A 115343-nucleotide genomic window follows, 5' to 3' on the forward strand; every position below is an offset into this window, starting at 1 on the left:
ACGAGGAGGCGCGCACGCTGTTCGCCGATTCTCGGGTCAGCGTCGACGACCGTCGCTCGGGTTTCCCGCACTGGAACGAGCACATGCTGTCCACGGTCGACAAGCGGCCACGCTCGGTGTTCACCTCCGACGCCGAAGAGCACACCCGGTTCCGCCGGATGCTGTCCAAGCCGTTCACCTTCAAGCGGGTCGAGGGCCTGCGCCCGGCGATCCAGAAGGTCACCGACGAGTGCATCGACAAGATGCTGGCCGGGCCCAAGCCGGCTGACATCGTGGCCGGACTGGCATTGCCCGTGCCCACCGTGGTGATCAGCGAAATGCTCGGTGTGCCTTACGAAGACCACGAGTTCTTCCAGGAGCACGCCAATGCCGGCCTGGCCCGGTACGCAGCTGCCGACGCCATGCAGAAGGGCGCGATGAGCCTGCACCAGTACTTGATCAACCTCGTGGAGGAGAAGCAGGCCCATCCCTCCGAGGACGCCGTGTCGGACCTGGCCGAACGGGTCACGGCGGGCGAGATCAGCGTCAAGGAGGCCGCGCAGCTGGGCACCGGTCTGTTGATCGCCGGGCACGAGACGACGGCCAACATGATCGGCATCGGGATCCTGGCCCTGCTGGAAAACCCAGAACAGGCCGACTTCCTGCGCAACGCCGAGGATCCCAAGGTGATCGCCAACGCGGTCGAGGAGCTGATGCGGTACCTGTCGATCATCCAGACCGGTCAGCGCCGGGTCGCGATCGAGGACATCGAGGTCGGTGGCGAGACCATCCGCGCCGGCGAGGGCATCATCATCGACCTGGCCCCGGCCAACTGGGACGCCAAGGCCTACCCAGAACCGGACAAGCTCGACCTGAGTCGGGACGCCGGCCAGCAGCTGGGCTTCGGGTACGGCCGTCACCAGTGCGTCGGCCAGCAGCTGGCACGCGCCGAACTGCAGATCGTCTTCCACACGCTGTTGCGTCGCATCCCGACCCTGGCTTTGGCCATCCCGTTCGACGAGGTCCCCTTCAAGCATGACCGCCTCGCCTACGGCGTCTACGAGCTTCCCGTCACCTGGTGACCTGACTTTCAGCCCACAGCCCGAATGGAGATGTGAAATGTCTACCGCGACTCAAACGCTCTATCCACCAGAAGGTTTCGGTGCCCCCAAGAACCGCAAAGGGCATGCATCGGCCGACGGTTTGACCGGTCTTCCCAGAGGCACCGAGATCTTTTCCGCCGACAACCACATCTCGGTGGCCGACGACATCTTCTACGAGCGCTTCCCCGAGGAGCTCAAGGGCGCCGCGCCGCGAATCTGGTACGAGGACGGCGCCTACATGGTCGGCATGAAGGGCAAGGCCTGGACCGGTGGCGATTTCGGCCGCGTGCTGATGCAGTACGACGACCTCGCCGGGGCGGCGTCCAACAACATCGCCGCACGCATCCGAGAACTCAAAGAGGACGGCATCGACAAGGAGCTGGCCTTCCCGAACGCGGTGCTCGCCCTGTTCCACTACCCGGACAAGGCGTTGCGCGAGCGGGTGTTCCGGATCTACAACGAGCACATCGCCGCCTTGCAGGAGCAGTCGAACGGCCATTTCTACGGCGTCGGGCTGATCAACTGGTGGGACCCCAAAGGGGCGCGCAGCACACTCGAGGAGTTGAAGTCGCTGGGCCTCAAGACGTTCCTGCTGCCGCTGAACCCGGGTAAGGACGACGAGGGCAACATTTACGACTACGGCAGCACCGACATGGATGCGGTGTGGGACGAGATCGAGGCGTCGGGAATCCCGGTCAGCCACCACATCGGCGAAACCCCGCCCAAGACACCATGTCAGAACAACAGCGTCGTCGTCGGCATGATGGTCAACGTCGACTCGTTCCGGGAGCAGTTCGCCAAGTACGTCTTCTCCGGCATTCTCGATCGCCATCCCACGCTCAAGATCGGGTGGTTCGAGGGTGGAATCGCCTGGGTGCCCACGGCTTTGCAGGACGCCGAGCATATGCTGGCCTCCTACCGGCACATGTTCAACCACGAACTGCAGCACGATGTCCGGCACTACTGGGACAAGCACATGTCGGCCTCGTTCATGGTCGACCCGCTGGGGCTTCGCCTGATCGACGAGATCGGCGTCGACAACGTGATGTGGTCCAGCGATTACCCGCACAACGAGAGCACGTTCGGGTATTCGGAGAAGTCGCTGGCCACCGTCGTGGAGGCCGTCGGTCCGGACAACGCCGTCAAGATCGTCTCCACCAACGTCCAGAAGTTCCTGGGATTGGTATGACGACGCCGACGACGGCGACGCGCTCGGGGGTGACCACGATCGTCCGGTCCGGTTTGAGCTGGATGGACATTCCCGACGAGCCCGATCTCGGCCGGATGCGCCGTGAGGTTGGGGTGCGTCTTCGTGATGCCATGCGGCAGCACGGTGTCGACGTCCTGGTGCTGCTCGGCAACGGCAACGTCGTGTATGCCACCGGCGCGAGCTGGCCCCTTCTGGATGCCGGCCTCTCGCATGTCGAGCGTCCGATCGCCGTGGTCTTGGCCGACGACGAATACCCACACCTGTTCCTGCCGGCACGTGAGGGCGCCCCGCTGGAGACCGACCTGCCCGACGACCATCTCCATCCGCCGTTGTTCCTCGAATTCGACGAGGGCGTGGAGCATTTCCGCCGGATACTGGCCAGTCTGGTGCCGGCCGGGGCGTCCTTCGCCGTCGATGAGCTGACCGGGGCGATGCGCCGCGCCGGCGATCGGCTGTTCGCGACCCCACCGACGGACGCCGCACCGGTGGTGGGCGCGGCCAAGTTGGTCAAAACTCCCGATCAGATCGCCGCGGTCCGTCGGGCTTGCCGGATCACCGAAGAAGCCATGGTGGACGTGCAGAAGTCGTTGGCTCCGGGCGTGCGGCAGACCGACCTGTCGGCACACTTCCTGCGCCGCGCCTTCGAACTCGGCGCGACGGCCAGCATGCTCGAGGCGATCTGGCAGGTGATGCCGGCCAGCAAGGCCGAAGGTGCATGGACCACGCACGGCGATCTGGCGCTGCCGCTGTTGTCCACCGAACGTGAACTCAAACAGGGCGACGTGCTGTGGACCGACGTGTCGATCACCTACCGAGGATATTGTTCTGACTTCGGCCGCACCTGGGTGGTGGGGCAGGAGCCCACCGAACGGCAGCAGGCCCAGTTCCACCAATGGCGCGACATCCTCGCCGCGGTCCTCGCCGTCACCAAAGCGGGTGCCACCAACGGAGATCTGGCCCGCGCCGCCATTGCCGCCGCCGGCGGACACAAGCCGTGGTTGCCGCACTTCTACATCGGCCATGGCATCGGCTCCAACGCCGCCGAGATGCCGATGATCGGCACCGACCTCGGACAGGAGTTCGACGACAACTTCGTGTTCCCGGCCGGCATGCTGCTGGTGCTCGAACCGGTCGTGTGGGAGGACGGAACCGGTGGCTACCGCGGTGAAGAGATCGTGGTGATCACCGAAGAAGGGTGGATGCCGTTGACCGACTACCCCTACGACCCGTATCGGTGAGCGGGAGCGAACACGTGAGTATCCAAACCCCCAACATCGACGCGAATTTCGACGTCACCCCCGATTCACCTGCCCTGCGCACCGGGCGCCGGGAACGGGTGCTGGCGCAGATGGCGGCCGACGACCTGGACATCCTGGTGTTGGGACGCCAGGCCAACGTCCGATACGTCAGCGGTGCCCCGCAGCTGTGGGTGGCCGGCACCCGACCGTTCGGCCCGATCTGCAGCCTGGCCCGCGACACCGGTGCGCTGTACCTGAACAGCACGTGGGATGAAGGCATCCCGGAGGAGATTCCGCACGAGAACCTCTACGGTCTGTGCTGGAACCCGATGACGTTGATCGGCGTGCTGCAGGGTATACCGGGGGCCGATACGTTCACGCGGGTCGGAACCGATGCGCTGACACCGACTTTCGCCACGCTGCTGCCGATGGCTTTTCCCGCCGCCGACCTCGTCGACGCCGAACCGGCGATGCGCGCGGCACGGCGTATCAAAACGCCCGAGGAGATCGAGGCGCTGCGCACCGCGCTGCGAATCGCCGAGCACGGACTGGCCTCTGCGGTCGCCGCGGTGGCGCCCGGCAACACCGAGCGCAACCTGGCCGGGGCGCTGATGGAATGCGAAGCCGCCGGTGGTATCAGCACCCCGGCCACGCAGGACTCGGCGTGGATCACGTCGAAGGACAGCCCGTTCCGCCGTTCCGCGGGCGACGGCCGGTTACGCGACGGCGACCTGGTGGCCGTGTCGGCCGGTGTGCTGGCCGGCGGCTATGTGGGCGAGGTGGCCCGCACGTGGCCGGTCGGTGAGATTGCCGACTCGGCCGCCGTGCAGGCGCTGTACTCGCGTCGGGATGCCCTGTGGGACAAGCTAGTCGATGCCTGCCGGCCCGGGGCGAGCGCCGCAGCCCTGCTCCGTGCGTACGCCGAGGCCGGGGAGCCGGTTCCACCGATGCCGGTGGCGCATGGACTGGGTCTCGGCTTCGATCCACCGGTGGTGACGCCGCAACTCCAGGCGACCGTTGACAGTGAGCGACTTGAGGAAGGAATGGTTTTGGCCGTTACTGCGCACGTGTGGGAGAAGGGTGTGGGCTCGGTCTTCACCCGCGATGCGGTGCTGATCACCGACCGGGGCCCCGAGGTGTTGTCCGACGCGGCGACATGGTCGGCGTCATGACCGACACCCGCCCCACACCTGAGGAGATCATCCTCTACGACAAGGATCCCAAGACCAAGATCGCCACCATCACGTTCAACCGGCCGGAGTTCCTCAACGCGCCGACGTCGATGGCCCGGCTGCGTTACGCCGACGTGTTACGGGCCGCCAACGCCGACAACGACGTCAAGGTGGTGATCATCCGTGGGGTGGGTGACAACCTCGGCAGTGGCGCGGACCTGCCGGAGTTCATGGAGGGCAATGACAATCCGGCGGTGCGGCTGGCCGAGTTGCGGCTGGAGGATGACGGTGTCGGCGAGGTGACCTACCCGCCGAAGGGCACCTTCCGCAACGGTGCCACCATCTCCGCCTGGTACGCCAATTCGCAGGCCGGCAACCGCGCCCTGCAGGACTTCAAGAAGATCAGCATCGTCGAGGCCAAGGGCTACTGCTACGGCTGGCACTTCTACCAGTGCGCCGACGCCGATCTGGTGATCTCCAGCGAGGACGCGCTGTTCGGCCATCCGTCGTTCCGGTACCACGGTTGGGGACCACGCATGTGGACCTGGGTGCAGATGATGGGCCTGCGCAAATTCCAGGAGATGGTGTTCACCGGCCGGCCCTTCACCGCCGCCGAGATGTATGACTGCAACTTCCTGAACAAGGTCGTGCCTCGCGATCAACTGGAGACAGAGGTGGCCAAGTACGCCCTGGCCTGTGCCCGGAACCGCCCGGTAGACACCGTGTTCCAGCAGAAGCTCTTCTTCGAGGTGTTCAAGCAACAGCAGGGTGAGTACATGGGCAGTCTGCTGAGCGCGTTCTTCGAGTCCATGGGCAACGGTGTGGCGAACGACAGCGACGACGACCTGGACATGTTCGAGTCGATCGATTCCGGACTCTCGGCCGCGGTCAACGACAACGACAGCAAGTTCCCACCCGAGTTCCGGTTGTCCAAGAAGAACCGGGCCAAACCCGAATAGACACATGAGCGCACCACTTGACGGCTACACCGTGATCGATCTGTCGTCGGGGATCGCGGGGGCCTACGCCACGAAGATCCTCGCCGACGGCGGCGCCGAAGTGATCAAAGTCGAAGCACCCGAGGGCGATCCGTTGCGCCGCTGGTCGGCCTCAGGCTCCCGGGTCGGGCCCGACGAGGACGGCGCCCTGTTCACCTTCCTGGCCGGTGGCAAACGCAGCGTGGTCGTCGACCCCGATGACCACGACGACGCACAGCTGCTCGAGAGCCTGGTGGCCACGGCTGACGCGGTGATCTGGTCGCCGGAATCGGCTGTCGCACAGCGCCTCGCGCCCGAGGACCTGTTCCGGCGGTATCCGCATCTGATCGTCACCACGATCACCCCCTTCGGGCTGGACGGTCCGTGGAGTGGTCGGGCCGCCACCGAGTTCACCCTGCAGGCGTGGTCGGGTGGAGCGATCGGCATCGGCCGCGGCGTGCAGGATCGGGCGCCGGTGTCGATCGGTGGTCAGGTTGGGGATTGGTTGACCGGTGCGTATGCGGCGGCGATGACGCTGGCATTTCGGGCCCGTGCGCTGCGTGACGGCGTCGGCGAGCTGGTGGATCTGTCCGCGCTCGAGGCCCAGATCCTCGGCCTGACGTACTATCCCGTGACCTACTTCGAGATGTTGGGCCGACCGTGGCGCACGGAGCGCAGGCCCACAGTTCCCGGCGTGGCCGAAGCCGCCGATGGTCTCGTGGCGCTGGGTTGTGGCACTGCCCAGCAGTGGTGGGATCTGTGTGCGATGTCCGGCCACGACGAATGGATCGACGAGACGTCGGAGCTGACGATCACCGAGCAGGCCAACTTGCATGCCGACGAGCTGTACAGCTGGTTGCGTGAGCAGAAGGTCGACGATGTCCGAGAGTTGGCTTCGGCATTTCGGATCCCCAACTCGCCGGTGGGCAACGGCGAAAATGTCACGGCCATGGACCATTTCGTCGAGCGTCAGGCGTTCGTCCGCAACCCGGGGCAGGGATTCATCCAGCCCGCAGCGCCGTACCGGCTCTCCGGCGTCACGTTGAGCGGTCCCGCACCGGCGCCAAGGCTCGGCGAGCACACCGAAGAGGCCCGGGCTGCCGAACGAGTGCCCCGCGCCGTCCCGGTCGGCACGCCCGCCAAAGATCGGCTGCCGTTCAGTGGGCTGCGGGTGCTCGACATGACGACGTTCTGGGCGGGGCCGTCGTGCACGCATGCGCTCGGCATGCTCGGCGCGGAGATCATCCACCTGGAGTCGACGCCGCGGCCGGACGGCACCCGGTTGATCGCGGGCATCCCGGCCAGTGTCGAACAGTGGTGGGAGCGCTCACCGATCTTCAGTGCGCTCAACACCAACAAGAAGAGCCTGACCCTGGACTTCCAAACCGAGGCGGGCCGCGACCTGCTACGTCGTCTGATCGCGACGTGCGACGTGGTGGTGGAAAACTTCACTCCCCGGGTGATCGACCAGATCGGGCTCGACTTCGAATCGGTGCGTGCCCTCCGCGAGGACATCGTGATGGTGCGGATGCCCGGTTTCGGACTGGACGGCCCGTGGCGCGACAACCCGGCCTTCGCGTACATCATCGAGGACGCGTCCGGATTGAGTTGGCTCACCGGTTATCCCGACCGCGCGCCGTTCGAACCGTATTCGGTCGGCGATCCCAACGCCGGGGTACATGCGCTTTTGGCGCTGATGTTGGCGCTGGAGCACCGCCGCCGCACTGGCGAGGCCGTGCTGGTGGAGGCCGCGATGGTCGACGCTGCGCTCAACATTGCCGCCGAACAGGTCATCGAGTACTCGGCCTACGGTGCACTGCTGCAGCGCGATGGCAACCGCGGTCCGGCCGCAGCCCCGCAGAACATCTACCGGTGCGCCGACATCGACGAGTTCGGCCGGGCGGACAGCTGGGTCGCCATTGCGGTGAGCGACGACGCCCAGTGGCAGGCGTTGTGTGCCGCGATCGGGCAGCCGGACTGGGCGACGGATCCGGAGTTGGGCACCGCCGCCGGACGACGTGCCCGCCACGATGTGATCGACGAGAGATTGGCGGCCTGGTGCCTGCCCCGCAGCGGTGACGAGATCGTCGAGGCGCTGTGGCCCGCCGGTATCCCGGTGGCCAAGGTGATGCAGCCGCACCGGCAACTTGACGTGCCGCAGTTGCGCTTCCGTAGGTTCTTCGAGCATGTCGGACATCCGGTGAACAACCCGGCTCCGCACAGCACGTTGCCCGTGTGCCTCGCCAATGGGCCGCGGGAGCTGCACCGCCACGCCGCACCGCTGCTGGGTGAGCACAACCACGAACTGCTGACCGAGCTGGGTCTGTCGGGCGACGAGATCGCCGCACTCGCCTCCGACGGCGTGATCGGTACCGAGCCCGGCGTCGGTGGACGCCGAAAAGCAGCTCGCTGAGCGGTGTTTCAGCGCCGCCGATACGCGTGCGCGTCGAGGAGGGCGTCGAAATCCTCGGTGGCCCAGAGGTGCAGAACGTTGCTCAACATAAGCAGCGGTGATCGTATCGCCTCGTTCTCGGCGATCACTGGGTCGAAGCGGTCGAGGTTGCGATCAGGCAGCACGGCCTGCAGATGCGTGGGCACGTCGAGCAGCCACGCCACGCCCATCACCGCGGCGTAGAGCACGAGCTGATGGCGTAGCAGGTTCACGTCAAGTGCCGGCCCACCGGCTGCGTGGAACTCGGTGGCGAAGTGGGCGAGCAGCTCGTCAAGGTGGTCTTCCCACATGCCGGTCTCGGCGCTGCACAACGAACCCCACAGGGCCATCGCGACATTCATCACGCTGACACAACCCCAGTCCATCAGACCGCAGGCCGTCGTGCCGTGTGGTTCGGTCCAGAACCAGGCGTTGTCGACATTGGCATTCCAGTGACACAGCGCCACCTGCTCGTCGGTCGCGTGGAGCCAGGCCATCACGGCATCTTCGGCCGCGTCGATCCGGACCACATCGGTGAGCACGCGGTCTATGAACTCGGCACGCCGGGCCACTGCAGGCAGTAGCGCCGGATACCGCACAGCGAAGGCGGCCAATCGGCGGACCTGCGCGGTCAGATCGGCGGGGGAGCGACGCACCCGGGTGCCGACGGCGACCTTGGCGGCGTCGTATCGAAACATGTCGGCCACGGCTTCGGGCAGCTCACCGCCGTGGTGTGCTCCAGCCAGACGGGCGACCGACGTGAGCAGCGCCCGGTAGTGGCCGAGCGCGTCGGGCATTCGGTAGTCGAGGCACTTGTCGTAGTGGGGTTCGATGCCGGTGGAGCCGAAGGCGATTCGCTCGGTCACCAGCACCCCAGTGCTTGAGGCCTGGTGATAGTCGGCGAACAGACACAGCGGCACCCTGATCGGCAGTGCCGTGCGAGCCGACAGCGCTCCGAATGCTGTTTCGAGTTCCATCTGCGTCTTGCCTCGATCCCGGCGGGCGTTGTCGAAGTCGCGGGAGAACTTGACGAAGAGTTCGGTGGGCAATCCGTCAGCGGGATCGGCGTAGCGGACATCCACGAGGGCCTTGCGTCCGGTGCTCCCGCCCGAGCATTCCTCGAACCGGGTGACCGCGACGACCTGGTTACGTTGTGGGAGAACGCCGAAGGCGTGCAGCGCCGTGGTCAGGAAATCCGGGCCGGCAATCCGCAGGGCTTCGGGATCAGCGGGAAATTCAAGCCCGGTAGCGTCCCCGGTCACCCAGCGTTGCATCTAACCTCGACAACCATGGCTATCAACCCTTCTGACATTCTGCTCACCGGACAGGTGGCCGTGGTCACCGGCGGCGGCACCGGGATCGGCCGGGGAGTTGCCGCCGGCCTGGCCGCCTTCGGTGCCTCCGTGGCGATCTGGGAGCGTAACCCGGACACCTGCGCAGAGGCCGCCGATTCGATCGGTTGTCTGGGTATCGTCACCGACGTACGTGACGCCGAGCAGGTGGATGCCGCGCTGGTGCAGACGATTGCGGAGTTGGGCACCGTGCGCGTCCTGGTCAACAACGCCGGTGGCGTGTTCTCCTCACCGCTGCTGGAGACCACCGAGAATGGCTGGGATGCGTTGTATAAGAGCAACTTGCGCCATGTGCTGTTGTGCACACAGCGGGTGGCGCGCCAGTTGGTCGCAGAAGGATCATCCGGCAGCATCATCAATCTCACGTCGATCGAAGGAGTGCGGGCCGCACCGGGCTACGCTGCCTACGCCGCGGCCAAGGCCGGCGTCATCAACTACACCCAGACCGCGTCGTTCGAGCTTGCGCCGCACAACATCCGGGTCAACGCGATCGCGCCTGATCTCACCGTCACCGAGGGGCTGTTGGCCTTGTCTCCGGACGGGTTGCCGGAAGGCATCGCCGACGCGATACCGCTGGGGCGGGCCGGTCACGTCGACGAAATCGCCGGGACCGCAGTCTTTCTGGCTTCCAGCCTGTCGAGTTACATCACCGGGCAGACGATCCATGTGGACGGAGGCACACGGGCTGCGGGTGGCTGGTACCGCCACCCGCAGTCCGGTGCCGCAACACTCGGCCCAGGCTAGGGATCCGGGCCTACTTGAGGCAGCTTCCAGCGTCCACCGGCAGGGTCACGCCGGTGACGTAACGAGCCTCGTCCGAGGCCAGGAACAGCACGGCGTTGCTGATGTCCACCGCCTCGACCCACGGGATGGGCAGGGTGTGGAACAGCTGGCAGATCGGCGCCATGTCGTCGGGGCCCGGGTTCTCCAGGTCGGGCCGGAACATCTTGAACGTGCCGTCGTTGTGCAACATCGGGGTGGCCACGTGCGTGGGATGCACGCTGTTACAACGGATGTTGTGCTGGCCGAGTTCGACGGCGAAGCCGCGCATCAGGCCGACGACACCGTGCTTGGCGGCGACATAGTTGCCGCAGTGCGGGTACGCCTTGAGGCCACCCACCGAGCTGGTCAGGATGATCGACCCGCCGCGGCCACCTGCGATCAGATGCGGCACACCGGCTTTCACCGACTTCCAGACGCCGGAGAGATTGATGTCGATCATCTCGTCCCAGTCCAGCTGGCTGGTTTCGTGCAGGACGTCCCCGCCGTTTCCGATGCCGGCGTTCGCCACGATGATGTCGAGGCGACCGAGCTGCTCGACCCCGCTGTCCACGGCAGCCTTGACCGCGTCGGCGTCGCGCACGTCCACCTCTGCGGTAACCACCCGACGGTTGAGGCCCTTGATCAGGTTCGCGGTCTCGGCCAGGTCGTCAGAGGTGGAGGCCGGGATGGCGGTCTCCACGCCGGGCCGGATCGGTCCGCAGATGTCGATCGCGATGATGTCGGCGCCCTCTTGGGCCAGCCGTATCGCATGGCTACGTCCCTGGCCACGAGCAGCGCCCGTGACGAACGCGACCTTGCCTTCCACCCGTCCAGTCATTGTTACCCCAGTTCTGTATTCGTGAGCAGCTACGTTCGGCGAAATCTGTGCAGCTGCTCAGCACTCTGTCACCGGGCCGCCCGCCGTGTCAACGACAGATGCGGTCCGAGCAATTTGTACTCTCCGCTTAGAAGAATGATGTTCTCGGCGAGGCGAGCTCAAGAGAGTGTGCGACGGTCCGAACCCCGATCGCGATGCGGGGCGCATCGTCGGTGCGGAGTGCATCGATGGCGCCCGTGCGTGCGATATGCAAACGGGAAAACCGGCGCGATCAGGTCGGCGGCGGCCGGTATGAGATCCGGCACACAGCGCCGGGCGAAGGTACTTCTGACTGCTAGAGAACGCTGTTCTCGGCTAGCCTGCGACGAAGCCGTTGGCCACGAAGTCCCACACTTCATCGGCGGTGATCGGGTGGACGGAGGCCTCGTCGGCTCCGCCGCTGGACTGCGCGACGAACATCACCGTCTGCATGGTCATGGCGGCCATGCGTCGCGGGTTGATTCCGGGGCGGAGCTGGCCGGCGTCGGAAGCTTCCACCATGAGCTCGGTGAGCAGGGCCAGCAGCGGCGCATGGGCCACCTTCACCTCTGACGGATGCGACACCAGCAGACGCGGGGCGAAGTCGGTGAACAGCGGACGTTTGGCGGCCGGGTCGGGGCGCGACGATTCGAAGAGCAATTGTATGGCGACCTTGAGCCGTTCGATCGGCTCATCCTGCGTGGAGGTGGCGGCCCGGATCTGGTCGGCCGATCGGCTCAGCGCATCCTCGAACAGTGCCAGGAGAAGCTCGTGTTTGCCGTCGAACTGCAGGTAGAAGCTGCGCAACGACTGCCGGGAGCGGTCCACGACCTCCTGCACGGTGAAGTCGGTGCTGCCCTTTTCGATGATGATCGCCTGGGCGGCGTCGAGGAACCGCTGCACGCGCTGGGCAGCCCGCAACTTGGCGGTTTTGATCGACCGCTCGACAGCGCGCTGCTTCCAAGCTGGTTCTTCGCCAGCGGTAGTCACTGGCTGGTCCGACGCTTGTCGAGTGGGGAGAACATGAACTGACTGTACCGGAGAACGCCTTGCCATTGTGGTCCCAGACCCCCTCGCGGCCAATGTGTTGGAGATTGTAACTTTCGCACTGAGAGAATAGTATTCTCACCGGGGGAATTATAGAAGCCTTTCGGGAAGAAGCCTTTCACATCAAATTGTGCCTCTCGACGCTCTTTTCGGGCCGCTGTGAGCAGAAGGAATGACGTGTATATCGACTACGACGCCAGCGACTCGATCGCCACGATCACGCTGAACCGGCCGGAAGCCGCCAACGCGCAGAACCCCGAGCTGCTCGACGAACTCGACGCCGCGTGGACCAGGGCCGCCGAGGACCACGATGTCAAAGTGATCGTCTTGCGGGCCAACGGCAAGCACTTCTCCGCGGGCCACGACCTGCGCGGCGGGGGACCGGTGCCTGACAAGATCACCTTGGAATTCCTGATCGAGCACGAATCGCGGCGCTATCTCGAATACACCCTCCGCTGGCGTAACGTGCCCAAGCCGTCGATCGCGGCCGTGCAAGGCCGTTGCATCTCCGGTGGCCTGCTGCTGTGCTGGCCGTGTGATCTGATCCTGGCCGCCGACGACGCGTTGTTCTCCGATCCGGTGGCGTTGATGGGTATCGGTGGTGTCGAATACCACGGGCACACCTGGGAACTCGGTGCCCGCAAGGCCAAGGAGATCCTGTTCACCGGCCGGGCCCTGACCGCCGAGGAAGCCGAGCGCACCGGCATGGTCAACCGGGTGGTCCCGCGCGACGAACTCGACACCCAGACGGCCGAACTGGCCGCACAGATCGCGCGGATGCCCGCGTTCGCACTGCGGCAGGCCAAGCGTGCGGTCAATCAGACCCTCGATGTGCAGGGCTTCTACGCCGCGATCCAATCGGTGTTCGATATTCACCAGACCGGGCACGGCAATGCGCTTAGCGTCAGCGGATGGCCGGTGCTCATGGATATCGACGGGATGAAGCAGAACATCAAGTAGCGGTGGGCCTCTGAGGATGGGGGCGATCCGGCTCAGCGTGGCCTACGCGGCCCGCCAGATCTACGCGCAGACCACCGCGGCCGTTGCGGTGACGCTGGTGGTGCTGGCGCTCAGTCGCAACACCGTCGGTGATGCCCGGGAGTTGTTGACCCAGGCGAACCTTGTTGCCCTGATCGCACTGATGGTCGCGGCCGCGATCGTCGATACCGTCGTCGGCTGGGTCCTCGTTCATCCGACGTTTCGATGGTTTGCCGCGGGGGATGAGCCGACGCCGCAGCAGCAACGTGCCGCCATGCGTATTGCACCGCGTCAGACGATCATCCAGTTCAGCACCTGGGCGGTGAGCGCGCTGGTGTACACGCTGCTGAACCTCGATGTCGGGGGAGGCGTCGCGTACGTGATGGGCGGTGCCATCCTCTTCGGTGGAATCGCGGCCGCCTGCATGGGATTCCTGGTGACCCAACGCATGTTGCGGCCGATCGTGGCTGCCTCGCTGACCGCGTCCTCCGCCATGCTGGTCCGGATGCCCGGTGTGCTGGCCCGGCTGGTCACCATCTGGACCCTGTTCAGCGGGCTGCCCTTGGCCGGTATCGCGCTGATCGTGCTGGCCCGCTCGAACGGCTGGTTCGTGCAGAAGACGGCGCCGGTCGAGGCTGCGGTGCTGGTGGTGGCCGTCATCTCGCTGATGTTCGGACTGCGCTCGATGTTCCTGGTGGCCCGCTCGGTGTCGGACCCGGTCGGAGAAGTCGTCCTGGCCATGAAGGCCGTGGAACGCGGCTGGTCCGGAGTCTCGGTCAAGGTGTACGAATCGTCCGAGATCGGCCGGCTCCAATACGGTTTCAACCGGATGGTGGCCGGGCTGGCCGAGCGGAATCGATTGCGCGACTTGTTCGGCCGCTACGTCGGGGTCGACGTGGCCCGGCACGCCTTGGAGCAGGGCGCCGCAGTCACCGGAGACGTCCGCGAGGCCGCGGTTCTCTACGTCGACCTGGTCGGCTCGACCGCGTTGGGCGCCACTCGACCGCCGCAAGAGGTGGCGCAACTGCTCAACGGCTTCTTCAAGATCGTGGTGGACACCGTCGAGCACCACCACGGCCTGATCAACAAGTTCGAGGGTGACGCGGTGCTGGCTGTGTTCGGCGCGCCGCTGCGCCTGGACAATCCGGCCACCTCGGCGCTGGCCACCGCCCGGGCCCTGGCCCCACGGCTGCACCAGCTGCCGGATGTCGAGTTCGGCGTGGGCATTTCGTGTGGCTCGGTGTTCGCCGGCAACATCGGTGCCGAGAACCGCTACGAATACACGGTGATCGGCGACGCGGTCAACGAAGCCGCCCGGTTGGCCGATCACGCCAAGGACCGTGAGACGACGGTGTTGTGCTCGGGTAGTGCGCTGGCGCATGCCGATGCCGACGAAAGTCGGCACTGGGTGGTGCAGGGTTCGACGGTGCTGCGTGGTCGCTCGACGGCGACGGTCTTCGCCGAACCGCTCCCGGATTAGTGGGTCACCCCCTACCGCGAGCAGACATAAACCCTTACCTTTTTCGCGGAAAGGGTAAGGGTTTATGTCTGCTCGGCAGAGGAACGCTACAGCTGGGCCAGGCGGGGCACGGTGCCGCGGGCCCGCAGGCCGGAGCCGGCCTTACGGGTGAGTTCCCGTGAGCTGCCCAGCAATCCGTCGAGCACCAGGGCGCGCTTGACGTGCACGTGCAGTTCGTGCTCCTCGGTGAAGCCGATGCCGCCGAGTACCTGCTGGCAGTGCTTGGCGGCGGTCAGCGCGGCCTTGCCTGCCGCAGCCTTGGCCAGCAACGAGTTCAGGTCGACGTTGTCCGAACCGGGCAGGCTCAGCGTCGCCTCGGCACCTTCGATGGCCACCAGGGTCTCGGCGAGTTTGTGGCGGACCGCCTGGAACGACGAGATCGGCTTGCCGAACTGGACCCGGTCCAACGCATGCCGGCGGGCCAGGGCCAGCATCGCCCGGGCCGAGCCGACCAGCCACCAACCCAGCGCGCGGCGTGCTTCGGAGATCCGTAGCAGTTGGCCGTCGGGGACCTGACGCAACGGCAGCCCGCCGAGGGTCGGATTCTCGGCGCTGCTCTCACGTTCCCACACCACCCAGGTGCCACCGGCATAGGGCATGGGCGGGGTGCCACCGGGCAGACCGCCGATGGTCTCGAGCAGCACGTCGTTGAGAACCGAGGCGTGCGAACCGGTTTCGCCCAGCAGCCGGAACACCAGCGGCATGGCGACCTCGGGCATGTCCGAGAGCATCTCAGCCCAGCCGAGCTCGGCCAGCGCAGTGTCGAGCTCAGGGCCCGACGCGGCCAGCATGGTCTTGCGCAGGGTGTCTTCGAGCAGGCCGAGTGACTCGGCGTCCAAGCCCGGTTCCGTCGTGGCGGCCATGGCTCACTCCTTCCCGAGGTCCAAGAGGCGGCGCGCGATGATGTTGCGCTGTACTTCGGCGGTCCCGCCGTAGATGGTGGCGGCCCGCGAATACAGGTACTCCGTGCGCCATTCGGAATCTTCGAGCTCGATGACCCCGGGAAGCAGGTTGCGCGCGGTGTCATAGAGCAATTGCTCGGCACCGGCCAACAGCACCTTGTCGATCGACGTGTCCGGGCCCAACTTGTGGCCCTCGGCCAGACGGCGCTGGGTGGCCGCCGAGCGGCAACGCAGCGTGTGCAGGGCCAGATAGACCTCACCGAGATCCGAATCCACCACCTGGCCTTGCCGTTTCACCGCTTCGACCAACGCGTCGAACCGGGAGTACAGATAGGCGATGCGCTGCCAGAAGCAGGTCGAGCGTTCATAGGGAAGCAGGTCCATGGCCAGCTGCCAGCCGTCGCCGGGCTTGCCGAGCATGCGGCTCGCGTCGACCTCGACGTCGTCGAAGTACACCTCGCAGAACTCGTCGACGTCGTGCATGGTGTGTAAGGGCCGTACCGAGATGCCCGGGGAATCCATGTCGACGAAGAACGCCGTGATGGCCTGATGATTGGGAGTGTCGGCGTCGCCGGTGCGGGTGAGCAGGATGCAGCGGTGCGAGAACTGCGCGAAGCTGGTCCACACTTTCTGGCCATTGACGACCCACTTGCCGTCCTCGCGCTGGACCGCGCGGGTGGTCAGCGAGGCCAGGTCACTGCCGGATCCGGGTTCGGAGAAGCCCTGGCACCACTGCTCTTCCCCGGAGAGCATCTTGGGCAGCATCTCCGCGGCCAGTTCGGGTGTGGCGTAGTCGATCATCGTGGGTGCGAGCACCTCGATCATCGAGTACGGGCCCGGCTCGGCGAGGCGCCGGCCGACGATCTCCTCACCGACGATGGCGCGCAACACATCCGGGCCGCCGAGCCCGCCGGCATGTTCGGGCCAGCCGTAACGGCCCCAGCCGCCGTCGTAGAGCGCGCGCATCACTTGGGCGAACTGCTTCATGTGCGCGGCCAGCGAGTGGTCGTCCGGCGGGGTCAGGTCATTCTCGGCGAGCCAGTCCTGCAGTGCCGCACGGAACGTCGCAGGGTCGAAGAGGTCGGTCATCCTGCTTCCGGCCTGCCGATCGCATGCGGCCGGCCGTGATCGTGATCGCCACTGCGCCGGATGAAGGTCATGGCCCGGGTCTTCAACCGCCAGCCCTCGGCGGTCCGCTCATAGGTGTCGCGGTAGTAGCCGATGCGCATGTCGTGCTTGGAATGCTCGATGAAGCACAGCGGTTGCGTGCCGGATGCCGTATCGGCGCCTTCTACCAGGTCGATCAGCGCGGTGCCGGTCATGAACAGGCCCTTGGGGGCCGCGTCGACGAGCACGGGGAAGCGATTGAGCGTATAGGTCTCGCCGAATGCGCTGTAGGTGCCGTCAGGGGTGAAAACACTGATCAGACCGTCGATGTCACCCTGGGTGATGGTGACCGCGTACTTGGCGAGCACCTGCTGGATCTCGATCAGATCCTCGATGCGGCTCGGGGAGTCAGTTGATGTGGTCATTGCGGAAAACCTTACCGCCTTTCATTACAAAATCCACACGCTGTGTAACGCTGATGTCCTCGAGTGGGTTGCCTGGCACCGCGATGATGTCAGCGAGCAGCCCTTCGGCCAGCCGGCCGCGGTCGGTGGCGTTGATCAGATCGGCGGCGATCGTGGTGGCCGAGCGCAGCACCGCGGCCGGCGGCATGCCCCATTCCACGAGCGTCACAAGCTCGTCGGCGTTGCGGCCGTGCGGGATGGCCGGCGCGTCGGTGCCGACCGCGATCTTCACCCCGGCCTCGTACGCCGCCTTGATCGACGTCTCGGCCTTCGGGAACATCTCGGCAGCCTTGTCCTGCAAGACTTTCGGCGCCTTCGACACGTCCATGGCCTGGGCCAGGCGGCGCGTGGTGACCAGGAACCGGTCGTTGTCGACGAGCATCTGGATGGCTTCGTCGTCCATCAGGAAGCCGTGCTCGATGCAGTCGATGCCGCAGGCGACAGCGTGCTTGACGGCCTCGGCTCCGTGAGTGTGGGCCGCGACCCGCAAGCCGCGTCGGTGGGCCTCGTCGACGATGACGCGGAGTTCCTCGTCCGAATAGTGTTGTGCCCCGGCCTCACCGGTCAGCGACATCACCCCGCCCGAACAACACACCTTGATCAGTTGTGCGCCGTGCTTGATCTGGTAGCGCACCGCCTTGCGGATCTCGTCGACCCCGTTGGCGATGCCCTCCTCGATGGTCAGCTCCAGCACGCCCGGCATGAACGCCGCGAACATCGTCGGGTCCAGGTGCCCGCCGGTGGGGGTGATGGCGTGTCCGGCCGGCACGATGCGAGGTCCGTCGATCCAGCCCGCGTCAATGGCCTTGCCCAACGCCACGTCGAGCAGGTATCCGCCGGTCTTGACGAAGAGCCCGAGGTTGCGCACGGTGGTGAACCCGGCCCGCAATGTACGACGGGCATTACCCACCGCACGCAGCACGCGGGTCGGGGGATCATCCTGCACCTGTGACAGGCCCGGGTTCTCGCCCCGGCCACCCATGAGCAGGTTGACTTCCATGTCCATCAGGCCGGGCAGCAGGATCGAGTCTCCGAGATCGATCACCTCGGAGTCGGCCGGGATCTCCCCACCCACAGTGCCGGATTTGCCGGCTCCGCCGACGCTAACTATGCGGTCACCGTCGACACGGACAATGCCGGGACGAATGATCGTCCCGGCATCGACGTCGACAAGACCCGCGGCTTTGAGGGTCAACATCGGTTAAACCACCGGCTCCTTGATGAGGTTGATGTAGGCCGCGCCGCTGTCGAGGACCCGCGGCTGCTTCCACACCTCGACCGGGAAGCTCACCATGACGATGGACTGGCCGAGATGCACCAGCGCCTTGGCGTCGTCAGGCATGCTCGACAGGGGGAAGCGGGCATCGACGTAGACCATGATGTCCTCGAGTCGTGCCATGCCGGCGTCGTACAGCTCCTGCATCTCGTCCATGGAGGAGTTGAGCCGCTTCTGGTAGCGCTCCTCCTCGGTGGGCAGGCACCAGTCGCTGAACCGCTCCAGGTCGGCGAATTCTTCGGGCAGCTTAGACATTTGCGGGATCCTTTTCTGCGGCCTTCTCACTGGGGGCAGCGTGCTTGCCGTTGCTCGAACCGGTTCCGTTGGCCCCGTTGGCCAGCGACTCCTTGTACCGGTCGACGTACTTGTGCGCGGTGTGGTGCAGGTGGCGGAGCAGAATTTCCTGGTCGCACAGCGGGAAGTCGAGGACGGCCCGGGTGCCGATCTGGGTCTGGGTGGCCTCCAGCGTGTTGGCGTCCTGGAACGCGTACTCCTTGAACGTCACCGCGGCGAGTTCCTGGGACAGCCGCTCGCGCAGGTTCTTCGGCGGCACGAAGTACAGGTCGGCCTCGAAGATGTGCGAGTCCACACCGGTCGGCCAGTAGTTGTAGGTCAGGTACCAGCCCGGCACCCAGAACAGCAGGGTGAAGTTCGGGAAGAACTCGAACGAGTCCTGGCCCCAGGTGCTGTGGCGGCCGGGATTGATCGCCGGCGGCAGCTCGTCGGGCAGGATTCCCTTGATATCGGGGCGATCCCACGGTCCGAACAGACCACTGTGAAGGATGCGCTCGATGGGCTTGACCATCTTCAGGTCCTTCGGCGGGCTCATGCCGCCCCAGGACGAGATCATCGAGTGGTCACCCTTGATGTCGTAGTGCAGCGCCTCGAAACCGAACTTGGCCAGCTTCTCGGCTTCTTCCTTTTCCGCCTGCTTCATGTGCAGGATCGGCGCGTGGTAGAACTCGACGAACGCGTCGATGAACAGCTTCCAGTTCGCCTTGATCTCCGCGCGGTAGCTGTAGTGCTCGGTCATCTCGTGGAAGGGATAACCCTTGAGCCCCTGGCCGAATTCGCCCAGGTACTCCTCCAAGGACACCGCATCGTCGTCGAAGTTCACGAAGATGAAGCCCTCCCACACCTCGCAGCGCACCGGCTTGAGCGGGTAGTCGGCCTTGTCGACGTCGAAGAACTCCTGCTCCTGCTGGATGAACGTCAGGTCGCCCTTGAGGTTGTAGCGCCAGGCGTGGTATTTGCAGACGAACTGGCGGCAGCTGCCGGACACCTCTTCGCCGGGGTAGTCGTTCCACACCAGCTTGTTTCCGCGGTGGCGGCACAGGTTGTAGAAGGCGCGGATCTCGTCTCCGTCGTTGACGATGATGATCGAGGTGCCCGGGCCGACCGACGGCAGTTCGCGGGTGATGTAGCTGCCCTTCTTCGGGATCAGCTCCACGCGGCCCATCTGCAGCCAGGTCTTGCGGAAGATGGCCTGTTGCTCCAGCTTCCAGTGCTCGGGGTCGATCGAATCCTCGTAGTTGACCGGGGCGGTACCCAGCTCGGGCCAATTCTCGGTCCAGCTGCCGGCATCCGGCTTCGGGAAAAACGCCATGTGTTCCTACCTACTTTCTTCTTGAGTTAGTGACCGGATTCCGGCGCAATTCCAAAGGTGTTGTAAGCCATGGCCATCAGGCCGTAGCCGCCGATCGTGAAAACCAGGTCCATGCGCTGACGCTCGTTGAGGTGCTCGCTCAGCGAAGCCCAGGTGCCGTCCGAGATCTTCGAGTGCTCGTCGAGTTCGTCGACGGCGTCGAGCACGAGTTGATCGAGTGCCGTGGTGGCCTGGCCGGTTGTACTGCTTGCGATCTGCTCGTCGGTCAACCCCTCGGCCTTGCCGATGAAGGCATGGTGGGTCCACTCGTACTCGCACTGCTTTCGATGTGCGATCCGCAGGATGGCCAACTCGCGGATCTGCGGGTCGAGCGTCGAGCGGAACAGCAGGTGATTGCTGAATCGCAGGAACGCCTTGGTCAACGCGGGGTGCCGGGCCAGCGTCGACAACGCGGTGCCCGCTCCCTCGGGGTTGAGCCGCTCCTCTGGGAGCATGACCGACAGTGCTCGGCGCACGTCGTCGTCCCACTCCTCGGCGGGCAGAGGGGCCAAGCGCACGGGGCGTTCTCCTCTCGGGACTCTCGTTGACGAGAATCAGGTTCTCATTTCCGACTAAGAGGTTTCCACCTTTTGCCGCGATGGTCAACAAGAACTACCGAGGTTTCGTACTGACCTGGCCAAACTTCCATGTCAACGGCCTCGCTCATTGATTCTCGCTAGACGAGAAGCTAGTTTCCTCACTTAGAGAACCCGCATGGCATCCGACCGGACGGAGTGAGGCAGTGAACAAAGACGACATGATTCTGATCAGCGTCGACGACCACATCATCGAGCCGCCGAACATGTTCAAGAACCATCTGCCGGCGAAGTATCGAGATGAGGCGCCGCGGTTGGTGCACAACCCCGACGGCAGCGACACCTGGCAGTTCCGCGACACGGTGATCCCCAACGTGGCGTTGAACGCGGTGGCCGGCCGGCCCAAGGAGGAGTACGGGTTGGAGCCTCAAGGGCTCGACGAGATCCGCAAGGGCTGCTATGACCCGGATGAGCGGGTCAAGGACATGAATGCCGGTGGGGTACTGGCGACGATGAACTTTCCGTCGTTTCCCGGCTTTGCGGCACGGTTGTTCGCCACCGACGACGACGACTTCTCGCTGGCGTTGGTGCAGGCCTACAACGACTGGCACATCGACGAGTGGTGCGGGTCGAACCCGGGGCGGTTCATCCCGATGGCGATCCCGGCCATCTGGAACCCGCAACTGTGTGCCGACGAAGTGCGCCGGGTGTCGAAGAAGGGCGTGCACTCGCTGACCTTCACCGAGAACCCGTCCACCTTGGGCTACCCGTCGTTCCACGACCTGGAGTACTGGAAGCCGTTGTGGGAGGCCCTCGTTGACACCGACACCGTCATGAACGTGCACATCGGGTCCTCGGGCAAGCTGGCGATCACCGCGCCTGATGCGCCGATGGATGTGATGATCACACTGCAGCCGATGAACATCGTTCAGGCCGCGGCGGATCTGTTGTGGTCGGCGCCGATCAAGGCCTACCCCGACCTGAAGATCGCGTTGAGCGAGGGTGGCACCGGGTGGATTCCGTACTTCCTGGACCGGGTGGATCGCACCTTCGAGATGCACTCGACGTGGACGAATCAGGACTTCGGCGGCAAGCTGCCCAGCGAGGTGTTCCGCGAGCATTTCATGACGTGCTTCATCTCCGATCCGGTCGGGGTCAAGAACCGTCACGAGATCGGGGTGGACAACATCTGCTGGGAGATGGACTACCCGCACAGTGACTCGATGTGGCCGGGCGCGCCCGAGGAACTGTGGGCGGTGTTCGACACCTACGACGTACCTGACGACGAGATCAACAAGATCACCCACGAGAACGCGATGCGGCTGTATCACTTCGACCCGTTCGCCCATGTGCCCAAGGACCAGGCCACCGTCGGAGCGCTGCGCAAGGCTGCCGAAGGACACGATGTGTCGATCCGCGCCCTGAGCAACAAGGAGAAGACTGGCACCAGCTTCGCGGACTTCCAGGCCAACGCCAAAGCCGTTTCCGGCGCACGGGACTGATCGTCGGGCCGGGACCGGCCCAGAAAATAGGAGAACACAGTGTCGGGCGGTATGAACTTCGAACTGACCGAGGACCAGCAGCTGATCCGCAAATCCGTTGCGGAGCTGGCGGCCAAGTTCGATGACCACTATTGGATGACCAAGGACCAGGCGCACGAATTCCCGCAGGAGTTCTACGACGCCATCGCCGGTGGCGGCTGGCTGGGAATGACCATCCCGGAGGAGTATGGCGGCCACGGCCTCGGTATCACCGAGGCCACAATCCTGGCCGAGGAAGTGGCTCGCTCCGGCGGAGCCATGAACGCCGCCAGCGCGATCCACATGTCGATCTTCGGCATGCAGCCGGTGGTGGTCTTCGGGTCCGAGGAGATGAAGAAGGCCACCCTGCCGCGCATCGTCAACGGCGATCTGCACGTGTGCTTCGGCGTCACCGAACCTGGTGCCGGGCTGGACACCTCGCGCATCACCACGTTCGCCAGAAAAGACGGCGACAGCTACGTGGTCAACGGCCGCAAGGTGTGGATCTCCAAAGCCCTTGAGTCCGAGAAGATCTTGCTGCTGACCCGCACGGAGTCCCGCGAGGACGTCGAGAAGCGCGGCGGGAAGCCGACCGACGGACTGTCGTTGTTCCTCACCGACCTCGACCGCGACCACGTCGAGATCCGGCCCATCAACAAGATGGGCCGAAACGCGGTGAGCTCCAACGAGTTGTTCATCGACGATCTGCGGGTGCCGGCCGAGCACCTGATCGGCGAGGAGGGCAAGGGCTTCAAGTACATCCTGCACGGGCTCAACCCGGAACGGATGCTGATCGCCGCCGAAGCCCTGGGCATCGGCCGGGTGGCGCTGGACCGCGCGGTGAAATACGCCAACGAGCGCGTGGTGTTCGACCGGCCGATCGGCATGAACCAGGGCATCCAGTTCCCGCTGGCCGACTCACTGGCCCGGCTGGATGCGGCCGAGCTGATCCTGCGCAAGGCCACCTGGCTCTACGACAACGGCAAGTCGTGCGGTCGGGAGGCCAACATGGCCAAGTATCTGTGCGCTGACGCCGGATTTGGTGCCGCCGACCGGGCGTTGCAGACCCACGGCGGGATGGGTTACTCCGAGGAGTACAACATCTCCCGGTTCTTCCGGGAATCCCGACTGATGAAGATCGCGCCGGTGAGCCAGGAGATGATCCTGAACTTCTTGAGCGCGAATGTTCTCGGCCTGCCCAAGAGCTACTGAGGAGAAAACCAGTTCAATGAGGACCTATTTCGATCTCACCGGACGTTCGGCGTTGGTGACCGGGGCCGGCGCGGGAATCGGCGCGGCGGTCGCCGAGGCGCTGGCGGCGGCCGGTGCCTCGGTGCTGGTGACCGACATCAGCGGTGAGGCGGCCGCGAAGGTCGCCGAGCGGGTCAACACCGCCGGGGGCAAGGCCGACAGCGCCGCGCTCGACGTCAGTGATCGCGCAGCTGCGGAGGCCGCCGCGGCCCAGGCGGCCGCGCTCACCGAGGGCAACCTGCACATCGTCGTCAACAACGCCGGGGTCACCGCGCCGGCGATGTTCCCCAAGCTGACCGACGAGACCTTCCGGCTCACGTTCGACATCCACGTGATGGGCACGTTCCACGTCACCCAGTCGGCACTGCCGCACATGCCCACCGACGGCACCGGACGCATCATCAACGTCACCTCGTCCGCAGGCATCACCGGCACGCTCGGTCAGGTGAACTACTCGGCGGCCAAGGCCGGCCTGATCGGCATCACCAAGTCGTTGGCGCGGGAGTTGGCTCCCAAGAACATCATGGTCAACGCGCTGGCGCCGTTGGCCGCCACGCCGATGACCGAGACCATCCGCACCAACGAGAAGTTCGCCGCGAACATGATGAACCGCATCCCGCTCAAGCGCTGGGCCGAGGCCGACGAGGTCGCCGGTGCGTTCGTGTTCATGGCCTCCGATGCCGCGTCGTACATCACCGGGCAGGTGCTCCCGGTCGATGGCGGCATGGTTATGTGACTCTGTGAGCGAGTTGACGAGCGAACCACCGATGACAGACCGTTCCGCCCTGCCGCTGGCGGGTATCACCGTCATCGCGATGGAACAGGCGGTCTCGGCGCCGATGTGCACCCGGGTGCTGGCCGACTTCGGCGCCCGGGTGATCAAGATCGAGAACCCCAAGGGCGGTGATTTCGCCCGCGACTACGACACCGTGGTGAACGGGATGGCCGCCCACTTCGTGTGGGCCAACCGCGGTAAGGAGTCGATCACCCTCAACCTGAAATCTCCCGAGGGAATGGAAGTCCTGCACCGGCTGCTCGACACCGCCGATGCTTTCGTGTCCAATCTCGCCCCGGGCGCCACCGCGCGGCTCGGGCTCGGGCCCGAGGATCTCAAGGTGCGTCACCCGCAGGTGATCCCGGTCGAGATCGACGGCTACGGCCCCGGTGGCCCGCTGTCGCACAAGCGGGCCTACGACCTGCTGGTGCAGGCGGAATCCGGTTCGTGCGCGTCGACCGGGTACGCCGGGATGCCGGCCAAACCCGGTGCCGCAGTTGCCGATATCACCACCGGGTTGTACTCGGCGCTGTCCATCATGGCCCTGCTGGTCGGACGGGCCCGCAACGGGACGACAGGTGCCGCGCCGGCCGTGGCGGTCAGCTTGTTCGACACGATGACCGATATCATGGGCTACCAACTGACCTATACACAGCACTCCGGGATCGACCAGATCCCGCTCGGCATGAGTTCGCCGGCGGTGGCGCCCTACGGTGCCTTCGACACCCGCGATGGCCAGACCGTCGTGCTGGGCACCACCAACGACCGGGAATGGCAGCGGCTGGCCCGCGAGATCATCGAACGTCCCGATCTGGCCGACGATCCGCGGTTCGCCACCAACTCCGATCGGTGTGCGCATCGCGACGAGCTCAACAAGGCCATCGAATCCTGCTGTGCGCAACACGATCTGGCTGATATCCAGCAGACCGCCGACGATGCCGGGATCGGCAATTCGCGCTACAACCTGCCCAGTGAGGTCATCGAGCATCCGCATCTGAAGGCGCGCGACCGGTGGCGTAGCGTCGGCACGCCCAACGGCGACATCTCGGCACTGCTGCCCCCGCCGGTGATCAGCGGCATGGAGCTCGGCATGGGGGCGGTGCCGGGCCTCGGCGAGCACACCGACGCCATCCTCGGTGGGATCGGACTGAGTGCCGACGAGATCGCCGAACTTCGTCGCCACGGCGCGATCGGCCCGGCCTACCAGTCTTTGTCCTGAAGGAGAATCCCATGCGTGAAACCGTGATCGTCGAGGCCGTCCGCACCCCGGTCGGCAAACGCAACGGCGGGCTGTCCGGCTTCCACGCTGCCGACCTGTCCGCCCTGGTGCTCAACGCGCTGGTGGAACGGGCCGGCATCAGCCCCGACATCGTCGACGACGTGGTCTGGGGTTGCGTGTCGCAGGTCGGCGATCAGTCCAGCAACATCGGCCGGTATTCGGTGCTGGCCGCCGGTTGGCCCGAACACATCCCGGGCACCACGGTCAACCGGGCGTGCGGATCAAGCCAGCAGGCACTGGATTTCGCAGTCCAGGCCGTGATGTCGGGTCAGCAGGACGTGGTGGTGGCCGGCGGCGTGGAGGTGATGAGCCGGGTGCCATTGGGGGCCGCTCGAGCCACCGGCACCCCCTACGGCCCGAAAGTGTTTGCCCGGTACCAGGATTTCTCCTTCAACCAGGGCATCTCGGCTGAGATGATCGCGCAGAAGTGGGGCTTTGACCGAACCCGTTTGGACGAGTACTCGGTTCGCTCGCATGAGCTGGCTGCGGCCGCTCAGGATCGCGGTGCGTTCGAGCACCAGATGATCACGGTGTTCCCGGATCCGGCTGATCAGCTCGACCCGGTGGTCGCCGACGAAGGGGTCCGGCGGGGGAGCACCGTCGAGAAACTCGCCGGGCTCAAGCCGGCATTCGCCGACGACGGGGTGATCCACGCCGGCAACTCCTCGCAGATTTCCGACGGCGCCGCGGCGCTGCTGGTGATGACCGCCGAAAGTGCCCTGGCACTGGGGCTTTCACCGATCGTGCGGTACCGCGCGGGTGCGGTCACCGGAGCCGATCCGGTGTTGATGCTGACCGGGCCGATCCCGGCCACCCAGAAGGTGCTGCGCAAGGCCGGCGTCGGGCTCGACGAGGTCGGTGTGTTCGAGGTGAACGAGGCCTTCGCCCCGGTGCCCCTTGCCTGGCTGGCCGAGACGGGCGCCGACGAAGCCAAGACGAATCCGCTCGGGGGTGCCATCGCGCTGGGCCATCCGCTCGGTGCGTCGGGCGCGGTGCTGATGACCCGGATGATCAATCACATGCGCGACAACGGAATTCGCTACGGTCTGCAGACCATGTGTGAAGGCGGCGGGACCGCCAACGCCACGCTGGTCGAGCTCATCGACTGACGCTAGGGAGAAGTAGTGCAACGCAACCTGTTCACCGAGGACCACGAGGCGTTTCGTGCGCTCGCGCGCGATTTCATCGAAAAGGAAGTCGTCCCCGCCTATCCCGAGTGGGAGAAGGGCGGGCGCATGCCCCGTGACGTCTTCAAGCAGATGGGGGAGCTCGGCATGCTCGGCATGGCGATCCCCGAGGAGTACGGCGGCGCGGGTATCGACGACTACCGCTACAACGTGGTGCTGCAGGAGGAGGCGGCCCGGGCGTTGGTGACGCTGTCGACGGTGCGCACCCAGCTCGAGGTGATCCTGCCGTACTTCCTGCATTACGCGAACGAAGAGCAGCGGCAACGCTGGTTCCCCGGGCTGGCGGCGGGCACGCTGCTGACGGCGGTCGCGATGACCGAGCCGGGCACCGGTTCCGATCTGGCCGGCATGCGCACCTCCGCGGTCCGTGACGGTGACGAGTACGTGCTCAACGGTGCCAAGACGTTCATCACCGGGGGCATCCAGGCCGATCTGGTCGTCGTGGTGGCGCGCACCTCCACCGATCCGGAGAACCGGCGTAAGGGGCTGACCCTGCTGGTCGTCGAGGACGGCATGGCCGGGTTCGAGCGGGGCCGCGAGCTGGAGAAGATGGGCTGCAAGGTGCAGGACACCGCGGAGCTGTCGTTCACCGACGTGCGCGTGCCCGTGGCCAACGTGTTGGGGGAGGAGGGCGAGGCGTTCAGCTACCTCGGCCACAACCTGGCCCAGGAGCGGCTCACCGTGGCGGTGGGCTCGGTGGCTCAGGCCCGCTCAGCGATCGCGGCGGCGATCGACTACACCAAGGACCGCAAGGCCTTCGGCCAGCCGGTCGCGTCGTTTCAGAACACCAAGTTCGAACTCGCGGCGTGCTCCACGGAGGTCGAGGCGGCGCAGGCGATGCTCGACCGAGCCGTGGCCCTGCACGTCGACGGTGAGCTGTCGGGAGCCGATGCAGCCCGCGTGAAACTGTTTTGCACCGAGATGCAGGCGCGGGTGATCGATCGTTGCCTGCAACTGTTCGGCGGGTACGGCTACATGATGGAGTACCCCATTGCGCGGCTCTACACGGACGCCCGGGTGGCCCGCATCTACGCCGGTACCAGCGAGGTCATGAAGGTCATCATCGCCAAATCGCTGGGCCTGTAGACCTGGTGTATCCGGCGGTTGTGACAGCCGCCGGTAATTACTTTTCCTGAGACGCTTGTCACAGCGGCCAAACCAACTTACTGTGTGTTCACTAGGTTGGTTCGACGAAGGAGTCCGGTGGCTTCGGTGGCAGGTGCAGAGGCGTCTTCGGCGGGGGTGCGGCCCTACGAGACGCTCCTGGCCAAGGGGGAAGACCGCAGGCAGCGGATACTTTCCGTGGCAGAGAAGCTGCTCGCGCGCAATGGTTGGCGCAACACCTCGCTGGCGCAGATCGCCAGGGAGGTCGGCGTGACGCCGGCAGGCCTGTTGCATCATTTCGAGTCCAAGGAGCAGCTGCTCAACGCCGTGCTCGACGCGCGCGATCACGATGACGACACTCACGCCGACCGCTCCGGTGATCTTGCCGAGGAGATCAAGCGAGTCGCCAAACGGTTCGTCCGGGCGCCGGAGTTGGTGGGCACGTTCACGGTGCTGCTGGTCGAGAACATCCACCCCGACGCCCCGCTGCACGATCGTTTGCTGAAACGGCAGCAGGCCGCGCGCGACATCGTCACCGACATCATCACCCGTGGCCAGCTCAGCGGCCGCTATCGCACCGACTTCGACGCGGCCACCAAGGCCGTGGAAATCCTGGCATTCATCAATGGAATGGAGACCTCATGGTTACTCGATCCCTCGCTCCCGTTGACCGACGTGTTCAACAGCTACGCGGAGATGCTGGAACGGGAGATCGCGCAACCGGTCGGGCGCAACGGGGCGGCCGGCCAATGAGATTGGAGGACGACATGCGGTATCGGCTCGATGTGGTCGCCCCCTGTGTGGTGGACGCGGTCCGGTTCGCCGGCGGCTGGTTGGTGGACCGGGTGATGGCTGGTTGGGATGTCACGGTGCTGATCGGCGCCGACGAGGACGTCCGGCCGCTGGCGATTCTCGGCGTGGAGACCATCGCGCTGGAGTCGGTGCTCGAGTCTTGGGAGGACCGGCCGCATCCGCAGACCGTCGCTGTGGCCGCTGACCTGTTCAACAGCGACGAGCGCGTGCGCCGCGGCGTCCTGGGTGCCTTGGAGCAGGGGCACACCGAGGTCACGCTGTGGGGCGACGAGTGTCCGGCCGATCTCAGCGTCGATCCGGTTCGTCACGAATTGTCCGCTGCGGCGCGGGCTTTCAAGGCGCAGGCGCTGGCCGCCGTCAACCACCTGGAAGCCGGCGGTGTCGGCAACACCGAAGTATTCCGGTGCGGCACCATGATCAAGCGGTCAGTGCCGGCCGATCTGATCCCGGCCAGCTGACTACTCGCCGAACGTGCACCCAGATCGTGATTTCACGCGATTTCGCGATCTGGGCGCACGCTCGACGCTAGACGAATGTCGGCATCGCGGCCCAGCCCCGCACCGCGGCGGTTTCCGACGGTTTGGCGTTGGCCCAGTCGACCTCCCACTCCGGGAAGCGTTTGAGGATCTCCTCCAACGCGATACGACCTTCCAGCCGGGCCAGTGCATTACCCATGCAGAAGTGGGTGCCGGCCCCAAAAGTCATGTGTGACTTCTGCTCCCGGTGGATGTCGAAGACGTCGCCGTCGGGAGCGAAGCGACGGTGGTCGCGGTTGGCCGCACCGACCAGCATCAGCATCGCCGAGCCCTCGGGCACGGTCTGGCCGTAGTACTCGACATCGCGGGTGACGTAGCGAGCGATCTGCAGGGCCGGCGGTTCCCACCGTAGGATCTCTTCGATCGCCTGCGGGATGAGGTCAGGGTTTTCCACCAGCTGGCGGCGCTGGTCGGGGTAGTCGGCCAGAGTCTTGCCCGCCCAGCCGATCAATCGCGTGGTGGTTTCCGAACCGGCGGTCGCGATGACCGTCAGGTACAACAACAACTCGTCGCGGCGCAGCGTGCGCACGGTGCCGGTCTCGTCGGTGAACTCGGCATTGAGCAGATCGGTCATGATGTCGTCGGACGGGTGCTGGGTGCGCCAGTCGATGAACTCGGCGAACACCTCACCGGTGGCCAGGGCATCGACCGTCTGCCCTTGCAGGGTCTCCTCACCGTGGTCGGTGATGGCGCGCTGCCGATCCTCGGGGATGCCCAGCAACATGCCGATGACGCGCATCGGCATCTGCTCGCCGAGATCCTGCACGAAGTCGAACCGTTCCGCCCCGACCAGTGGATCCAGGCAGCGGGCGGTGAACTCCCGGATCTGCGGCTCAAGGGCGAGCACCTTGCGTGGCGTGAACACCCGCGACAGCAGGTTGCGGTGGATGTTGTGGATCGGCGGATCCTCGAAGATCAGGGTTCCGGGCGGAATCTCCATGCCGGACTTGATGATCTCGAGCAGCGCGCCGCGCCCGGAGATGAACGTCTCGTGGTCGATGACGGCCTTGTTGACGTCGTCGTAGCGGCTCAGCGCGTAGAAGTCGTGCTGCTCGTTGTAGTACAGCGGCGCTTCTTCCCGGATTCGGGCGAACACCGCATACGGGTCCATGTTGAGCTCGACGCTGTACGGGTCGTAGTAGAGATCTGGTTCGGCTGGTGCGGTGGGCGCTGTCATGAGGCCTCCATCGGGTGACGGGAGTGCTGATGCGGGCTGGTTTTCCTGAGCACTTGCTTAGCAGATATCGGACCATCATTACAGTTAGTCGGTGAGGTGTAAATGACTGTCGCTACGGACTGATGGGAAAGCCATGACCGCTGAGCAAGTAGTACGCGCCGAGATCGCCGCGTGGGCAAGCAATGACGTCGAGGAAGTCATGAGCCACTTCGCCGATGACGCCACCTTCGACATCGGTCCGGACTGGCCGAAGCTGACCGGGCGTGAGGCGATCCACGAGATGATGAAGGTGTTCTTCGCGGGCGGGAAATGCGTCGATCTGGAGATCCTCCACCTCGCCGTCGACGGTGACGTCGTCCTGATGGAGCGCCACGACCACTGGATCGTGAACGGCAAGCAGATGAGCTGGCCCGTCATGGGCGCCTACGAGGTGCGCGACGACAAGATCACCGCCTGGCGCGAGTACTTCTACCCGCCCAAGGATTTCGACGAGAGCAGCACTAGCTGAGATCGATGACCACCTTGCCGACGGCCCGCCCGTCGGCGACGTGACGCAACGCAGCGGCAACCTCGGACAGCGGGTAGACGGCACCGATATGTGGTTTCGCGGCACCGGTGATCAAAAGTTCCCGAAGTTCGGCTTCGTTGCGGGCGAACTCGTCGGGATCAACGTCTTGGAACTGAAAACCCATGACGTGAATCCCCTTGACCAGTACAAGGTTCAGCGGGATACGGGGAATCTCGCCGGACGCGTAGCCCACCGTGACGAACCGGCCGCCGCGACGCAGCGACCGCAGGGCGGGTTCGGACTGATCGCCACCGACCGGGTCGACGACGGCGTGCGCGCCCTCGGGCAGCGCGGCGCGTAATGCCGAGCGCAGATCGCCTTGCGTGCGGTTGATCAGCGCAGTCGCCCCGTAGTCGGCTGCAGCCGTGAGCTTCTCGTCCGATGACGAGACCGCGGTCACCCGCGCGCCCAATGCCACGGCCAACTGCACCGCAGCCAAACCGACACCGCCACCGGCGCCGAGCACAATCACGTCGTCACCAGGGGAGACCCGCGCCACGGAACGCAACGTGTGATACGCGGTGCGGTGTGCCACGCCGAACGCTGCTGCGGTGTGGTCGTCGACCCCGTCTGGTATCCGGTTGAGCCCGGCGGGATCCACGCACACCTCTTCGGTGAACGCACCGAACATCCCGGTGCCGGTCACCCGATCGCCGACGGCGAAAGCGTCAGTGTCCGAGGCAACTTCGGTGACCACCCCGGCGAACTCACTACCCACCACGAATGGCGTCGGCAGGTGCACCTGGTATTTGTCGGCCACCAGCAGCACGTCGGGGTAATTGACCGCGGTCGCGCCGACCCGTACCCGCACCTGACCGGCGCCGAGCGCGGGGGAGTCCAGATCGTCGATCTGGACCACCTCGGGTGGCCCGTAGGACCGGCAGACCGCGGCCTTCACCGGTAGTCGGTGGATTCGGCGAGTTCGGCGGCAGATCGCATCAACTCGGTCACCACCGGCCCGAATGCCAGCAACTTCTCGTCATTGCCGGCCCGCTGAAAACCCTGCTCCAGCACGATGGCCAGCTTCCACTTGGCCAGCACCAGGTAGTAGTCGAGATCGTCGACCTGGCGCCCGGACTCCTTCGCGTAGTGCGCGACCACGTCGTCGCGCGAAGGCATCCCACGCATGTCGACATAACCCATCTCCGACGGCTCCGGGTTATCCGTGTCGGCCGGCCACGATTGCACCATCCACGCCAGGTCCAGCTTCGGATCGCCCACGGTGCCCATCTCCCAGTCCACGATCGCGGCCATCGTGGCCGGGGCGCCGTGGCGGTACATGACGTTGGCGAACTGGTAGTCGCCGTGCATCAGACCGGGGATGAAGTCCAACGGTTTATGCGCCTGCAGCCACGCGGTGGCCACGTCGAGCCCGGGCAGCTCCCGGTTCTTGATCCGGTCGAGAAACCCGATCCATCGAGAGACCTGACGTTCGTGGAAGCCATCCGGCCGGCCGAGATCACCGAGGCCCCTGGCCTGCCAGTCCACCTTCGACAACAGCGCAATACCCTCGGCCAGTTGATAACTCAGCCCGGGGCGGGCGCTCACGTCGCTGTTGAACGGCTCGGGCCAGCGGCCGTGGGTGTCCATCGGGGACCAGCCGTCGACGAAACCCATCAGGTAGAAGGGCCGGCCCAGTACCTCGGGATCGGCGCACACCCCCACTGCGGCAGTGTGTGGGACGTCGGTGCCGTCCAGCGCCTCGATGATGCGCCACTCGCGCAGGATGCCCTTGTCCCGGTCCGGTGGTGCGCCGGCCGGTGGCATGCGCAGCACGCAGGTGTGCTCGCCGCGGCGAATCTCGTAGATGACGTTCTGGGTGCCGCCCGACAGGAAACGAGCGTCAAGGGGCTCGCCCTTGCCGGCCAGCCCAGCGTTGTCCATCCAGTCGGCAAGGCGGGCCGTATCTAGGCCGCGCACGTGAGGAGCAGAATCAGATTGCGTCACAGATTGCCCACCTCGGCCTCGAGGTATTCGGCGAACTTCGCCTTCGCGGCCTCACGCTTGCGGGGTATCCACTGACTGGGCCAGGTGTCGGTGGTCGGCTGGTAGTCACGCAAGACTTGCCGGGCCACCGTGGTCTTGTGTACCTCGGTCGGGCCGTCGGCCAGGCCCATGACCGCGGCACCGGTCACCATGCCCAGGAACGGCATTTCGTTGGTGACGCCGAGTGCCCCGTGGACTTGCATTGCCCGCCAGGCGATGTCGTGCAACACCGTGGGCATCGCCACCTTGACCGCCGCGATGTCCTTGCGGACCTTCTTGTAATCGTTGTACTTGTCGATCTCCCAGGCCGTGTAGAGCACCATCAACCGGAACTGCAGCAGCTGGGCGTACGAGTCGGCGATGTAGCCCTGCACGAACTGCTTGTCGGACAGCCGGCTGCCCTGCGTCTCGCGGCTCAGCGCGCGTTCACACATCATGTCCAGGGCCTTCTGAGCCAGGCCGATCGTGCGCATCGCGTGGTGGATCCGCCCGCCGCCCAACCGGGTCTGGGCGATCACGAATGCCTGCCCCTCACCGCCCAACAGCGCTTCGGCGGGCACCCGGACGTTGTCGTAGTGGATCAGCGCGTGGCTGCCGTGGTTGTCCGCCTCGCCGTACAACCCGACGTTGCGGACGATCTTCACCCCGGGGGTGTCGGTGGGCACCAGGAACATCGACATGCCCTGATAGGCGCTGACCTCAGGGTTGGTCACCACCATGACGATCAGGAAGGACGCGGTTGCGGCGTTGGAAGAGAAGAACTTCCATCCGTTTATCACCCAGTCGTCGCCGTCTCGTACCGCGCTCGTGGTGAACAGGGTGGGATCGGCACCGGCATGCGGTTCGGTCATCGAATAGCAGGAGAACAGCTCTCCCTCGAGCAGCGGGTGCAGGTACTGCTTCTTCTGCTCCTCGGTGCCGTAGTGCGCGATGATCTCGGCATTGCCGGTGTCGGGGGCCTGACAGCCGAACACGATCGGCGCCCACTGCGAGCGGCCGAGAATCTCGTTGAGCAGTGCCAGCTTGAGTTGGCCGTATCCTTGTCCGCCCAACTCGGGACCGAGATGGGTGGCCCACAAACCTTTCTCGCGAACCTTGGCCTTCAGCGGGTCGATCGCTTCCCGGCGCTTGCCCTCGAGTTGGGTGAACTGCAGATGTGGAAAGGCCAGGTCCAGCGGCTCGACCTCGTTCGTCACGAAATCGTCTGCCCAGTCCAGTAATTCCTGGTACTGCGGGTCGGTCTCGAAATCCCACGCCATCGGGGGTCCTCCGATCTAATCGATGGTGTTGAAGCCAGTGATCATCGCGCCGATATCGCGCGCGACGACGTCGGTGAACGAACGCTCGCCGAAACTGCCGCCCGCCCAATGCCGGACGCCCTCGCTGACCAGGACCTGCGCCAGCCGAGACAGGTGGTTCACATCGACGTGGGAACCGAGCTTGCCATCGGCCTGGGCCCGACGGAACAGCTCGCCGAACATGTCGGCGTCCTGCGCAGCCGAGTCGCCGTCGCCGGCCAGGATCCGATGCTCGTGGCGGTAGCCCTCCAGGATCGTCTCGATGATCAGATCGGGTGGGTTGCGCGCCATCGACCGCTCCAGGCTGCGGAGTGCCTCGGTGATCACGTTCATCACGTCGTAGTCGCCCACCAACAGCGATTTCACCCGCTGCTGCGCCAGCCGGGTGGAGGTCAGCCCCACCTCGAACAACACGTCCTCTTTGGCCGGGAAATAGAAGTAGAACAGCGCTCGGGAGACCCCCGCCGCCCGGCAGATATCGGCAACCGTCGTCTTGGCGTAACCGTTGGTGCGCCACAGTGCCATCGCGGCCTGGACGAGGTCGCGCTTGGTCTGGTGGGAGCGTGCCCGTTGAAAAGACGCACGGCGCTGACTGGTGTCAGCAGTGCCGGCCGCCGAGGTCTTGGGCATATTCGCCAGAGTAGCCAGGGATTCGCCGGTTGGGAATAGTTGACGTTTGTCTAACTATCGGATGCATGTATCGCCCGACGGCGGCCGAGCTCAGCGGTCTGGAGGCTTGGGGCAGAGAATCTTATTCTTGCTGTTTACCGCAGGTCGGCAACCCCCGGCGTTGACGGCGCAACGGCGGCTGTGGAAATCTGCTATTCATAGATGAGAGCCGCATTCTCCTAGTCGCGGCTGGAACGGGAGCAGCATATGGCGATCGACCCAACCGGTATCGATTTCTTCCGCGATGAACGATTGGTCGACAACCCGTACCCGTTCTTCGAGGCGCTGCGGAACAAGTGCCCGGTCACCCGTGAAGACCACTACAACGTGACAATGGTGACCGGCTGGGAAGAAGCCGTCCAGGTCTACAACGACGAGGAGACGTTCTCCTCGTGCCTGTCGGTCACCGGCCCATTCCCGGGTTTCCCGGTCCCATTGGAGGGTCGCAGCACCGAGGAAGTCACGGCGCTCATCGACAAGCACCGCAACGAGCTGCCGTTCAGCGATCAACTGCCTACGCTCGATCCGCCCACCCACACCGATCACCGCTCGTTGTTGATGCGGCTGATCACGCCCAAGCGCCTCAAGGAGAACGAGGACGCCATGTGGCAGCTGGCCGACGAGGTACTCGACAGCTACCTCGAACCTGGTCATGGCGAATTCATCAAGGGCTTCGCGGGGCCGTTCACCCTGCTGGTGATCGCCGACCTGCTGGGCATTCCCGACGAGGACCGGGAAGCATTCGTCAACGGCATCAAGCAGAACTCGGGTGGCGGTATCGGCAGCACCAGCAGTGAGTCGCTGTCCCACAGCCCGCTGGAGTTCCTCTACGGCCAGTTCGCCGATTACACCGCCGATCGGCGGGCCAACCCGCGCGACGACGTCCTGACCGGTCTGGCGCAGGCCACCTTCCCCGACGGCAGCATTCCCGACGTCGGTGACGTCGCGCGGGTGGCGACCAACGTGTTCTCGGCCGGGCAGGAGACGACGGTGCGGTTGCTCAGCACCGCGCTGAAGGTCCTGGGCGAACAGCCGGAGATCCAGCAGCGACTGCGTGACGATCGCAGTCTGATCCCGAACTTCATCGAAGAGGCGCTGCGCATCGAAAGTCCGGTCAAAGGCGACTTCCGGCTGTCCCGCTGCCCGGTGACCGTCGGTGAGACCGAGTTGAGCGCGGGCACCACCGTGATGGTCCTCAATGGTGCGGCCAACCGCGATCCGCGCCGCTTCGAAGATCCCGACACCTTCGACCCGGCCCGCAAGAATGCCCGCCAGCACCTGGCTTTCGGCCGCGGCATCCACAGTTGCCCGGGCGCCCCACTGGCCCGGGCCGAAACCCGCGTCGGCATCGAACGGCTGCTGGACCGCACCACCGACATCCGCATCTCCGAGGCCAAGCACGGCTCGGACGGCGATCGGCGCTACAACTACATCCCGACATTCATCCTGCGCGGCCTGACCGAGCTGCACCTGGAGTTCGATACCTGATGCGGGTCAAGGTCGACGAGGACCGTTGTGCCGGGCACGGTATGTGCCTGACGCTGTGCCCCGAGGTCTTCGAGATGTCAGATGACGGCTGGGCGGTGGCCGATCCGGAAGAGGTTCCAGCCGGGTTGGAAGACGCGGCACGTGAGGCGATAGACAACTGCCCGGAACGGGCGATCAGCGAAATCGACTAGTAGAGAAGGGTTGTGGACATGGCATCAGCCAAGGGGTACGTCATCATCACCGAGGACATCAAGGACCCGGCCGGCATGGTCGAGTACGCGAAGCTGGCGTCCAAGGCGATGGGCGGGGCCACCATCGTGGCTGTCGATCAGAAGCCCGAGGTGATCGAAGGCGCATGGCACGGCACCCAGACCGTGGTGCTGGAGTTCGAGTCGGTCGACGCCGCGCGCGAGTGGTACTACTCCGATGCCTACCAGGCGGCTGCCAAGGTTCGCCAAGGCGCCGCCGAGTGCAACGGCGTCATCCTCTCCGGCTTCCCCTCCTGATCGGGCCGGCCGCAGTGCGGTACAGCATCACCTACCCGATGCACACCCACCCGTATCACCCGGATCTGGTGAGCGGCAGTGGCGTTACCGCGATGGCCGCTGCGGCCGAGGCGGCGGGATTCGATGGCTTCGGTTTCACCGACCACCCGGCGCCATCACAACGGTGGCTCGATGCCGGTGGCCACGACGCACTGGACCCGTTCGTGGCCATGGCTTTTGCCGCGGCGCACACCACCACCTTGCGGCTGGTGCCCAACATCGTGGTGCTGCCGTATCGGAATCCCTTCGTGGTGGCGAAATCCGGCGCCAGCCTGGACCTGCTGTCCGGTGGCCGGTTCACGCTGGCGGTCGGAGTCGGTTATCTCAAGCGGGAATTCGCCGCGCTGGGGGTGTCCTACGACGAGCGGGCCGCACTGTTCGACGAGGCCCTCGAAGTCATCCGCGGTATCTGGACCACCGACGATTACACGTACGAGGGCAAGAACTTTACCGCTCGGGGTATCACCGCTCATCCCCGGCCGACGGCAAGCCCACATCCGCCGATCTGGATCGGCGGCAACACCTCGGCGGCGCGGGCCCGGGTGGCCAAACACGGTGAGGGTTGGTGCCCGTTCGCCGCACCGGCGGGCTTGGCCAAGACCGCCGGAACCGCGGCGATGGACTCACTCGACGCCTTGGCCGCCGGTATCGAGGATCTGCGGAGCCGGTTGGCCGACGCCAATCGCGATCCGGACGCAATCGACATCGTGTTCAACAACTTCGAAGGCGGTAACCCCGGCAGCGACGATTTCGACGCCGACGCGTACCTGGCCGGTGTGGACAAGCTGGCCGCACTCGGGGTCACCTGGCTGCACGTCACCCTGCCCGGCGACAGCCTGGCCCATGCACTGGAGGCGACTGAGGAGTTCGGAAAGTCGGTGATCGCCGCCTAGCCAGGGCCGGGCGCGGGCATGTGGGGCCGCCGATTTCGACGCTGGGGTCGTGATTCTTCGTTCGAAGCGACCCAGGCGTTGAAAACGGCGTAGTGGCAGGGAACCTAAGCGGGCGTCAGTGCGGCGATCGGCGTCGTCGTGGTGGCGTGCAGGAGAAGCTCGGCCAGCTCGCGCGGACGGCTCAGAAATGGTGAGTGCGACGCGTCGATGGTCAGCTGCTCGACGCCGAGACGCTGGGTGACCGTGTCGGCCAACCAGCGCGGCATCGAGCGGTCCTGGGTGCAGCGGATGAAACTGCGGGGCAGATCGGCCGCCCAGAACTGTGGCACCGACACCGGTGTGACGGTGGTGTCACCGAAGCGCTCGGGCCCCAGACGTTCGAAAGCCCAACGGGCCGTGGCCTCGTCGCAGTCGTGGTAGAAGTAGCGCCAGGCCCCGTCGAAGTCGGCGAAGTGCATCGCGCCGTCGTCGTCGAACTTCAGGTAGCCCAGCATCTCGCCGACGTCACCGTCGAACTCGTTTCCCAGATCATCGTCGGCCGAGCGCATCGCCATGGCTTCCGGGTACGTCCGGCCTTCCCGGGGCAGCGCAGCGGCCAGATATACGATGTGGCCCACCAGGTCTGGGGCGGCATCCGCGGCGAGCGTGGCATCGAACCCACCGCCGGAATGCCCCACCAGAACATCCCCGGACTGCATCACCTCGACGATCGCCGCGCGCCGGTTGGCCAGCGTCGACTCCTCTGCCATGCGGGCACCGTGCCCCGGCAGGTCTACCGCGACACCGTCATGACCGAGGTCCCGCAACTCGGCAATCGTGCGCTCCCAGCACCAGGCGGCATGAAAACCGCCGTGGACGAAGACGAAGCGCATGCGTGCGGTTACTCCTCGTCGATCGAGATGGCCTGTCGCGGACATTGCCGGACCGCCTCGCGGACCTGCGCCTCGTTCTCCGGTGTCACCTCTTCCTGTAGGACGTGCAGGTAGTCCTGATCGTCGAGGTCGAACACCTCGGGGATGATCCCCATACAGACCGCGTTGCTCTCGCAGATCTCGAAGTCGACGTGAATCTTCTTTGCCATTACCGCAGAACCCTTACCGGCACATTCGAATACCCTGCCACATTTTGCATCTGAACTCGTTGCAGGCCATCCCATTTCACCTCGTAACGAGGCATGAAATCGAGCAGCTTCTCCAGGGCGATGACGCTTTCCATGCGGGCCAGCGCCGCGCCGAGGCAGCTGTGGATGCCGTACCCGAGCCCGAGGTTCTGGGCCTCGGTGCGGTCGCGCTCGATGTCGAAGGTGTCGGCGTCGGTGAACGCGTCGGGATCCCGGTTCGCCGCCGCACTGATCAGGAACACCGGCTTGCCCGCCGGGATGGTGCCGCTGGGCACATGGGCTTCTTTGAGGGTGTACCGGACGTTGTACTGCACCGGGCCTTCGTAACGTAGCAGTTCCTCGACCGCGGCCGGCACCTTCTCGCGGTCGTCGAGCAGCTTCTGCCACTGCTCGGGATTCTTGGCGAACAACACCACGGCCGTACCGATGAGCTTGGTGACGGTCTCGGCGCCGGCTCCGCCGAGCAGGGTGGCGAAGCCGGTGATCTCGATGTCGTCGAGCCGGCGCATCTCACCGTTCTCGCCGGGGATCTCGGCCGCGATCAGACGGCTGATCATGTCGTCCTGCGGGTTCTCCCGCCGCTTCTGGACCAAGCCGTAGTAGTAGATGCCGGTGTCAATGTTGGCCTGCATACCGGCTTCGGAGTAGCCCATCTGCCCGGGCTCACGCGACAGGCTGGTGTCGATCCAGTGCCGAACCTGTTGGCGGTACTCCGGTTCCACCCCGGCCATCCGGGTGATCACCTCGACCGGGAACGGCCCGGAGAAGTCCTGCACCACGTCGAATTCGTCGCCGTCGATCTGGCCGAGGTAGCGGTCGATCTGTTCGATGACGGTGTCCTTCTGGGACTGGATCATCCTCGGGGTGAACGCTTTGTTCAGCAGGCTGCGCATGTGCCGATGGTCCGGCGGATCCATGAAGATGATCGACTTCTGCGGCGGCTCGTTGCTCTGCACCATCGCCAGATCGCACCCGCGCGACGACGAGAACGCCTCGTGGTCCTTGAGCGCCGCGGCGACGTCCTCATGCCGGGTCAGCGCGTAGAAGTCGAGCTCGTCGTTGTAGTACAGCGGCGCGTCGGTGCGCATCCGTCGGTACATGTCGAACGGGTTCTGGAAGAACTCGTCGGAGAACGGATCGAAGATCACCTGGGCCTTGGTCATTGGCTGGCTCCTCCTTCGCGGCGGGCTGTGCCGGAAGCGCAGTGAAACGTTACGGGAAACTGTGGAACTGTAACGCTAACAGTAAACCGATCGGCGGTGTTTGAAAAGCGCAAAATAGGTGCTGATCAGGTTCTGTTCTGGTCAACGAGGTCACTTGAGCGCGGCGTCGAGCAGGCTCTCCAACCGGCCGAGGTCGCTGCCCAGTTCAGCCGTGGTTCGACGCACCACGGCCACGTCTTTGCCGATGAATTCGCCGACCCTGGCGATGAAGGCGTCGGCCGAGCCCGTCGCCGCGATTCCGCCCAGCGCCCGGCTTGCCGCGCTGCCGTGGGTGAGCGCGTTCAGCAGCGTCTTCTCGTCGACGCCGAGCCGATCGCCCAGGCGCACCGCTTCGGCCACCACGCCGATCTGTGCCGCGAACACCGCGTTGTTCACCAGCTTCACCCGTTGCCCGGCGCCGACCGGACCCACGTGGAGCACCGGATCGGCATACGCGGTCAGCACCTCGCGGGCGCGGCCGACGGCGTCGTCGGCGCCGCCGGCGAACACCGTGACGGCGCCGGCCGCGATGTCGTGCGGCCCGCCGCTGACCGGCGCGTCGATGACCGCCACACCGCGGGCCGCCCCGCGTTCGGCCAGCGCCTCGGCGGTGTGGGGACTGCCGGTGGTGTGCAGCACGAGCACCGAACCTTCCGGCATGTCATCGATCAGACCCGGGCAGAGGTCGCGGACCTGATCGTCGGTGAACACACAGACGATCACCACGTCGGCCCCGGCCGCGACGGCGACCGCCGAATCCACGGGCTCGGCACCGAGTTCGGCCACCGCGGCGCGTTTGTCGTCATCCCGGCCGAGTGCCCGGACCAGGTGGCCGGCGTCGGCCAGGCGGCGCACCATCGGTGCGCCCATCCGTCCGGCCCCAATGAACCCGACGCGCATCAGCGGGGATGGTCCATGATGGTCAACGCATTGTCGGCGGCGGTAAAGACCGCGCCTTGCGGGGCCGACGCGTCGTCGGCCAGGCTGGCGGCATGCCGGCAGTCCTTCTGCAGCAGCGCGCCGGCGATCGGTGCCAGGTTGTCCAGTGTCCCGCCGAACATCGCGATGCTGTTGAGTGCCTTGCTGGTGGCCGAACCACGGCTGATGACCTCGCACAGCGCGGTGCGGGGAACACCAAGCGCCTCACCGAGTTCCAAGGCGCTCATGGCCGCACCCAGGTTGGCGCTGAACAGCAGGTTGTTCAGGATCTTGGCGACCTGGCCGGCGCCGACGGCACCGAGGTGCACGATCGGATCGGCATACGTGGCGAACACCGGGCGTACCCGCTCGACGGTCTCCTCGTCACCGCCCACCATCACCAGCAAGGTGCCGGCCGAGGCCGCGGGCTCGCCACCGCTCACCGGGGCATCGATGACGGTGACGCCTTGTGCCGCAGCCTTTTCCGCCAGCTCGCGACAAGTGTCGGGATGCACCGTCGAGTGGATGGCGATGACGCCACCCGGGGCCAACCCGGCCAGCACCCCCGTCTCGCCGTCGAGCACCTGACGTACGTCGTCGTCACCGACCACGCACAGGCAGACCAGGTCGCTGGCGGCGGCCAGTTCCGCCGGGGTGCCCGCCGTCTTCGCCGCGGTGTCGGCGAACGGTTCCAAAGAGGCCGGACGCCGTGCCCACAGGGTGGTCTCGAACCCGCCTTCGACGATCCGCCGAGCCATCGGCGCCCCCTGGCTGCCCAGCCCGATAAATCCGACTCGCATCAACCTGCCTCCACTTCCACTTCGGTGCCGGCTCGATCGGCCAGGCATTCATCGGCAAACGACAGCACCTTGCGGTGATAGCTTTCGGCTGTCAGACCCACACTGAGGTTGTGGCCGCCCTCCGGTAGCTCCCCGGTCTGCACCCGTGGTGCGACCGAGAACATCGCCGCGATGGCGGACAGCGCCTCGGGATCGGATTCCCAGACGTTCTCGTATTCGCCCGCGAGGAACTGCACCGGGACCCGGACCTGCCCGGCGAGCGCCGGAAAGTCCTGGCGTGCCCAGGTTTTGACGATCTCACCTTCGTAGGCCGTCCCGCCGGCCGCCAGGCCGGCCCCGATCACGTCGGCCGGGTACAACCGCGCCGGCTCCCACAGCAGATCGCGCAGACCACGCGGCCGGGGACGTTCGGTCGAGGCGCCGGCGAGGACCGCGCGTGCGCTCTCGTGATACCGGCGGCCGGTCCCGGCCAGCGAGACGCCGAGCACCTCGGGGCGCTGCACGGCCAGGTGCAACGCCAGTTCGCAGCCCAACGAATGGCCCAGGACAAACAGATTCGACAGCCCGGCGATGCGCTCGATCGTGCCGACCGTCAGGGCCACCCGCTGGTCGGGGGACACCATCGCATCGGGGTAGGCCGCCGAGGCGCCGTAGCCCGGGCGATCGAGCGCGATCACGGTGTATCCCTGGGCGACGGCAAGGCGCAGCAGTGAGAGTTCCGGGTGACCGGGGCAGTCGAAGTAGGCCGACATGGTCGCCCCGCCGTGCAGTGCGACCACGACGGCGCGCGGGTCGGGGGACTCGGCGACCAACGCCGACATCGGGACCCCGTCGACCATCACCACCCGGGGATGCGGAACTGCCTTACTCATGGGACACGCGTCAATCGTCCCGACGCATCAGCAGGACGCCGCTGGGCGTCAGGCCGCCGCTGCTGGCGACCGCGACGCGCGCACCGGAGACCTGGCGTTCCCCGGCTTCCCCGCGCAGCTGGGTGACGGCCTCGTGGATCAGGCCCATGCCATGCGTGCGGCCGTGCGAGAGCTGACCGCCGTGGGTGTTGAGCGGGATGACGCCGTCGCGGGCGATGTTGTGGCCGCCGTCGAGGAAATCCTTGGCCTCACCGATACCGCAGAAGCCCAGGCCCTCCAGCCAGGACAGGCAGTTGAAGGAGAATCCGTCGTACAGCTCGGCGACGTCGACATCGCTGGGCCGCAACGAGGTTCGTGACCACATGTGCGCGCTCTGACCGAGCACCTGCGGTTCGTGGGTCAGGGTGGTCTGGTCCCAGTCGAGCCGTTCGATGATCTGGGTGCCGACGGCCTCGAACAGGATCGGCGGCTTTGCCAGATCCCGCGCGACGTCTACCGCGGAGACGATGACGGCCACCGCACCGTCACACGGGACGTCGCAGTCATAGAGGCCGAACGGCGTGGTGATCATGCGGGCCGACAGATAGTCGTCCATGGTCAGCGGATCACGGTAGATCGCCGTGGGATTGAGCGCTGCATTGGCGCGCTGGTTCAGTGCGATCCAGCCGAGTGTCTCCCGGGTGGTGCCATACCGGTCGAAATGCCGGCCGGCGTTCTGCGCCAACGTATGTGCCGCGGAGGTGGCGCCGAACGGGTGCTGCCAGTTGTCACTGCGTCCACCCATCGGAGGGGACATCTTGCCCTCCTTGACCAACTGGCCGAACGTGGCCTCCCACAGCGTGCGGAAGCACAGCACGTGCCGGGCCATCCCGGTGGCCACTGCCATCATCGCCGCGATCACCGAACCGCCCGGACCGAAGGTGTCCATGCCGCCGTTGATCCATGTCGGCCGCAGGCCCAGCGCGCCCTCCAGGGCGCTCACGCCACCCTCGCCCATCCCGGCGATGGCCAGCCCCGGATACGTCGACAGGCCGTCGATGTCGTCGAACGTCAAACCCGCATCGGCAACGGCCTTTTCGGCGGCCTCGATGGTCAGCTTCACCGGCGGCACCATGAGCCGACGCCCGATGGTGGACATCCCGATGCCGGTGATGGCCGAGTGGTCCTCGAACTTCTCCTTGGTCAGCATCGGCCGCACATACTTGGCGACATCTGCGGGAGCGATCGGTTCGGCGACGGGGGGAGTGGCGGTGGTGTCGGCCGACGGCTTGAACACCGGCAGCCAGACGTCTTCGAGATGCTGGAAGTCGACCTCCACGGGCATGCCGAGTTTCAGGTCGTCGGCGTCGCATTCGACGATGTTGGTGGTCAACCGGACCCGGGGATCCTCGGCGATGGCCACCTCGGCCACCACGTACGGCGGTGGCAGGTCGGGGAAACCGAACCGGTGGTTGACCGTGAACCCGGCCAGCGAGCCGCGGCCGGAGACGTCGCGTACCCCCATGTTGTGGCTGCGGCAGTAGCGGCAGATCGGCTGCGGCGGGTGGATGAGCGCGCTGCAGTCCTGGCACTCCTGGATACGCAGGACGCCATCGGCGCCCGCGGTCCAGAAGTACTCGTTGAGCGTGGTGACCGTCGGGAGCGGACGTCCCGGTATCTGTGACAACTCGACTCCGGTGGTAAGCAGGTTATTCTGTGTGGAGAATCACGTTACCAGTCTGCGGGAGCGGTGATCCAGCCCCGGGTGTCAACCTGCGTCGCGCTCGCCCCGCACCTCTTTCAGCTCGATGATCGCGTGCACCGGGCAGTCCAGCAGCGCGCGCCGTACGGCCTCCTCGTCCGCCGCCGGGATGTTGCCGTCGCCTTTCAGCACGGCATAGCCCCAGTCGTCGAGGGGGAAGTACTCCGGCGCGTGCTTGGCGCACAATCCGAAGCCGTCACACAACGTGCGATCCAGCTTGACCCTCATACCGTCACCACCGCCTCCAGAGACTCCACTTCGTACGGGCGTGCCGCGGTGAAGGCACCGTAACGGCAAGTCTGGCAACCATTTTCGAGATGGCTCGCCACCACGTCGGGGAACTGTGCCAGAAGGCTGGCCGCCACGTTGGCCGCGCCGTCGAGCGTCGCGCAGGCACCACGGCCACGCAACACCACCGACCAGCGCTTGAGCCGGTCCAGGTCTTCCTGGGTGGCCACGCCGTCGCGCAACCCGACGGCGACCGCGGCCATCGCGGCGGTGCCGTTGAAGCACGATCCGCACTGGCCGGCGTTCTCTCGGTCGAAGTAGGACAGCACCGACGCCGCGACCGCCACCGGGCAGTCGTCGGTGAGGATCCCGATCGCGCCGCAGCCCAGCCCGGTGCCCAGGGCCCGAACGGACTCGTGGTCCAGTGTGGTGCCGACGATGTCACGGTTGATCAGCCCGGCGAAGTACCCGCCCATCAACGCCCCGCGGACACTGTCCGCCGCCACCCCGTGCAGCGTCAGCAGATCGGCGAAGGGGATGCCGTGGGGAACCTCGTACAGCGCAGGCGGACGTCCGGCACCGGTGATGGTGGCCAGAAAGGTGCCGGGGGAGCCCTCGGTCCCGAGCTGCCGGAAGGTCTGTGCGCCGTGCTGGTGCACATAGGCCAGGTGGGCCAGCGTCTCGACGTTGCTGATCAGTGTGGGCTTGCCGGCCACCCCTTCCTCGAACGGGCGTGGAGGCTTGTCGGTGGGTTTGGCCGGGCCGCCGTTGACGGCATGGACGGCGGCGGTCTCTTCACCGGCGACGTAACCCGGTGCGACGGTGAGCAATTCGATTGCCACCCCGTCGAATTCGGCGGGCAGCTCGGTGAGTGCCCGTTCGACGCAGGCGGCCGCCTGCCGATCCGAGACGTACATCACGGCGCGATCGGCGCCGACGACCCCGGCCGCCAGGCGCAGGCCGTCGAGGACGGCATGGGGACGGTGGCGCAGTAACCAACGGTCCTTGATCGAGGCCGGTTCCCCTTCTTCGCCGTTGGCGATCACCACGGTGCCTGTTGTGGCGCCGCGGCGCCCGTTGTCGCGTACCGCGCGCAGTTTCACCGCCAGGGGAAAGGCCGCACCGCCACGGCCGAGCAGACCGCTCGCCTGCACCTCGGACAACAGGTGGTCCGGATCGGTAAGGGGCGCATAGCCTCCGCTCTGGCGGTAGTCGGCCAGGTCTTCGGGCCCGTCGCGTAGCAGGCGCGCGGTGATCCCCGGCCAGGCCGCAACGGTCAGTTCGGCAGTCATGGTCACATCCCGTCCCCGGTTAGGCTTACCGGCATGAGAACTGCGGTGGTACGCGTCGGTGTCGACCCGGCTGGGGAGCTCGGGCCACAGCAGCTATCCGAAGGCATGGCAACGCTCCGGGCGCTGCTGGCCGAACGCGGCGCCGAGGTGCTGGACAACCAGCTCGCCGGACTGCCCGCGCATCGCCGCGAGGTCGAGGTGTTGATCGCCGGCGACGATGCGCCAGAGCTGCAGGCCCTCGCTGTCCAGCTGTGCGCCAAGGCCTTTGGTACCTCGCCCACCCCGGGCGTCGTCACGTTCGTCAGCCGGGGAACCGATGAGGACGCGCTGGGTGTGCTGGCCGGCTTCGGCCTGACCGGCGAGGTGAGCCGGGCCACCGGCGGCGACGGGTGGGACGTCGTCACGGTCACCCTGAAAAAGGCCGACCTGGCCCGCATTCCGGAAAGCCGCATCCACACGGCGCTGGAGGCCTCGTTGAACTGCGAAGTCCACATCACCACGGTCTGAGCCCGCGCGTGCGGGGCTCATGACGACCTCAGGAAGTCGATGATCGCCGGGGCTGCCTGCACCCAGGTGTCGAACAGGCAGAACGTCTTACCGCCGCTCTGGGCGAACTTCTCGCCGGCACGTTCCCAGGCGTCCTCGGGCCACGGCGGGTCGATCAGCTTGGAGCCTTTGATCAGACAGCTCACCTCAAGCGAGGTGCGCTTGGGATGATCCCAGTCGTTCTCGCCGCCCCGGATGATCAACGTGGGAACGGTGATGTTGTCGAACATCTCGTCCGGTACGCCGGGAATCGTCTGGCCGGGCTTCGACACAAAGGCGTTGAGCCAGCGCAACATCACCTTGAGGAACTCGTCGGGGTCGAGATCGAGCAGGCGCTGGCGGTTGGTCGGGTTCTGCTCGATCCGTTCGCGCCATTCCGGCACGTTCAGCAACCCCTCGATGCCCAGACCACGCACCGCCAGGATGCTCGGCGTCACGTAATGCCCGCCCAGGACGAAGGAGCCGTACACCCCGCCGACGATGTTCCACACCACCAGCTTTCGCACGATCTCGGGATACAGCATCGTGGTCAGCATCGAATCCCGCGCTCCGCCGGAGCCACCGAGGATGTAGCACGGCCCGATATCGAGTCCGGTGATCAGCTTGTAGAGCGTCTCGGCGCGCATGTGCGATTCGCTCTGCCCGTAGAACTGGACGTCGGAGCGGCCGCAGTTGGGTCGATCCCACAGCAGCACCCGGTAGCCGCCCTCGACGAGCGCCTCGGCCAACGGTCGCAGGCCCGGGATGTCCTTGCTGAACCGGCCCCCGGGGGTGAGAGCGATGAAATCGCCTTTCTCTCCCAGGATTTCGTAGACGACATTGCCGCCGTTGATCTCCAATGTCTTTTCGCCCGGCTTGAGTTCCGGGGCGCCGAGAACCAGCTCACTAGTCACGCCATCACCAACACTTCGTTGTCCACGACCCGCACCGGGTAGGTACGGATGCTCCATTCCGGCTTCACCGCGGTGGTGCCGGTTGCCAACTCGAAACCCCATTGGTGCCAGGGGCAGTAGATGTACTCCATGTCGCGCACCATCACCGCGTCGCCCGGGACGTTCTCGTCGACCACGGTGCGGCCCCGCGCCCGGCCCGAGCACAGTGGACCGCCTTCGTGCGGACAGTAATTGGCGATGGCATAGAACGTGCCGTTGACGTTGTAGACGCCGACGCCGTGGCGGCCGATCGGCACCAGTTTGTGTGTGCCGGGCGGGATTTCGTCGACAGTGGCGACGACGTGCTCGCGTCCCTGCGCGAGCCGGGGGCGCTTGTCCGGTTCACTCATCAGAAAACCCGTACCTGCCCCTCGAGGACCGGGACGGTCTCGGGCAGCTTGTACGTCTCGATGCCGTTGCGGAACATGATGGCCTCACGCGCATGCTCGGGGAGGTGCTTGACCAGCCAGCGCGGATCGTCGAAGGTCCAGTGCGGATAGTCGCTGGAGTACAGCAGGATCTTCTCGCACTCCATCCACTCGAAGGCCCGCGACAGCTCGGTCTTGTCCTCGGGGTAATCCAGGGGCTGGGTGGTGAACTTGATGTGGTCTTTGACGTATTCGGAGGGCTTGCGCTTGATGTCCATCCAGCTCTTGCGCGCCTCGTAGATCGCATCCATGCGCCACATCAGCGGCAGGATCCAGGTGAAGGCATGCTCGACGAACACGATGCGCAGCGTCGGGAACCGGTCGAACACCCCGTCGAAGATCAGGCTCATCACCTGGTTGGCCGCCAACAACGAATAGCTGACCATGAAATCGTGGTTGTAGCTGGGTAATCCGACCGGCGGCGTCGGCAGCGTCTCGAACTCGCCGCGCGACAGATGGCAGCTCACCGTGATGTCGTGCTTGGTGGCCGCCGCCCAGATCGGGTCGTACTTCGGATCACCCCAGGACGGGCGCGGCTCGGCTTTCATCAGAATCTGGGCCATGAAGGGGTGTTCGGCCCACTCTTCGATCTCGGCCACCGCGGTCTGCGGTTCCTCGATGGCGATGCAGATGGACCCGCGCCAGCGCTCATGCCAGTTGTTGTGCGGATCGAGCCAGTGGTTGGCCAGCCAACGGTTGACCGCGGTGCAATACGCCGCGGTGGCTTCACCGAGCCGGTGCTCGGAGTGCGTCGGCTCCAGAATGGCGATGTCGGAGCCCGCCTCCATGATGAGCTGGCGCAGCGCCATGTCGGGGTCGCTGCAGGCGAACTCACCGTCCGGGGGGAACGCGTCGACCCGCATGGCGTAGGCATGCGCGTAATCAGGTGCGTCGTAATAGATCTGCTCGCCGACCTTGTGGCTCAGGAAGTACTTGCTGCGCCATGGTTCGGGGATGTAGTCGAGTAGTTCACCGCGGCGTGGCATCGGGTGCACGTCGGAATCGACGCACCGGATCGCAATCCGTTCTTGTGCCGGTACCCGCGGGTTCGTCGTCACGGACATGGTTACCTCCCTCGGTCAGGCGTTACTTGCCGCAACGGCGTCGGTCGTCAGCGCGCTTTCCAAGCCGTACAGCTCGGCGGCGTTGCGCCACAACAACTTTTCGCGTTGCTCGGCGCTCAACGCGCTGGGGATGGTCGGCTCGTTCAGTTGCCAGTGCGGGTAGCTGGAGCCGAACATCACCATGTCCTCCTTGCCGGTGAAACTCAGCCACTCCCCGGCGAAGTCGACGTCACCGGGACCGTCGAGCGCGCCTTGGACGAAGTAGACATGGCCGGGAAGATAATCGCTGGGCATCTTGGGCGCCCACGGCGTCTGCTCCAGATGCGGACGTCCGAAGCAGTCCATCCGCCACATGAACGGGGTCAACAGGTCCGCAGCCCCGTCGGCCCAGACGAATTTCAGCTCGGGGGTCCGCTCGAACACGCCCTCGGCGATCATGTTCATCAGGTGATAGATGTAGTTGAGCGCCATGAAGCCCAGGTACTGCTCATAGGTTCGGGTCTTGCCGGACGGGGTCGGCGCGAACTGGATTCCGGCACCGCCTTCGATGTGGACGGCCACGGGCAGCCCCGCCGCGGCGGCCGCCTCCCACAACGGCCAGAACTGTGGCTTTCCATAGAGTTCGCGCGACTGCATCGGGATGCCGATCTGCACCACCCGCGGATGGTCCTTGTACTTGTCGATTTCGCGCAGGGCACCGGCGATGTCGTCGGGATTGACCCGGATGGTGCCTCGGAAGCGGTCGCCGTAGGTCTCGTGTTCGAGCCAGCGCTGCACCATCATCGCGTTGTGCGCCGCGGCCAGCGCGGTGCCGAGGTGACGGTCGGGCATGATGCCGCGCGTCATCGGGTGCAGGATCGCGAGGTCGACACCGCGGTCGACGAACAGATGCTGTGCGGCGATGTCCGGATCCGAGCCGGGATACTGACGGTCAGGTCCCTTGGTGCCCTTGGCGTATTCGCCACCCGGTGCGCCGTACCAGTTCATCTCGTAGTCGGGAAAGCCGCGGCTGGCGAACGGCTCTTTGAGGAAGTTCTGCCGTAGGTCTTTGTTCGATCCGAAGAAGATGTGCACGCTCGCGTCGATCAGCGGCGTTTGCGTCCCGTCGGGTTGGGCCGGGTCTTTCAAAGCCAAAACTTCCTCCGATGTTCGTCCGGAACGCACGGTCGGTGGCGACGGGCGCGTGCCGCCGGACCTCACCGCCAGTCTAGATCCATATTCTTCGATATCAAGAACATTGTTCTCGGACAACTTAAGCACTTCGCTGCAGGTCGGCGGCGGTGCTGGTCGGATGCCCAGCGCCGGATTTGGGAGAACCGATACTTGCCTGGGGAGAACGACGAGACCCAGGAGGAGAATGCTATTCTCCTTTCGAATCTGACAGTGCGGCAGGAGGCGGCGGGTGCTTCTCGAATTCGATGCCGATCAGCGGTTGTGGCAGGAAACCGTGCGCGATGCGGTGACCAAGCAGTGCCCGGCCACGCTGGTCCGCGAGGTGGCCGAGCAGGGTGTCGACCCGACACCGCTGTGGCAGAGCTATATCGACCAGGGCTGGACCGAGCTCACCGACTCGGAGAACGCCGTCGAACTGGCCATCGTGCTGGAAGAACTCGGCCGGGCCACCGATCTGACGCCGTATCTGGCCACGATGACGCAGTACGCGCCGCTGGCCGGGGAACGCTTCGACGCCGGCACGGCCGGCACCGCGGTGTACAGCGGAGTGACGGCCAACCGGGATACCACCGGATGGGTGCTGACCGGCACCGCCCACCACGTGCTCGACGGTGACCGGGCCGAGAACCTGGCCGTGGTGACCGATGCCGGGGTCTTCCTGGTCGACGCGGCCAAGGCGGTCGCCCGTCGCACCGCGGTCTTCGACCCGGTGCTGCATGTGGCCGAGGTGACCTTCGACGGTGTGCACGTCGAGGACACCGCCCGCGTGCACGTCGACCTCGAGAAGGCGCGCCATCTGGCCTTGACCGGGATGGCGATCACCATGGTCGGCGCCTGCCAGCGGGTGCTCGACCTCGCTCTCGAGCATGTCAAGCAGCGTCAGCAGTTCGGTGTGGCGATCGGGTCGTTCCAGGCCGTGCAGCACAAGGCCGTGGACATGCACGTCGCGATCGAACGGGCACGGGCACTTTCGTACTTCGCGGCCCTGACCATCGCCGCCGACGATCCGCGGCGGCGGCTGGCGTCGGCCATGGCCAAGGCGTCGGCCGGGGAATGCCAGGCGGTCGTCTTCCGTCACGGCCTGCAGCTGTTCGGTGCGATGGGCTTCACCTGGGAGAACGACGTGCAATTCGCGCTGAAGCGGGCCAAGTCGGGGGAGCTGCTGCTGGGCGGCGCCGCCGAACACCGCGCGCAGATCGCCGCCGAGTACCGCACGAATTACAGGGGACTGTGACATGCAGCTGACATACGACTCCGACGTCGAGGAGTTCCGCGCCGAGTTCTCCGCATTCCTCGACGCCAACCTTCCGTCGGAAGCCCAGACGCTGGAGCGGCCCACCTCCGTGTCGCACATGCCGCAATGGGCGCGCGACTGGCAGCGGCTGTTGTTCGACAACGGGTGGCTGCTGCCCGCGCAACCGCCCGAGTTCGGTGGCCGCAACGCCACCGTCGTGCAGACCTTCGTGCACCTTGACGAGCTGTGCCGGCGCCGGATCTACCACAGCTTCAATCCCCAGGGCGTCAATATCATTGCGGCCTCACTGTTGACGTTCGGCTCCGAGGAGCAGAAGCAACGCTGGGCGGTTCCGGTACTGCGCGGTGAGAAGACCGCCTCGCTGGGGATGAGCGAGCCCAGCGCCGGCTCCGACCTCGCCTCGCTGCGCACCCGCGCGGTGCGGGACGGCGACGAGTTCGTGGTCAACGGCCAGAAAGTGTGGACCTCGGGCGCCCACGACGCCGATTGGTTGCTGACCTTCGTGCGTACCGATCCAGATGCGCCAAAGCACAAGGGAATCAGCGTGCTGATCATCCCGACCGACACCCCCGGCGTGGTGTGCCGGCCGTTCGCGGACATGACCGGCGAGGAGAACCTCGACTTCAACGAGGTCTTCTTCACCGACGCCCGGGTGCCGGCCGAGAACCTGGTCGGCCCGCTCAACGGCGGTTGGGGCGTGGCCAACGGGTCACTCGGGCACGAGCGCACGATGATGTGGCTCGGGTTCGCCGACCGCATCGACAACATGTTGGCCGATTTCCACCCGAAGACCGAGTTGGAACGCGACCAGTACGCGACCACGATCATGGACTATCAGGCCTTGCGCGCCATGGGATCTGCAGCGCTGGCGAAGGCGTCCCGCGGCGAGGCGGACACCGCCTCGGTATCGGTGCTGAAGCTGTTCGGTTCCGAAGCCGAGCGCAACGCGTTCGAGAACGCACTGACCGCCGCCGGGCCGGACGGGTTGATCCACCCGTCCACCAGTGGGCCGTACGAACACATGAACCTCGACCACTACTTCGCCAGCTGGTTCGAGCGGTACGCCCGCAGCTTCGGCGGCACGATCGCCGGTGGCACCTCGGAGATTCAGCGCAACATCATCGCCACCCAGGTGCTGGGCCTGCCCCGGCGCTGACCTTTCCTGCGCGAGCAGACGTAAACCCCCCTATTTCCGGCCTGAAATAGGGGGGTTTACGTCTGCTCGGCGAAGAAATGACGGCGGAACAAACGTTAGGTTAGAGTCGGCGGGTGTTCACCATGCGCTTCGACCTGCGGGCGCCGCATACCCCGACCGCCGACCTCTACCGGGCCGCGATCGACATGTGCGCATGGGCCGAGACGCGGGGTGCGGTGATGGCGGTCTTGTCCGAGCACCACGGCACGGCCGACGGGCATCTCGCCGCGCCCCACCTCCTCGCCGCGGCGATCGCCGCCCGCACTGAGCAGCTCGCGATTCTCCTTGCCGCAGTGCCGATCACGTTCTGGGATCCGGTCCGGCTGGCCGAGGAGATCTGCGCCCTGGACATCATCAGCCGGGGCCGGGTCTGGTTTGCGTTCGGGATCGGACACCGCGCCGAGGAGTATGAACACTTCGGCGTGGACATGAGCACCCGCGGCAAGTTGGCCGACGAGCGGCTGGCGCTGGTGCTACGTCTGCTCACCGGGCAGACCGTCGAACACGAGGGACGCCGGATCACGGTGACACCCGGATGTCTGACGCCCGCGGGTCCCACCATGCTCGTCGCGGGTGGCACTCGGGCCGCGGCGCGCCGGGCCGCACGGCATGGACTCGGCTTCATCTCGCAGGTCGCTGCGCCCGAACTCAAGGATTTTTACGACGCGGAATGTCGCGCGAACGGACACGAACCAGGACTGGTCCAGTTTCCCGCGACGAACACCCCGACCGCGGTGTTCGTCGCAGACGATGTCGACCGGGCATGGGATGAGCTGGGCCCCTTCATTCTTCATGACGCGATCACGGCAGCCGCTTACCGGCACGGGGACGATTCGGTCGCGAGTATCTCGCGTGCCGACACCGTCGCAACGCTGCGGCAGGCCGACGGACCGTATCGGATCCTGACGGCCGACGAGGCGGTCGGCTTTGTTCGCGAGGGCAGACCTTTGCCGTTGTTACCGCTGTGCGGCGGGCTGCCGCCCGACATGGCCTGGCCCTATCTGGAACGGGCCGTCACCGCGACGGCACAAACGTAAACGCGAGGAGCCGAACATGAATCGACCGTTGCGCATCGTCGTGTGGGCGACCGGGGGCGTCGGGTCCATCGCGGTCGACGCGATCGCCGGACGACCCGATCTCGAACTGGTCGGCGTCTGGGTGCACTCGGCGGCGAAGGTCGGTCAGGATGCCGGCGTCCTGGCCGGGCGTGATCCACTCGGTGTGACGGCCACGGATGATGCCGAGGCGCTGATCGCCCTGCGGCCCGACTGCGTGGTCTACACCGCCAGCGGGCCGGACCGAGATGCCGCCGCGGTTCCCGACTACCTGCGGTTGTTGGCAGCCGGAATCAACGTGGTCTCAACGACATCGACCAGTCTGATCTATCCGCCGGCGTATTACTCGGCCGCCTGGCGTGACGAGTTGGAGGAGGCGGCCAAGACGGGCAACTGTTCGTTCTACGCCTCGGGTGTGTTTCCCGGCTTCGGTTCCGACGCATTGGCCCTGATGCTGGCCACCCAATCGAAGAAGATCGACCGCCTCACGGTCACCGAGGTTTCCCTCAACGATCACTACCCGGTGGCCGACGTGATGATGGACGGTATGGGTTTTGGTCGTCCGCTGGACTTCGAACCGATGCTCAAGACCCCGGGGTTCATCGAGATGGCTTGGCAGGCGCCGCTATACCTGATGGCCGAGGCCATGGGCGCCGAGTTGTCCGAGGTCCGCGGCACACTCGACCGGCAGCTCACCGACCACGACATCGAGGTGGCGTTCGGCACCATCGAGGCGGGGACCTGCGGGGCGGTGCGCACTCGCGCGGCCGGGGTGGTGAACGGACGCGAGGCCATCGTGATCGAGCACATCATCCGGATGTCCCGCGACGTCGCACCCGATTGGCCCGCATCGGAGTTCGACGCCACCTACCGGGTGGACATCGAAGGCGAACCCGACATCCATTGCGCGATGAAGCTCGGCGCCGACGAAGGGCATGGTGCCGGCCGGGCGGCGATGGCGGCCACCGCGATGCGGGTGGTCAACGCCATCCCCTATGTCGTCGATGCGCCGACCGGTCTGCTGAGCTCGCTCGATATCCCGAATACGTTGCCGCGGTATGCTTTCGACTAGTCGGCAGCTACCGTGCGATCACACCGCGCAGGCTGGTGTCCCGCACGTGGATCTGTGACGCGCGGGTGCCCAACTGCCGCAGGATGTTCTCCGGGATCCAGCCCACGCCGATCACCGACCGGGCCAGCATCTCGTTCGACGGGCTGTCGATACTGATCTCGCCGGCCTTCACCCCTGCCGCGAGAAGTGACTTGACCTGTTTGACGCGTTGCATGAACAGCCAGCCGGGGTTGGGCGTGTCCGGCGGCGACTGGCGCATCCACGCCAGCTGAATCCTGAATTCGTCTCCGAACTGGTCCAGCGCGTTGGTGTGGATCCAGCTCAGCGCATCGAGCTTTTCGATCGTCGTGCCCTTGGACCCGAGGACTTCGGTCCAGCCCACGGCGATCTTCTCCCCGAAAGACTGCATGATGGCCGCCAGCAGTTCGTCCTTCGACCCGATGAGCCGATAGACCGTACCGGTGCCCATGCCGGCTGCCGAGGCGATGTCTCGCACCGTCGTACCCTCGTACCCGCGCCGGCCGAACTCGGCCCGCGCCACCGCCCGGATGTGGGTCGTCTTGTCGTCGGCTTCGGAGGCGGCCTCCTCGGTCCAGCTCCGCACCACGGCGTCGGCCGCCCTGAACGGCACGGATGCGTCGAGTTCGGCGTCGCTGGGGTCGCCGGTGGACAAGCCTTCCAGAAGAATCCGGCACAGCAGGGTCGCGACCTTCTCCGGGGCGGCGTTGTGGCGCATGACGTCGAGACCGACCTGGAGCATGGACTGGCTGATCCGGTCCGCCAGCACCGCGAGATCGACGTCGGACCGTAGGTAACCGGCCCATCGCGCGGCCCGCAAGGTCTGCTGCATGGCCTCCAGCGTGGCGGTCGGGCGGCGCTGAGCCAGCGCGATGAGCTCCGGGTTGGAGCTCGGGCTCTCGTAGAACGACATCTGCAGCGCGGCTCGGTGGGCGACCGCGCATCGTGCGATATCGGAACCGAGCATGGCGATCCGGTCGAACGGCGAGGCCTGATCGGGGCCGTCCAGCCGCTTCTGGGCCGTCTCGGCGATGCGATCGAGATCGTCGTGGTACCGCCGGAGCAGTTCGACCAGGATCGCTTCTTTGGATTCGAAATGGTGGTACAGGCTGCCGGGCAGGATGCCTGCGGCATCCGCGATCTCCTGCAGCGACGTGCGCAGGCCCGACGTGGCGATCAACGTGGCAGCGGTCTCGAGAATCTCGGTCCGGCGCGTCCGATCCTCAGCTGCGGAGCCGGCGTCGGTTGCGCGACCTGGGGTGCGCTTGAGCGTCTTACGCTCCCCAGGCGTCACCTGGGGACGGCCCACAGCGGCTCCACGATGATTGCTGGCTCCCGTCACGCGATTTGGGTGTCCGACCCAATATTTGGTTAGAGGTTACCAGAACAGCGCTGGTACGCCGGGGATCCCGTGGAGCCGTCGCCCGGGTCAGGTGACGCCGAGCCGTTCGGTCACGTCGAACACCTCGTCGTAGATCGACCCGGGGATCGTGAACGGCTCTGTCGCAGACACTTCCGAAAGGTGCCTCGCGATGTCCTCCGCGCTGAGGTCGCTGTCCGGAGGTGCCATCCAGCCCCGACCCAAGCCTATGAAAACGCGGGCGAAGCGACCCGCGCAGGCCGAGAAGTTCTGGTGGCTGGACCCACAGTCGCGGCTGGCCAGGTACACCACCAACGGAGCGACGAGTTCTGGCCGGATCGACCTGAAAAAGCCGTTCTCCTCAAGGACTTTCGGATCGCCCAAGGTTTCGGTGACCATTCGCGAGACACCGAACGGCAGCACGGTGTTGGCCAGTATGCCGTGTGGAGCACCCTCGAGGGCGATCACGTTGGTCAGCCCGACCAGGCCCGCCTTGGCGGCGGCGTAGTGCGCCTCCAGATGTTGGCCGAACATGCCCGCCGACGAGGCGATGAACACGAACCGGCCGTAGCCTTGTCGCTTCATCACGCGGTAGGCGGGCTGGGCGAGGTAGAAGCCGCCGTCGAGATGGACGCTCAACATGCGTCGCCAGTCGTCGGGCGTCAGTTCGTCGAACGGGATGCTGTTGAAGATGCCCGCATTGCTCACCACCGCGTCGAGCCGGCCGAATCGTTCGACCGCCGTGCGCACGATCGCCTCGCCTCCCTCGGCGCTGTCGACCGAATCGTAGGACGCGACCGCGGTACCGCCGGCCGCCGTGATCTCTTCGACGACCTGATCGGCCACCGCAGCGTCCGCGCCGTGGCCCGTCATCGTTCCGCCGAGATCGTTGACCACGACGGCAGCCCCACGCCGAGCCAGTTCCAGCGCGTACACCCGGCCCAGGCCGCGACCGGCTCCGGTCACGACGGCGACCTGTCCGTTGAACTCGATCACTGTGTAGCCCTTACCCGTTGACTTCCCGGATCGTTCATTGACTCCGGTGCAGCCGAACTCTACGGTGGAACAGATATTTGGTCAACGTGGTCCGGAGGTGGGCGCGGAGGTGTCAGGTGGCTGACGGCGGAGACGGTGGGGACGCCGGGGATGGCCGACACTCCGGGTTGGGCATGCTGGCGTCAGCGCTCGCGGGCCGCCCGGTTGCGGTCGCCTCGGCCGCTGCGGGTGCGCAGGCGTGGACCGATGGGCAGACGATCTTCGTCGATCCAGCCGCCTCCGATCGCACACGGCTCGAATCGGTGGCGGTGCAGGCTTCGCTGATTGCGGCCGGAAGCCTCGCTCCAGAGGTGGTCGGCGGCCTCCTCCGACGCCGCAAACTCGCCAACCGATATCTGGCCGTGGAGGCGCATCGGGCGCTGTTGGTCAACGCGGCATTGGTGCCGAACATGTTGGGCGCCTTGGCAGATCGCAGCATCGGCGAGCGGAGTGACTCGTCCGCGACGTCCCTGCAGATCGCTCGCGGCAACGACGCGTTGCCGGACCCGCCGGCAAGTTTCGGGGCGATTCAGGCGAAGAAGGTGTACGCCGCGGCCACCAGGCAGCAGAGCCAACAGTCGGTGGGTCATGTGCCGCGGAAGCAAGGCCGCCAGGAGCTTGAACAGCTCGACGAGGACAATCCCGACAACTGGGACGACTCCGATGATCCCGATCTGTTTTCCAGTCCGGTCGGTGGCGGGGGAGCCATCGGCAAATGGCTGAAAAAGCTTCTGTCCTCGGCGCGGAAGACCGGAGCCAACGGTAGCGGCCCTCCCGGCGCGGACTCACCGACGCATCGCACCAACTCGACCAGACGCGGGCTGCATGCGGTGTCGTCGCTGGCCTCGGTGGACACTGAGGATGTTGTCGACGTGAAGACCGAGGGAATCAAGTACCCGGAATGGAACGCCGAACGTGGCGTCTATCGACTCGACTGGTGCACCGTTCGTGAGCCCGACCCGGAGATCAAACCCCACGTCACCCAGCAGATCGAGGACGCGATCAGTGTGCGGCGCCCGCTGGCCCGCCTCGGTATGGGCCTGCATCGGCGGCATCGCCAGCCGCAGGGTGACGACATCGACATCGACGCCGCTCTGGAGGCGCGCGTCGAGGTGCGGGCCGGCTCCGTGCCCGACGAGGCGGTGTACCTCGATAGCCTGCGCCGGCGGCGGGATCTGTCGGTGTTGCTGCTGCTGGACGTCTCGGGTTCGACGGCGGAACCGGGCACGGTCGGGCGTACGGTGCACCAACAGCAGCGCACCGCCGTCGCGCACTTGATGGTGGCGCTGCACGATCTGGGGGACCGGGTGTCGTTGTACGCCTACTATTCCCAGGGCCGGTCAGCGGTGACCATGGTGCCGGTGAAGCGGTTCGACGACCACCTGGATGCGCAGGTGTTCCGCCGCCTGAACAGTCTGGAGCCGGGGGCGTACTCGCGGCTCGGGGCGGCCGTACGGCACGGTTCGGCGGTCTTGGAGGACCGTGGCAGCACCTCGCGCCGGCTGCTGGTCGTGCTATCCGACGGACTGGCCTACGACCACGGCTACGAACGGGCTTACGGCGCCGCCGATGCCTGTCGCGCCCTGAGCGAGGCGCGGCGTCGTGGCACCGGCTGCGTTTGCCTGACGATCGGCGCCAGTACCGATGTGGAGTCACTGCGCCGAGTGTTCGGTAGCACTGCGCACGCGACCATCTCCAGCCCCGACCAACTCGCCGGCGTCATCGGGCCGATGTTCCGCTCGGCGATCCGCTCCGGCGAGGTTCGCCGCCGCGTGTCCTGAGCCGAAGCTGTGTCGTGATACCAAGCGCCAGAAGCTTATTGGGAAGATCGTCGCAGCACCACACGTCGCTGTAAGGGCTTGAAACAAACATCTGTTCCGGTTACGCTGCGAAAGTGCCGCAACGTGGCGGACACGACGAAAGGTGCGTTATGGCCAACGAATCCGGGCTCGCCTATCAGAACGGGGTCGATTCGCAGGCTCCGAACGCACGTCCCTATTACCAGCCCGTCGGTGACGAGGAGGCTGTGTTCAAGGCGGCATACCGCCAGGGGCTGTCGCTGGTGTTGAAGGGTCCGACCGGTTGCGGCAAGACGCGCTTTGTCGAAGCCATGGCACACGACCTCGGACGGCCACTGATCACCGTCTCCTGCCACGACGATCTCACCACCGCCGATCTGGTCGGCCGCTACCTGCTGCGCGGCGACGAGACGGTCTGGGTCGACGGGCCGCTGACCCGGGCCGTGCGCGAGGGCGCGATCTGCTACCTCGACGAGGTGGTCGAGGCGCGACAGGACACCACCGTCGTGTTGCACCCGCTCTCTGACTACCGCCGTCAGTTGCCCATCGAGCGCCTCGGCATCACCCTGGACGCGGCGCCGGGTTTCGGTCTGGTGATGTCGTACAACCCGGGTTACCAGAGCGTGCTCAAGGACCTCAAAGACTCGACGCGGCAACGGATGGTGGCCATCGAGTTCGGTTTTCCGGCCCCCGATGTCGAGGAGGGCATCATCGCCCACGAGGCGGGCGTCGACGGTGCCACGGCGGCCGAGCTGGTCCGGTTCGGACAGGCGATCCGGCGCCTGGAGGCTGGTGGGTTGCGCGAGGTGGCTTCGACGCGAGTGCTGATCGCCGCCGGGCGGCTGATCGCCGAGGGGCTGCCGGTGGCGGTGGCCGCCCGGGTGGCGGTCGCCGGACCACTGACCGACGACGTCGCGGTGAGCCGCGGGCTCCATGAGTTGATCGACGTCTACCTCGGTGGATCTGCCGTCGGTGATTGACGCGCCGGCCGACCGGGTTTAGGTTCAGAACAAATATTAGGTTTCAGTGATGTGCCCGCGATGAACGCCGGCTACCGGAGGTCAGATGTCGTACGAGAGCACCGCCGAGCCCATCAAGGTGGGCTATCTGATGGATTTCACCTTGCCGCCCGGGTTCCCGGACGAACTGAAGGCGTCGTTCACCCGGACCTTTGACCTGGTGTTCGAAGAGGCGGTTGAACAGGGCCTGATGGACCGGTCGGTGCAGATGATCTACCGCGAGGTCGAGGGGCTGCCGAAAGGTTCGGTCAAGGCGGTCATCGATGCCTATGGCGAGCTGGTGGACGAAGGCTGCCTGGTGGTATTCGGCCCGAACATCACCGACAACTGTGTGCCGCTGCGAGAAGCGATCGAGGAACGCTTCAAGGTGCCGGCGGTCAGCGTCACCGGCACTGACGACTGGTTGGGCGAGTGGACGTTCGCCTTCCCTCAGGGATCGATGACCGACGAGCCGATCTTTCTGGCGGATCTCGTCGCCAAGCGAGGCCTGACCGAGATCGGTGTACTGGTCGAGCAGAACCTGATCGGCGAAAGCTATCTGAAGAACCTGCGGACCGCCTGTACCCGCAAGGGAATTCGGATCGTCGCCGAAGCGACGATCGCGCAGACGGCTCAGGACATCAACGCCGCGGTGAGCACGCTGCACGAGGCCAAGGCCGAGGCGATCGTGCACCTCGGCTTCGGTTTCGGCATCGTCTTCATCAACCCGGCGCTGGAAGCCGTCAACTGGGACCCACCGCGGTTCACCACCACCGCATTCCAGAACGCGTGGGTCAACCCGATCATGTGGCAGGCCTTCCTGGGTTGGATCGGGGTCGACCAGTACGACGAGGGCAACCCGGTCGGACAGGCCTGGCTGGACCGATATGCCAAGCGGTACAACGGGAGTCGCCCCGAGTACTGCGTGTCGGTGGTCAACCACGATGTGGCAGCAACGTTGGTCCGGGCTTTCACCGACGCACATCCCCTGAGCCCGCGGGGCGTCAAGGAGGCTCTCGAGCGGGTGAAGATGATGCCGGCCGCCTCGGGTGCACCCGGCACCCGGGTGTCACTGGGCAAGTGGACCCGCCGGGCCTGGATGGGCGCGGGGTATCTGGTGGCCCGCACCCTCGACGAAGACGGCGTGAACTCTCACCTGGTCGACCGTTTCGGAGAGGAATCCCGATGACCACGGAGAAGGCCGCACCGCCGGGCGTCGTGACGCCGGCGGGCACCCAGAACAGCAAGGCGCCCCGTAAGGGTCCGAACTGGGGACGCTGGGCCGGCGCCTTCGCGCTCATCTCCTTCTTCAGCCTGTTCATCGCATTCGCGCGCACCGAGGTGCACCCCCGGGTGGCCAACCCCGACGTGGAGGGCCGGCCCCGCCCGGTTGAGTTCCTGCTCGGCTGGGACGGCTGGCTGTGGGTGCACCAGATCGGCACGGTGATCCTGCTGATCGTGCTGGTGGTGATCTTCGTCCGCGGTTGGCGGCGGGACCCGGGCAGCCCGATCATGCTGATGTTCCTGTGCACCACGTTGATCGTGTGGCAGGACCCGATCATGAACTGGGCGCCGTTCGCGGTCTACAACCCCGAGCTGATCCACTGGCCGGAGAACTGGCCGCTGATCATGTTGTCCCCGACGGTCGAACCGTTCATCGTGTTCGGCTACGTGGCGTTCTACTTCGCCCCGTTCTTCCCGGCGATCTGGATCCTCCGCAAGCTGCAAGCCAAGTACGGCCCCACCTCATTCGTCTCGCGGCACCCGCTGGTCAGCCTGGGCTCGATCACCCTGGTCATCGGTTTCATCTTCGACGCCATCCTCGAAGTGAGCCTGGTGCGCACCGGCCTGTACATCTACTCGCAGGTGATCCCGTTCGGATCGCTGTTCCCGGGCACCACATTCCAGTTCCCGCTGATCTGGGAGTCACTCGCGGTGACCTTCGTGATGGTTCCGGCGGCGGTGCTGTGCTACCGCGACGACACCGGCAAGGCGGTCGCGGAGAAGCTCGCCGCCAAGGCCCGGCTGTTCCCGAAGAAGCCGGTGCTGGGCACCTTCCTGGTGATGTTCGTGATCATCAACGTCGCCTACTTCGCCTACGGCAGCTGGTTCTGGGTGATCAAGGCCAGTGGCGCGGCCACCGCGGTCGCCTGCCCGTGGCCCTATCCCGAGGCGAAAGTCTATGACCCGCAGGGTTACTACCGCGCACATGGTGCCGAGGGGCCGTACTCGGTCGGCAAGTGGGCCACCTGGCAGCAGGGGCCGTTCGCCGACCTCGACGTCGAGTTGGGTTCGAAGGGTGACCGGTGCGCATCGGAGAACGCGAATGGGTGACCCGATCAGAACAGTCGTCATCACCGGCGCATCGCGCGGATTGGGGTTCGCCTCGACTGTGCGCCTTTACCGCGATGGATGGCGCGTGGTCGCGGCGATGCGCTCACCGGACGTCGGAATGCCCTTACTGCGTACGGCGACCGGAGCCGGCGAGGATGACGACAGACTGATCGGTGTCCAACTCGATCTGACGGACGCCGCCTCTATTTCGGCTGCTGCCAAGACGATCGAGGAGGCCTTGAAGGATACCGGGACAGCCGCACCGCATGCCTTGGTGCACAACGCCGGCATCTCGGCGGCCGGGATGGTCGAGGAGACGTCGTCGGATCTCTGGGAGCGCATGTTCGCCACCAACGTTCTGGGTCCGGTGGCACTGACCAAAGCGCTGCTGCCCGCCATGCGTGAAGCCGGGCGCGGCCGCATCGTGCTCATCTCCAGTGCGGCGGGTGTGCGTGGAATGCCGGCTACCGCACCGTATTCGGCAGTGAAAGGAGCGCTGGAGCGGTGGGGTGAAGCGATGGCGGGGGAGGTGGCGCCCTTCGGGATCGGCGTCACCATCCTGGTCACCGGGACTTACGACACCGACATCATCACCGATGCGGGAACCACCGATGACCGGGATCTGAGCGGCCCGTACGCCCGCCACCACCACACGATGGACACCCGTGGGCGCGCCATGATGAAGCACGCGGCCCGGCCACCGGAGAAGTTCGCCGAAGGTCTGGCGAACGCGCTCGACAGCACGAAACCGTTCGTCAAGACCGCGGTGGGCCCGGATGCCCGAATGCTGTTGATCGCCAGCAGGTTACTGCCGCCGTCAGCGCTGCATCAGATGACGCGGGTGATGATGGGTCTTCCGCGCCAGGGCACGATGCGCGGTGGGGCCTACCCGTTGACCACCTCTCAAAAGGCGATGGTGCTGGCTGCCAAGGCACTTCCGCAGCCGGTGCTGACCCGGCTGGCAGCCCTGGCGGCACGGCGCGCATCACGCAACGCTCAACCACAACAAGGGAGCAGCACCGATGCCTGATGCATCGACCACTCACGAATCGCGAATGCTGATCGACGGCAAGCTCGTAGACGGCGAGGCCGGTACCTTCGCCAACATCAACCCGGCCAACGAAGAGCTCCTGGGCGAAGTCTCCGATGCCTCGACGGCCGACATGCACCGGGCGATCGACGCGGCCCGTCGGTCGTTCGACGAGACCGACTGGTCGACCAACCGTCGACTCCGCAAGCGCTGCCTGGAACAACTCCACGAGGCCATCGAGGGCGAGCTGGAGGAGCTGCGTGAGGAACTCATCGCCGAGGTCGGCGCCCCGCGGGCCGTCACCCACGGACCACAACTCGACGCTCCGCTCGCCGACGGCCTCAAGTACCCCGCGCGGCTCATCGAAACCTTCCCCTGGGAAACGGATCTGGGTGACACCGTCGTCTCTGTCACCGGGGTGAATACCACACGCAAGGTCTGGTATGAGCCGGTGGGCGTCGTCGGCGCCATCACCCCGTGGAACTTTCCCTTCGAGGTCGCCCTGAACAAGCTCGGACAGGCATTGGCGACCGGTAACACCGTGGTGCTCAAACCCGCACCGGACACGCCCTTCAACGCCACCCGGCTCGGCCGGCTCATCGCCGAGAACACCGACATCCCGCCCGGGGTGGTAAACATCGTGCCGGCCTCCGATCACCTGGTCGGTGAAGAACTCACGCTCTCACCGAAAGTCGACATGATCTCGTTCACCGGTTCGACCGTCGTGGGCAAACGGATCATGGAAAAAGGCGCCGCCACGATGAAGCGGCTGTTCCTCGAATTGGGCGGCAAGTCGGCCACCATCGTCTTGGACGACTTGGATGACACGGCATTCAGCTCCGCCTGTCTGATCGGGATCGGACCACTCATGCACGCCGGGCAGGGGTGCGCTGCACCCACCCGGATGCTGTTGCCACGCTCGCGCTACGACGACGGCGTGGCGATCCTCAAAGGCCTCTACGAGAACATCGCCGCCGGCGACCCGCAGGACCCGGCCACGATCTGCGGGCCGGTCATCTCGGCCAAACAGCAGGCTCGCATCCTGGGCTACATCAGAAAGGGTGTCGACGAAGGCGCCACGATGCTCGTCGGCAGCGCCGAGCCCCCGAGACAGTTCGCCAAGGGGTTCTGGGTCAGTCCAACGCTTTTCACAGATGTGGACAACGCCATGACGATCGCCCAGGAGGAGATTTTCGGGCCGGTCCTGGCCGTCATTCCCTACGAGGACGAAGACGACGCGGTCCGGATCGCCAACGACAGCGCATACGGGTTGGCCGGCAACGTCATGTCCGGCTCGCTGGAACATTCGCTTGCCGTGGCGCGTCGGCTTCGCGCCGGGTTCATCGGCCTCAACGGCACCGCAGGCTACGGCGCGGACACACCGTTCGGCGGCTATAAGGACAGCGGCGTCGGCCGGCAGAACGGCCTCGCCGGATTTCACCAGTACACCGAGGTCAAGTCGGTCGCCTACCCGGCGATCTGATACCAGCACTCTAGGAGTTCACGCGTGGAACAGCTTTTCGACGACCTGGAGGACTTCGGCGCGTTCGACGACGCGGTATCCGGGGACGTCAGGGACCCATATCCCGAACTGGCCAGGCTTCGGCGCGAGGAGCCGATCCAGCGGATCGACATGTCGGCGATGCCCGGAGAAGCGGGCAAACCCGTCTTCATCGTCTACCGCTACGAGGACGCCCAGCAGATGCTGCGGGACAATCTGACGTTCTCGTCGTCCGGGGTGATCGCCGCCTTCGGACCGGTACTCGGCGAGCGGGTGATGCTCGGGATGGACGAGCCGGTGCACGGCCGGCTGCGGTCGCTGGTGTCGAAAGCTTTCTCGCAGAAGGCATTGGCCCGTTGGGAAGACGAGCTCGTCGGCCGGGTCGGAAACGAACTGATCGACAAATTCGCCGCGGACGGCAAGGCGGATCTGGTCAAGCAGTTCACCTTCGACTATCCGAGCCGGATCATCGCGGGCCTGCTCGGCCTACCCGAACAGGACTACCCGCAGTTCCAACGGTGGTCGATCTCGTTGCTGAGCTGGATCATGAACCCGGAGCGGGGACTGGCAGCGGCAGCGGCACTGTGCGAATACTTCGCGCCGATACTGGAAGACCGCCGCGCCGAGCCGAAAGAGGACATGATCAGCCTCCTCGCGGAGGCCGAGATCGACAGCGAGAAGCTCACCGACGACGAGATCTTCTCGTTCCTGCGGCTGCTGTTGCCGGCCGGGGTGGAGACCACGTATCGGTCATTGGGCAACCTGCTGTTCGGCTTGCTCTCGGACACAACACAACTGGACGCAGTCCGTGCCGACCGGTCACTGCTGCCCCAAGCCATCGAAGAGGCGGTGCGCTGGAACCCGCCCCTGTTGACCATCACGCGCACCACCACCTGCGACACCGAACTCGGCGGAGTTCACATCCCCGAGGGCTGTTCGGTGATGCCGATGCTGGGCTCGACGAACCGGCAGGAGGACCGGTGGGAGAACCCGGATCAGTTCGACATCTTCCGCACCTCCAAGGCGAATCTCGGCTGGGGGCATGGGGTACACGTGTGCCTGGGCATGCACCTGGCACGTCTGGAAATGCGCACTGCCATCAATCTTCTGCTGGACCGGTTGCCCAACCTGCGGATGGACCCCGACGGCGACGATCCCCACATCCGCGGGCAGGTGTTCCGCTCGCCGACTTCACTGCCGGTTTTGTTCGGATGACGGCTCCGGCGAGCAGACACAGATGTACGCGACACGCCGTGCCTCGGAGGACATCTCTGTCTGCTCGCCAACGAAAAGTGACCAGGAGAGCTTGAGATGACCGACTTCGAGACCATCGACTTCTTCACCGACCCGGCATTGGTTCCGGACCCGTACCCGTACTTCGATCACCTTCGCTCCAAATGTCCGGTCACCCAGGCGACGCCGTTCAACGTGCTGGCGGTCACCGGGTACGAGGAGGCGCTGGCGGTCTACAAGGACCCGGCGTTCTCGTCCTGCAACTCTGTGGCGGGACCGTTCTCGGGGATGCCGATCACGCCGGGCGAGAGCGACGACGTCACCGACCTGATCGAGGAGCACCGGCTCGCGGTGCCGATGGGCGAGCACATCACCTCACAGGACCCGCCGCTGCACACCCGTACCCGCGGTCTGATGAACAAGCTGATCACCCCCAAGCGGCTCAAGGAGAACGAGGACTTCATGTGGCGGCTGGCCGACCAGCAGCTCGACACATTCCTCGACAAGGGTGGCTGTGAGTTCCTCGCTGATTACGCGAAGCCGTTCTCGCTGTTGGTGATCGCCGATCTGCTCGGTGTGCCCGCGGAGGATCATCAGGAGTTCAAGGCGGCGTTCGCCCTGGGGGAGACCGTCGGTGAGCTCGGCAAGGAAGCGCCGACTACGCACAACCCACTGCAGTGGCTCAACGACAAGTTCTATGCCTACATCGAGGATCGCAGACGCGCCCCGCGTGAGGACGTGTTGACCGGGTTGGCGCAAGCCAAATACGAGGACGGTTCGACACCCGACATCGAAGACGTGATGAACCTGTCGACGTTCCTGTTCGCCGCGGGGACGGAGACGACGACGAAGCTGGTGAGCTCGGCAGTGCGGTTCATCGGCGACAACCCCGGATTCGAAGATCTGCTGCGTGCCGACCGCAGCAAGATCCCGGCGTTCCTCGAGGAGACCCTGCGCCTGGAGAGTCCGGTCAAGAGCCACTTCCGAATGGCCAGCCGGACGACAAGCATCGGTGACGTCGAGGTGCCGGCGGGAACGACGGTCATGGTGCTGCCCGGTGCGTGTAACCGCGATGAACGAAAGTTCCCGGACCCCCACACATTCCAGACCGATCGGGCCAATGTGCGCGAGCAGATCGCCTTCATTCGCGGCGTCCACTCGTGCCCGGGAGCGCCCCTGGCCCGGGCCGAGGGGCGCATCTCGCTGAACCGAATTCTCGACCGGATGAGCGGCATCACAATTTCCACCGAGCATCACGGGCCGGTGAACGACCGGCAATACGCCTACGAGCCCACGTTCATCATGCGCGGGCTCGCCGAACTGCACATCACCTTCACTCCGCTCGGCTGAGCCGCAACACCAAGGAGCACACTATGTCCGGAAAGCTCGACGGCAAGGTCGCTTTCATCACCGGGGCGGCCCGCGGGCAGGGCCGCGCGCACGCGGTCGCCATGGCCAAGGAGGGCGCCGACATCATCGCGGTCGACATCTGCCGCGACATCCCCACCAACCCCTACCCGCTGGCCACACCCGAAGATCTGGCCGAGACCGAACGCAAGGTCAAGGAACTCGGCCGTCGTGTCGTCGCGCGGGTGGCCGACGTCCGCGAACGCCATGAGCTGCGTGAGGCCATCGAGGCCGGGATCGCTGACCTCGGCAAGGTCGACATTGTGGTCGCCAACGCGGGCATCCTGCCGATGGCGATGGGCAACCCCGACCCGATGGGTTTCGTCGACGCCTCCGATGTCGACCTGCTGGGGGTGATGAACACCGTCGCGGTGGCGATTCCGCACCTGCCCGACGGTGCCTCGATCATCGTCACCGGATCCACGGCCGGCATGATCCGCGGCACCACCACGAGCCCCGACATGGGCCCGGGAGGGGCGGGATACGGCTGGAGCAAGCGGATCGTGATGGAGTACGTCGACGAGATGTGTCTTCACCTGGCGCCGAGGATGATTCGCGTCAACGCGATCCATCCGACCAACTGCAACACCCACCTGCTGCAGAACGAGGGCATGTACGGGGTGTTCCGCCCCGATCTCAAGGCCGCAGGCAAGACGGCCACCCGCGAAGACGCCGAGCCCCTGTTCAATCTGTTCCAGGCCATGCCGATTCCCTACATCGAACCGGAGGACATGGCCCACCTCGGGGTGTTCCTGGCCAGCGACGACAGCAGGTATATCACCGGCCAGCACATCCGCGTCGATGCGGGCTCACTACTCAAGTGGCCCAACGGTCCTCAGTAGACCTCAGCCAGGCCGGTGCAGGAAGCCGTGGAGCAGTGCCTGCACGAGTTCGTCGACGATCGCCTCCCGCGACGGGGGACGATCGTCGAAAAACGTCGACCGCAACGCCACCATGCCGACGATCAGCGCCACTGCGGAATGGGCCCGCAGGTCGGGCTGCGTCGATCGAAATCCGCGCAATTGCATGCCCTCCGTGCTGATTTGGCCGAGCAACCCGAGCGCCCGTCTGATGTCGGCGATGCCGGTATTCTCGGCCTCTTCGTCGCTGAGCCCGTCCGACGCGACGAGGGTCAACAGCAGCCCTTTGTGTTGCAGGAGCACATCGTAGAGTCGTCCGGCGAACTGCCGGGTCAGTTCTTCCTCGTCGGTCTCTTCGGGTACCACGGTCTGCCAGGTCTTACCGAAGTCGTCGACGAAGTCGGTGAAGGGCAGCACCATGGCTTCCCGGAACAGTCCGGCCTTGGAGCCGAAGTGACGAAACAACAGGTATTCACTGACATCGGCAGCTTGGGCGATCTCACGGGTGGTGATGCTGCGATAACCGTGGCGGGAGAACAGCTCACGCGCCGCGTCGAGCAACAGCCTGCGGGCCTCACCACGGGGGCGGCGCGTGCTCGCCTCCGAACGTCCCTGCGGCATCGCCGATCTCCTGACTCTCCACGCCCGGCTGATTCGACTTTCAGCCTAGGTGACCTTGACCAACGACTTGTAATAGTGTCCACTATTAAAAGTCTCGAACTTCATGTCCCCGGGAGGTGACAGTGGGCGCAATCATCATGTTGGGCACCCTGTTCGGCTTGATCGTCCTGATCGTCGGACTGGTGCTGTACTTCGATCCGGAGGCGCGTCGCACACCGCCGGCGTCGCAGCCCGCGGCGGGTTCGGAGGCCGAGGCGTGAACGTTCAGTTCCTGATCAACGCCGGTGTGGCGTTCGCACATATCAGCGGTCTGGGGTTCCTGGCCGTCGGCATCTACCTGAGTGTCCGGCGCGGGCGGCTGCATCCGCTGCTGCTGCTGTGCATCTCGGCGCTGTCGTTCTCCTGGATCGAAGCGCCCTATGACTGGGCGGTGTACGCCCAGTTCCCGCCCGAACTGCCCCGGATGCCGTCGTGGTGGCCGCTGAATATGACCTGGGGCGGGCTGCCCTCGGCGGTACCAGTGGGCTACATGGGTTACTTCGTCCTGCCGGCGATCATCGGTGCCGCACTGGGGCGCCGGGTCAGTGCCAGGTGGAACTGGCGGCGCCCCCAGGTCCTGCTGATGGTGGGGTTCGGGGTCGGCTTCCTGTGGGCCTTGTTCTTCAACGCGATCATCGGTGCGCGGCTCGGCCTGTTCTATTACGGTTACGTGATCGAAGGACTGGCCCTGTCAGAAGGAACCCGACATCAATATCCGATTTACGACTCCGTTGCGATGGGTGTCCAGATGATGGTGTTCACCTATCTGTTGGGCCGCACGGATTCCCAGGGACGCAACGTGATCGAGATGTGGGCCGACAAGGTGTCGGCGACCCGGCTGAAATCCGGATTGCTCTCGGTGCTGGCCGTGGTGGTGGTCGGCCACGCGGTGTACGCGTCGGTCTTCGCCCCGCACCTGGTCACCAAGCTGGGCGGGTGGGTGACCGTCGGACCGACCGAGCAGTTGTTCCCCGGCGTGCCGAACCAACCTCGGTAATGGGGCCGTCTGTCACGCGCGGCGAGTGTCAGACGTGCTGACGGCCGTCGCGGCGTGCCACCCAATGTCACACCAGAGTGACGCTCAGACCCAGAGCCCACTCCAGCGTGACATTGGACGGAGCACTCGAGCGCGACAGCGGAAGGCGAGAAAATCGAACCGATCGGTCGAACGCGTCGGCTCAGTAGTTGTTGCAGCTGTTGGCGATCATGTTGATCGGTCCGAAGTACTGCTGAGCCGCCGGGCTGGCCTGCAACTGGGTCACGGTCTGCTGGCGCTCGGCCGGGCCGGACGCCAGGAAGTTACGCAGCGCGCCCTGGGCGAACGGCGAGGTGTTGAACTGCTGGGCCAGGTCCGGGCGCTGCGCGTTGAGCGCCGCCATCACCTGGTCGTAGGTACAGGTCGTGTTGACGACGGCGCTGAAGTCGGGTTGAGCCGAGGCCACGCCGGTCGACAACGGGAAAGCCAGGGCCAGCGCGGCGAGCGCGCCGACGACATACTTCCGAGACGATGTGATCATGTGTGAAAACCCCCAGGTTGGTCGCCTCAAATGGCGACGCCTTGCACGATTGCCGGACCCGACCTCATTCGAGGTTAACAGGCGGCAGTCGCGCAAGGCGTCCTCGCAAAAACCGTGAGCCGCATCAGTCGATGACGGCGGCCTCCTTGCGCTCGGTGATCGGGCGGGCGAGCTCCTGCTCATTACAGATACGCTGCAACTTCTCCAGGGTCTCATCCAGACCCGGGCCGAGCGGCTTGCTCGGGGTGAAGGTGGCCGGCAGGTTGCGCATGCCCTGGATGACGCCGATGGTGTCGTAGTGCACGGTGCCCTCGGGATCGCACACATAGTCGGGCATCCGGTCCAGCACCGCGGTGAGCATCGACTTGAACACCGTGCGGGCCACGTTGGAGCCCACGCACCGGTGCACACCGATGCCGAAGCTGAAGTGCCGGTTGCCTTTTCGGTCGAGAATGATCTCGTTGGGCTTCTCGAACACCGAGGGGTCACGGTTGGCCATCGCCCACGACAGCCACAGCCGCTCGTATTGCTTGAACTGCTGCCCTTCGACCTCGACGTCGTCGGAGAACGTGCGTCCGTCCCCGGGAGCTGGGGTGAAGAAACGCAGGAACTCCTCGGTGGCCGGGTCGAGCAGCGTGGCGCGCTCGTTGCTCAACCGGGTGCGCTCATCCGGGTGCTGGCCCAGCCACTCCAGGGCATGAGCGGTCAGCGCGGTAGTGGTGTCGAACCCGCCGCCGATCACCAGACCGAGGTTGCCCAGGATCTCCATATCGGGCGCCGGTTCCCCGTCGATTCGCAGCTGCAGCATCGCGTTGACCAGACCGGGCCGCGGGTTCTCCCGGATCTCCATCATGTTGTTGATGATGTCGATGCCCATCTCGCGGTGCTGCTCGTTGATCTTCTCGCGATCGGGGGAGTGTTCCGGGGTGTAGACCGAGGCGTGGGTGGGCTCGCTGTAGACGTTCCACTTCTTGAGCTCGATGCCCATCATCGCCAAGGTGAATACCGCGGGGACGACGTTGGCCAGGTGCTCGACGAAGTCGATGCGGCCCGACTCGATGTGCTCATCGAGTGCGGCGCGGGTGATCTCGTCGACGAACGGCACCCAGCGCTTGATCGCGGCCGGGGACAGATACGGGTTCAGCGCCCCTCGGTAGGCACTGTGCTCGGGCTCGTCCATCTCCAGGATGCCGCCACGGACGACGGTGGCCCGGCTGGCTTTCGGGATCGTGATGCCCTGGTAGGGCGTCTCACCGCTGATGTCGTGGTGGTTGGACACCACGGGGCAGCGGGCCAACTCGAACACGTGCTTGCTGTCGGCGGCCACCCAGTGACCGTCGTAGGTGTCAGTCCAGGCCATCGGGCAGCGGGACTGCATCTCCTCGGTGATCTTCTCGAACTGCAGCCGGTATTCCGGTGTGTGCCGGTCGAAGTGGTAGTTGTTCTTCTTGCGGTCGTCGTCAGTCGTGACATCCTGGATGCTCACGGCGTTGTCTCCCTTGGTAATCGGTCGGTGTCAATCTTCGATGACAATGGCCTGCTCGGGGCACGAGTGCGCGGCCTCGCGGACCGCGTCCTCCTGATCGGCGGGCACCACCTCGGACACCGGTGACGCGTGACCGTCGACGTCGTCGAGCACGAACGAGTCCGGCGCGATCATCGAGCACAGCGTGTGGCCCTGGCACCGGCTGCCATCGACCGAAACCTTCACTACGCCAACTCCTTTCAGTTCAATTGATCCGGCATCACACGTGGTAGTCGTACCACTTGAGGTAGCCGCCGGCATCGACACGCAGCTGCATCCCGGTGACGTACCGGGCCTCGTCGGAGGCCAGCCACAGCACCGCGTTGCTGATGTCCTCGGGTTCGATGAAGTTGACCTTCATCGCCTGTTGGACCCCGAACACCGGCTCTGCGTCGGCGCGGGTGGGGTTCTCCAGATCCGGCCGGAACGAGCGGTACATCGGCTCGCTCTGCAGCATGTTGGTGTTGCAGTTGGTGGGGTGGATGACGTTGGCCCGGATGCCGCGCACCGCCAGCTCGGTGGCCAGGGCGTGGACGTACTCGGAGATCAGACGCTTGGAGATCATGTAGCCCATGCCGCCCGGATCGGCGCCCGGGTTGGGCTTGCTGTGGGCGTCCATCAGTGCCGCGGCCGACGCGGTGGCGATGATCGAGGCGCCCTCGGTGAGGTGGGGCAGCGCCACCTGGATGGCGTTGATGGTGCCGACGAAGTTGGTGTTGATGCCGTCGGTCCAGGCCTGCATGGCGGGCTGGCCCTTCATCGCGGCGATGCCGGCCTGGGCCACGACGATGTCGAGCTTGCCGAATTCGGCGAGACCGGCGTCCAGCGCGGCCCGCAGTTCGGCCTCGTTGCGAACGTCGGCCTGGGCGGTGACGATGCGCCGGCCGGTCTTCTCGACGTAGTTCTTGGTCTCTTCGAGGTCTTCTGCCGTCGCCATCGTGTAGCCGACGGTGTTGTAGTTCTTACAGATGTCGACCGCGATGATGTCGGCGCCCTCTTCGGCCAACCGGATCGCGTGACTGCGGCCCTGACCCCGACCGGCACCGGTGATGAATGCGACTTTCCCGGCAACCCTGCCTTCTACGCTGCTTCCCACAATTGTCCTTTCGCTGATGGATGTGTCGTGCGCAGGTGCGCGTCAGGTGTTACGGCCGCCGTTGACGCCGAGGATCTGACCGGTGATGTAGCCGGCCTCCTCGGAGATGAAGAAGGCGCAGGCCGCGGCGATGTCTTCCGGCTTACCCATGCGGCGCACCGGGGTCTGCTCGATCTGCTTGTCGGTGTCGCCGAGGAAGCCCTTGCCCTCGGCCTTGCGCAACATGGGGGTGTCGATGAAACCCGGTGGTACGGCGTTGACCGTGATGCCGCTGGGGCCGAGCTCCAACGCCAGGCTCTTGGTCAGACCGTTCACCGCGGACTTGGCCGCGACGTACGGCGCCATGAAGGGCTGGCCCGAATGCGTGCTCGACGACGAGATGTTGACGATGCGACCCCAGCCCGCCTCAAGCATGTCGGGCAGTACCGCCTGCACACAGTGGAAGACGCCGTTGAGGTTGACGTCGATGATCTGCTGCCACTTCTCGAATGAGATGTCGCTGAAGCGCTTGAAGCAGTCCAGGCCGGCGGCGTTGACCAACACCGAGATGGGGCCGAGCTGCGCACGAACAGCGTCGAGTGCGGTGTCGACGGCGGCGCGATCCGTCACATCGGCGACATGGGAGAACTCGTCGTCGGTGGCCTGTAGATCGAGCGTCGCTACATGGAGACCGTCAGCGCGCAATCGGGCCGCGATGGCCGCCCCGATGCCTGAACTTCCTCCGGTGACAACGGCATTCTTCATGACAGTTCTCCGGTCGCCGGGCGGTGCCGGACTTTCTCATCGCTCAAGAATCATCCTTCCGATTATGAGAACCGTACTCTCGGAGAGGTGCAGACCGCAAGATCCGGGCGCAACGTGCACACCTGCGGCTCAGGCTCCTGATCTGCACCGAACGGGGCATGACTAGCCAATCTATCTTTCACTTGAGTTCTCATCGAGCGAATGTATGATTCGCCGGTGATGAGAATGCAGTTTCCATCACAGTAGGGAATCGTCTGAGGAGGATGATGCAGGAAGCGCCCACCATCGCCGATGTCCAGCCGGCTGACCGGAAGTTGTTGATCGGCGGAGAGCTGCGCGAGACGCCGCGGACGTTTCCTTCCGTCAACCCGGCGACCGGCGAGGTATTCGGCTACGCGCCCGACGCCACCGTCGCCGACGCCCACGCCGCGATCGCCGCGGCCCGGGAGGCCTTCGACAACACCGACTGGTCCACCAACACCGAGCTGAGAATCCGCTGCCTCGAGCAGTTCCACGCCGCACTGGTCGAGCACCGCGAGGAACTCGCTGCGCTGACCACCACCGAGGTGGGTGCCACCGCGGCGTTGTGCGCCGGTGCACAGCTGGACGGGCCGATCGAGATCGTGCGGTACTACGCCGACCTGCTCAAGACCTACCCGCTGACCGAGGATCTCGGAAACATCGAGAGCCGCGGAATGCAGCACCACCGGTGGGTGGAAAAAGAAGCCGGCGGCGTCGTCGCGGCGATCATCGCCTACAACTATCCAAACCAGCTGGCGCTGGCCAAGCTGGCACCGGCGCTGGCGGCCGGCTGCACCGTCGTGCTCAAGTCCGCACCGGACACCCCGTTGATCACGTTGGCGCTCGGCGAGCTGATCGCCAACCACACGGACATCCCCGCCGGCGTCGTCAACGTGCTCTCGGGCGCGGACCCGGAAGTGGGCGCGGTGCTCACCACGAGCCCCGACGTCGACATGGTCACCTTCACCGGCTCCACCCCGACCGGTCGACGCATCATGGCTGCGGCCAGCGAGACCTTGAAGAAGGTGTTCCTGGAACTCGGCGGCAAGTCGGCCGCGATCGTCCTCGACGATGCCGACTTCAACAGCGCCGCGCTGTTCTCGGCGTTCAGCATGGTCACCCACGCCGGTCAGGGCTGCGCCCTGACCTCGCGCCTGCTGGTGCCGGCCAAACACAAGGACGAGATCGTCGAGTTGATCAAGAACAACTTCGCGATGGTCCGGTATGGCGACCCCACCGATCCCAAGACCTACATGGGTCCGCTCATCAGCGAGAAGCAGCGCGACAAGGTCGATGGGATGGTCAAGCGCGCGGTCGAGGCCGGCGCGACGTTGGTGACCGGCGGCGAGAAGGTCGACCCCGGCTTCTTCTACACGCCCACACTGCTGACCGATGTCGATCCGGACAGCGAGATCGCCCAGGACGAGGTCTTCGGGCCCGTGCTGGCGGTGATCGCCTACGAAGACGACGACGACGCGGTGCGCATCGCGAACAACTCGATTTACGGGTTGTCCGGCGCGGTGTTCGGCAGTGAGGACCGGGCCCTGGCGGTGGCCCGGCGGATCCGGACCGGGACGTTCTCGATCAACGGTGGCAACTACTTCAGCCCGGACAGCCCGTTCGGCGGTTACAAGCAGTCCGGTATCGGTCGCGAGATGGGTGCGGCAGGACTCGAGGAGTTCATGGAAACGAAGACGTTTGCGCGGGTGCTGTCATGAGCGCTAATAACGGTCCGCTCGCGGGTATCCGGGTCCTCGAGGTCGCGATGTACGGCTTCGTCCCCTCGGCCGGTGCCGTACTGGGGGAGTGGGGCGCCGACGTCATCAAGGTCGAGCACGCGGTGACCGGCGATCCGCAGCGCGGGTTACGGCAGACCGGGCCGCTCAAGGTCGAGGGCGACCCGAACCCGAACATCGAGCACGCCAACCGCGGCAAGCGCAGCATCGGGTTGGACATGTCGGTGCCCGAGGGCCGCGAGATCCTGCTGGAACTGGCGAAAAAGGCCGACGTGTTCCTCACCAGCTTCCTGCCGGGGCACCGGCAGAAGTTCGGCATCGACGTCGACGACATCCGCGCGGTCAACCCGAACATCATCTACGCCCGGGGCAGTGCGTTGGGCCCCCGCGGTGAGGAATCGGTCAAGGGCGGCTACGACATGACCGCCTTCTGGTGCCGGGCCGGAACCGCCGCGACGATCACCCCGGCCGGGATGCCGGGAATGATCGCGCCCCCCGGACCGGCCTACGGGGATACGATCTCCGGCACCAACCTGGCCGGAGGTATCGCCGCGGCACTGGTGAAGCGGGAACGCACCGGTGAACCGTCCATCGTCGACGTCTCGCTGCTGGGCAGCGGCCTGTGGTCGATGGGTCACACCGTGGCCCTGACCCAGCACCTCAACCAGCTGATGGTGACGCCGCCGCCCGGTGTGCACGGCTCGCCGATCAATCCGCTCGTCGGGTTGTACGGGACGGCGGACGACCGCTACATCTCGTTCGTGATGATGCAGCCGACCAAGTTCTGGGCCGACGTCTGCCGGCACATGGACCTGGAGCATTACATCGACGATCCGCGATTCGCGACTGCCGAATCATTCGCCGAGCACACGCCCGACGCGGTCGAGATCCTCACCGAGGCGATGAAGAAGCGGACTTTGCCAGAGTGGAGTGAGCGATTCGCCACGCTGGCCGGTCCGTGGGCCCCGGTGCAAGACACGCTGCAGGCCGCGCAGGACGCCCAGATCCGAGCCAACGAATACCTGGTGCAGGCCGGTGAACTCGAGTTGGTGGCCAACCCGGTGCAATTCGACGTCACGGCGCCGAGCACCGGTCCGGCCCCTGGTTTCGCCGAACAAACCGACGACATCCTGGTAGAACTCGGGCTGGACTGGGATCGAATCATCGAACTCAAGACCGCCGGCGCCGTCACCTAGTCCGTCGTCGCCATGTCCGTCGTCGCCTCCACCGGAGACCGCCCGCCGTGGGCTGTGTGCCGCGCAGCCCACGGTCATCCGCTACCGGTGGTCGACGGGCTGCGCCCGAATTGTCAACCAGCTGAGCAAGTTCTGCGGTATTTGCCCTCGCGAGGACTGCCGAGTCCGATAGCATCGGTCAGTCGGGGGGCGGTCGAATGGACAAGTCTGTCCGGCATCACCGGTAGGTCCGGTGATGTGAAGATGTTCCAGAGAAAGCGGGAGGTGCGTCAGATGTCCGAACGTACCCCGTATTTGCCGATCCAGGGCGGCCCCACCGCTTCCCGAGCGGCTTTGTATCTGAAAGTTGTTGCGGCTCAGCATGCCTCGGTTGATATCAGCGGCTTCGCCTTCCCTACCGTCCGGTTGGCACGCGGTGAGTCGGAGGTTGCGGCATGACCCGGCTCGGGCCAGAGGTCAGCACGCATGTAATCGACCCGTTCGAGCACCCGCGCACTGGAGCACCTAACATCGGCGCACCGACTGCGGTGTCCGCAGCCACAAGCCTGGAGGGACCACTCGCCAATGGCAGATAAATGGTCGACCGGAGTATCGCTGGCACGTAACCTGTCGGGTCCGATGCAGGCGGTCGGGGCACTGTTTGCGATGTCGCTGGACGCCATCCGGTTCATCTTCAAGAGACCGTTCCAGGGCCGGGAGTTCTTGGAACAGTGCTGGTTTGTGGCCCGGGTGTCGATGGCGCCGACACTGCTGGTGGCCATCCCGTTCACCGTGCTGGTGAGTTTCACCCTCAACATCCTGCTTCGTGAGCTCGGCGCGGCCGACCTGTCCGGTGCGGGTGCGGCATTCGGCGCCGTGACCCAGCTGGGGCCGATGGTGACCGTGCTGATCGTGGCGGGCGCCGGCGCGACGGCGATGTGCGCGGACCTGGGCTCACGCACCATCCGCGAAGAGATCGACGCCATGGAGGTGCTCGGGATCAACCCGATCCAGCGCCTGGTCACCCCGCGCATCCTGGCCTCCGGTCTGGTGGCGCTGCTGCTCAACAGCCTGGTGGTGATCATCGGCATCCTCGGCGGCTACGTGTTCTCGGTGTTCATCCAGGACGTGAACCCCGGCGCGTTCGCGGCCGGCATCACGCTGCTGACCGGTGTGCCGGAGGTGATCATCTCCTGCGTCAAAGCCGCACTGTTCGGCTTGATCGCCGGCATGGTGGCCTGCTACCGCGGGCTGACGATCGTCGGCGGCGGCGCCAAGGCGGTGGGCAACGCGGTGAACGAGACCGTGGTGTACGCCTTCATGGCGCTGTTCGTGATCAACGTGGTGGTCACCGCCATCGGTATCCGGATGACATCGGGATAGGCGGCGAACATGGGCACAATGACGATCCTGAGGACGAACTATCCGCGGGTGACCCGGCAGTTCAGCAAGCCGGTGTCGACGCTGAGCCGAATCGGCGATCACACGCTCTTCTACCTCAAGGCACTGGCCGGCACCCCGCACGCGGCCATGCACTACCGCAAGGAACTGGTCCGGCTGATCGCCGAGATCTCCATGGGCGCAGGCACATTGGCGATGATCGGTGGGACCGTGGTGATCGTCGGGTTCCTGACCCTGGCCACCGGCGGCGTGCTGGCCATCCAGGGCTATTCGTCACTGGGCAACATCGGCATCGAGGCCCTGACCGGGTTCTTGTCGGCATTCATCAACGTGCGCATCGCCGCGCCGGTGGTGGCCGGTATAGGCCTGGCCGCCACCTTCGGTGCCGGCGTCACCGCCCAGCTCGGCGCCATGCGCATCAACGAGGAGATCGACGCGCTGGAAGCCATGGCCATCCGGCCCGTCGAGTACCTGGTGTCGACCCGCATCGTGGCCGGCATGATCGCCATCACGCCGCTCTACGCGATCGCGGTGATCCTGTCCTTCCTGGCGTCGCAGTTCACGACCGTGGTGTTGCTCGGACAGTCCGGTGGCCTGTACTCGCACTACTTCGATACTTTCCTCAATCCGATCGACCTGCTGTGGTCGTTCCTGCAGGCCGTCCTGATGGCCCTCACCATCCTGCTGATCCACACCTACTTCGGATACTTCGCCTCCGGCGGGCCGTCCGGGGTGGGGGTGGCCGTCGGCAACGCCGTCCGTACCTCGCTGATCGTCGTGGTCTCGGTGACCCTGCTGGTGTCACTGTCGGTCTACGGCTCCAACGGAAACTTCAACCTGTCGGGTTAGGGAGAAGAGTTGACACGAAACGTTGGACCGGGCCCAGCCCACCGGTCCGAAACCACAAGTAGCGCAACGCCGGTGGCCGCCCGCCCGGGGCGCAGCTTCGGTGCGCGCGGGTCGGCCAGACCATTGGCCGGACTGGCCACCGTCGTGATGATCGGCCTGGTCATCGGTCTGGCGATCGCGCTGTTCCGCGGCAGCTTCACCAAGACCGAGCCGATCACGTTGATCTCCGACCGTGCCGGTCTGGTGATGAATCCGGACGCCAAGGTGAAGATGCGCGGTGTGCAGGTCGGCACCGTGAGCTCGATCGAGAACCGGGCCGACGGTAAGGCCGTGTTGCACCTGGCGATGAATCCGTCGCAGCTGCATCTGATTCCCGAAAACGTCCGGGCCGACATCGCCTCGACGACCGTCTTCGGCGCCAAGTACGTACAGCTCGTCGCGCCGGACAACCCGTCGAAAGACACGCTGCGTCCAGGCCAGACCCTGCAGGGCGACCACGTCACCGTCGAGATGAACACGGTGTTCCAGCAACTTACTCAGGTCCTCGACAAGATCGACCCGGCCAAGTTGAACGAAACTCTCGGCGCGCTGTCCTCCGCCTTTTCCGGACGCGGTGAGGCGATGGGGAAGACGGTGAGCGATTTCGACGCGCTCCTGAAGAAGATCGAGCCCAGCCTGCCGAATCTGACCGCTGACATCGAGAGCATGGCCGCGGTGTCGCGGGCCTACGGCGACGCCGCACCGGATCTGCTCAAGACCGTCGACAACACCAACCGGCTCAGCGACAGCATCGTGGCCGAGCAGCAGAATCTCGACACCTTCCTGGTCAGCGCAATCGGCCTGGCCGACACGGGTAATGACGTCATCGGCGGCAACCGTCAGGCCCTGAGTACGACGTTGAATCTGTTGGCGCCGACCACCGATCTGCTCAACGAGTACGCCCCCGGCATCGAGTGTGGTCTCAAGGGCATGCTGTATCTCTACAACCAGCCGCCGCAGCAGGAACCGGGTGTCGTGGTCAACGTGGCCTTCACGCTCGGCATCGAGCGGTACCGCTACCCGCAGAACCTGCCCAAGGTTGCAGCCAAGGGCGGTCCGCACTGCATGGGCCTGCCGTACATCGGATTCGGCAACAAGGCGAAATACCTGGTCACCGACACCAATGCCAACCCGTGGAAATACGGCAACCAGGGCATCCTGCTGAACTCCGACGGACTCAAGCAGATTCTGTTCGGCCCGCTGGACGGTCCGCCACGTAACACCGCACAGATCGGACAACCGGGATGACGCGCGGCAGAACCACATTCATCAAATTCACATCGTTCGCCGTGGTGATGGCCGTGCTGACGGCCTTCCTGTTCATGACGTTCTCGGAGTACCGCGGCGGTTCCTATTCCGGCTACTCGGCCGTGTTCGGCGACGCCTCGCGACTGGAGGCCGGTGACTCGGTGCGCGTCGCCGGCGTCCGGGTGGGCACAGTGAAAAAGGTGTCCCTGCAACCGGACAAGTCGGTCAAGGTCGATTTCGACGCCGACCGCAGTGTTGCGCTGACCACCAGTACGAAAGTTGCCGTCCGGTACCTGAATCTGGTCGGCGACCGGTACCTGGAGCTGATCGACAGCCCCGGCTCGACGAAACTCCTGCCGGCCGGATCACAGATCCCCAAGGACCGCACCGCAAGTGCGCTCGACCTGGACCTGTTGCTCGGCGGTCTGCGTCCGGTGATCCAGGGTCTGAACCCTCAGGACGTCAACGCGTTGACGTCCTCGCTGATCCAGATCTTCCAGGGGCAGGGAGGCACCCTGGATTCGCTGATGAGCAAGACCTCGTCGTTCTCGAACACGTTGGCCAACAACGACCAGGTGATCCAGCAGTTGATCGACAACCTCAACCAGGTGGTCGGGACACTGTCCAAGGACGGCAAGAAGTTCGACGGAACGGTCGACCGTCTCGAGCAGTTGATCAGCGGGCTGTCTCAGGACCGTGACCCCCTGGGTACCGCGGTCACTCAGTTGGACAGCGGAACCGCATCCCTGGCAAGCCTTCTCACCGAGGCGCGGCCCCCGCTCAAGGGCACCGTCGATCAGATGAACCGGTTGGCGCCGCTGCTCGACGACCACCAGATCGTGCTCGATCGGGGACTTCAAAAGGCCCCCGACAACTTCCGCAAGCTGGCTCGGTTGGGCTCCTATGGCAGCTGGATCATGTACTACATCTGCGGACTTGCCATCCGTGTCACCGATCTGCAGGGGCGCACTGCGCACTTCCCGATGATCAAACAAGAAGGCGGGAGGTGCTCGGAGCCCTGATGCTTAGGTACCGCGAATCAAACCTGATCAAGGCCGGTTTCATCGGTGTCGTACTGATGATGCTCATCATCGCTGTCGGCCTGCAGCCCGAGCGGCTGCTGCAATGGGCCTCCTCGGTGCGCCATCAGGCGCTGTTCACCGAGGCCGGCGGTATCGCCGTCGGCAACGACGTGACCTTGTCGGGCATCAAGATCGGTTCGGTCACCGACGTGTCGCTGGAGAACGGCGACGCATTGGTCACCTTCACCACCGAAGGCAAGTACTCGCTGGGATCGCTGACCACCGCGCACATCCGCACCGGTTCCCTGCTGGGCGAGCGCGTGTTGACCCTGGAGTCGGACGGCGGTGGCACGCTGCGTACCACCGACGTGATCCCGACCTCGCGTACCTCCTCGCCGTATTCGCTCACCGACGCCGTCAGCGACCTGACCACCAATTCGGCCGGGACAGACACCGCTTCGTTGAACCAGTCTCTGGACACGTTGTCCGCGACCATCGACCAGGTCGCACCGAAGCTCGGCCCGACGTTCGACGGGCTGAGCCGGCTGTCGAAGTCGATCAACAGCCGCAACGAGAGTCTGGCCGGCCTGCTCAAGAGTGCCAGCGATGTGACCGTGGTGCTGTCCCAGCGCAGCGATCAGCTGAACACGTTGATTCTCAACGCCAATGATCTGCTCGGCGTCCTCAACGACCGGCGCCAGGCCATCGTCGACCTGCTGGCCAACACGGCCGCGGTGTCCCAACAACTCAGCGGCCTCGTCGCCGACAACGAAGCTGAGCTGGCGCCGACGCTCAAGCGGCTCAACTCGGTGACCGCGATGCTGGAACGCAACCGCGACAACATCAACAAGGCGCTGCCGAACCTGAACAAGTTCCAGCTGTCCCAGGCCGAGACCCTGGCGAACGGGGCGTACTACAACGCCTATGTTCCCAACCTGCAGCCGGCCCAGTTGTTGCAGCCGTTCTTCGACTACGCGTTCGGGTTCCGCCGCGGGACGAACGCCGGTCAGCCGGCGGACAACGCCGGCCCGCGCGCCGAATTGCCGCTGCCCTACAACGGAATTCCGGGAGGTTCGCGCTGATGAACCGCAGTCGTCTCGGAAAATGGCTGGCGCTCGCGCTGGTGGCCCTGCTGGTGGTGGGTGTCGCCGTGGTGTTGCGCCAGACATTCTTCGGCCAGAAGACCATCTCCGCGTTGTTCACCTCGGCCACCGGCGTCTACCCGGGTGACGACGTCCGTGTGTCCGGCGTCAAGGTCGGCACGATCGAGTCGATCAAGCCGGAGGGCACGCAAACCCGCGTGACCCTCAAGGTCGATCACGACGTGCCGATCCCGGCGGATGCGAAAGCGGTGATCGTGGCGCAGAACCTGGTTGCCGCGCGTTATGTTCAGCTCGCGCCGGCCTACCGGTCGAGTGGTCCCACGCTGCCCGACAACGCGGTGATCGGTTTGGACCATACCGCCGTTCCGGTGGAGTGGGACCAAGTCAAAGAACAGCTGATGCGGCTGTCCACCGATCTCGGGCCGCAGAGTGGCGTCGACGGCACGTCAGTTTCGCGGTTTATCAACAGCACCGCTGACGCGATGGCCGGTAACGGCGACAAACTGCGCCAGACGATTTCGCAACTCTCCGGCGTCGCCCGCATCCTCGCCGAGGGCAGCGGCAACATCGTCGACATCATCAAGAACCTGCAGACGTTCGTCACCGCATTGCGGGACAGCAACGAGCAGGTGGTGCAGTTCCAGAACCGGCTGGCGACGCTGACCAGCGTGGTCGACGGCAGCCGGTCCGACCTCGACGCGGCGTTGACGAACTTGTCGGTGGCCGTGGTCGAGGTGCAGCGGTTCGTCGCGGGCAGCCGTGATCAGACCTCCGAGCAGGTACAGCGGCTCGCTAACGTCACCCAGATCCTGGTGGACAACAAGTTGAACATCGAGAACCTGCTTCACGTCGCGCCCAACGCGTTCATGAACGGCTACAACATCTACAACCCGGATACCGGTAGCCCGGTAGGCCAGTTCGTGATGAACAACTTCTCCAACCCCGTCGAGTTCATCTGTGGCGCAATCGGAGCCGTGGAGAACACCACCGCTCCCGAGACCGCGAAGCTGTGCTCGCAGTATCTCGGCCCGGCGCTGCGGCTGATCAACTTCAACTACCTGCCATTCCCGATCTCGCCGTACCTGATGCCCTCGGCCAGCCCTGAGATGATCGAATACTCCGAACCGGGATTGGCCCCCGGCGGCGATGGCGGCTCTCCGCTGCCGCCGGAGGTCCCGCCGGCGATCTCGGCCTACAACCCCGGCCCGCCTCCGCCTCCGCCATTCACCGGTCGCGATCCCGGAGTGCCGCCACCAGGGGCCCAGCAGCTTCTGCCCGGGGGTGAGTACTACCCGCCCAACATGCCGAACACTGTGTCCGACATGCTCAACCCGGCCGGGGGGCAGGCAGGTCCACCACCCGGCCCCGCGCCGGGACCGTTGGCGGCCGAAGCACCCGAGGCGCCCGCGGCTGGAGCCCCTGCGTCAGAAAGCCCGCTACCCGCAGAAGGGACGCCACCAGCATGACCAGGGGAAAGCCAGTGCGGTTGGCGATCGCCATCGGGTCCTGTGTTGCGCTGACCACCAGTGGTTGCGCGTTCCAGGGCGTCAACTCGCTGCCCCTTCCGGGGGCGGTGGGCCGCGGTGCCGACGCCAGCGTCTACCACGTCGAGATCGCGAATGTGGCTACACTGGAGCCAAATTCGCCGGTGATGATGAACGACGTCGTCGTCGGTAGTGTGCGCAGCCTGTCGGTGAAGAACTGGCACGCCGACGTCGAGTTCTCGGTGAAGCCGGGGGTTGCGGTGCCGGCCAACGTGGTGGCCAGCGTTGGGCAGACCAGCCTCCTGGGGTCGATGCATCTGGCGCTCAATCCGCCAGCGGGGCAGGCGCCGGCCGGAAAGCTGGCTCCTGGCACGACAATTCAGCTGAACAGCTCGTCGACGTATCCGACGACAGAGCAGACACTGTCCTCCCTGGCCGCCGTGGTGAACGGTGGCGGTCTGGGGCAGATGGGCGACATCATCCACAACTTCAGCGCCGCGATCAACGGTCGGGAAACCGATTTCCGTGACCTGCTCACCCGGCTGGATACGTTCGTCGGGGCTCTGGATGCCCAGCGCGACAACATCGTTGCCTCCATCGAGGGTTTGAACCGCCTGGCGTCGACCTTCGCCGGTCAGCGCGATGTGATCACCCGTGCGCTGGAGAAGATTCCGCCGGCGCTCGACGTGTTGATCAAGGAGCGGCCGAGATTCACCACCGCGCTGCAGAAGCTGGGTACCTTCAGCGCGACCGCCAACCAGTTCGTCAACGAGTCGCAGGCCGACCTGGTCCGAAACCTGAAAAACCTGGAGCCCGCACTCAAGGCTTTGGCCAACGTCGGTCCGGATCTGACCAAGGTGCTCGAATTCGCCCCGCATTTCCCGTTCACCCAGAGCTTCATGGACCGGGCCATTCGCGGTGATTACTACAATCTCTACGCGTACTTCGACATGACCATCCCGCACCTCAAGCGCAGCCTGATGTTGGGAACCCGGTGGGAACAGGGAGATGCGCAGAACGTTCCGGTGCCGGGGGATCCCAATTACCTGAACTACACCTATGACCCGCTGAAGACCGGGGTCAACCCGCCGCCGCCGGATGAAATCCCACCGGCTCCGGATGCGCCGCCACCCCCGCCGAATATGCCGGCGCCCACGTACTCCGGTCCCGTGCTTCCGGTGGTCCCACCGGCTCCGATGACCATGCCCGGAGGCGTGCCCCAGCCGGTGTCCCCGGCCGCCGGGTCGACGTCGGTCTTCGCTGGACCCTTTCCCCCACAGGGAGGCCCGGCTCCGACCGATCAGCCGGCGCCGCCTGCTCCGCCGACGATAGAAGGTGGCCGGTAATGCTCACACGGTTCATCCGGACTCAGCTGATTCTCTTCACAGTCGCGTCTGTGGTCGGTGTCGCCGTCATGCTGTTCGCCTATATGCAGGTGCCGACGCTTCTCGGCATCGGTCGGATCACGGTGAAGCTGGAGTTGCCGGCCACCGGAGGCCTGTACCGGTTCGGCAACGTCACGTACCGCGGCTCCCAGATCGGCAAGGTCACGTCGGTCGACCTGACCGACAACGGTGCTGAGGCGACCCTGTCGCTGGACCGCTCTCCGAAGGTGCCCGCCGATCTGGCAGCCGAGGTCCGCAGTATGTCAGCGGTGGGTGAGCAGTACGTCGAGCTGCTTCCCAACACCAACTCGGGTCCCTATCTGGACAACGGGTCGGTGATCCCGGTGTCGCGCACCAAGATTCCGCAAGCGGTAGGTCCGATGTTGGATCAGCTGAGTGCCCTGGTGGACACCATCCCGAAGGACAAGCTGAGCCAACTACTGGACGAGTCGTACAACGCCTTCAACGGCACCGGCTACGATTTCGGCTCTCTCTTGGACTCGGCCTCGACGATCACCCGTGATGCCAACGCGGTATCGGATCAGACGCGAGCCCTGATCGACGACGGGCGCCCGTTCCTGGATGCGCAAGCCCAGACCACCGATTCGATCAGGACCTGGGCTGCCAGCCTGGCCGGCATCACCGGACAGGTCGCCGACAACGATCCGGAGATCCGCTCGCTGCTGCAAAACGGACCCGGCTTCGCACAGGAAACGACCAAGCTGCTGGACCAGATCAAGCCGACCTTGCCGATCTTGCTGGCGAATCTGACCACGTTCGGCCAGATCGCGGTCACCTATAACCCGTCCATCGAGCAGCTGCTGGTGTTGCTGCCTCCCTATGTCGCTCAGCTGCAGACCTACGCGCCGACCAACAACACCAGCGGTCTGCCGATGGCCGACTTCTCCCTGGGGCTCGGTGATCCGCCGACGTGCACGGTCGGATTCCTGCCCCCGTCGGCCTGGCGCTCTCCGGCTGACACCACGGTGATCGACACGCCGGACGACATCTACTGCAAGTTGCCGCAGGATTCGCCGATCGGTGTGCGCGGTGCCCGCAACTATCCGTGCATGGGGCATCCGGGCAAGCGAGCTCCGACGGTCCAATTGTGCAACGACCCCAGGGGATTCCAGCCGATCGCGCAGCGGCAGCATGCGCTCGGCCCGTACCCGATCGACCCCAACCTGGTCGCGCAGGGTGTGCCCCTGGACAGCCGGGTTCTGCCGGACGAGCACATCTACGGTCCGCTCGGCGGTACCCCGCTGCCGCCGGGAGTGGCCGCGCCTCCGCCGGGGGCTGCACCGGAACCTCAGCCGGCGCCGAGCTTCGCGGGTACGGGTCCGGGTCCGCTGCTGCCGGGTCAACCGATGTACGTGGAGCCGCCGGTGCCTGGTGTGCCACCACCCCCGCCCGGTGATCCGGCAGCGGTACCCGTCCCTGCGGCGGACAACCCGCAGGCCACGGAGGTTCCGCCGGTTCCGCACGGACAGGGCGTGTTCCCGGATGCTCCGGAGGTTCCTGCGCCGGGCGTGGCACCCAGCGCGTTCGATGGCAAGGCAGCGCACGGGCCATCGGTGGCGATCGCGAAGTACAACCCCCGCACCGGGGAGTACATGGGCAGCGACGGCAATCTGTACAAGCAGACCGATTTGGTGTCGACGCCCAAGACGTGGCAGGACCTGATGCCGACGTAATGGGACAGGCATGAAGAACTGGCCCCGGGCATTTGCCCGGGGCCAGTTCTTTTGTCGTTCTTCGGTTTTCGCGTTAGGCAGGCCGCATGTAGAACGGCATCCGGACCACCGGCCACTGGTTGCGGCCGCATGAACCGCTGGGGCCGGTGGTGACATCTTCGCCGGTGTATTCGTTGGAGGCCAGGTCCACATGGCCGTCGAAACCAACGGGATAGAGCTTGTACACCTGCATACCCTCCACAGGTGTGCCGTCGGCGCAGAACCGCCAGTTGGGCACCACTCGCTTGACGTACCAGAGGCCATTCGTGGTGTAGATCGGCGCGGTCCAACCCGCGTCGCTGTTCACCGTGCCGCTGCATTCGGTGGGGGAGAGACACTGGGTCGAGATGGTCCAGGTGCTGCGGAGCCCCGGCTGATCTTCGTAGCGCTCGTTGACCTTGGCCCAGGCGCCGTTGGACGATGTGGCAAAGGTGCCGTTGATTCCCCATTGCTCGCCCGCGCTGGCGGGGGAGGCGCCGCTCAGGCTGACAGCTGCGACGGCGGCGATCGCGACCGCCCCAGCGCTTACCCGGGAGACTGACATGAACCGCTCCTTCTGCGACATGACGAGATGGTAGTCATGTTCTCAGTTTTGGAGAATATCACTGCCAGACCGCGTCCCAGGCGCGATTGGGGTGGGAGCGCGCGCTGCACCAAGGATGTCGGACCGTCGGGAGGCGACCGTCGTAGTAATATTCTCCAAAATCGAGAGTTTGATTTCCAGCTATGCGAAAGTAGCAACGTGCGTGTGACGGTGATGGCGACCGCTTCGATGATTGTCGCTGGAATGCTGGCTGCTCCGCAGGCAAATGCGGGACCGCAGACTTGCAATGACGCGTTCTGTACGCCGGGCATCAACCCGAACGCGATACTCGGTGCGCCGTGCGACAACACCTCGTATTACGTGTTCGGTGTCGACGCCCGCAACGGCTGGGGCCGGCTGCTGTTCTGTGGTTCGCCGCGGCGGTACGAGCCCAGGTGGTTCCGCTCGCCACCGATGGTTGGCATTCGCGATGAGCACAGCTTGTGTATCAACGAGCAGAACTCGGTGGCGCAGGCCCCCGACGGGTTGTTCCTGAGCTGTGTGCCCATGAACGGCGAGAGGCGTTGGCTGCGCGGTGACGCCTGACCCACATCGACTGAGAGACAGGGGCAGAAACGCTTGAGGCGGCGCAATTGCGCCGCCTCAAGCGCTTTGACGATCGTTCAACGAACGCGGGCTACCAGTTCCTAATGGAACACAGTGCCCCCTTGGGGCCGCTGTGGGTCTTCACCACGACACCGTCCACTTCCAGCGTGCAGTTGAATCCCGGGGTCGGAAAATTGGGTGATTCACCGCTTTGCACCAGCACCATGGCCCACAGATCCGGGTCGGCGAGCATGGCATCGAACACCCACGGCTTGTCGGGTGCGATGTCGACGTCAGCGCGCGGGCTGAACTCGTACGGGTTGTGGCTGTAGTCCGAGAACATCGCGGGCTCATGGTCGCGGTAGTAGATGTGGGCCCAGTACGGAGCATCGGCGGTGACCGTGTAGCGCACGTGGTGCAGGGGCGGGCCGGGCGGTTGCGGATCATCGGCGAATGCCGGTGCAGCCGTAGCGATTACGCTGGCCATCAGTGTCGCGGCGGTACCGGCGGTCAGCACCCGGCGAGTCAGGTTCCGCATCGATCACATCCTCGACAAAGTAAACGGATAGGTGAACGAGCCGCCGGGGGCTCCGTCGCAGCCGACGTCGAAGGTGGAGACCATCTCACCGGCCAGGGTGTTCGCGTCCCACGTGTACACGTCGTGGGTCGGGATGGTCGGCCCATAGTAGATGTCTCCGCACCGCAGGCCGTAGAACTCGTCAATCGTCAGGGTGTAGCGACCGTCGACCAACTTCGCGTTGCCCGTGGCGGGAACCGCCTTGGCAACCGGTTGCGGGATCGTCCGGATGGTGATGCAGTCGTGCTGCCGGTAGTCGGACCCCGGGTCGCGACACGGCGTGATCGCCGACCAGATCCAGGTGTGGAAGTCCCTGCGGTCCGGCATGTTGAGGTTGTAGTTCCCGAAATACATGGCCTGCGACGGCGGTGCCGCCGCGATTGCTGTCCCCAACCCGAGCGCGGCACTGATCGCCACGCGGACCAAGCTGGCCTTCACATACACCTCCACGGATCGGCACCGATCGGCTGACTATAGAACGGGATCGGGCTTCACCGGGCCGAAACCGGAATCTCGTCTTCGCCAGCGAGATTGTCATTCTCGTTCTTGGAGAATAACAAACTCGCCTCAGACGAGATCCCGGGATCGGGTGTGAGAGCGAAGGCTCAGCGCGTCGGCTTGAACGTGATGTGCAGGTCGGTCAGGCCACGCAGGATGAACGTCGGCTCGTAGGTGTAGCGACGATCGTCGGCCGGGCCGTGGAACTCCTCGTCGATGGCGATATCGGCCATCCGGTCCAAGATCCGCTCGAGCGACACCCGGCCCTCGACGCGGGCCAGCGGTCCGCCCGGGCAGCTGTGCACGCCACGGCCAAACGCGATGTGCTCACGCACGTTCTTGCGATCCAGGCTGAAGGTGTGCGGGTCCTCGAATCGCTCTGGGTCGCGGTTCACCGCACCCGGGCAGACCATCATGGTGGTGCCGGCCGGGACGTCGATGTCACCAAGCTTGGTGTTCTTCTTGGCCAGCCGGAACTGGCTCTTGACCGGGGCGTCCATCCGCAATGCCTCTTCGACGAAGACCGGGATGCGGCTGCGGTCGTCGCGCAGGGCCTGCTGGATGTCGGGGCGGTCGCCGAGCACCCGCAGGGACGCCGAGAGCAGCTTCGTGGTGGTCTCCTGGCCGGCGGCGAACAAGAAGGTGGCCGACCGGACCACCTCGATGACCGGTGGGACGGAACCGTCGGGATAGTTCGCGGTGGCCAGTGCCGTCAGCACGTCGTCGCGGGGCTCTTTGCGCCGGTCTTCGAGGTACCGGATGAACTTCTCGTCAAGCCATTCCAGGGGGTTCTCGCTGACCAGGTCGGTGTGGTCCAGCGAGCCGACATTGGCACCCGGCCGCGGTGCCCCCAGCACCGTGCGGAATTCCTCGTGGTCTTCTTCGGGTACGCCGAGCATGTCGGCGATGACCAGCAGCGAGAAGGGCTTCGCGTAGGCGCTGAGGAACTCGCACTTGCCGTCGGCGATGAAATCATCGAGGCACTGGTCGGCCAGCCGCCACATGAAGTCCTCGTTCTCCTTCAACCGCTTCGGCGTGAGCAGGCGGTTGAGCAGCGAACGGGCATCGGTGTGCTCGGGCGGGTCCATCGTGACCATGTGCTCGAACATCGGCATCTGTGACCGGTGCGCGGCAATCTGATCGGTGATGTCGTCGCCCTCCGGGGTGAAGGGCAGCGGCGGGAACGGGCCGGCCACCGCGATGCAGGACGAGTAGGTGTCGGTGTCCTTGAGGACCGTGGTGGCCTCCTCGAACCCGGTGATCGCCATGACGCCGTAGTTCGGCTCCGTCACCACCGGACACTTGCTGCGCAGGTGGTCGAAGTACGGGTGCGGATCTGGCACCAGCGACTGGTCGGTGAAATAGTCGACGGTGTCGTAATCGGTTGTGCCGGAGTCGGTCATGGTGTGCACTGCCTTCCGAAATCGATATGCGCTGCGGTGGTTTCGCGACGGGCTGCACCGCGCAAAGAATTTTTCGAAATTGCTGAGCACCTGCTTAGCATGACGCTAGAGTCGGGGTCAAGATCACCTGGCGGAGCGACGGTTACGATCGCTCTGACGTCGTCGGGGGAAGTCCGTGAGGAGGACCGGGTATGGCATCGGCGCGAAGAATCGGGGCGCCGGACGCGAAGAATCGGGTCGTATTGCTCGACGCCGCCGAACAGCTGATGGTCGAAGAGGGATACGTTGCGGTGACGTCCCGCCGGGTGGCCGAGCGGGCCGGTCTCAAACCCCAGTTGGTGCACTACTACTTCCGCACGATGGACGATCTGTTTCTCGCGGTCTTCGTCCGGCGCGCCGAGGAGGGTCTGGCGATCCAGGCTCGGGCCTTGAAGTCGCCGCAGCCGCTCTGGGCGTTGTGGCGTCTGGGTATCGACCCCAGTGCAACGCGCCTGACCATGGAGATCATGGGAATGGCCAACCATCGCAAGGCACTGCGGTCCGAGATCGCGCGCTACTCCGAGTTGTTCCGTGACGAGCAGACGAAGGCGATGACGGCGGCCTTGGGCAGTTACGGCATCGACGCCTCGGAGGTACCGCCGGTTGTCTGGACGTTCATGGCGGCCAGCGTGTCGCGGGTGATGGTGATGGAACAGGCGCTGGGCATGTCCGCGGGGCATGCCGAGGTGCTGCAGTTCTGTGAGGACTGGCTGCGCCGGCTCGAAGGCGAGCCCCAGCCGCTGGAACTGCCGGCCTGACCCGCCCTGGTTTTTTCCTGGCGAGCAGACGCGAATGTCCGCGAAAACGGGCAGTTTCGGGGACATTCGCGTCTGCTCGCGCAGTGGACTAGAGCGACAGGATGGTCGCCGAAGCGGTCCCGGGGGCGCCGTAGACCTGGGCCAGGCCGACGCGTGGGTTGCCCGGCACCTGACGCTCGCCGGCCTCACCGCGTAGCTGGCGTACCAACTCGTGCATCTGGCGTAGACCCGACGCTCCGATCGGTTCACCGTTGGCGATCAGTCCGCCGTCGGTATTGATCGGGATCGAGCCGCCGATCTCGGTGGCGCCGTCGGCCAGCAGCTTCTCCTGCTCGCCGTCGGCGCACAGTCCCGTCTCGGCCATGTGGATCACCTCGGCCCCGGCATCGGTGTCCTGAAGCTGGGCGACGTCGACGTCCTCCGGGCCGATGCCGGCGATCTCGTAGGCGGCCTTTGCCGCGTACACGGTCGGCGCCACGTCGGCCTCGGGCGGAGCGGAGGTGGCATGCACCTCGTAGGCGCCGAACGTCCGAGTGCGAATCTCGCTGGCGCGCACGAAGACCGGCTTGTCCGTGTACTTGTGGGCGATGTCGGCGCGGCACATGATCACCGCCGCGGCGCCCTCGTCGGGTGCGCAGAACATGTACTGGGTCAGCGGGTAGTTCAGCGCCGGTGAGTTCAGGATCTCCTCGACCGAGATCTCCTTGCGGCGGAACGCATTCGGGTTCTTCGCGCCGTTACGGAAATTCTTGTTGGCCACCCGGGCCAGGGTCTCCTGGCTGATGCCGTGATCGTGGAGGTACTTGTTCGCCTTCATGCCGAAGAACTTGGTGGTGACGAACTGCCCGTTCTGGGCGTACCACTGGGGCAGGGCCAGCTTGGCCGGGTCGTCGGTGAACGCACCACGGGGGTGCTTGTCCAGACCCACGGCCACGCCGATGTCGTACTTGCCGAGGCGGATCGTGTCGGCGGTCTGCTGGATGGCGCTGGCCGAGGTGGCGCACGCGTTGAACACGTTGGTGAAGGTGATGCCGGTCAGTCCCACCAGGCGGGTCACCGAGTCCGGATTCGACACCTCATAGCTTCCGCCGAAACCGAATTGGATGTCCTTCCACTCCACGCCGGCGTCGGCCAGGGCCAACCGGATGGCCTCGGCGCCCATCTGGACCGCGGGCTTGTCGAAGCGGCCGAACGGATGCAGGCCGACGCCGATGATGGCTACGTCGTTGGTCATGTCGTTGGCCTCTCTCTACACCGGCTGGAAGGCGAAGGTGACAACTTGGTTGCCGTCTTCATCGGTGGTGAACGGGATCATCGTGAGCTCGACCTCCTGGCCGAATTGCAGCTTGGCCGGGTCGTTTTCGGTCAGCCGGCCTTCGACGCGGATGACCGGGCCGGTGTCGTCGGCGAGTTCGACCAGGCCGACGCCGAAGGGGACGAAGTCCTTGCCCGTCGGCCCGGCATACGGCGCGCCGGGTGGGAAGCCCTGCGTGGTCCAGGCGACGACGGTGCCGCGTCGAGGCAGCAGGATGTCGGCCGTATCGGCACTGCTGCATTTGGGGCAGTGATCTTGCACCGGGAAGACGGCGGCCCCGCAATTGCCGCACTTGCTGCCGATGAGCTGCGGGTTCTCGTCAGGCCAGGTGGAGATCTCGGGCGCCAGAGCAATCTGTGTTGACACGTCGCTGACGATATCCGGAAATGTAATTCTCGTCTAGTGAGAATCGACTATCGGTAGGCTTTCGGGATGGCCCCTGTATTGCCCGGTGAAATCCGTCAGATCGGATATGTGGTCACGGATCTCGACGATGCGATCTCTCGATGGCTGCAGATGGGTGTCGGTCCGTGGTTCGTCATCCGTGACCTGCCCCAACGGGTCACCTACCGCGGTGAACCGTGCGAGGTGCGGCTGTCGCTGGCGCTGTCCAACAACGGCGACCTGCAGATCGAGTTGATCCAACAGCTCGATGACAGTCCGAGCATCTTCACCGAGTTCATCGCCGCGACCGGTGGCGGCTTTCACCAACTCGCCTACTGGGCAGACGATTACGACCAGGCCATGGCCGCCCTCGCCGCGGCCGGGTGGCCGCAGGTGTGGGCCGGGGGCGAGGACGGGGTGCGCTTTTCCTACTTCGAACCACCTACTGGCGCCGCGATCGTCGAGATCATGGAGCTCACCGACGCCTCCGGCGGTATGGCTGCCTTCGTGCGCCAGGCGAGCGAAGGCTGGGACGGCAGTGATCCAGTCCGCGAACTGAGCGGTTGAGCCCTACTTCCCTTTGTTCATCACCTTGTCCGCGGCGGTCCAGTGCTCCTCGGAGCACCACAGCCGGGCGAAGGCCGCGACCGCCTCGGTCGTGGACACGCCGTTGATCACCCGCTTGACCTCACCGGCCTGACGCCGCGAGAGCAGCTTCGCCGTCGAGCGCCAGGTCTCGGCGAACTCGGCGCGGGGGACCACCTGGTCGATCAAGCCGACCTGTTCGGCTTCCCGGGCACCGAGGATCCGGCCGGTTCCGGCCAGCAGCAGCGCCCGGCTGCGTCCGACCAGATTGGCGAGCCGCTCGGCACCGCCCCAGGCCGGCATGATGGCCAGCGCCACCTGGTTGAAACCGATCTTGATGTCGTCGGCGGCGATCCGGATATCGGCGGCCACCGCCACCTCGGCCCCGCCGCCCAGGGCGTGCCCGTTGAGCGCAGCGATGACCGGACCGTCGAAACCGGCGATGCGGTCACAGATCGTGCGCATCCGCCAGGCCATCTCGGAGGCCTCGAGTTCGGTGCGCAACGCGGCCAGTTCCTTGAGGTCGCCCCCGGAGACGAACGCGCGATCACCGCCACCGGTGATGGCCAACGCCGACGCGCCGACGGCCCCGTCGAGCGCCTTGTTCAGCGCGTCCATGGTGTCCAGCGAGATGGCGTTGCGTGCCTGTGGCCGGTCGATCGTGATGATCGCCAGTTCGCCGTCGATTTCGAGGTCGACCATCAAACGTTCTCCAGTTTCGGGATTGGCATTCTCGTTTGGTGAGAATAGCATCATCGTTGTGCGCGACATCCCCGTTGAGCTGACCAAACGGTACGTCGAAGAAGGCTGGTGGCGACCCGAAACCCTGGGCCAGATGCTGGCCGACGGGCTCGCGGCCAGCCCCGATGCCGGCTTCTGCGTGCACTCGGCGACGCGTCCGTACGTGGGCACGTTCGCCGAGGTCGAGCACACCGCCCGACGGCTGGCTGCCGGGCTGCACGCCCGTGGCGTCGGCCCCGGTGACGTCCTGGCCATGCAGCTGCCGAACTGGATGGAGGCGGCCGCCACGTTCTGGGCGTCGGCGTTCCTCGGCGCGGTGACCGTGCCGATCGTGCACTTCTACGGGTCACGGGAACTCGGCCACATCCTGGCCACGGCGAAGCCGAAGGTGTTCATCACCACCGAGCAGTTCGGCCGCATGAGGTTTCAGCCGGACCTGTGCGCGGATGTACCGATCGTCGGCCTGGTCGACGAGCGCTCGCGCGAGGAGCGTGACGGGGGTCAGGCTTCCTTCGACGACCTCCTGGCCGACGAGCCGATGAGCGGCACCCTGACCGCCGATCCGGCGGCGCCGGCCCTGATCGCGTTCACGTCCGGGACCACCCGTGAGCCCAAGGGCGTCATCCACAGTCACCAGACGCTGGGCTTCGAGACCCGCCAACTCCTGGAGAACTACCCGCCGGACCGGGGGCGACAACTCACCGCCACGCCCGTCGGGCATTTCATCGGCATGGTCGGCGCCTTCCTCATTCCCGTGCTCGAAGGCGCCCCGATCGATCTGTGCGACGTCTGGGATCCCGGCAAGGTGCTCGAGCTGATCGAGCGGGACGAGCTCTCGATCGGCGGCGGACCGCCCTACTTCGTCACCAGCCTGATGGACCACCCGAATTTCAACGACCGGCATCTGGCCCGGTTCACCACCGTCGGTCTGGGCGGCTCGACTGTGCCTGCCGCGGTCACCCGCAGGCTCGCCGATCTGGGCCTGTTCGTGTTCCGGTCCTACGGCAGCACCGAGCATCCCTCGATCACGGGGTCGGGCGCCTCGGCGCCGGAAGCCAAGCGCCTGTTCACCGACGGCAACGTACGGCCGGGCGTCGAGATCCGGCTCGGGCCCGATGGCGAGATCTTCAGCCGCGGACCAGATCTGTGTCTCGGCTACACCGACGATGCCCTGACGGCAAAGCATTTCGACGCCGACGGCTGGTATCGCACCGGCGACATCGGCGTGCTGGACGAGGACGGGTACCTGACCATCACCGACCGCACCACCGACCTGATCATCCGCGGTGGCGAGAACATCAGCGCACTCGAGGTCGAGGAGGTACTGCTCGGCCTACCCGACGTCGTGGAGGCGATCGTGGTCGCCGCGCCGGACGCGCGGCTCGGCGAGCGGGTGGCCGCAGTTCTGCGCCTGCGTGACGGCGGCACGATGCCCACCCTCGATCAGGTGCGGGCACATTTCGAAGCCACCGGGGTGGCGCGCCAGAAGTGGCCGGAAGAGTTACATCTGGCCGAAGACTTTCCCCGAACGGCCAGCGGCAAGGTGCAGAAGTTCGTCATCAGGCAGGAGATCGCCGCGATCGCACGGTGAGCACGCGTTTTGGTGCGCCGGGGCATTGCGGCGGCCAGCAACTGAGAATATGATTCTCTCGAATTGCAAAGGAGTTTTCCATGGGACAACTGTCGCATAGGGTCGACATTCCGTTTCCGCTGTTCGACGCGGACAACCACCTGTACGAGCCGCCGGAGGCGATGACCAAGTACCTCCCCAAGGAGTACAAGGACATCGTCCAGTACGTCGAGGTCAACGGCCGCACCAAGATCGCGATCGACGGCCACATCAGCAACTACATCCCGAACCCGACGTTCTCGCATGTCGCCAAGCCGGGTGCGTGGGAGGAATACTTCAAGTTCGGCAACCCGGACGGCAAGAGCAAGCGTGAGCTGTTCGGCGAGCCGATGCGCTCCATCCCGGCCTTCTTCGAGCCGGAGCCGCGCCTGGAGCTGATGAACGAACTGGGTGTCGACCGTTCGCTGATGTTCCCGACGCTGGCCAGCCTCATCGAGGAGCGGCTGCGGGACAATCCGGTCGCAATCCACGTCATCATCCACTCGCTGAACCAGTGGCTGGACGAGGTGTGGGGCTTCAACTACCAGAACCGCATCTTCACCACCCCGGTGATCACCCTGCCGATCGTCGAGAAGGCGATCGAGGAGCTGGAGTGGTGTGTGAAGCGTGGCGCCCGCGCCATCCTGATCCGTCCCGCCCCGGTGCCCGGCTTCCGCGGCCCGCGCTCGTTCGCGCTGCCCGAGTTCGACCCGTTCTGGGAGCGGGTCGTGCACCACGACGTGTTCGTCGGCATGCACTCCAGTGACAGTGGCTACTCGCGCTACACCTCGGAATGGGATGGCACGGTACAGGAGATGTTGCCGTTCCAGACCAACGCGATGTCGATCCTCAACGAGTGGCGTCCGATCCAGGATGCGGTGGCCTCGTGGGTGATTCACGGCGCGCTGTTCCGGCACCCCAAGCTCAAGGTCGGCATCGTCGAGGCCGGCTCGAAATGGATGTTCCCGCTTCTGGATTCGATGGCCGAGGTGTACAAGAAGGCTCCCGAGGCCTTCCTGGGCAATCCGATCGAAGAGATCAAGAACCGCATCTACGTCAGCCCCTTCTACGAGGAGGGCATCGACGACCTGATCAACCTGATCGGCGTGGACCAGGTGCTGTACGGCTCCGACTGGCCGCACCCGGAGGGTCTGGCCGAGCCGACTCACTACGTGACCGCGCTGGAGCACCTGTCGGTCGAGGACCAGGCCAAGATCATGGGTGGCAACCTCGGTCGGCTCGTCACCACGTAACGAGTGACGTTCTGGCAGACCATCCCCGAGATGGTCTTGAGTGCAGCGGACCGGTTCGGCGACGCGGAGGCGGTCGTCGACTATGGCGACAGTCCGGTCGGGGTCGACGGTCCGCTGCGCCTGTCATTTACCGAACTCGGCGAACGCATCCGGAAAGCCGCGGGTGCGTTCGCCGAGTTGGGCGTCGACAAAGGGGACCGGGTTGCGGTCTGGGCGCCCAACTCGGCCGAGTGGATCATCTCCGCATTCGGGATTATGGCCGCCGGCGGCATCCTGGTCCCGGTCAACACCCGGTTCAAGGCCGATGAGGCCGCCGACGTGGTCGCGCGCAGCGGCGCCAAGGCGGTGATGGTCCAAAAAGGTTTCCTGGGGCAGGATTTCGCGTTCTCCGGAACGGATCTCGATGTGCCCGTCATCGATGTGAAGTCGGACTTCTTGAGTAGCGGGACGCCGTTCACCCGCGACGTGGCGCCCACCGATATCGCCGATGTCATCTTCACCTCGGGCACCACCGGCCGGCCCAAGGGGGCGATGATGAACCATCGCCAGACGCTGCGGGCCTACGAGGAGTGGGCGACGCTCGCCGACCTGCGCCAGGGCGACCGCTACCTGATGATCAACCCGTACTTCCACACTTTCGGGTTGAAGGCCGGCTTGGTCGCATCGTTCCTGCGGGGTGCGACGATGCTTCCGGTCGCCGTGTTCGACGTCGACCGGGTCGTGGAACTAATTGAGCGCGAACGCATCACGATGCTGCCCGGACCGCCGACGTTGTATCACTCGCTGCTGGCGGTGACCGATCGGGACCGACTGGCGACGCTGCGAGCGGCCGTGACTGGAGCTGCCGACATCCCGGTGGAGTTGGTTCGACGCATCCGCGACGAATTGCCGTTCCAGACATTGATGACCGGCTACGGCCTCACCGAGGCAGGCAACGTGACGTTGTCCCGGCCCGGCGACAGTGCCGAGGATGTGGCGACCACCGCCGGCCTGCCGTGTGCCGATGTGGAGGTGCGTGTCGCCGACGACCATGAGGTGCTGGTCCGGGGATACAACGTGATGCAGGGCTACCTGGACGATCCGGCCGCCACCGCCGAGGCGATCGACGCCGACGGCTGGCTGCACACCGGGGATCTCGGCGAGTTCACCGATTCCGGCCGCTTGCAGATCGTCGGTCGGAAGAAAGACATGTTCATCGTCGGCGGTTTCAATGCTTACCCGGCCGAGATCGAGGGGTTCCTGCTCGAGCACCCGGCAATTGCGCAGGCCGCGGTGATCGGGGTGGCCGACGAGCGGATGGGGCAGGTCGGCAAGGCGTTTGTGGTGCTGCGCGACGAGCCGGGCACCGAGGCGCCCGATGCCGAGGAGCTGATCGCCTGGAGCCGCGAGCGCATGGCAGGCTACAAGGTGCCGCGTTACGTGGAAGTCCTCGATGAACTGCCGCTCAACGCCACCGGCAAGGTGATGAAGGATCAGCTGAAGGCGCGAGTGGCTACGATCAGTGGCAAGTGACCATCAGCATCCGCACAGCTCGAAAACACCATTTCCGCAGGTAAATGGCCATTTATGCGCCGGATATCCATGATGTACTCTCGGGTCACTACCCAAAACTGATAACGTAATTCTCGTTAAGCAGGCTGCTGAACGGACAGGAGGTCGGCATGCCGTCCCGCAAGCCTTCGTCGCCGGTGATCGATACTAGCGAAGATGACGCATCGCACGACGATGCCCTCGACCTCGTCGAGCAGGCCGAAGCCGAGGCCGCCGAGGCCGAGGCCCTGGCGGCGGCCGCACGGGCCAGGGCTCGTGCCATTCGGTTGCGCAACGAGGCCGCCGCAGGGAAGAAGGTCTCGGGGGAGGAAAGCGCCGACCACGATGTCGACGCGTCGGCCGACGACGATCCCTCGAGCGAATCCGCTGACCAGGGCGAGTCCGAGCCTGCCGAGACGTCCACGTCTCCCGAGATCACCGAGAGTGCCGCCGTCGAGCTCGCCGAACCCGAGTCGGACGCCGCTACGGAGGCGGTCGAGGCCGAACCGCTCGACGAGGCAGTGACCGAGGGGGAGTCGAAAGGTAGCGCGCGTCGTCTGCCCAAGGTCCGGGCGTCCCGACTCTTCTGGAAAGTGTTGGCGAGCTGCCTCACGCTCATTCTCATCATCGGCCTGCTCGGCGCGAGCGGATACATGATCTGGCATCACCGTCAGGCCCAGCATCGTGAGCAGATGATCGCCGAATACACCGCTGCCGCCCGGCAAACGGTCGTCACGCTCATGTCCCTGGACTTCAATCACGCCGACGATGCCGTCAAGAACATTCTCGACAATTCGACCGGCGACTTCCGAGCGGATTTCGAGGCGCAGTCGAAGGACTTCGTCAAGCTCGCCAAGGACGCGAAAGTGGTGACCGAGGCCAAGGTGACCGCCGCCGCGGTGGACAGCATGAGTGACAACAGCGCCGTCGTCCTGGTTGCGGTGAACACCGCAGTCACCAACACCACGGGTGCCAACAAACAACCGAGGCCGTGGCGGGTGGCCGTTGACATGGTTCGCGAAGGCGACCGGATCAAGCTGTCGAAAGTCGAGTTCGTGCCGTGACCCTGGATCAGGACCTGAAAGACACCGAGAACGACACCGAGACGGTAGTCGAGAAATCCGGCACCGAGACGGTAGTCGAGAAATCGAGCATCGAGACGGCAGTCGAGAAATCGGACACCGAGACGGCAGTCGAGGCCGAGGCTCAGCTGGGTTGGCGGCGCAGGCTCGTGCGGTTGTGGTTCCCGTTGGCCCTCGCGGTAGCGCTGATCGCCTCGGCGGCGCTGGCCGCGTGGCTGTACTTCGCCCAGTTCCGGGTTGACCAGCAGACCGGGCCGGCGGCGTCGGCGACCGTGCTCAAGGCCGCGAACGACGGCACGGTTGCCCTGTTGAGCTATGCACCGGACAGTCTCGACCGGGATTTCTCCGCCGCCAAGTCGCACCTGACGGGTGACTTCCTGTCGTACTACACCCAATTCACCCAGGAGATCGTCGCGCCGGCGGCCAAGCAGAAGTCCGTCAAGACCGCAGCCTCGGTGGTGCGCTCGGCGGTTTCGGAGATCCATCCCGACTCAGCGGTGGTGCTGGTGTTCGTCAACCAGGCCACCACCAGTGCTGACAATCCGAACGGAAGTTTCTCGGCCAGCGCCGTCAAGGTGGGGATGAACAAGATCGACGGCAACTGGCTGATCTCGTCGTTCGACCCGGTGTAGGGCTCTCAGTCCTGGGCGTGCCGCTCGTACGCCCAGCGTTCCAGCCAGATCTGCAGGTGATGCACACCCAGGGCGGTGATGATCGCGCAGACCGCGACGAGGCTGAGTAGTAAGCCGCTCATGGCCGGCACCCTGCGCTGTCGTTGTGGTGCCTGCCCCCGTAGGAGCGTCCGGTGCGGTGCGTCAGTGGCCGCGGTGCCTCGGCGCTGCTCGACAACGACCGCCGGATGGCTCGGTAACGGTCGCGTTCGGCGCTGCACCATGGTTCGCTCCAGCCTTCAAGCAGGTCCTTGCTACGCAACAACCGGTGCAGCGTCGGATGGGTGATGGCCGGTACCGGACGGCCCTCGGCCGGCGCCATCGCGTCGTGCAGTGCGATTGCCTCGTGCCAGTCCACCTTCACCTCGGGCGCCAGGCTGACGTACTGGTGTCGTACGACGAGCAGCGCGTCGGCGCCCACCGGACGTAACCGCCACAGTGCCGAGCGCAAGGAGGACACCGCCTTGTTGGGCGGGCTGCCCGGCCACAGCAGGTCGCAGACCCAGCCGCGGTGCAGTTCGCGACGCTTGACGGCGACCAGCGCCACCAACCGGCGACATGAGGGCGGTAACACCAAGGGCTCCATGTCTCGGTATACGGCGAACTCGCCGAGGAGGTTCAAGGTGAATTGCTTGGACACACACTCATGGTCGGGCGTCGCTGCGGCGGTGACATCAGTAGTGCACTACCTGTATTTCGGGGACTTCGACCGTGCTGGTGCGATGGAATGCATCGACGGCGACGAAGGGGAGACTCAGGTTGAACGACGAGAGGCCGCACCAGGTGCAAACCCACCGGTTGAGCCGGATGTCCGGACGTGACCCGCACGAGCACCACCGGGTCGCCACTCCGTTGGAATTGCTCTTCGACCTGACGTTCGTGATCGCTTTCGGGGTGGCCGCCTCACAGCTCGCGCACCTGATGGCCGACGGACACGTCTCGGCCGGGTTGGCGGGTTTCGGGTTCTCCGCGTTCGCGATCTGGTGGGCATGGATGAACTTCACCTGGTTTGCCTCCGCCTACGACACCGACGACTGGGTCTACCGCGTGACGACCATGGTTCAGATGGTCGGCGTGCTCATCCTGGCGCTCGGAATCCCTCCGGTGTTCAGCTCCATCGAACACGGTGGGCACGTCGACAACGCGGTGATGGTGGCCGGCTATGTGGTGATGCGAATTGCCTTGGTAGGGCAGTGGTTACGCGCCGCCACGCAGGATCCGCCACGTCGACGGGCCTGCCTGACGTATGCCTGCGCGGTCGTCGTCGCCCAGATTGGGTGGGTGGTCCAGATCTTCGTGCAGACCTCGGTCACGGTCTTCCTCTGTACTGCTCTGGTTTTGATGGTCGTGGAGGTGAGTGGGCCGGTGCTGGCCGAGCGGCGGATGGGCGGCACCCCGTGGCACGCCCATCACGTGGCCGAACGGTATGGGTTGCTGGCGATCATCGCGCTGGGTGAAGGGGTTGTCGGTACGGTGGCCTCCCTGACGGCTGCGGTGGCCGAGCATGGTTGGTCCACCGACGCGATCTTGTTGGTGGCCGCGGGAATCGGGCTGACGTTCGGGATGTGGTGGGTGTACTTCCTGGTTCCGGCCGGCGATCTGTTGCATGCGCGGCGCACGCTCTCGTTCTGGTACGGCTACCTGCACCTGGCGGTGTTCGGTGCCATCGTGGCGACTGGTGCCGGATTACACGTGGCGGCCTACTACGTCGACGGCGAATCGCACCTGGCTTCCACCGGGACCGTTCTGGCGGTGGCGATCCCGGTCGGCATTTACCTGGTGTCGATGTTCGTCATCTACTCGCTTCTGGTGGGGCAGGTCGACGTCGTCCACCTGCTGTTGCTGGTGGTGGCCTCGGCCGTGCTGGTGGCGGCGGTGGTGTTGGCCGCTCAGGGCACCTCGATGGCGGTGTGCCTGTTGGTGATCACCGCGGCGCCGGTGGTGGTCGTCGGAGGGTTCGAGGCGGTCGGGCACCGGCGTGCCGCGACCCTCGTCGAGCGTCGTCTCGAAACTCAGCCACCCGGGTGAGTTTCGAAGCTTTCCAACAGCATTCGTTCCTGTTCGGCGGCCAGCAGGCGTCGTGTCTTGTGACGGGTGATCAGGATTCCGATCGTGGCCAGGATCCACACCGCGTATTGCACCGACCAGGCCAGCCGGAACGACGCGAACGAGTAGCTGTCCTCGCCGGACAGGATCAGGCCCATGGCCTGCATCACCAACAACGCCGCCAGGAAACCGCCCATGTTGACCATGCCCTGCGCGGTACCCAGGTTGTGGCTGGGATTGAAGGTTCTCGCGAAGTCGAAGCCGACCATGGAGCCGGGACCGCCCACCGAGATGACGACGATGAGCACCACCAACAACCACATCGGCGCCGGACCGGGCAGGGCCAGCACCACGGTCCAGACCAGTGCGTTACTGGCGATGATCCACAGCACCAGGCGTGACCGGCGGTGCGGGTGACGGCCCGTGACGATGCCGATCATGATCCCGGCCGTGATGGCGGCTGCCACCGAGATGGTCAGCAGTGAGCCCGCGGCGGTCGCGGAAAGGCCCTGTGCCTCCGTGAGATACGGGACACCCCACATCAACGCGAACACCGTCACGGAGAACTGGGTGCCCATGTGGGTGAAGAAGCCGAGTCGGGTGCCCGGCCGAAGCCAGACCGTTTTCGTGCGGGCCAAGGTGGCGCGCAGTGAGATCGGTTCGGGTGTCAGGGTCGATCCGTGCGGTGTGTTCCGCACCAGTGCCAGCACCAGCACGATCACCAGCAGTCCGAAGGCCGCGACCGACAGATACGCCGGCGTCCACCCGGCCCCGGTGAGAATCGCGAGGAAGGGGACGGCCGAGAGGACCTGACCGAGCTGACCGCAGATGCCGGTCAGCTGGGCCACCAACGGGACCCGCGCCGGTTCGAACCAGTAGGGCACCAGGCGCAGAACCGAGATGAAGGTGAGCGCGTCCCCCAGGCCGACGACGGCCCGAGCCCCGATGGCCGCGGGCAGTGATTCGCTGAGCGCGAGGACGAGCTGGCCGGTGGTCATCAGGGCGGCGCCGCAGACGATCAGGACGCGGGAACCGAAGCGGTCCAAGAGCAACCCGGCGGGAACTTGGGCGGCGGCATAGACGATGACTTGCAGCACGACGAACGTCGACAACACGCCGGGGCTGGCGGCAAATCTGTCCGCGGCCTGCAGTCCCGAGACGCCGAGGGTAGTGCGGTCGAGTACCGCGATGATGTAAGCGAGTAGCCCGGTCGCCCACACGATCCAGGGTCGCACGCGGGTACCTTTCGTCGAATCTCTCTGTCGGGGCCGACGTCCATGCTCCCGTACCGCGAACGCCGAAGCCAACGGACTCCTTTGTCGCCGTTGTGAATTTGAAACCGGGCCCGGCATTCTGCCGTTGGAGTAGTTGGCTGAAACTGCGTGTTGGTGTCCAGTTTCGCCTGACGAGCTCGACATAACCCCAGTTGGTGGCGTTGTAAGTGGAGTTCGTCGATACCTCGATATTCGAGTTTGAAATTCGCTCGTGATATTGCTCGCGGGGTAGGGTGTCGACATGAATCGCTGTTCGGTCCGATGCGGAGGACGTCGGCTTGGTTGAGTACCGCCTTGAAGACCTGGCCCGCGTATCCGGCGTCAGCGCCCGCAATATCCGGGCCTATCGCGAACGCGGGTTGCTGGACTCGCCGCGTCGTGTCGGGCGTTCGGCGTATTACGACGAGCGGCATCTGGCCCAGTTGACGGCGATCACCCAGCTATTGGCGAAGGGTTTCAATTCAGCCCACATCGCTGAATTCTTCGACAGCCTGCGGCGCGGCGAGGATCTGGCCGACGCGCTGGGGCTGCAAGCCTCGGCGTGGCAGCGCCGCGGAACGGCCTTGAGTCTCGATGCCGACGATGACGACGTGCGCACGCTCGTCGTGGGTGGTTTGGCCCGCGTCGTCGACGGTGCCGTGGAGTTGACTGACCCGGCCTTGGCGGCGTTCGTCGGTGCGGCCGAGGATCAGCGTGGCTGTGTCCGGGTCATGGCTCACCTCGTGAGGTTGACGGGGCCGGCGATCGATCACCTCACCGAGTCGACTGCTGCGGTGCTCGCCGAATGTCAGGCTGGTCGGTCCTGTGCCGGCATGGCTGAGTTGGTGCCCGCGGTGGTCTCGGCCAGGGCGCGGCGGGCGATGCGGTCCGGGCTCGCTGTCGCGGAGTAGTCCACCGGCGTGGTCACCGTCGGTTCGTGATAGCCGGCGCAAAAAGTTACCGAGAAGTAAGATAATCCAGCAAACTTTTGGCGCGGCACACTGCGATTCGCTAGACAGAATTGGTTCGAATGTCTGCTGGTTCACAGCCCGTTCGCGGCGCCGGAAGCGGCGAGAAATTTAGATAACGATTCGATAACAATACTGCCTTGATCTGCGCAGTTGTGCCTACTCGACCGTAACCACCTGCCAACAGGACGTTTGTCCCGAATGCCTTGAGCCCCCGCTGAACACCGCGTGACGTTACCGGCGGTTACCCATGCGTAGAACTCGCCAGTAACCAATCTGGACGGAAAACGCCCGTCGGCTCTTATGCCACTCTTAGTAGGGCAGGAATGCGAGAGACGCGGTCACGAGACGACCGACGGAACCGCATTCCTCACCTGATTCGACGCTGAATCGCCGTTGGCCTGTCGCCCGGGCAGCCACACCGCCCGAGACGACACACCTGAGACACCGCACGCGACAGCCAGCCGCGAGAACTTCATTGCAGAACCGCAGCAGCACCGAGGAGATAGCGCCAGTGACGATCTACGAACACGACCGGGTTTCCGCCGGACGCAACGACGACTCCGGATCCGACGATCGGCAGGCCGACTCCACCCACGCGCTCGTCGACCGGCTCAGCGCCGGTGAGCCCTATGCGGTCGCCTTCGGTGGCCAGGGCAGCGCCTGGCTGGGGACTTTCGAAGAACTGGTGTCCTCGGCCGGTATCGAGTCGGAACTCGCCACGCTGGCCGGGGAGGCCGAGCTGCTGCTGGAGCCGGTGGCCGCCGAACTCCTCGTGGTTCGCCCCATCGGTTTCGAGCCGCTGCAGTGGGTGCGCGCGCTGGCTGCCGAAGAGCCGGTGCCGTCCGACAAGCAGCTGACCTCGGCGGCGGTGTCGGTGCCGGGTGTGCTGCTCACCCAGATCGCGGCCATCCGGGCGCTGGCCCGCCAGGGCATGGATCTCGCGGCAACCCCGCCGGTCGCCGTGGCCGGGCACTCGCAGGGCGTGCTCGCCGTCGAGGCGCTGGCCGCCAAGGGCGCCAAGGATGTGGAGCTGCTGGCCCTGGCGCAGCTGATCGGTGCGGCCGGCACGCTGGTGGCCCGTCGCCGCGGCATCACGGTGCTGGGTGACCGGCCGCCGATGGTGTCGGTGACCAACGCCGAGCCCGAGCGCATCTACGAGCTGCTCCAGGAGTTCAGCCAGGACGTGCGCACGGTGTTGCCCCCGGTGCTGTCGATCCGCAACGGCCGGCGTTCCGTGGTGATCACCGGCACGCCCGAGCAGCTGTCGCGCTTCGAGCTGTACTGCAACCAGATCGCTGAGAAGGAAGAAGCCGAGCGTAAGAGCAAAGTCCGCGGTGGCGCGGTCTTCGCGCCGGTCTTCGACCCGGTGCAGGTCGAGGTCGGTTTCCATACCCCGCGTCTGGCCGACGGTATCGACATCGTCGGCCGGTGGGCGGAGACCGTCGGCATCGACGTCAAGCTCGCCCGCGAGATGACTGAGGCCATCCTGGTCAGCCAGGTGGACTGGGTCGACGAGATCACCGACCTGCACGAGGCGGGCGCCCGCTGGATTCTGGACCTCGGCCCCGGCGACATCCTGACCCGTCTGACCGCTCCGGTGGTCCGTGGCCTCGGTATCGGGATCGTGCCCGCCGCCACCCGCGGTGGCCAGCGCAACCTGTTCACCATCGGCGCGGTGCCCGAGGTGGCCCGGCCCTGGTCCAGCTATGCCCCGAGCGTGGTGAGCCTGCCCGACGGCTCGGTCAAACTCTCGACCAAGTTCACCCGCCTCACCGGACGTTCCCCGATCCTGCTGGCCGGTATGACGCCCACCACAGTGGACGCCAAGATCGTCGCCGCCGCAGCAAACGCCGGCCACTGGGCCGAACTCGCCGGCGGCGGGCAGGTCACCGAGCCGATCTTCAACGATCGCATCGCCGAATTGGGCGAGCTGCTGGAGCCTGGTCGGGCGATCCAGTTCAACTCGCTGTTCCTCGATCCCTACCTGTGGAAGCTGCAGGTCGGCGGCAAGCGGCTGGTGCAGCGGGCTCGCCAGTCCGGTGCTCCCATCGACGGCCTGGTGGTCACCGCGGGCATTCCCGACCTCGAAGAGGCCGTCGAGCTGATCGAGGAACTCAACGACCTCGGCATCAGCCATGTGGTGTTCAAGCCGGGCACCGTCGAGCAGATCCGCTCCGTCATCCGGATCGCCGCCGAGGTGCCCACCAAGCCGGTCATCGCCCACATCGAGGGCGGCCGCGCCGGTGGCCACCACTCCTGGGAGGACCTCGACGACCTGCTGCTCGCGACGTACTCCGAGCTGCGTGGCCAGTCCAACATCACCATCTGCGTCGGCGGCGGCATCGGCACCCCGGAGCGGTCCGCCGAATACCTGTCCGGCCGGTGGTCGGCCGCCCATGGCTACCCGCTGATGCCGGTCGACGGCATCCTGGTCGGCACCGCTGCCATGGCCACCCTCGAAGCCACCACGAGCCCGCAGGTCAAGCAGATGCTGGTGGACACCAAGGGCACCGAGGCCTGGGTGGGCGCCGGTAAGGCCGCCGGTGGCATGGCCTCCGGGCGCAGCCAGCTCGGCGCCGACATCCACGAGATCGACAACACCGCATCGCGTTGCGGCCGGCTGCTCGACGAGGTGGCCGGTGACGCCGACGCGGTGGCCGCCCGTCGCGACGAGATCATCGCCGCGATGGCCAACACCGCCAAGCCCTACTTCGGTGACGTGGCCGAGATGACCTACCTGCAGTGGCTGCGCCGCTACATCGAGCTCGCCATCGGTGAAGGCAACAGCACCGCCGACTCCAAGCGGGACGACTCGCCGTGGCTGGACATCACCTGGCGTGACCGCTTCGAGCAGATGCTCAAGCGTGCCGAAGCACGTTTGCACGCACAGGATTTCGGTCCGATCGAGACATTGTTCGATCCGGCGGGCGACGGTGAGCAGCTCCTCGAGGACCCGAAAGCCGCACTGGCCGCGCTGGTCTCGGCCTACCCGGACGCCGCTTCGGTGCAACTGCACCCGGCCGACGTCCCGTTCTTCGTCGAGCTGTGCAAGACACTGGGCAAGCCGGTCAACTTCGTGCCGGTGATCGACAAGGACGTGCGCCGCTGGTGGCGCAGCGACTCGCTGTGGCAGGCCCACGACGCCCGTTACGACGCCGACCAGGTGTGCATCATCCCCGGCACCGCCGCCGTCGCCGGGATCACCCGGGTCGACGAGCCCGTCGGCGAATTGCTCGACCGGTTCGAGCAGGCCGCCGTCGACGAGGTGCTGGCCGCCGGTGCCCAGCCGAAGGCTGTGCTGTCGCGCCGGCAGGGCCGCGCTGACGTGACCGGCCCGCTGGCTGTGCTGCTGGACGCTCCGGACGTGTTGTGGGCTGGGCGCACCTCGGTCAACCCGGTGCACCGGATCGCCGCACCGGCGGAGTGGCAGATCCGCGAAGGTTCTGAGAACCGTTCGGCCACACACCCTTCCACCGGTGCTCGGCTTGAGGTTGCCGACGATCGCCACGTGGTGCTGTCGGTGCCGCTGTCGGGAACCTGGATCGAGATCCGGTTCACGTTGACCGATGCCATCCGTAGCGGTGGCGCCCCGGTTGTCGAGGTCGACGACGCTGCGACCGCCATGCGTTCGGTGCTCGCCATCGCCGCCGGTGTCGACGGTCCCGACGCGCTGCCCACCGTCGACGGTGACTCCGTGACCGTGACCGTCGATTGGGATCCCGAGCGGGTGGCCGACCACACCGGCGTCACCGCCACGTTCGGAGCCCCGTTGGCCCCGACACTGACCGTCGTTCCCGACGCCCTGGTCGGCCGGTGCTGGCCGGCGGTGTTCTCCGCGATCGGCAGCGCCGCGACTGAGTCCGGCTTCCCGGTGGTCGAAGGCCTGCTGAGCCTGGTGCACCTGGACCACGCCGCTCATCTGTTGGCCCCGCTGCCGACCGAGCCGGCTCAATTGACCGTCACCGCAACGGCTTCCGCCGCCCACGACACCGAGGTGGGCCGGGTGGTCCCGGTTTCGGTGACCGTGCGCGCCTCGGACGGCACTGAACTCGCCAAGCTGGAGGAGCGGTTCGCGATCCGTGGCCGCACCGGAGCGGCCGAGCTGACCGACCCGGTCCGGGCGGGCGGTGCGATCTCGGACAACGCCACCGACACCCCGCGCCGTCGCCGGCGTGACGTCACGGTCGGCGCGCCCGTGGACATGCGGCCGTTCGCCGTGGTGTCCGGTGACCACAACCCGATCCACACCGATCGGGCCGCGGCGCTGCTGGCCGGTCTGGAAGGCCCGATCGTGCACGGCATGTGGCTGTCGGCTGCCGCGCAGCACGTCGTCACCGCCACCGACGGCAAGCCGATCCCACCGGCCAAGCTGGTCGGCTGGACCGCCCGCTTCCTGGGCATGGTCAAGCCGGGTGACGAGGTCGACTTCCGCGTCGACCGCGTCGGAATCGACGTCGGCGCAGAGGTTGTCGAGGTTCAGGCCCGCGTCGGCTCCGAGCTGGTGATGGCGGCGACCGCACGTCTGGCCGCACCCAAGACCGTCTATGCGTTCCCCGGCCAGGGCATCCAGTCCAAGGGCATGGGCATGGAGGTCCGCGCCCGATCCAAGGCCGCCCGCAAGGTGTGGGACACCGCCGACAAGTTCACCCGTGAGACGCTGGGCTTCTCGGTGCTGCACGTGGTCCGCGACAACCCGACGTCGTTGATCGCTTCCGGTGTGCACTATGAGCATCCCGAGGGCGTGCTGTACCTGACCCAGTTCACCCAGGTCGCGATGGCGACGACGGCAGCCGCGCAGGTCGCCGAGATGCGGGAGCAGGGCGCGTTCGTCGAAGGCGCGATCGCCTGCGGCCACTCCGTCGGTGAGTACACCGCGCTGGCATGCGTTTCCGGCGTGATCGAACTCGAGGGTCTGCTGGAGGCGGTGTTCCACCGCGGCTCCAAGATGCACGACATCGTGCCGCGCGACGAGCGGGGCCGGTCCAACTACCGGCTGGCCGCGATCCGCCCGTCGCAGATCGACCTGGCCGACGAGGATGTCGAGAACTTCGTCGCCGAGATCAGCGCTCGTACTGGAGAATTTCTTCAGATCGTGAACTTCAACCTGCGCGGTTCGCAGTACGCGATCGCCGGCACCGTGCGCGGTCTGGAGGCGCTGGAGGAAGAGGTCGAGCGTCGTCGCGAGATCAGCGGCGGCAAGCGATCGTTCATCCTGGTGCCCGGCATCGACGTGCCGTTCCACTCCAGCGTGCTGCGGGTGGGTGTGGACGACTTCCGGCGCAGCCTGGAACGCGTCCTGCCGCGCGACCGTGACCCGGAACTGGTTGTCGGACGCTACATCCCGAACCTGGTGCCTCGGCCGTTCACACTTGACCGCGATTTCATCCAGGAGATCCGCGATCTGGTGCCGGCCGAGCCGCTCGACGAGATCCTCGCCGACTACGACACTTGGCGTAACGAGCGGCCGATCGAGTTGTGCCGCAAGATCGTCATCGAGTTGCTGGCCTGGCAGTTCGCCAGCCCGGTGCGTTGGATCGAGACCCAGGACCTGCTGTTCATCGAGGAGGCCGCCGGCGGTCTCGGGGTGGAGCGGTTCGTCGAGATCGGCGTGAAGAACGCGCCGACGGTCGCCGGCCTGGCCACCAACACGCTGAAGCTGCCCGAATACGCGCACAGCACGGTCGAGGTGCTCAACGCCGAGCGCGACGCCGCGGTGCTGTTCGCCAGTGACACCGATCCCGAGCCGGAGCCCGAGGTTGAGGAAACTGCCGCTCCCGCAGCCGAAGCCGCTCCGGCCGCCGAGGCCGTCCCGGCCCCGGCAGCCGCACCGGCGGCCCCGTCCGGTGGTCCTCGGCCCGACGACATCACCTTCGACGCGGCCGACGCGACGGTGGGTCTCATCGCGCTGAGCGCCAAGATGCGCATCGACCAGATCGAGGCGCTGGATTCCATCGAGTCCATCACCGACGGTGCGTCTTCGCGGCGTAACCAGCTGCTGGTCGACCTCGGTTCGGAGCTGAACCTCGGTGCCATCGACGGTGCTGCCGAGGCCGATCTCGGTGCGCTCAAGGGGCAGGTCAGCAAGCTGGCCCGTACCTACAAGCCGTTCGGCCCGGTGCTGTCGGATGCCATCAATGACCAGCTGCGCACGGTCTTCGGGCCGTCGGGCAAGCGGCCGGCCTACATCACCGAGCGGGTCACCAAGACCTGGGAGCTGGGTCCGGGCTGGGCCAAGCACGTCACCGTCGAGGTGGCGCTGGGCACCCGTGAGGGCAGCAGCGTGCGCGGTGGTGATCTGGGCAGCCTGCACCCCGGTGCCCTGGCCGACGCCGCCGGCGTGGACAAGGTCATCGACGCGGCCGTTGCCGCGGTCGCGGCCCGCCAGGGTGTGGCGGTGTCACTGCCCTCTGCCGGTGGAGCCGGTGGGGGAGTGGTGGATTCGGCCGCGCTCGGCGAGTTCGCCGAGAAGGTCACCGGTCCCGACGGTGTGCTGGCCTCAGCCGCGCGCACGATTCTCGGGCAGCTCGGCCTGGACGCCCCCGTGGGTGCCCCCGAGGCTGCGACCGATGCCGAGCTGATCGACCTGGTCACCACCGAACTCGGTTCGGACTGGCCGCGATTGGTCGCCCCGGCGTTCGACGCGAAGAAGGCCGTCGTGTTCGACGACCGCTGGGCCAGTGCCCGTGAAGACCTGGTCAAGCTGTGGCTGGCCGACGAGGGTGAGATCGACGCTGATTGGCCGCGGCTGTCCGAGCGCTTCGAGGGCGCCGGGCATGTCGTTGCCACCCAGGCGAATTGGTGGCAGGGCAAGGCTTTGGCCGCCGGTCGGACCATCCACGCCTCGCTGTTCGGTCGCATCGCGGCCGGTGCCGAGAATCCCGGAACCGGTCGGTATTCCAGCGAGGTCGCCGTGGTGACCGGTGCATCGAAGGGCTCCATCGCCTCGTCGGTCGTCGGGCAGCTGCTCGACGGTGGCGCCACCGTCATCGCCACGACCTCGCGTCTGGACGACGACCGGTTGGCGTTCTACAAGGAGCTCTACCGCGACAACGCCCGCTTCGGCGCCACCCTGTGGGTGGTCCCGGCCAACATGGCGTCCTACTCCGACATCGACAAGCTGGTCGAGTGGGTGGGTAGCGAGCAGATCGAAAGCCTTGGGCCCCAATCGATCCACCTCAAGGACGCGCAGACCCCGACCCTGCTGTTCCCGTTCGCCGCGCCGCGCGTGGCCGGGGATCTGTCCGAGGCGGGTTCGCGTTCCGAGATGGAGATGAAGGTGCTGCTGTGGGCCGTGCAGCGGCTCATCGGCGGGTTGTCGACGATCGGTGCCGAGCGCGACATCGCCTCGCGGCTGCACGTGGTGCTGCCGGGCTCGCCCAACCGCGGCATGTTCGGCGGCGACGGCGCCTACGGCGAATCCAAGTCCGCGCTCGACGCATTGGTGAACCGCTGGAGTGCCGAATCATCGTGGGCCGAGCGGGTCAGCCTGGCGCACGCGCTGATCGGCTGGACCAAGGGCACCGGGCTGATGGGGCACAACGACGCCATCGTCAGTGCGGTCGAAGAGGCCGGCGTCACCACCTACAGCACCGCGGAGATGGCAGCCATGCTGCTGAACCTGTGCACGGTGGAGTCCAAGGTGGCCGCGGCCAACGCGCCGATCAAGGTGGACCTGACCGGCGGTCTGGGCGACATCAAGCTCGACATGGCCGAGCTGGCCGCCAAGGCGCGCGAGGACATGGCAAGCGCCGCATCAGAAGACGAGGAGGAGGACGGCGGCAGCAACACCGTTGCAGCGCTGCCCGCCCCGCCACGTGGGTACAACCCCGCACCGGCGCCGGAGTGGGACGATCTCGACGTCGACCCGGCCGATCTGGTGGTCATCGTCGGCGGTGCCGAACTCGGACCGTACGGCTCGTCGCGGACCCGCTTCGAGATGGAGGTCTCCGGCGAGCTGTCGGCGGCCGGCGTGCTGGAACTGGCGTGGACCACCGGACTGGTCAAGTGGGAAGACGATCCCAAGGCCGGCTGGTACGACACCGAAACCGGTGAGCTGGTGCCCGAATCGGAGATCGTGGAGCGCTACCACGACGCGGTGGTGGAGCGTTGCGGTATTAGGGAATTCGTGGATGACGGTGCGATCGACCCCGATCACGCCTCGCCGCTGCTGGTCAGCGTGTTCCTGGACAAGGACTTCAGCTTCGTGGTGTCCAGCGAGGCCGACGCCCGGGCGTTCGTGTCCTTCGACCCCGAGCACACCGTGGCCCGGCCGGTGCCGGACTCCAGTGACTGGCAGGTGATCCGCAAGGCGGGCACCGAGATTCGGGTTCCGCGCAAGACCAAGCTGTCGCGCACGGTCGGTGCCCAGATCCCGACGGGCTTCGACCCGACGGTGTGGGGCATCACCCCGGACATGGCGAATTCCATCGACCGCGTGGCGCTGTGGAACATCGTCGCCACGGTGGATGCGTTCCTGTCCTCGGGATTCACCCCGACCGAGCTGATGCGCTGGGTGCACCCGAGCCAGGTGGCCTCTACCCAGGGCACCGGCATGGGCGGCATGACCTCGATGCAGACCATGTACCACGGCAACCTGCTGGGCCGGGCCAAGCCGAACGACATCCTGCAGGAGGTGCTGCCGAACGTTGTTGCGGCACATGTCATGCAGAGCTACGTCGGCGGCTACGGCGCCATGGTCCACCCGGTCGGCGCCTGCGCCACCGCGGCCGTCTCGGTCGAGGAGGGTGTGGACAAGATCCGCCTCGGCAAGGCCGACCTGGTGATCGCCGGCGGCTTCGACGATCTGACCCTGGAAGCGATCATCGGCTTCGGTGACATGGCGGCCACCGCCGACACCGAGATGATGCGCGCCAAGGGAATCAGCGACTCGAAGTTCTCCCGCGCCAACGACCGTCGTCGTCTCGGCTTCCTGGAAGCCCAGGGCGGTGGCACGATCCTGCTGGCCCGCGGTGACCTGGCCGCGAAGATGGGTCTGCCGGTGCTGGCGGTCGTCGGTTACGCGCAGAGCTTCGCCGACGGTGTGCACACCTCGATTCCGGCTCCGGGGCTGGGTGCCCTGGGCGCCGGGCGCGGCGGCAAGGATTCGCAGCTGGCCCGCTCGCTGGCCAAGCTGGGTGTCGGCGCCGACGACATCGCGGTGATCTCCAAGCACGACACCTCGACGCTGGCCAACGATCCCAACGAGACCGAGCTGCACGAGCGGCTGGCCGACTCGATGGGGCGCTCGGCGGGCAACCCGCTGTTCATCGTCAGCCAGAAGACGCTGACCGGGCACGCCAAGGGCGGCGCGGCGGTGTTCCAGATGATGGGTCTGTGCCAGATCCTGCGCGACGGCGTCATCCCGCCGAACCGCAGCCTGGACTGCGTCGACGACGAGCTGGCCACCTCCGGCCACTTCGTCTGGGTGCGCGAAACCCTGGACCTGCGTGGGAAGTTCCCGCTCAAGGCCGGTCTGGTCACCAGCCTCGGATTCGGTCACGTGTCGGGTCTGGTCGCCCTGGTGCACCCGGAAGCGTTCATCGCGGCACTGGATCCGGCCGAGCGCGACGAGTACCGCAAGCGGGCCGAGCAGCGCACACTGGCCGGTCAGCGCCGGTTGGCCGGGGCGATCGCCGGTGGCCGGCCGATGTACGAGAAGCCAGCCGACCGCCGGTTCGACCATGACGTGCCGGAGAAGCGTCAGGAAGCGGCGATGTTGCTGAACGCGGACGCCCGGCTCGGCGATGACGATCTCTACGTCCGCTAAGGTCGCGGCGTGGCGATTGTGGGCGTAGGCATCGATCTGGTTTCCATTCCGGATTTCGCCGAGCAGGTAGACCGGCCGGGAACGGTGTTCGCCGAGACGTTCACGCCAGGGGAGCGCCGGGACGCCGCCGACAAGAGTTCGTCGGCGGCCCGGCACCTGGCGGCTCGGTGGGCGGCCAAGGAGGCCGTGATCAAGGCCTGGTCGAGTTCCCGGTTCTCCAAGCGTCCGGCCCTGCCGGAGGGAATCCACCGCGACATCGAGGTGGTCACCGACATGTGGGGCCGGCCCAAGGTGCGGCTGTCCGGCGATATCGCCAAGCACCTGGAGAGCGTGAACATCCACGTCTCGCTCACCCATGAGGCCGATACCGCGGCGGCGGTGGCCATCATCGAGGAGCTTTAACGCGGACTTCTCTGCGCGAGCAGACACAGATGTACCGTTCGCCACGGCGTGTCGGGTACATCTGCGTCTGCTCGCGGGGGATGCGGGACCTACTACGCTCGTCACCATGAGTGATGTGGTGGCGCGGGTGCAGCGGGTATTGCCGTCGGTGCGGTCCGACCTGGAGGATCTGGTCCGCATCCAATCGGTATGGGCCGACCCGGCCCGCCGCGACGAGGTGCACCGTAGCGCCGAGGCAGTCGCAAAGCTGTTGTCGGACGCCGGGTTTCCCGAGGTCCGGATCGTCAGCGAAGGTGGCGCCCCAGCCGTCATCGCGCACTATCCGCCGCCGGCCGGCGCGCCCACCGTGCTGCTGTATGCCCACCATGACGTACAGCCCGAAGGCAATCCAGCCCAGTGGGACTCCGCGCCGTTCGAGCCCACCGAACGTGACGGACGGCTCTACGGTCGCGGCACCGCCGACGACAAGGCCGGTATCGCAA

At 65.7% G+C, this 115343-nt stretch carries 106 protein-coding genes and 1 pseudogene (2 of these 107 running past the window's edge); 62 read left to right on the forward strand and 45 right to left on the reverse strand.

Translation table 11 applies throughout. The features are described from left to right. The 6 genes in view from A5733_RS01105 to A5733_RS01130 are tightly spaced (at most 37 nt apart) and all read left to right on the forward strand, a layout consistent with a single transcriptional unit that may run on beyond the window. Nucleotides 1–1061 carry the 3' portion of a cytochrome P450 gene (locus A5733_RS01105; RefSeq protein WP_067764925.1) on the forward strand. It extends 172 nt beyond the left edge of the window, so the window shows 1061 of its 1233 coding nt (coding positions 173–1233); the start codon falls outside the window, past its left edge; the stop codon is at nucleotides 1059–1061. 37 nt (nucleotides 1062–1098) lie between these two features. Further along, the gene (locus tag A5733_RS01110; RefSeq protein WP_067764922.1) at nucleotides 1099–2271 is read left to right on the forward strand and encodes an amidohydrolase family protein; all 1173 of its coding nucleotides are present in this window, start codon (nucleotides 1099–1101) and stop codon (nucleotides 2269–2271) included. Next, a complete protein-coding gene (locus A5733_RS01115; protein WP_067764919.1) occupies nucleotides 2268–3530 on the forward strand; it encodes a Xaa-Pro peptidase family protein in 1263 nt (420 codons plus the stop codon). Before A5733_RS01110 ends, A5733_RS01115 begins: the two co-directional genes overlap by 4 nt. A gap of 14 nt (nucleotides 3531–3544) precedes the next feature. Beyond that, a complete protein-coding gene (locus tag A5733_RS01120; protein WP_231965542.1) occupies nucleotides 3545–4702 on the forward strand; it encodes a Xaa-Pro peptidase family protein in 1158 nt (385 codons plus the stop codon). Further along, nucleotides 4699–5661, forward strand: coding sequence for an enoyl-CoA hydratase/isomerase family protein (locus A5733_RS01125; RefSeq protein ID WP_067765061.1), 963 nt, complete (start codon nucleotides 4699–4701; stop codon nucleotides 5659–5661). The genes A5733_RS01120 and A5733_RS01125 overlap by 4 nt, the downstream gene beginning before the upstream one ends. A gap of 4 nt (nucleotides 5662–5665) precedes the next feature. Next, on the forward strand, nucleotides 5666–8092 hold the full coding sequence (locus A5733_RS01130) for a CaiB/BaiF CoA-transferase family protein (protein ID WP_076238750.1): 2427 nt from the start codon (nucleotides 5666–5668) through the stop codon (nucleotides 8090–8092). Nucleotides 8093–8100: 8 nt separating this feature from the next. Here A5733_RS01130 and A5733_RS01135 read toward each other — a convergent pair whose 3' ends face one another. After that, the gene (locus A5733_RS01135) at nucleotides 8101–9372 is read right to left on the reverse strand and encodes a hypothetical protein (RefSeq protein WP_233152588.1); all 1272 of its coding nucleotides are present in this window, start codon (nucleotides 9370–9372) and stop codon (nucleotides 8101–8103) included. A gap of 27 nt (nucleotides 9373–9399) precedes the next feature. On the opposite strand from A5733_RS01135, the gene A5733_RS01140 reads away from it, so the two are divergent. Then, on the forward strand, nucleotides 9400–10206 hold the full coding sequence (locus A5733_RS01140; protein ID WP_067764910.1) for an SDR family NAD(P)-dependent oxidoreductase: 807 nt from the start codon (nucleotides 9400–9402) through the stop codon (nucleotides 10204–10206). Between the two features lie 10 nt (nucleotides 10207–10216). On the opposite strand, the gene A5733_RS01145 is transcribed toward A5733_RS01140, so the two are convergent. Together A5733_RS01145 and A5733_RS01150 are read right to left on the reverse strand one after the other, a co-directional pair. Further along, complete coding sequence (locus A5733_RS01145) at nucleotides 10217–11062, reverse strand: mycofactocin-coupled SDR family oxidoreductase (RefSeq protein ID WP_067764906.1); 846 nt, start codon at nucleotides 11060–11062, stop codon at nucleotides 10217–10219. Between the two features lie 354 nt (nucleotides 11063–11416). After that, on the reverse strand, nucleotides 11417–12136 hold the full coding sequence (locus A5733_RS01150) for a TetR/AcrR family transcriptional regulator (RefSeq protein WP_076238752.1): 720 nt from the start codon (nucleotides 12134–12136) through the stop codon (nucleotides 11417–11419). 168 nt (nucleotides 12137–12304) lie between these two features. Between A5733_RS01150 and A5733_RS01155 the strand changes: the two genes are divergently transcribed. Together A5733_RS01155 and A5733_RS01160 are read left to right on the forward strand one after the other, a co-directional pair. Beyond that, nucleotides 12305–13087 (forward strand): enoyl-CoA hydratase, encoded by a 783-nt coding sequence (locus tag A5733_RS01155; protein WP_067764900.1) that lies wholly within the window; start codon nucleotides 12305–12307, stop codon nucleotides 13085–13087. A 16-nt stretch (nucleotides 13088–13103) separates the two neighbouring features. Continuing rightward, the gene (locus tag A5733_RS01160; protein ID WP_076238753.1) at nucleotides 13104–14585 is read left to right on the forward strand and encodes an adenylate/guanylate cyclase domain-containing protein; all 1482 of its coding nucleotides are present in this window, start codon (nucleotides 13104–13106) and stop codon (nucleotides 14583–14585) included. 86 nt (nucleotides 14586–14671) lie between these two features. Here A5733_RS01160 and A5733_RS01165 read toward each other — a convergent pair whose 3' ends face one another. The 7 genes from A5733_RS01165 to A5733_RS01195 are packed head-to-tail and all read right to left on the reverse strand — an operon-like array spanning nucleotide 14672 to nucleotide 20536. Beyond that, nucleotides 14672–15487, reverse strand: coding sequence for an acyl-CoA dehydrogenase family protein (locus A5733_RS01165; RefSeq protein WP_067764893.1), 816 nt, complete (start codon nucleotides 15485–15487; stop codon nucleotides 14672–14674). 3 nt (nucleotides 15488–15490) lie between these two features. Further along, on the reverse strand, nucleotides 15491–16615 hold the full coding sequence (locus A5733_RS01170) for an acyl-CoA dehydrogenase family protein (protein ID WP_067764890.1): 1125 nt from the start codon (nucleotides 16613–16615) through the stop codon (nucleotides 15491–15493). After that, a complete protein-coding gene (locus A5733_RS01175; RefSeq protein ID WP_067764887.1) occupies nucleotides 16612–17058 on the reverse strand; it encodes a nuclear transport factor 2 family protein in 447 nt (148 codons plus the stop codon). Before A5733_RS01175 ends, A5733_RS01170 begins: the two co-directional genes overlap by 4 nt. Beyond that, a complete protein-coding gene (locus A5733_RS01180) occupies nucleotides 17042–18295 on the reverse strand; it encodes an amidohydrolase family protein (RefSeq protein ID WP_076238754.1) in 1254 nt (417 codons plus the stop codon). Before A5733_RS01180 ends, A5733_RS01175 begins: the two co-directional genes overlap by 17 nt. A 3-nt stretch (nucleotides 18296–18298) precedes the next feature. Continuing rightward, the gene (locus A5733_RS01185; protein ID WP_067764881.1) at nucleotides 18299–18628 is read right to left on the reverse strand and encodes a hypothetical protein; all 330 of its coding nucleotides are present in this window, start codon (nucleotides 18626–18628) and stop codon (nucleotides 18299–18301) included. Beyond that, entirely contained in the window at nucleotides 18621–19979 is a 1359-nt protein-coding gene (locus A5733_RS01190) for an aromatic ring-hydroxylating dioxygenase subunit alpha (protein ID WP_076238755.1), read from the reverse strand. The genes A5733_RS01185 and A5733_RS01190 overlap by 8 nt, the downstream gene beginning before the upstream one ends. 26 nt (nucleotides 19980–20005) lie before the next feature. Then, on the reverse strand, nucleotides 20006–20536 hold the full coding sequence (locus A5733_RS01195; protein WP_076238756.1) for a carboxymuconolactone decarboxylase family protein: 531 nt from the start codon (nucleotides 20534–20536) through the stop codon (nucleotides 20006–20008). A 224-nt stretch (nucleotides 20537–20760) separates the two neighbouring features. On the opposite strand from A5733_RS01195, the gene A5733_RS01200 reads away from it, so the two are divergent. The 8 genes from A5733_RS01200 to A5733_RS01235 all read left to right on the forward strand — a co-directional run bounded on the left by A5733_RS01200 (nucleotide 20761) and on the right by A5733_RS01235 (nucleotide 28941). Next, nucleotides 20761–22056 (forward strand): amidohydrolase family protein, encoded by a 1296-nt coding sequence (locus tag A5733_RS01200; protein ID WP_067764872.1) that lies wholly within the window; start codon nucleotides 20761–20763, stop codon nucleotides 22054–22056. A gap of 51 nt (nucleotides 22057–22107) precedes the next feature. Next, nucleotides 22108–23286, forward strand: a complete 1179-nt coding sequence (locus A5733_RS01205; protein WP_067764869.1) for an acyl-CoA dehydrogenase family protein — start codon at nucleotides 22108–22110, stop codon at nucleotides 23284–23286. Between the two features lie 16 nt (nucleotides 23287–23302). Next, on the forward strand, nucleotides 23303–24061 hold the full coding sequence (locus tag A5733_RS01210; protein WP_076238757.1) for an SDR family NAD(P)-dependent oxidoreductase: 759 nt from the start codon (nucleotides 23303–23305) through the stop codon (nucleotides 24059–24061). 31 nt (nucleotides 24062–24092) lie between these two features. Then, nucleotides 24093–25319: a CaiB/BaiF CoA-transferase family protein gene (locus A5733_RS01215; protein WP_076238758.1), complete on the forward strand. Its 1227-nt coding sequence runs from the start codon at nucleotides 24093–24095 to the stop codon at nucleotides 25317–25319. 11 nt (nucleotides 25320–25330) lie between these two features. Further along, nucleotides 25331–26488, forward strand: coding sequence for a thiolase family protein (locus A5733_RS01220; RefSeq protein WP_076238759.1), 1158 nt, complete (start codon nucleotides 25331–25333; stop codon nucleotides 26486–26488). Nucleotides 26489–26503: 15 nt separating this feature from the next. Next, nucleotides 26504–27652: an acyl-CoA dehydrogenase family protein gene (locus A5733_RS01225; protein ID WP_076238760.1), complete on the forward strand. Its 1149-nt coding sequence runs from the start codon at nucleotides 26504–26506 to the stop codon at nucleotides 27650–27652. 117 nt (nucleotides 27653–27769) lie between these two features. Continuing rightward, complete coding sequence (locus A5733_RS01230; RefSeq protein ID WP_369830892.1) at nucleotides 27770–28423, forward strand: TetR/AcrR family transcriptional regulator; 654 nt, start codon at nucleotides 27770–27772, stop codon at nucleotides 28421–28423. 14 nt (nucleotides 28424–28437) lie between these two features. After that, complete coding sequence (locus A5733_RS01235) at nucleotides 28438–28941, forward strand: hypothetical protein (RefSeq protein ID WP_067765052.1); 504 nt, start codon at nucleotides 28438–28440, stop codon at nucleotides 28939–28941. Between the two features lie 67 nt (nucleotides 28942–29008). Here the strand turns inward: A5733_RS01235 and A5733_RS01240 are convergent, their stop codons facing one another. Continuing rightward, the gene (locus tag A5733_RS01240) at nucleotides 29009–30196 is read right to left on the reverse strand and encodes a cytochrome P450 (RefSeq protein ID WP_067764857.1); all 1188 of its coding nucleotides are present in this window, start codon (nucleotides 30194–30196) and stop codon (nucleotides 29009–29011) included. Nucleotides 30197–30329: 133 nt separating this feature from the next. On the opposite strand from A5733_RS01240, the gene A5733_RS01245 reads away from it, so the two are divergent. Next, complete coding sequence (locus A5733_RS01245) at nucleotides 30330–30704, forward strand: SgcJ/EcaC family oxidoreductase (protein WP_067764854.1); 375 nt, start codon at nucleotides 30330–30332, stop codon at nucleotides 30702–30704. Here the strand turns inward: A5733_RS01245 and A5733_RS01250 are convergent. From A5733_RS01250 to A5733_RS01265, 4 genes are read right to left on the reverse strand one after another with little or no spacing between them, the layout of a single operon-like run. Then, complete coding sequence (locus tag A5733_RS01250; RefSeq protein ID WP_076238761.1) at nucleotides 30697–31662, reverse strand: NADPH:quinone oxidoreductase family protein; 966 nt, start codon at nucleotides 31660–31662, stop codon at nucleotides 30697–30699. The genes A5733_RS01245 and A5733_RS01250 overlap by 8 nt on opposite strands. Continuing rightward, nucleotides 31659–32648: a phosphotransferase family protein gene (locus A5733_RS01255; protein ID WP_076238762.1), complete on the reverse strand. Its 990-nt coding sequence runs from the start codon at nucleotides 32646–32648 to the stop codon at nucleotides 31659–31661. The genes A5733_RS01250 and A5733_RS01255 overlap by 4 nt, the downstream gene beginning before the upstream one ends. A 59-nt stretch (nucleotides 32649–32707) precedes the next feature. After that, the gene (locus A5733_RS01260) at nucleotides 32708–34009 is read right to left on the reverse strand and encodes an acyl-CoA dehydrogenase family protein (protein WP_067764845.1); all 1302 of its coding nucleotides are present in this window, start codon (nucleotides 34007–34009) and stop codon (nucleotides 32708–32710) included. 15 nt (nucleotides 34010–34024) lie between these two features. After that, entirely contained in the window at nucleotides 34025–34678 is a 654-nt protein-coding gene (locus A5733_RS01265) for a TetR/AcrR family transcriptional regulator (protein WP_076238763.1), read from the reverse strand. A gap of 246 nt (nucleotides 34679–34924) precedes the next feature. Here A5733_RS01265 and A5733_RS01270 point away from each other — a divergent pair, with 246 nt between their 5' ends. Genes A5733_RS01270 through A5733_RS01285 form a run of 4 tightly spaced genes read left to right on the forward strand, consistent with a single transcriptional unit; the run spans nucleotide 34925 to nucleotide 37643 of the window. Continuing rightward, entirely contained in the window at nucleotides 34925–36205 is a 1281-nt protein-coding gene (locus A5733_RS01270; protein ID WP_067764839.1) for a cytochrome P450, read from the forward strand. Continuing rightward, nucleotides 36205–36396 (forward strand): ferredoxin, encoded by a 192-nt coding sequence (locus tag A5733_RS01275; RefSeq protein WP_067764836.1) that lies wholly within the window; start codon nucleotides 36205–36207, stop codon nucleotides 36394–36396. Before A5733_RS01270 ends, A5733_RS01275 begins: the two co-directional genes overlap by 1 nt. A gap of 18 nt (nucleotides 36397–36414) precedes the next feature. Beyond that, nucleotides 36415–36711 (forward strand): DUF1330 domain-containing protein, encoded by a 297-nt coding sequence (locus A5733_RS01280; RefSeq protein ID WP_076238832.1) that lies wholly within the window; start codon nucleotides 36415–36417, stop codon nucleotides 36709–36711. Between the two features lie 38 nt (nucleotides 36712–36749). Continuing rightward, complete coding sequence (locus tag A5733_RS01285; RefSeq protein WP_369830893.1) at nucleotides 36750–37643, forward strand: LLM class F420-dependent oxidoreductase; 894 nt, start codon at nucleotides 36750–36752, stop codon at nucleotides 37641–37643. Nucleotides 37644–37747: 104 nt separating this feature from the next. Here the strand turns inward: A5733_RS01285 and A5733_RS01290 are convergent, their stop codons facing one another. From A5733_RS01290 to A5733_RS01330, 9 genes and pseudogenes are all read right to left on the reverse strand, one after another. Next, nucleotides 37748–38515 (reverse strand): alpha/beta fold hydrolase, encoded by a 768-nt coding sequence (locus A5733_RS01290; protein WP_076238765.1) that lies wholly within the window; start codon nucleotides 38513–38515, stop codon nucleotides 37748–37750. Between the two features lie 8 nt (nucleotides 38516–38523). After that, complete coding sequence (locus tag A5733_RS01295) at nucleotides 38524–38724, reverse strand: ferredoxin (protein WP_076238766.1); 201 nt, start codon at nucleotides 38722–38724, stop codon at nucleotides 38524–38526. Beyond that, nucleotides 38724–39926, reverse strand: a complete 1203-nt coding sequence (locus tag A5733_RS01300; protein WP_067764824.1) for a cytochrome P450 — start codon at nucleotides 39924–39926, stop codon at nucleotides 38724–38726. The genes A5733_RS01295 and A5733_RS01300 overlap by 1 nt, the downstream gene beginning before the upstream one ends. 150 nt (nucleotides 39927–40076) lie before the next feature. Further along, nucleotides 40077–40865, reverse strand: coding sequence for an NAD(P)-dependent oxidoreductase (locus tag A5733_RS01305; protein ID WP_076238767.1), 789 nt, complete (start codon nucleotides 40863–40865; stop codon nucleotides 40077–40079). Further along, complete coding sequence (locus A5733_RS01310) at nucleotides 40865–41683, reverse strand: NAD(P)-dependent oxidoreductase (RefSeq protein WP_076238768.1); 819 nt, start codon at nucleotides 41681–41683, stop codon at nucleotides 40865–40867. Before A5733_RS01310 ends, A5733_RS01305 begins: the two co-directional genes overlap by 1 nt. Continuing rightward, complete coding sequence (locus tag A5733_RS01315; protein WP_067764816.1) at nucleotides 41683–42555, reverse strand: alpha/beta fold hydrolase; 873 nt, start codon at nucleotides 42553–42555, stop codon at nucleotides 41683–41685. The genes A5733_RS01310 and A5733_RS01315 overlap by 1 nt, the downstream gene beginning before the upstream one ends. A 10-nt stretch (nucleotides 42556–42565) precedes the next feature. Further along, on the reverse strand, nucleotides 42566–44221 hold the full coding sequence (locus tag A5733_RS01320) for an OB-fold domain-containing protein (RefSeq protein WP_076238769.1): 1656 nt from the start codon (nucleotides 44219–44221) through the stop codon (nucleotides 42566–42568). 102 nt (nucleotides 44222–44323) lie between these two features. Continuing rightward, nucleotides 44324–44524 (reverse strand): annotated as a pseudogene (locus A5733_RS01325) (ferredoxin); the annotation flags it as partial. Further along, nucleotides 44521–45822 carry an NADH-ubiquinone oxidoreductase-F iron-sulfur binding region domain-containing protein gene (locus A5733_RS01330; protein WP_076238771.1) on the reverse strand — a complete coding sequence of 434 codons (1302 nt, stop codon included), beginning with the start codon at nucleotides 45820–45822 and terminating at the stop codon, nucleotides 44521–44523. The gene A5733_RS01330 and the pseudogene A5733_RS01325, both read right to left, overlap by 4 nt. A 27-nt stretch (nucleotides 45823–45849) precedes the next feature. Here A5733_RS01330 and A5733_RS01335 point away from each other — a divergent pair, with 27 nt between their 5' ends. Then, complete coding sequence (locus tag A5733_RS01335; RefSeq protein ID WP_076238772.1) at nucleotides 45850–46323, forward strand: hypothetical protein; 474 nt, start codon at nucleotides 45850–45852, stop codon at nucleotides 46321–46323. A gap of 17 nt (nucleotides 46324–46340) precedes the next feature. Here A5733_RS01335 and A5733_RS01340 read toward each other — a convergent pair whose 3' ends face one another. Genes A5733_RS01340 through A5733_RS01355 form a run of 4 tightly spaced genes read right to left on the reverse strand, consistent with a single transcriptional unit; the run spans nucleotide 46341 to nucleotide 49920 of the window. After that, entirely contained in the window at nucleotides 46341–47255 is a 915-nt protein-coding gene (locus A5733_RS01340; protein WP_076238773.1) for an alpha/beta fold hydrolase, read from the reverse strand. Then, nucleotides 47252–47644, reverse strand: coding sequence for a Rieske 2Fe-2S domain-containing protein (locus A5733_RS01345; RefSeq protein ID WP_067764804.1), 393 nt, complete (start codon nucleotides 47642–47644; stop codon nucleotides 47252–47254). The genes A5733_RS01340 and A5733_RS01345 overlap by 4 nt, the downstream gene beginning before the upstream one ends. Further along, nucleotides 47644–48786: an amidohydrolase family protein gene (locus A5733_RS01350; protein WP_076238774.1), complete on the reverse strand. Its 1143-nt coding sequence runs from the start codon at nucleotides 48784–48786 to the stop codon at nucleotides 47644–47646. Before A5733_RS01350 ends, A5733_RS01345 begins: the two co-directional genes overlap by 1 nt. Before the next feature lie 15 nt (nucleotides 48787–48801). Beyond that, nucleotides 48802–49920, reverse strand: a complete 1119-nt coding sequence (locus A5733_RS01355) for an amidohydrolase family protein (protein WP_076238775.1) — start codon at nucleotides 49918–49920, stop codon at nucleotides 48802–48804. A 268-nt stretch (nucleotides 49921–50188) separates the two neighbouring features. Here A5733_RS01355 and A5733_RS01360 point away from each other — a divergent pair, with 268 nt between their 5' ends. The 4 genes from A5733_RS01360 to A5733_RS01375 all read left to right on the forward strand — a co-directional run bounded on the left by A5733_RS01360 (nucleotide 50189) and on the right by A5733_RS01375 (nucleotide 54536). Continuing rightward, on the forward strand, nucleotides 50189–51193 hold the full coding sequence (locus tag A5733_RS01360) for an acyl-CoA dehydrogenase family protein (protein WP_076238776.1): 1005 nt from the start codon (nucleotides 50189–50191) through the stop codon (nucleotides 51191–51193). A gap of 1 nt (nucleotide 51194) precedes the next feature. After that, nucleotides 51195–52370 (forward strand): acyl-CoA dehydrogenase family protein, encoded by a 1176-nt coding sequence (locus A5733_RS01365; RefSeq protein WP_076238777.1) that lies wholly within the window; start codon nucleotides 51195–51197, stop codon nucleotides 52368–52370. Between the two features lie 113 nt (nucleotides 52371–52483). Then, the gene (locus A5733_RS01370) at nucleotides 52484–53446 is read left to right on the forward strand and encodes an LLM class flavin-dependent oxidoreductase (RefSeq protein ID WP_076238778.1); all 963 of its coding nucleotides are present in this window, start codon (nucleotides 52484–52486) and stop codon (nucleotides 53444–53446) included. Nucleotides 53447–53462: 16 nt separating this feature from the next. Then, complete coding sequence (locus A5733_RS01375; protein ID WP_076238779.1) at nucleotides 53463–54536, forward strand: dihydrodipicolinate reductase; 1074 nt, start codon at nucleotides 53463–53465, stop codon at nucleotides 54534–54536. Between the two features lie 7 nt (nucleotides 54537–54543). On the opposite strand, the gene A5733_RS01380 is transcribed toward A5733_RS01375, so the two are convergent. Both A5733_RS01380 and A5733_RS01385 read right to left on the reverse strand, forming a co-directional pair. Next, the gene (locus A5733_RS01380) at nucleotides 54544–55863 is read right to left on the reverse strand and encodes a TetR/AcrR family transcriptional regulator (protein WP_083665930.1); all 1320 of its coding nucleotides are present in this window, start codon (nucleotides 55861–55863) and stop codon (nucleotides 54544–54546) included. A gap of 120 nt (nucleotides 55864–55983) precedes the next feature. Then, nucleotides 55984–56910: an SDR family NAD(P)-dependent oxidoreductase gene (locus tag A5733_RS01385; RefSeq protein WP_076238781.1), complete on the reverse strand. Its 927-nt coding sequence runs from the start codon at nucleotides 56908–56910 to the stop codon at nucleotides 55984–55986. Between the two features lie 173 nt (nucleotides 56911–57083). On the opposite strand from A5733_RS01385, the gene A5733_RS01390 reads away from it, so the two are divergent. The 9 genes from A5733_RS01390 to A5733_RS01430 all read left to right on the forward strand — a co-directional run bounded on the left by A5733_RS01390 (nucleotide 57084) and on the right by A5733_RS01430 (nucleotide 68093). Beyond that, on the forward strand, nucleotides 57084–58730 hold the full coding sequence (locus A5733_RS01390) for a nitric oxide reductase activation protein NorD (protein ID WP_083665933.1): 1647 nt from the start codon (nucleotides 57084–57086) through the stop codon (nucleotides 58728–58730). A 149-nt stretch (nucleotides 58731–58879) separates the two neighbouring features. Continuing rightward, on the forward strand, nucleotides 58880–59728 hold the full coding sequence (locus A5733_RS01395) for a CbbQ/NirQ/NorQ/GpvN family protein (RefSeq protein ID WP_076238783.1): 849 nt from the start codon (nucleotides 58880–58882) through the stop codon (nucleotides 59726–59728). Nucleotides 59729–59813: 85 nt separating this feature from the next. Then, on the forward strand, nucleotides 59814–60935 hold the full coding sequence (locus A5733_RS01400) for an ABC transporter substrate-binding protein (protein ID WP_076238784.1): 1122 nt from the start codon (nucleotides 59814–59816) through the stop codon (nucleotides 60933–60935). After that, nucleotides 60932–62080, forward strand: coding sequence for a spirocyclase AveC family protein (locus A5733_RS01405; protein WP_076238785.1), 1149 nt, complete (start codon nucleotides 60932–60934; stop codon nucleotides 62078–62080). Before A5733_RS01400 ends, A5733_RS01405 begins: the two co-directional genes overlap by 4 nt. Then, on the forward strand, nucleotides 62073–63110 hold the full coding sequence (locus A5733_RS01410) for an SDR family oxidoreductase (RefSeq protein WP_076238786.1): 1038 nt from the start codon (nucleotides 62073–62075) through the stop codon (nucleotides 63108–63110). The genes A5733_RS01405 and A5733_RS01410 overlap by 8 nt, the downstream gene beginning before the upstream one ends. After that, the gene (locus A5733_RS01415) at nucleotides 63103–64593 is read left to right on the forward strand and encodes an aldehyde dehydrogenase family protein (protein WP_076238787.1); all 1491 of its coding nucleotides are present in this window, start codon (nucleotides 63103–63105) and stop codon (nucleotides 64591–64593) included. Before A5733_RS01410 ends, A5733_RS01415 begins: the two co-directional genes overlap by 8 nt. 24 nt (nucleotides 64594–64617) lie before the next feature. After that, nucleotides 64618–65826, forward strand: a complete 1209-nt coding sequence (locus A5733_RS01420) for a cytochrome P450 (RefSeq protein WP_076238788.1) — start codon at nucleotides 64618–64620, stop codon at nucleotides 65824–65826. A gap of 96 nt (nucleotides 65827–65922) precedes the next feature. Continuing rightward, nucleotides 65923–67194, forward strand: coding sequence for a cytochrome P450 (locus A5733_RS01425; RefSeq protein WP_076238789.1), 1272 nt, complete (start codon nucleotides 65923–65925; stop codon nucleotides 67192–67194). A gap of 23 nt (nucleotides 67195–67217) precedes the next feature. Beyond that, nucleotides 67218–68093, forward strand: a complete 876-nt coding sequence (locus A5733_RS01430) for a mycofactocin-coupled SDR family oxidoreductase (RefSeq protein WP_076238790.1) — start codon at nucleotides 67218–67220, stop codon at nucleotides 68091–68093. 3 nt (nucleotides 68094–68096) lie between these two features. Here the strand turns inward: A5733_RS01430 and A5733_RS01435 are convergent, their stop codons facing one another. Further along, entirely contained in the window at nucleotides 68097–68732 is a 636-nt protein-coding gene (locus tag A5733_RS01435) for a TetR/AcrR family transcriptional regulator (protein ID WP_076238791.1), read from the reverse strand. Between the two features lie 122 nt (nucleotides 68733–68854). On the opposite strand from A5733_RS01435, the gene A5733_RS27630 reads away from it, so the two are divergent. Beyond that, nucleotides 68855–68992, forward strand: a complete 138-nt coding sequence (locus A5733_RS27630; RefSeq protein ID WP_198938710.1) for a hypothetical protein — start codon at nucleotides 68855–68857, stop codon at nucleotides 68990–68992. Further along, nucleotides 68989–69768, forward strand: coding sequence for a spirocyclase AveC family protein (locus tag A5733_RS01440; RefSeq protein WP_076238792.1), 780 nt, complete (start codon nucleotides 68989–68991; stop codon nucleotides 69766–69768). The genes A5733_RS27630 and A5733_RS01440 overlap by 4 nt, the downstream gene beginning before the upstream one ends. 181 nt (nucleotides 69769–69949) lie before the next feature. On the opposite strand, the gene A5733_RS01445 is transcribed toward A5733_RS01440, so the two are convergent. From A5733_RS01445 to A5733_RS01465, 5 genes are all read right to left on the reverse strand, one after another. Further along, a complete protein-coding gene (locus tag A5733_RS01445; protein ID WP_076238793.1) occupies nucleotides 69950–70288 on the reverse strand; it encodes a hemophore-related protein in 339 nt (112 codons plus the stop codon). Between the two features lie 124 nt (nucleotides 70289–70412). After that, nucleotides 70413–71774, reverse strand: a complete 1362-nt coding sequence (locus A5733_RS01450) for a cytochrome P450 (RefSeq protein ID WP_076238794.1) — start codon at nucleotides 71772–71774, stop codon at nucleotides 70413–70415. Between the two features lie 30 nt (nucleotides 71775–71804). Continuing rightward, the gene (locus tag A5733_RS01455) at nucleotides 71805–71999 is read right to left on the reverse strand and encodes a ferredoxin (protein WP_067764761.1); all 195 of its coding nucleotides are present in this window, start codon (nucleotides 71997–71999) and stop codon (nucleotides 71805–71807) included. 34 nt (nucleotides 72000–72033) lie between these two features. Beyond that, on the reverse strand, nucleotides 72034–72909 hold the full coding sequence (locus A5733_RS01460; RefSeq protein WP_076238795.1) for a mycofactocin-coupled SDR family oxidoreductase: 876 nt from the start codon (nucleotides 72907–72909) through the stop codon (nucleotides 72034–72036). 42 nt (nucleotides 72910–72951) lie between these two features. Further along, nucleotides 72952–73653 carry an SDR family NAD(P)-dependent oxidoreductase gene (locus A5733_RS01465; protein WP_076238796.1) on the reverse strand — a complete coding sequence of 234 codons (702 nt, stop codon included), beginning with the start codon at nucleotides 73651–73653 and terminating at the stop codon, nucleotides 72952–72954. A 266-nt stretch (nucleotides 73654–73919) separates the two neighbouring features. Here A5733_RS01465 and A5733_RS01470 point away from each other — a divergent pair, with 266 nt between their 5' ends. The 11 genes from A5733_RS01470 to A5733_RS01520 all read left to right on the forward strand — a co-directional run bounded on the left by A5733_RS01470 (nucleotide 73920) and on the right by A5733_RS01520 (nucleotide 86810). After that, nucleotides 73920–75392, forward strand: a complete 1473-nt coding sequence (locus A5733_RS01470; protein ID WP_076238833.1) for an aldehyde dehydrogenase family protein — start codon at nucleotides 73920–73922, stop codon at nucleotides 75390–75392. Beyond that, on the forward strand, nucleotides 75389–76606 hold the full coding sequence (locus tag A5733_RS01475; RefSeq protein ID WP_076238797.1) for a CaiB/BaiF CoA-transferase family protein: 1218 nt from the start codon (nucleotides 75389–75391) through the stop codon (nucleotides 76604–76606). Before A5733_RS01470 ends, A5733_RS01475 begins: the two co-directional genes overlap by 4 nt. A 273-nt stretch (nucleotides 76607–76879) precedes the next feature. Further along, entirely contained in the window at nucleotides 76880–77044 is a 165-nt protein-coding gene (locus tag A5733_RS27800; RefSeq protein WP_233152589.1) for a hypothetical protein, read from the forward strand. Between the two features lie 126 nt (nucleotides 77045–77170). Then, nucleotides 77171–77968 carry an ABC transporter permease gene (locus A5733_RS01485; protein WP_076238799.1) on the forward strand — a complete coding sequence of 266 codons (798 nt, stop codon included), beginning with the start codon at nucleotides 77171–77173 and terminating at the stop codon, nucleotides 77966–77968. A gap of 9 nt (nucleotides 77969–77977) precedes the next feature. Continuing rightward, nucleotides 77978–78835, forward strand: a complete 858-nt coding sequence (locus tag A5733_RS01490; protein ID WP_076238800.1) for an ABC transporter permease — start codon at nucleotides 77978–77980, stop codon at nucleotides 78833–78835. Between the two features lie 9 nt (nucleotides 78836–78844). After that, on the forward strand, nucleotides 78845–80122 hold the full coding sequence (locus A5733_RS01495; protein WP_076238801.1) for an MCE family protein: 1278 nt from the start codon (nucleotides 78845–78847) through the stop codon (nucleotides 80120–80122). Beyond that, nucleotides 80119–81144 (forward strand): MCE family protein, encoded by a 1026-nt coding sequence (locus A5733_RS01500; RefSeq protein ID WP_076238802.1) that lies wholly within the window; start codon nucleotides 80119–80121, stop codon nucleotides 81142–81144. Before A5733_RS01495 ends, A5733_RS01500 begins: the two co-directional genes overlap by 4 nt. Continuing rightward, nucleotides 81144–82226 carry an MCE family protein gene (locus tag A5733_RS01505; protein ID WP_076238834.1) on the forward strand — a complete coding sequence of 361 codons (1083 nt, stop codon included), beginning with the start codon at nucleotides 81144–81146 and terminating at the stop codon, nucleotides 82224–82226. Before A5733_RS01500 ends, A5733_RS01505 begins: the two co-directional genes overlap by 1 nt. Then, nucleotides 82226–83713 carry an MCE family protein gene (locus A5733_RS01510; protein ID WP_076238803.1) on the forward strand — a complete coding sequence of 496 codons (1488 nt, stop codon included), beginning with the start codon at nucleotides 82226–82228 and terminating at the stop codon, nucleotides 83711–83713. The genes A5733_RS01505 and A5733_RS01510 overlap by 1 nt, the downstream gene beginning before the upstream one ends. Beyond that, nucleotides 83710–85077 carry an MCE family protein gene (locus A5733_RS01515; RefSeq protein ID WP_076238804.1) on the forward strand — a complete coding sequence of 456 codons (1368 nt, stop codon included), beginning with the start codon at nucleotides 83710–83712 and terminating at the stop codon, nucleotides 85075–85077. Before A5733_RS01510 ends, A5733_RS01515 begins: the two co-directional genes overlap by 4 nt. Beyond that, entirely contained in the window at nucleotides 85077–86810 is a 1734-nt protein-coding gene (locus A5733_RS01520) for an MCE family protein (RefSeq protein ID WP_076238805.1), read from the forward strand. Before A5733_RS01515 ends, A5733_RS01520 begins: the two co-directional genes overlap by 1 nt. Before the next feature lie 73 nt (nucleotides 86811–86883). Here the strand turns inward: A5733_RS01520 and A5733_RS01525 are convergent, their stop codons facing one another. After that, a complete protein-coding gene (locus A5733_RS01525) occupies nucleotides 86884–87393 on the reverse strand; it encodes a hypothetical protein (RefSeq protein ID WP_076238835.1) in 510 nt (169 codons plus the stop codon). A 228-nt stretch (nucleotides 87394–87621) separates the two neighbouring features. Here A5733_RS01525 and A5733_RS01530 point away from each other — a divergent pair, with 228 nt between their 5' ends. After that, nucleotides 87622–87978, forward strand: a complete 357-nt coding sequence (locus tag A5733_RS01530; protein ID WP_198938709.1) for a hypothetical protein — start codon at nucleotides 87622–87624, stop codon at nucleotides 87976–87978. A 91-nt stretch (nucleotides 87979–88069) separates the two neighbouring features. On the opposite strand, the gene A5733_RS01535 is transcribed toward A5733_RS01530, so the two are convergent. From A5733_RS01535 to A5733_RS01545, 3 genes are all read right to left on the reverse strand, one after another. Further along, nucleotides 88070–88516, reverse strand: a complete 447-nt coding sequence (locus A5733_RS01535) for a hypothetical protein (RefSeq protein WP_369830894.1) — start codon at nucleotides 88514–88516, stop codon at nucleotides 88070–88072. A 3-nt stretch (nucleotides 88517–88519) separates the two neighbouring features. Beyond that, nucleotides 88520–88993, reverse strand: a complete 474-nt coding sequence (locus tag A5733_RS01540; protein ID WP_076238837.1) for a hypothetical protein — start codon at nucleotides 88991–88993, stop codon at nucleotides 88520–88522. Nucleotides 88994–89160: 167 nt separating this feature from the next. Further along, nucleotides 89161–90456 carry a cytochrome P450 gene (locus A5733_RS01545; protein ID WP_076238807.1) on the reverse strand — a complete coding sequence of 432 codons (1296 nt, stop codon included), beginning with the start codon at nucleotides 90454–90456 and terminating at the stop codon, nucleotides 89161–89163. 191 nt (nucleotides 90457–90647) lie between these two features. Here A5733_RS01545 and A5733_RS01550 point away from each other — a divergent pair, with 191 nt between their 5' ends. Next, a complete protein-coding gene (locus tag A5733_RS01550) occupies nucleotides 90648–91253 on the forward strand; it encodes a TetR/AcrR family transcriptional regulator (RefSeq protein ID WP_076238808.1) in 606 nt (201 codons plus the stop codon). An 88-nt stretch (nucleotides 91254–91341) separates the two neighbouring features. Here the strand turns inward: A5733_RS01550 and A5733_RS01555 are convergent, their stop codons facing one another. Together A5733_RS01555 and A5733_RS01560 are read right to left on the reverse strand one after the other, a co-directional pair. Beyond that, nucleotides 91342–92487 (reverse strand): thiolase family protein, encoded by a 1146-nt coding sequence (locus A5733_RS01555; RefSeq protein WP_076238809.1) that lies wholly within the window; start codon nucleotides 92485–92487, stop codon nucleotides 91342–91344. A gap of 15 nt (nucleotides 92488–92502) precedes the next feature. Next, nucleotides 92503–92934, reverse strand: coding sequence for an OB-fold domain-containing protein (locus A5733_RS01560; RefSeq protein WP_142253745.1), 432 nt, complete (start codon nucleotides 92932–92934; stop codon nucleotides 92503–92505). 66 nt (nucleotides 92935–93000) lie between these two features. On the opposite strand from A5733_RS01560, the gene A5733_RS01565 reads away from it, so the two are divergent. Next, nucleotides 93001–93519, forward strand: coding sequence for a VOC family protein (locus A5733_RS01565; protein ID WP_076238811.1), 519 nt, complete (start codon nucleotides 93001–93003; stop codon nucleotides 93517–93519). A gap of 3 nt (nucleotides 93520–93522) precedes the next feature. On the opposite strand, the gene A5733_RS01570 is transcribed toward A5733_RS01565, so the two are convergent. Beyond that, nucleotides 93523–94239 (reverse strand): enoyl-CoA hydratase/isomerase family protein, encoded by a 717-nt coding sequence (locus A5733_RS01570; RefSeq protein WP_076238838.1) that lies wholly within the window; start codon nucleotides 94237–94239, stop codon nucleotides 93523–93525. A 58-nt stretch (nucleotides 94240–94297) separates the two neighbouring features. Between A5733_RS01570 and A5733_RS01575 the strand changes: the two genes are divergently transcribed. The 5 genes from A5733_RS01575 to A5733_RS01595 all read left to right on the forward strand — a co-directional run bounded on the left by A5733_RS01575 (nucleotide 94298) and on the right by A5733_RS01595 (nucleotide 100384). Continuing rightward, entirely contained in the window at nucleotides 94298–95869 is a 1572-nt protein-coding gene (locus A5733_RS01575; RefSeq protein ID WP_076238812.1) for an AMP-binding protein, read from the forward strand. 80 nt (nucleotides 95870–95949) lie between these two features. Then, complete coding sequence (locus A5733_RS01580; protein ID WP_067765508.1) at nucleotides 95950–97140, forward strand: amidohydrolase family protein; 1191 nt, start codon at nucleotides 95950–95952, stop codon at nucleotides 97138–97140. Nucleotides 97141–97143: 3 nt separating this feature from the next. Beyond that, nucleotides 97144–98652, forward strand: a complete 1509-nt coding sequence (locus tag A5733_RS01585) for a FadD3 family acyl-CoA ligase (RefSeq protein ID WP_076238813.1) — start codon at nucleotides 97144–97146, stop codon at nucleotides 98650–98652. Between the two features lie 149 nt (nucleotides 98653–98801). Next, complete coding sequence (locus A5733_RS01590; protein WP_076238814.1) at nucleotides 98802–99734, forward strand: hypothetical protein; 933 nt, start codon at nucleotides 98802–98804, stop codon at nucleotides 99732–99734. A gap of 2 nt (nucleotides 99735–99736) precedes the next feature. Further along, nucleotides 99737–100384: a twin-arginine translocation pathway signal gene (locus A5733_RS01595; RefSeq protein ID WP_369830895.1), complete on the forward strand. Its 648-nt coding sequence runs from the start codon at nucleotides 99737–99739 to the stop codon at nucleotides 100382–100384. Nucleotides 100385–100502: 118 nt separating this feature from the next. Here the strand turns inward: A5733_RS01595 and A5733_RS01600 are convergent, their stop codons facing one another. Further along, nucleotides 100503–101063 (reverse strand): transcriptional regulator, encoded by a 561-nt coding sequence (locus tag A5733_RS01600; protein ID WP_067765514.1) that lies wholly within the window; start codon nucleotides 101061–101063, stop codon nucleotides 100503–100505. A 167-nt stretch (nucleotides 101064–101230) separates the two neighbouring features. Between A5733_RS01600 and A5733_RS01605 the strand changes: the two genes are divergently transcribed. Continuing rightward, nucleotides 101231–102451 (forward strand): low temperature requirement protein A, encoded by a 1221-nt coding sequence (locus A5733_RS01605; RefSeq protein WP_083665941.1) that lies wholly within the window; start codon nucleotides 101231–101233, stop codon nucleotides 102449–102451. Here A5733_RS01605 and A5733_RS01610 read toward each other — a convergent pair. After that, nucleotides 102436–103704, reverse strand: coding sequence for a nitrate/nitrite transporter (locus A5733_RS01610; protein ID WP_076238816.1), 1269 nt, complete (start codon nucleotides 103702–103704; stop codon nucleotides 102436–102438). The genes A5733_RS01605 and A5733_RS01610 overlap by 16 nt on opposite strands. A 317-nt stretch (nucleotides 103705–104021) precedes the next feature. On the opposite strand from A5733_RS01610, the gene A5733_RS01615 reads away from it, so the two are divergent. From A5733_RS01615 to A5733_RS01630, 4 genes are all read left to right on the forward strand, one after another. Further along, nucleotides 104022–104633: a MerR family transcriptional regulator gene (locus A5733_RS01615; protein ID WP_083665935.1), complete on the forward strand. Its 612-nt coding sequence runs from the start codon at nucleotides 104022–104024 to the stop codon at nucleotides 104631–104633. A gap of 571 nt (nucleotides 104634–105204) precedes the next feature. Next, complete coding sequence (locus A5733_RS01620; RefSeq protein WP_076238818.1) at nucleotides 105205–114459, forward strand: type I polyketide synthase; 9255 nt, start codon at nucleotides 105205–105207, stop codon at nucleotides 114457–114459. A gap of 9 nt (nucleotides 114460–114468) precedes the next feature. After that, entirely contained in the window at nucleotides 114469–114861 is a 393-nt protein-coding gene (locus tag A5733_RS01625; RefSeq protein WP_067765530.1) for a holo-ACP synthase, read from the forward strand. Between the two features lie 106 nt (nucleotides 114862–114967). Continuing rightward, nucleotides 114968–115343: the 5' end (the start) of a dipeptidase gene (locus tag A5733_RS01630; protein ID WP_076238819.1), read on the forward strand. Its footprint extends 962 nt past the window's final position; the window shows 376 of its 1338 coding nt (coding positions 1–376); its start codon is at nucleotides 114968–114970; the stop codon falls past the right edge of the window.

The sequence above is a fragment of the Mycobacterium sp. NS-7484 genome, assembly GCF_001953975.1.
Lineage (GTDB): Bacteria > Actinomycetota > Actinomycetes > Mycobacteriales > Mycobacteriaceae > Mycobacterium.

What these genes read in the sequence shown, in the direction of transcription:
- A5733_RS01110 (WP_067764922.1), top strand. Translation starts at nt 1,099, where the DNA reads ATGTCTACCGCGACTCAAACGCTCTATCCACCAGAAGGTTTCGGTGCC.
- A5733_RS01115 (WP_067764919.1), top strand. Translation starts at nt 2,268, where the DNA reads ATGACGACGCCGACGACGGCGACGCGCTCGGGGGTGACCACGATCGTC.
- A5733_RS01125 (WP_067765061.1), top strand. Translation starts at nt 4,699, where the DNA reads ATGACCGACACCCGCCCCACACCTGAGGAGATCATCCTCTACGACAAG.
- A5733_RS01130 (WP_076238750.1), top strand. Translation starts at nt 5,666, where the DNA reads ATGAGCGCACCACTTGACGGCTACACCGTGATCGATCTGTCGTCGGGG.
- A5733_RS01140 (WP_067764910.1), top strand. Translation starts at nt 9,400, where the DNA reads ATGGCTATCAACCCTTCTGACATTCTGCTCACCGGACAGGTGGCCGTG.
- A5733_RS01145 (WP_067764906.1), bottom strand. Translation starts at nt 11,062, where the DNA reads ATGACTGGACGGGTGGAAGGCAAGGTCGCGTTCGTCACGGGCGCTGCT.
- A5733_RS01150 (WP_076238752.1), bottom strand. Translation starts at nt 12,136, where the DNA reads ATGGCAAGGCGTTCTCCGGTACAGTCAGTTCATGTTCTCCCCACTCGA.
- A5733_RS01160 (WP_076238753.1), top strand. Translation starts at nt 13,104, where the DNA reads ATGGGGGCGATCCGGCTCAGCGTGGCCTACGCGGCCCGCCAGATCTAC.
- A5733_RS01165 (WP_067764893.1), bottom strand. Translation starts at nt 15,487, where the DNA reads ATGGCCGCCACGACGGAACCGGGCTTGGACGCCGAGTCACTCGGCCTG.
- A5733_RS01170 (WP_067764890.1), bottom strand. Translation starts at nt 16,615, where the DNA reads ATGACCGACCTCTTCGACCCTGCGACGTTCCGTGCGGCACTGCAGGAC.
- A5733_RS01175 (WP_067764887.1), bottom strand. Translation starts at nt 17,058, where the DNA reads ATGACCACATCAACTGACTCCCCGAGCCGCATCGAGGATCTGATCGAG.
- A5733_RS01180 (WP_076238754.1), bottom strand. Translation starts at nt 18,295, where the DNA reads ATGTTGACCCTCAAAGCCGCGGGTCTTGTCGACGTCGATGCCGGGACG.
- A5733_RS01185 (WP_067764881.1), bottom strand. Translation starts at nt 18,628, where the DNA reads ATGTCTAAGCTGCCCGAAGAATTCGCCGACCTGGAGCGGTTCAGCGAC.
- A5733_RS01190 (WP_076238755.1), bottom strand. Translation starts at nt 19,979, where the DNA reads ATGGCGTTTTTCCCGAAGCCGGATGCCGGCAGCTGGACCGAGAATTGG.
- A5733_RS01205 (WP_067764869.1), top strand. Translation starts at nt 22,108, where the DNA reads ATGAACTTCGAACTGACCGAGGACCAGCAGCTGATCCGCAAATCCGTT.
- A5733_RS01210 (WP_076238757.1), top strand. Translation starts at nt 23,303, where the DNA reads ATGAGGACCTATTTCGATCTCACCGGACGTTCGGCGTTGGTGACCGGG.
- A5733_RS01215 (WP_076238758.1), top strand. Translation starts at nt 24,093, where the DNA reads ATGACAGACCGTTCCGCCCTGCCGCTGGCGGGTATCACCGTCATCGCG.
- A5733_RS01220 (WP_076238759.1), top strand. Translation starts at nt 25,331, where the DNA reads ATGCGTGAAACCGTGATCGTCGAGGCCGTCCGCACCCCGGTCGGCAAA.
- A5733_RS01235 (WP_067765052.1), top strand. Translation starts at nt 28,438, where the DNA reads ATGCGGTATCGGCTCGATGTGGTCGCCCCCTGTGTGGTGGACGCGGTC.
- A5733_RS01240 (WP_067764857.1), bottom strand. Translation starts at nt 30,196, where the DNA reads ATGACAGCGCCCACCGCACCAGCCGAACCAGATCTCTACTACGACCCG.
- A5733_RS01245 (WP_067764854.1), top strand. Translation starts at nt 30,330, where the DNA reads ATGACCGCTGAGCAAGTAGTACGCGCCGAGATCGCCGCGTGGGCAAGC.
- A5733_RS01255 (WP_076238762.1), bottom strand. Translation starts at nt 32,648, where the DNA reads ATGGACAACGCTGGGCTGGCCGGCAAGGGCGAGCCCCTTGACGCTCGT.
- A5733_RS01260 (WP_067764845.1), bottom strand. Translation starts at nt 34,009, where the DNA reads ATGGCGTGGGATTTCGAGACCGACCCGCAGTACCAGGAATTACTGGAC.
- A5733_RS01265 (WP_076238763.1), bottom strand. Translation starts at nt 34,678, where the DNA reads ATGCCCAAGACCTCGGCGGCCGGCACTGCTGACACCAGTCAGCGCCGT.
- A5733_RS01270 (WP_067764839.1), top strand. Translation starts at nt 34,925, where the DNA reads ATGGCGATCGACCCAACCGGTATCGATTTCTTCCGCGATGAACGATTG.
- A5733_RS01275 (WP_067764836.1), top strand. Translation starts at nt 36,205, where the DNA reads ATGCGGGTCAAGGTCGACGAGGACCGTTGTGCCGGGCACGGTATGTGC.
- A5733_RS01280 (WP_076238832.1), top strand. Translation starts at nt 36,415, where the DNA reads ATGGCATCAGCCAAGGGGTACGTCATCATCACCGAGGACATCAAGGAC.
- A5733_RS01285 (WP_369830893.1), top strand. Translation starts at nt 36,750, where the DNA reads ATGCACACCCACCCGTATCACCCGGATCTGGTGAGCGGCAGTGGCGTT.
- A5733_RS01290 (WP_076238765.1), bottom strand. Translation starts at nt 38,515, where the DNA reads ATGCGCTTCGTCTTCGTCCACGGCGGTTTTCATGCCGCCTGGTGCTGG.
- A5733_RS01295 (WP_076238766.1), bottom strand. Translation starts at nt 38,724, where the DNA reads ATGGCAAAGAAGATTCACGTCGACTTCGAGATCTGCGAGAGCAACGCG.
- A5733_RS01300 (WP_067764824.1), bottom strand. Translation starts at nt 39,926, where the DNA reads ATGACCAAGGCCCAGGTGATCTTCGATCCGTTCTCCGACGAGTTCTTC.
- A5733_RS01305 (WP_076238767.1), bottom strand. Translation starts at nt 40,865, where the DNA reads ATGCGCGTCGGGTTCATTGGGGCCGGACGGATGGGCGCACCGATGGTG.
- A5733_RS01310 (WP_076238768.1), bottom strand. Translation starts at nt 41,683, where the DNA reads ATGCGAGTCGGATTTATCGGGCTGGGCAGCCAGGGGGCGCCGATGGCT.
- A5733_RS01315 (WP_067764816.1), bottom strand. Translation starts at nt 42,555, where the DNA reads ATGAGTAAGGCAGTTCCGCATCCCCGGGTGGTGATGGTCGACGGGGTC.
- A5733_RS01335 (WP_076238772.1), top strand. Translation starts at nt 45,850, where the DNA reads ATGAGAACTGCGGTGGTACGCGTCGGTGTCGACCCGGCTGGGGAGCTC.
- A5733_RS01345 (WP_067764804.1), bottom strand. Translation starts at nt 47,644, where the DNA reads ATGAGTGAACCGGACAAGCGCCCCCGGCTCGCGCAGGGACGCGAGCAC.
- A5733_RS01350 (WP_076238774.1), bottom strand. Translation starts at nt 48,786, where the DNA reads ATGTCCGTGACGACGAACCCGCGGGTACCGGCACAAGAACGGATTGCG.
- A5733_RS01365 (WP_076238777.1), top strand. Translation starts at nt 51,195, where the DNA reads ATGCAGCTGACATACGACTCCGACGTCGAGGAGTTCCGCGCCGAGTTC.
- A5733_RS01375 (WP_076238779.1), top strand. Translation starts at nt 53,463, where the DNA reads ATGAATCGACCGTTGCGCATCGTCGTGTGGGCGACCGGGGGCGTCGGG.
- A5733_RS01390 (WP_083665933.1), top strand. Translation starts at nt 57,084, where the DNA reads ATGCTGGCGTCAGCGCTCGCGGGCCGCCCGGTTGCGGTCGCCTCGGCC.
- A5733_RS01395 (WP_076238783.1), top strand. Translation starts at nt 58,880, where the DNA reads ATGGCCAACGAATCCGGGCTCGCCTATCAGAACGGGGTCGATTCGCAG.
- A5733_RS01400 (WP_076238784.1), top strand. Translation starts at nt 59,814, where the DNA reads ATGTCGTACGAGAGCACCGCCGAGCCCATCAAGGTGGGCTATCTGATG.
- A5733_RS01405 (WP_076238785.1), top strand. Translation starts at nt 60,932, where the DNA reads ATGACCACGGAGAAGGCCGCACCGCCGGGCGTCGTGACGCCGGCGGGC.
- A5733_RS01410 (WP_076238786.1), top strand. Translation starts at nt 62,073, where the DNA reads ATGGGTGACCCGATCAGAACAGTCGTCATCACCGGCGCATCGCGCGGA.
- A5733_RS01415 (WP_076238787.1), top strand. Translation starts at nt 63,103, where the DNA reads ATGCCTGATGCATCGACCACTCACGAATCGCGAATGCTGATCGACGGC.
- A5733_RS01425 (WP_076238789.1), top strand. Translation starts at nt 65,923, where the DNA reads ATGACCGACTTCGAGACCATCGACTTCTTCACCGACCCGGCATTGGTT.
- A5733_RS01430 (WP_076238790.1), top strand. Translation starts at nt 67,218, where the DNA reads ATGTCCGGAAAGCTCGACGGCAAGGTCGCTTTCATCACCGGGGCGGCC.
- A5733_RS01435 (WP_076238791.1), bottom strand. Translation starts at nt 68,732, where the DNA reads ATGCCGCAGGGACGTTCGGAGGCGAGCACGCGCCGCCCCCGTGGTGAG.
- A5733_RS01445 (WP_076238793.1), bottom strand. Translation starts at nt 70,288, where the DNA reads ATGATCACATCGTCTCGGAAGTATGTCGTCGGCGCGCTCGCCGCGCTG.
- A5733_RS01465 (WP_076238796.1), bottom strand. Translation starts at nt 73,653, where the DNA reads ATGAAGAATGCCGTTGTCACCGGAGGAAGTTCAGGCATCGGGGCGGCC.
- A5733_RS01470 (WP_076238833.1), top strand. Translation starts at nt 73,920, where the DNA reads ATGCAGGAAGCGCCCACCATCGCCGATGTCCAGCCGGCTGACCGGAAG.
- A5733_RS01475 (WP_076238797.1), top strand. Translation starts at nt 75,389, where the DNA reads ATGAGCGCTAATAACGGTCCGCTCGCGGGTATCCGGGTCCTCGAGGTC.
- A5733_RS27800 (WP_233152589.1), top strand. Translation starts at nt 76,880, where the DNA reads ATGTCCGAACGTACCCCGTATTTGCCGATCCAGGGCGGCCCCACCGCT.
- A5733_RS01485 (WP_076238799.1), top strand. Translation starts at nt 77,171, where the DNA reads ATGGCAGATAAATGGTCGACCGGAGTATCGCTGGCACGTAACCTGTCG.
- A5733_RS01490 (WP_076238800.1), top strand. Translation starts at nt 77,978, where the DNA reads ATGGGCACAATGACGATCCTGAGGACGAACTATCCGCGGGTGACCCGG.
- A5733_RS01500 (WP_076238802.1), top strand. Translation starts at nt 80,119, where the DNA reads ATGACGCGCGGCAGAACCACATTCATCAAATTCACATCGTTCGCCGTG.
- A5733_RS01505 (WP_076238834.1), top strand. Translation starts at nt 81,144, where the DNA reads ATGCTTAGGTACCGCGAATCAAACCTGATCAAGGCCGGTTTCATCGGT.
- A5733_RS01510 (WP_076238803.1), top strand. Translation starts at nt 82,226, where the DNA reads ATGAACCGCAGTCGTCTCGGAAAATGGCTGGCGCTCGCGCTGGTGGCC.
- A5733_RS01515 (WP_076238804.1), top strand. Translation starts at nt 83,710, where the DNA reads ATGACCAGGGGAAAGCCAGTGCGGTTGGCGATCGCCATCGGGTCCTGT.
- A5733_RS01520 (WP_076238805.1), top strand. Translation starts at nt 85,077, where the DNA reads ATGCTCACACGGTTCATCCGGACTCAGCTGATTCTCTTCACAGTCGCG.
- A5733_RS01525 (WP_076238835.1), bottom strand. Translation starts at nt 87,393, where the DNA reads ATGTCAGTCTCCCGGGTAAGCGCTGGGGCGGTCGCGATCGCCGCCGTC.
- A5733_RS01530 (WP_198938709.1), top strand. Translation starts at nt 87,622, where the DNA reads ATGATTGTCGCTGGAATGCTGGCTGCTCCGCAGGCAAATGCGGGACCG.
- A5733_RS01535 (WP_369830894.1), bottom strand. Translation starts at nt 88,516, where the DNA reads ATGCGGAACCTGACTCGCCGGGTGCTGACCGCCGGTACCGCCGCGACA.
- A5733_RS01545 (WP_076238807.1), bottom strand. Translation starts at nt 90,456, where the DNA reads ATGACCGACTCCGGCACAACCGATTACGACACCGTCGACTATTTCACC.
- A5733_RS01550 (WP_076238808.1), top strand. Translation starts at nt 90,648, where the DNA reads ATGGCATCGGCGCGAAGAATCGGGGCGCCGGACGCGAAGAATCGGGTC.
- A5733_RS01555 (WP_076238809.1), bottom strand. Translation starts at nt 92,487, where the DNA reads ATGACCAACGACGTAGCCATCATCGGCGTCGGCCTGCATCCGTTCGGC.
- A5733_RS01565 (WP_076238811.1), top strand. Translation starts at nt 93,001, where the DNA reads ATGGCCCCTGTATTGCCCGGTGAAATCCGTCAGATCGGATATGTGGTC.
- A5733_RS01570 (WP_076238838.1), bottom strand. Translation starts at nt 94,239, where the DNA reads ATGGTCGACCTCGAAATCGACGGCGAACTGGCGATCATCACGATCGAC.
- A5733_RS01580 (WP_067765508.1), top strand. Translation starts at nt 95,950, where the DNA reads ATGGGACAACTGTCGCATAGGGTCGACATTCCGTTTCCGCTGTTCGAC.
- A5733_RS01590 (WP_076238814.1), top strand. Translation starts at nt 98,802, where the DNA reads ATGCCGTCCCGCAAGCCTTCGTCGCCGGTGATCGATACTAGCGAAGAT.
- A5733_RS01605 (WP_083665941.1), top strand. Translation starts at nt 101,231, where the DNA reads ATGTCCGGACGTGACCCGCACGAGCACCACCGGGTCGCCACTCCGTTG.